Below are 115343 nucleotides of genomic sequence, written 5' to 3'. Positions count from 1 at the left end.
TAAAACCTACTTATAATGATGGATATATACAAATATATTGATTATACACTTTTAGACCCCACTTCCACAGAACGTAATATTATAGATCTATGTTATGAGGCAAAAAGAAATGGTTTCTATTCTGTTTGTATTAATAGTTCATATGTAGCACTAGCGCAACAGTTATTGGAAAACACAGATGTTAAAATTTGCTCTGTTATCGGGTTTCCTCTTGGATCTATGGCAACAGCCTCAAAAGTTTACGAAGCAAAGCAAGCCATTAGTGATGGAGCAGATGAAATTGATATGGTTCTTAATCTTGGATTTCTTAAAAGTAATAATTATGTCTCGGTTTTAAAGGATATTATCGATGTTAAACTTGCCATAGAAGATAAACCTTTAAAAGTTATTCTAGAAGTTTCAGAGTTGAACAAAAATGAAATCATAAAAGCCTGTGAAATTTCTATTGATGCCAATGTAGATTATATTAAAACATCTAGCGGTTTTTCAAAAAGCGGGGCCACATTAACCGTTGTTAAAATTATAAAAAAAACGGTTAAGGATTTTGTTAAAATTTGCGCATCTGGTGGTATTAAGGATATTGAAACTGCTAAAAAATATATTGATATAGGCGTTAGTAGAGTTGCTACTTCATCAGGTTTTAAAATAAAACAATCCGTTCAAAAATTAAGTTACAATAAAAAAGCTTAAAAATAAAGGCTTTAAGATCGATTAAAGCCTTTTGTTCGTATATAAAGTAAGGTAACATCTTAAATAATTCAAGATTTCATTCGAATAATATTAATTAACTTCAACAAAGCCCCATATGAAACCAATCAATGAATACATAGATCATACACTTCTAAAAGCAAATGCCACAGCAAACGATATTACTATGCTTTGCGAAGAGGCCAGATTACATAAATTTTTCTCTGTTTGTATAAATAGCTGCTATGTATTTTTTGCCAAAGAAAAATTACTGGACAGTAATATTAAAATTTGTAGCGTGGTCGGTTTTCCTTTAGGGGCAATGAGTACTAAGGCCAAAGTAGCAGAAGCCACATTAGCTTTAAAAAATGGAGCTGATGAAATTGATATGGTTATTAATATTGGCTTATTAAAAAGTAAAAACTTTGATGGCGTACAGAAAGATATCGAAGCGGTAAAAAAATGTATGCCAAATAATATCTTAAAAGTTATTTTAGAGACCTGCTATCTTGATGAATCCGAAATAACCAAAGCCAGTGAATTAGCGATACAAAGTGGTGCAGATTTTATTAAAACATCAACAGGGTTCGGGCCTGGTGGAGTTACATTAGAGGATGTAAAGCTCATAAAAGACGTTTGTTTAAATAGTACTACCAAAATAAAAGCTTCTGGGGGTATAAAAAATTACAAAACAGCCTTAAAGTACATCAACTTGGGAGTTGATCGGTTAGGCACTTCATCCGGAATAGAAATTCTAAAAGATGCTTTTTCAAATTCAAACTACTACTAATACCAAATAAACTTCAAAATAACTGGTGCTCAGCTTATTTGGATATAAAACACAGCCTAGTTACGATTTCTTTTTCCGTTTTGTAGAAAGGGAAAAAGGATATTTTATTACGGCAAATTCTAATATAAAAAATAGCAAAACAAATTATGGGTAAGGTGTTGTAAAAATACCATGTCTGATTATTTATTCAACTTTTACCTGCTCAAGATCAATCCTTGATAATTCTTTTAAGCCGTTATTCACATATAAACTATCCAAAGACAACAAGTTTATATTTTTATTAATCGGTTTAAAATTAATATAATCTACAAAACGGATCCCTTTCACATAACGTTCATTATAAGCTTCCCGAAAACGCAGGCCTACACCATCGTCTTCGGCATAAGAATACGCTAAATAATCCACTTTAAAAGTTTTAATATCGATCCAATATATAAACTCATCTTCATAATCTTCACCACCACCTTCTTTATCAAAAGTAATTTTTATTTTATGATAGTACTTATTCTTAATAGCAACCTTGCCCAAATATTTTTTATTTACCGCTGGGCTGTTTAAGCCATAAGGCAATACCGAGAAATAATGCACTGAGTTTATAGAACTGCTATACTTTACTGCCATACTATCTGGTGTATAAACAAAATCGTCATTTACAAAACGTTCAAAACCTGTATTGGTTAGAATATCTAAAATTGAATCGGTAGTATCTGTAGACAAGCGTCCGTATAAAAAATCCCCTTTATTACGCTTAGCCAAATAATGCTTATTTCTAAAATTAAAACGGATACTTGATGAGTCCAATAATACACCTCCAGAAACCTCAATAGCTTTATCTATAATACGTTGTGCATCATGGCTCTCACAATTCAAGAGAGATACGATAACAGAACCAAGTAACACGACCTTTTTAAATAATTTCATTCTTTTTTTGTATATTTTGTATAAGTCGTAAAACTGATTATTACTTACTAACGTGCCTATAAAATTATATTAATGCTTATAGCTAAATCCATATAAAACAACATGAATCTTCAGAGTAAAAAACCGAATTTCTTCGTTAAAAATACTCGCCGTAACTAAGCTATGCCTGCGCTTTTTATCTTGAACTTCTATTTTTTATTTCTAAATATTCTATGCCATTTTATATCGACTTAGCTATATACTTTAATCGGATGCTATTTTGTCTCTTCGAGGACAGTCGAAAGCTTCTTAATTTTCAAAAATCAGGCTCTAAGCTTAAAGTATACCAAATCCCCAGTAAACTTTTGTGCTAAAATATTAATAGAAGTTTCTTTTAACTGCAAGACTCTGGGATATCCACCGGTTGTTTGGCAATCCCTCATTAAAATAATAAGTTTTCCCGAGGGTGTCAATTGCACGGTTCCGGGTAATACTGCAGACGTAATAATGGGCTCTAAATCATTTTCTAAAGATTCTTCCATCTGATAAGCCATTCTATTGTTTTTTTTAGAAACGGTAAAACCTTTTGCAAATAACAGCCCTTGTTGCGCTTTTGAAAGTCTTTGAAATTCCGGCCCTTTAAAAACTTCAATATGCTTCGTAATAAAATGTGTCTCTTTTATCTTTATGGCAGCATGTTTCACGGCAAAGCCTTTTAATGGCACATCTATTAACAATTCATCGTTTTTAAACAGCTTCGATTGTTTTGTTACACCTTGATACATACTATAACTATGCATTATGTTTTCGGTCTTAAAACCTCCCAAAACAGCCAAATAAGACCTAAATCCAGAAATAAGCTTACCAAAAGAAACTATGTCCCCACTTTTTACCTGAACTGGTTTATTTAATTCTATAGGGATGTCATTTAATTTTGGTGATATATCTGCTCCAGATATACAAATACTGGTATCACAGTGCCATTCAAGAATTGGTCCAGTCATCGTCATTTCTATAACTGCTGCATGCGCACGATTTCCTAACAACACATTGGCCATAGATCCCGAATAGGCATCCATAACCCCAGAATATGGTACGCCATAGTCCCGATACCCATAACGGCCCAAATCCTGAATAGTAGTATATAAACCTGCTTTTAAAACCCTAATCATCAATCACCTTACTTTCTAATTGATAAACACCAGCCGCCACCAACGTTTTTATATCATGATATTCTTTAAGGGATATACGCTTAAAAACAATTTTATCCCCGGCATTTGCAAAACAAGGAACATCGCTTTTAGGGTTAAAAAACTCTATGGGAGAATTCCCTATAACGTTCCATCCACCTGGACTTTCACTAGGATAAATCCCTGTTTGCTCACCTCCTATTGCTACTGCGCCTTTAACTATCTCAAGTCTGGGCATTGATTTTCGAGGCGTATAAAGCTTTTCATTTAATCCGCCCAGATACATAAACCCAGGCAAGAAACCGATAAAATACACGGTGTAAACTGTTTTGGAATGGCGTTCGATAATGGATTCTGTAGACATGGCTTTCTCATGGGCCATCGCATCTAAATCTATCGCAAAAGTAGTATCATAACATACAGGTATTTTCCATTGTTTTGATATAAACTTAGGGCTTCGTTCCTTTTGACTGTATAGCTTCTTAAGTTCGTTTACCATAGTTTCAAAAGAAACAATAAAAACATCATAAACAATTAATAATGAGTTGTATGAAGAATTTAACTCAACTATACCTTTAATACTTTTGTTTTTAATTTTTGCTTTAAACAAAATAATATCAGAAAGGACATTTTCATCAATAACTGCTGGCCATTGAATTAAAACAGACCGTTCTCCAAAAGGCATATATGTGAGTTTATATATCACCTTATTTGAATACCATGACTTTTTAAACGAATTCCTAAATTCTTAATCAGATTTACAGCATTGGGATGATCGCCATGAATGCAAAATGTTTGGGCTTTTATTTCAATATAGTTACCTGTAATTGTTTTTACTTTTTGTTTTGAAATCATATTGAAGATATGGGCAAACAAATCATCTTCATTGTGTATGGTCGCAGAGGCTTCTTTTCTTGAAACCAATGTTAAATCGTCATTGTAATTTCTATCCGCAAAGGCCTCATAAATAATTGGAATATTTTGTGATAGGGCTTTCTTTTCTATAACCGACCCAAAGGGCACATAAAGCTTGATTGGCAATACCATCGTTTTCATAACTTCTATAATAACATCGGCCACTTTTTCATCAACCGCAGCCAAATTATACAAAGCGCCATGCGGCTTTATATGATGTAAGTTTCTGTGTTCCTCCCGCAGCACATGGATCAAGTCATCAACCTGCCCCTTAATACTCTTAAATAAAGCAGCACAAGGCATCTCCATATGAATGCGACCAAAATTCGCTTTATCCGGAAATGAGGGATGTGCCCCCATTTTAACACGATGTGCTTTAGCTAGCCTGATGACGCTGCGCATCGTATCTATATCGCCTGCATGCCCTCCACACGCTATGTTGCAAGAAGAAATAAAAGGCATGAGTTGGGGCTCATTACCAATCCCCTCGCCTACATCTACATTAATATCAATGGCATTTAGTATCACTAAAAAATATTTAACTGAAAAACTTTATTAAGTGTTGCTATAGATAGCAAGATACTAATTCCTAGAATTATAAACCCAAGGATATTTTGTTTTATGTTATTTTTATAGGTTCCTAAAATAGATGGCTTATTCATAATCCAAATTAAAAAGCCAGCAATGATAGGCAAAAGTATGCCATTGGCCACTTGGGCAAACTTAATAATATCGATAGGCTTTATGGCTAAAGACGAAAACAGTACGCCCAACAATAAAATGAACATCCATACCCCTCTAAATTTTTTGGATTTTAAATTAGAATTCCAGCCTAAACAACCGCTTGCTACATAGGCTGCAGCCAAAGGCGCAGTGATGGCACTGGTAACACCCGCGGCAAATAGCCCCATAGCCAAAAAGTATTTAGCAAAACTCCCAAATAGGGGCTCTAACCCTTTTGCCAAATCTGCTGCACTATTTATATCCTGGGACTGGATCGCTGCTGCCGAAATAATGATACACATAGACACCAAACCTCCTAAAACAATCGCTATAACCGTGTCTTTTCGTGCATATTTTAAATCACTTGTTTGATGCCATTTTTCCTTAACCAGAGAGGCATGTAAAAACAAATTATAAGGTACTACCGTTGTTCCAATTAATCCTATAACGGTTAATATGCTATCGTTTGAAAGCTTTGGAACGAAAAGACCTTTTAAAATTTCCAATATATTAGGTTTCGTTATAATGGCTGTGATCAAAAAGGCCAAGCTCATTAATATCACCAATCCAACCAATACGGTTTCCAACAGCTTGTAATTTCCTATATATAACAAAACAAAGGCTATCACTCCAATAACGACGCTTAAAGTATTTATAGAAACCCCGCCAATTTCTATATTCGGATTCCCGCAAATTGCTTGTAAGCCTAAAACACCACCACTAATATTGCCTGCTTCGTAAGCCGCATTACCAATCACTATAGCAGATAGAATTAGTAAAATAGTGCCCCCTTTTAAAAAAGGGTTCTTTATTTCTGTTCGTATGATTTCCGATAAGCCTTGCTGGGAAATAATCCCCAAACGTGCAGACATTTCCTGTAGCACCACTGTAGCGATTATAGACAATAACATGGCCCATAGTAATGAGTAACCAAAACCGACACCTGTAAGTGTACAGACCGTTACGGTACCTGGTCCAATAAAAGCGGCGGCAACCAACGGTCCTGGGCCTATATTTTTAAAAATATTTTTCAAACAAATCAAAAATAACAAATCTTATCTGTTGAACCTATTATTTTATTTGAGTTAGTAAAACGTCCACTGCTTTTTTAAGTTGGGTATCTTCTTTTTTCGACTTATCGTCCGGATTATTAAATACCAGAACATCTGGTACAGCAGGCTCCAGCTCCATATTAGACTGGGATTCTTTTACATACCAACCTCTATATGGCATTCTAACCCTAGAACCATCAATTAGGGAGGTGCTTCCTGTAGAAATAACAGCTCCAAACGTTGGCACACCAACTAACGTTCCTATGTTTAATGCCTTATATGCATGTGAAAATATTTCAGCATTGGAATAACTTGATTGATTACATAATGCTACAGATGGTTTTGTCCATGATGCTAAGGGTAAACGCTCACTAAAAGGGTAGTGATCCTTAAATTTCCTATGTTCTTTTTCTAAGTCTTTTGCTGCGCCTCGGGGCACTGTATACGCGTGCTGCTTTACATTGAGCACGGCCATTAAATAATCGGTGGTCCATCCGCCACCATTAAAACGTACATCTATGACGATGCCCTCTTTTCCCAGTCCTGCTGCTGTAAGTTCTCGCTCAAAACGCTCAAAACTCGACCAATTCATACCTTGTATATGAATGTATCCTAGCTTTCCATTGGAATACTTATTAGTTAATTGCTTACGGGCCTTTACCCAGGCATTATAATTTTCAACCCGGTTGCTGCTTTTTGGTCTAATGACTATTTCCTTAACCGCACCGTTTCTATGGATTTCTAAATAGATTTTTTCATCGGAAGTCCTTTCCAATAAGCTATAAATATTTAGATCTTTAGTAAGCTCAGTACCATTAACGGCTGTAATGATATCGCCCGTATAAAGTTTACTTACACTTCTATCCCCTGGCATGTTACCTACCACAGAGACTACCTTAAGGCTTCCGTTTTTATCTGGAAATAATTCCAGCCCCAACAAACCTGTTCTTTCTCTTTGCAGGTCTTCTCTTTGCTCACCACTTCTAAAGCCCATATGGCTGGCATTCACTTGTCCCAGCATCCAATTGAACATATTTTGAAAATCCCTACGTGTAGAGGCCTTCATAGCTAAGGGCTTGTATGTTTTCTTAAGGATTTCCCAGTTTTTTCCGTGAAAATTAGGGTCATAAAACCCATCATTAATGGCTTTCCAGGCTTCTTCAAATATTTGATCGGATTCTAAATGGTAATCGATATCCAACTTAGCAGATAACGGAAGACTTTCAGATTTGTCATTCGATAAGTTTATGCTGTTAAGGCTACCTGACCCTTTCGTCATAAACAATTTAGAATACTTTTTATCTACAATAATATTGGACGGTCTACTATTTCCCATTGTTATGGCTTTTTTGTCTTTTCCTTCCCATGAAATCTTGAATAAATCGGATTCTACACTAGCATCTCCTCTATTACCATTTCCTGTTGTATAATAAATCGTTTTCCCGTCTTTTGAAAACGACCTGCCAAACTCGCCTCCTACAAAGGATGTTACCTGAACCTGACGTTCATGAATATCTTGAAAATCGATAACAACATCTTCTACGGCATCTTTTCCCTTATCATCCTTATCTTTTTCGTCTTTTTTCTTTTTGTCTTTTTTCTTCGAAGCATCATCGGAGTCTTCCTCCCAATCACGCTTGGTTTTTTCCCAATCTTTCTTATTCAACCAGGTAAACCACACATCAAAATCACTATTGTTTCTATTGGATGAAAACATGAGTTTTTTTCCATCAGAACTCCAAATAGCCCCTCTATCTTGCTTGGGATGCATTGAAATATTTACTGGTTTTTTACTATTATCCGCCTTATGAATATATATTTCGGCATTAAAATCCAAGTCTTGCAAACTATATGCCAACCATTTTGAATCGGGAGACCAAGATACATTACTGGCATGCCCCCAACCATCTAACAATATCGTTTCATTTGATAATTTTCCATGGGCATCTATATTGGCTACAACCAATTTCCCTCTACCTCTATTAAAAGCAAGTGATTTGCCATTAGGTGACAGCACTGGATTAGACTCCTGTTCATCAGTCTTCGAAAGCCTTACCACTTCGTGTTTTAATGTTTTGAATAAATCACCTTCTTTGTCATCATCGGATTTTACTAAATACAAATCGTTTTGTCCATCTCTATCCGATACAAAAACGAGTGTACTATCACTTAACCATACGGGCATTCTATCCCTATAAGACGACTTAGAGACATTAACTGTTCTGGATTTCTCCTTTTTATTTTCTCTTATAAAAATCTCGCCTCGAATGACTAAAGCGCTATAAAGGCCATTAGGTGACAAGGCAATATCCCTAATATTATTACTATACGTTTTATGTTCGATAGGATCCAGCCTATAATCTGATGACATCCTTATTTTAACTTCTTCTTGCTTTTTTGAAAGAGCATTTACCAAAAATACTTTATCGCCTTTAACCATAACCAGATCCTTACCATTTCTACTTATATGAAATGAAAAGATACCCATATCCTTAAACGATGTGATTGGAGCAATGTTCCCTTGTTTTTCTCCCGCTTCATTAATATTTAGTTGATGCACATTGTACCTTCCACTTCTGGCAGATTGAAAATAAATAGTTGTGTCATTGCCCCATTGTGGATAAAAATCTTGCCCTTCAAAAGTTGTGAGCTGTGTATAAGTATCTTTTTCAATATTATAGAGCCAAATATCATTATTTGCAGATCCTTTATAAGCTTCACGTTGTATCCTGCAACTACCTTTTACAAAAGCAATAAACTTCCCGTTAGGTGATAAGGTTGCATGAAGCCCAAACGCATTCATATACCGATAAGGGGTTCCACCATTTTCACTCACGATATGTATTTCATCTTCCCATTCTACTTGAGCAAAATCCCTACGTGTCGAAAAAAGGATCTCCCCATTTTTAGTATAATCCGTCATGTTATCGCTTGTAGAATGATAGGTTATTCGCTTGGGAATGCCTCCTTCCGATGCCATAACGTATATATCATTGTTACCATACCTATTGCTTATAAATGCTATTGACTTTCCATCAAAACTCCAAATAGGGTTTGTATCATATCCCTCATGAATGGTAAGTCGCTTTGTGTTTTGTCCGTCTCTATCAGAAGTCCAAATATCACCTTGGTAATTATAGGCTATAGACTGTCCGTTTGGGCTTATTGCTGGAAAATTGATTAAGGGGTTTTGAGAAGAAATACTGTTGGAAAAAAGAAAACCAAATACTAATGCAAGCTTTAAAAACAAATTCATTTTGATGATTAATTAGTTATAATGCATCAAATCTAAAATATTTATATTCCAATAGGGTTATTATTAGATTTTCTTTAACAAATAAAAGAATTTTAGTACACCCTGAGAATCAAAAACCGGAGGGTTCTTTTTGGTTATACCATTTTCACTTTAAAGTGACCAAAAAAATACAGTTATTTTTTGTTCAGGCAAAAAAGAAAAGCAAGTGCTCAGCTTGACTAGGTAGCAAGCATGGACTAGCTACGTTTAAGTTTTATTTGATGCATAAACGGATAAGAACAAATTTTAGTGGGTAACTTTAAGTTAGAACTGGTATAACCACGCCTTTGCTATTGTGCAACAGAGTTTAACGCGTAAATAGCAAAACTACCTAACCAATGTCCTCCTTCATAGCTATCGCCTACAATACTTGGCAACGAATAATTAATATGTTGATTTGCAATGTCCTTAAGATGTACATATTCAGACAATCCTTCTGCAATCTTATTTAGGCTCCAGGCACGTGAAAAATTAACCCCATCTAAATGTACAAGCTTTCCGTCTTTTCTATCGGATACTTTTCCTGTTTCCAACACAAAATCTTTCTTGCTCAACTGTGGCAAAAATGAGCTTATCCATACTTTAAATTCAGCCGTAGTTAGCACGCGTTTCATTAAAGCTGCTTCCTCTAGGCAAGGTGATAAAAAATCGTAGCCGCCAGGTTCCCATGTTATTGGGCAGCCCGTATCTTTTAAATAAAACTCTCGGGCTCGCTGTTCTATTGATTTTTTTAAGGTATTGTTTTTTACTGTGTTTGCGTAATCCCATGCAAAGCTGAGTCCAAAGGCTGTATTTGGATGCTCCCCTACACGGATTGGATAATTTAATTTAGGAAGAAATTCCATATATTTCCCAACAATCAAATCGGTTAAAGGCTGGAGATTAGCTTCTAATTCTCGTGCTATGGGCGCCTCCCAACTATGTATTTCTTCTGCTAGTTTTAACAACCATGCCCAACCATAAGTACGTTCATAAGATTTGTTATGCTTACCAAAAAAATAAGCCACTTCTTGTTCTATGTTTTCTTTAGATATGTTATGAAGTAGTTTTTGTTTAATGGCCTCTGCTTTATCCATTTCTGGAAAGGATTTTAGCAAACTTACTAAACTCCAGTGTCCGTGAACTGCAGAATGCCAATCGAAACAACCATAAAAGGCAGGGTGCAATACGCTAGGCGACTTTAAATCGGCATCGCTTCCCAAGGTTTGGGATAACTTGTTTGGATACTCTGTATTTATACAATGTAAAGGCAGTTCTGCCAAAACATTAGCATCTTTTAAATTAAGTCTGGGAGTCTCCCGAAGCTCAACATTATGTGAAGCGGTACTTAAAACAGGTTGACCTTTTTCTTCTTTTGAGGTATTACAGCCAAATAAAAAAGCGGCTAGCAACAGTGTAATATATTTTTGCATGCCGCAAATTTAAAGAATCAATTCTTGAAATCAAGTAATAATTGATCAATTTTTAAGTATCTTGTGAGCCATCTCTTCGAAAACTCGAATACAGAATAGAAACTGCTTTTGGTTTAATATTAAGCAGAAAGCCCCTTCTGAAATACCTTAACCACAGATTAAAGCAGTTTCTATTCTGTATCCTAGTTGGATGTTCAAATGAACTTTTTGTTTTAAACAACTATTTATTTGACTTGTCAACAATGACTTTTATATTTTATTAGTCAACCTTAACTATTTAAAATACGTTTTAAGCCTCTATTTAGATTTTTTTCCAAAATATGATATTTGTCATCACTTAAGAAAAGGTCCTTTATTTCTTCAAATAAGGCATTCATATCATCGTTGGTATAACCATGCTCTTCAATCAATAATTGAATTTTTTTGATGCTTTGATAGTCATTATCTTTCTTAAATTCATCATAGATTTCCCCAAAATTACTCGTTCGTATTTTTGATTTAATAAAATCCATTTCAAATTTCGACTCATAAAAATCGGCATTAGCACAATAAATTAATGTATAAACTTTTAGCTCTTCTTTTGTCCAGTTAGTCTTGACTTTTTTCATTAATTCTTTTGTAATGAACTCATTAAAACTTTTTACATTTGCTAAAAATGCCCATTTTTTGCCTTTTTCTTCTTCCGTAGCTCTGCTATGCAACTCAAAAAAGGCTTCAAATGACCGAAAATATGTCATTTTCGCTTAAATGCAAAAAGTTTAAAATGAGTTCAATTTCCAAACCTTATATGATTTATACAATAAAAAATAAAAACGGGTGGTTATGTAAGCAAAATAATACAAATATATTTTAATTACTTCATTAATACAAGCTCTATTAACTTTTTTTTCCAGACAAAATGAGAACGGATTGGGCTATGTTTATTGCTTGGTTATTTGTTTTCTTGCTTTTGCCTCCACTGGTTATGAAAATTAGTGGTATCAGAGTAAACCAAATTTATCATACGGCAATGAATAAGTTAAAATAAAGCTAGCACCAACATCTTGCTCATGCCGTTAAAGATTGGTATTTAAACTTATCGAGATTTACTATTTCTTATTTACACCGTCACAAACGAGGAACAATAACCTAGCATGAACATACATCTTCTTTCTCAGTGTTATAGTAATGAGGTTTAATATTAAACTTATTTAGTATCCTAATTCTAAAAGGAAGAAACTTCCAACAATAGGCATACACAGTTTTACTCCCTAACATTAATTTGTATAGCTCTGCAAATGATTTAATTATTACCACAAGAATAACTAAAGCGAGTACGCCTATTAATAAAATTTGAAAAACTTCTATTCCTAACACATTTTCCCAAGGTTTTGATGCCCAAAAAGAATATAAGTTCGCACATGATAGTATAAAGAAAAATAGGATAAGAATATAGTAAACATAAGATGAGTAAAGTGGATATTCCCAACTCTTGGATCTATATTGTTTTAACCCCGCTACCGCTAGTTTTCAAAACTAGTGGCCAACAGAGTAAGTAAATGTAAACCAAAAAGATCTGGAAAAGCTTTTCTTTTTTTACTCTTGTCTGCTGACTCAAAACACTGCTACCGCTAGTTTCCAAAACTAGTGGAGGCAAGAGTAAGCAAAAACAATTATTTCATTTTAATTTAGATTTACAAGGGAAAGCACGGATTACAAATCCGCTCTAGCGGGTAACATCTCTAAGATTCCTGCCTGCGCAGGAATTCATCACCCCGCTACCGCTAGTTTCCAAAACTAGTGGAGGCAAGAGTAAGCAAATGTAAACCAAAAAGGTCTGGAAAAGCTTTTCTTTTTTTACTCTTGTCTGCTGACTCAAAACACCGCTACCGCTAGTTTCCAAAACTAGTGGAGGCAAGAGTAAGCAAAAACAATTATTTCATTTTAATTTAGATTTACAAGGGAAAGCACGGATTACAAATCCGCTCTAGCGGGTAACATCTCTAAGATTCCTGCCTGCGCAGGAATTCATCACCCCGCTACCGCTAGTTTCCAAAACTAGTGGAGGCAAGAGTAAGCAAAAACAATTATTTCATTTTAATTTAGATTTACAAGGGAAAGCACGGATTACAAATCCGCTCTAGCGGGTAACATCTCTAAGATTCCTGCCTGCGCAGGAATTCATCACCCCGCTACCGCTAGTTTCCAAAACTAGTGGAGGCAAGAGTAAGCAAAAACAATTATTTCATTTTAATTTAGATTTACAAGGGAAAGCACGGATTACAAATCCGCTCTAGCGGGTAACATCTCAAAGATTCCTGCCTGCGCAGGAATTGATCACCCCAACCACCCCTCACGATCCAAACTTCGATACTGGATGGCCTCACTAATATGCGAACCATTCACCGCTTCTACACCTTCTAAATCAGCAATCGTCCTCGACACCTTCAAAATACGATCATAAGCACGAGCCGACAAATTAAGTCGCTCCATAGCCGTTTTTAATAATTGTTTGGAAGCATCGTCCAGCAAGCAATATTTTCGGATTTGTTTCGTGTTCATTTGTGCATTATAATGCACCGCATCCGACTCTTTAAAACGAACCGTTTGAACGCCTCTGGCCTTTGTAACGCGTTTTCTAATGTCTACAGAGGTTTCCCCCTTTCTATCATCAGACAACTTTTCAAAAGGTACGGGCGTCACCTCTATATGAATATCAATTCTATCCAATAAAGGCCCTGAAATTTTACTTAGATAGCGTTGCATTTCCGCAGGACTGGACATAACGGGAGCATCTGGATCGTTAAAATAACCGCCTGGGCTTGGGTTCATACTCGCTACCAACATGAACGATGATGGATAGGTTACTGTAAATTTAGCTCTGGAAATGGTCACTTCCCTATCTTCCAATGGTTGTCGCAGTACTTCCAAAACACCACGTTTAAATTCTGGCAGCTCGTCTAAAAACAGGACGCCATTATGGGATAAAGAAATCTCTCCCGGTTGCGGAAACGAACCACCGCCGACCAGTGCAACATCGCTAATGGTATGGTGCGGACTCCTAAACGGACGCTGTGCCATCAATCCTGTATCTTTTACCCGACCAACCACCGAATGTATCTTGGTCGTTTCCAAGGCCTCATAAAGTGTCATAGGCGGCAAAATACTAGGTAGGCGCTTCGCTAACATGGTTTTACCTGCGCCCGGTGGCCCAATTAAAATAATATTATGACCGCCTGCTGCCGCAATTTCCATACAGCGCTTAATACCTTCTTGCCCTTTTACATCGGAAAAATCAAATTCCGGGAATTCCAGATTTTTATAAAAGGCCTCACGGGTATTGATTATGGTTGGTTCTAACGATTCGCCTTTATCAAAATAATTAATGACCTGTTTTATATTATCAATGCCATAAACTTCCAACCCATCGACAATAGCTGCTTCTTTGGCATTTTGACTAGGTAAAATAAAACCTTTAAAACCCTCTTCTTTTGCCTTCACCGCAATAGGCAAAGCGCCTTTTATGGGCTGTAAACTTCCATCAAGGGAAAGCTCTCCCATAATCAAATACCGCTCTAATGCTTCGGCTTGAATTTGTCTGGATGCCGTAAGGATACCAACAGCCAAGGTAAGATCGTAGGCACTTCCCTCCTTTCTCAAATCGGCCGGTGCCATATTGATCGTTATTTTTTTTCCCGGGATTTTATAGCCGTTATTCTGTAATGCCGCGGCTATACGGTAATTACTCTCCTTTATGGCGTTATCCGGTAATCCAACCAAGTGATAGCCAATACCGGAATCTACATTGACCTCAACGGTAATCGTTGTGGCTTCCACGCCAAAAACAGCGCTTCCAAAAACTTTTTTGAGCATATAATTTGTTTATTGGTTAAATGTAAGAAAAGTATTTCTTATCGTAAACAAATTAAACCTGCATTATGAATTATGCCAATTAAAAATAATTCTTTCTTGATTTCCACATAACATCGAATAGCCTCCCATTGCGAAGGTGAAGGGGAATACTTTTACGCTTGCTTACTCTTACTGCCACTAGTTTTGAAAACTAGCGGTAGCCATACTAGGGAATAGCGGAGCTCTCCTCTATCTATGAGAAATATTTAATCATATTAATACAAATGTTAATAGGAGATATCTTGGAATAAGAGAAGAAAAAATCAAGAATATCTATATGAATTTATAATTAAAGTGCCGAATATCTTTTCAAAATGAACGGATTTCGCTTAAAGACAAAAATAACCGTTATAAGTATTTTCAAACTATTGTGAAACTTTCTTTATTATCCTAAATTACAAAAATTTTTTTTTTAAAACCAAACCATACTTATATGAAAAAGTATTTTCTTTTCTTAGTTTTTATTTTCTTTTTTAACTGTAATTCAAATGACAACTCTGATTTATCAGATGAAGATATTTTAATTGAAGGGGTTGGTATTATGTTTACTGAAAACACAAAATATCCGCTACTCATTCAACATCAAAACGGTGAACGTTTTTTGACAATGGACAATGATGAGAATAATAATATAGATGCAATTATTTTTTCCAATGGAGATGTGTCAATGATAAGTGAGCTTGATGAATCTACCTTGCTTCCAAGCGTAACAACTTTTAGCGACGGAACAATGATTGTGTACTCATTCAAAGAAGATAATACTATAATGGATATAGGGATAATAGACCCCAATCAAAATATCGAATATGTTAGAGATATTGAGATTTCATTACCTTCAAGAACTACTAATAAAAAATATTATAATTCTAAAAGCAGCTCATCTAATTTAAAAAGTCTTGATGCTTTAGAAAGTGTAAAAATAGCTCTATTTGCTATAAAAATAGGCATAAATGTACCGCTATGTCTTGGTAGTCTTGCTTCTGCTCAGGTTCATATAGCTGCTCTTGCATGTTCTTCAGCTATTTCTGATACTTTATCGTTTTTAGAAGAACAACTAGGTTTTCAAAGTGAGGCATTGACTAAACTTACCTATCAACTTAATAACCTAACAACAACCATAGCAGGGCTTAGTGATGTTTTCGAATGTGCTGAAGGGGTAATTAAACGTAATCCTGCCAAAGCTTTGGAATGCATTAATGCTACTTTAACTGGCATCGATTTATTAATTGATAAAATGAACGAGACAAAGGATATTAATGATGAAGCTGTTGAATTAGTCGAAGACTCTTTACAAGCTGGCTCTGAAAGATATGCTTGGAAAATTAGTTGGAATCCTTCAAGTTGTGGATCCATTCCTAACGCACCATTTGGTAGTACTTATTCGATTTATATTTGGTTGGATGAAAATAGGAATTTCATACCTCAATTTACTGAAAAAGATAATTTTGTAAATTTAGATAAATATAAAGTTAATAAGACGGGGAACACCCTTTCTATACACGTCAGATATTATGAAATTAATGAAACAACTAATAATATAGTTGAAATCGAATCAGAGTTAATTGTAAATTTTGACACACAAAATACTGGAACAGCAACTATATATAAATCTTGTCATTCTCGTTTAGGGGGGTGTTTTAACTATTGTAACGGAACAGCTGAAAAACAACTTTAATCGCGCACAATACCAAAACTATATGCATTTTAATCTGTTGCGGCTTATTTATCTAAAGGCAACTTGGTAACCCCGCTACCGCTAGTTTTAAAAACTAGTGGCGAGTAGAGGTTATAAAACACAACAGGCTTGTAAATAAACAACCATATTCTATCTCTAAAACGAGGCTTCAATTGTTTTTATGGCCCCTCATAACGCCACTAGTTAAAAAATAGCGGTAGCCGTTATGTATACTAGGGAACAGCTGGGACTCTCATGCGGATTTAAGGCACAGACTAGCGGTAGCGGAGCTGATTCAATTTATATAATTACTCGTAGTATTGCTCAGGAAAAAAAGCTGGAATTTACTCTGTTCTCGGAATCGGAAGCGGAGCCATAATTCATATCATTCTTGCTGCGTTTGGATTATCAGTAATATTAGCTAAATCAATACTACGTTTCAGTATAATAAAATGGACTGGAGCTACTTATCTAATTTATTTAGGCATCAGAATGCTTATTGATAAATCTAACTTATTTGATAATGAAAAGACTGAATTTGAAAAAGTTGATTTGTGGAAAATATATAGCCAAGGATTTTTTTGTTATTTAGGATTTTTTATATACCTCAAGCAATGTACTAAATGGTAGGATTATTTGTTTTCACTTTATATACTTTATTTCATAGAACATTGATTCACTTTAACGATAATTTTCTTTTCTGTATTTTATAATTACGATTTTTATTCGCAAAAACATAGATCATATGAAATATCTTTATTTATTGCTGGTACTTACTCTCTTTTCTTGTAAATCTGATGAAACTTCAATTGAAGAAGATCTTGAAAGTCCACTTTATAATGGATTGGGAATTATTGAGACTGAAAATGATAAATACCCTCTTATTCTGCAACACATTGATGGTGATAGAATCGTAACTATCGATAATGATTTAAATGGTGAAATGGATGGTTATTTATTTTCCAATAGTAAAGATTCTTTTTTAGTTGAAATTAATGAAGAAAACTTTCTTCCATCAAAAATTACCCTAAGTGATGAAAGTATATTAATGTTCTCATACAGAGAAGATAATAGTGTTATGGATTTAGGGTTTATTGATGCTAATGGAAATATTGAATATTCAAAAGATATAGATATATCTGAGATAGCTAACCTAAATTCTAATTTCAAATTAGAATCAAAATCTAATAATATTAAAAACCTCAATAAACTTAAAAATATAAAAAATGCTTTATTTGCTATTAGTCTGGGAATTAATGTTAATGTATGTGCTTACAGCCTAGCCTTATTAAATGCTCCATTAGCTATTATTTCTTGTGGTTCAGCTATCTTCAATACCATTGATAAGATTTTAGAGGAGAAACAAATTGAAAATGTACGTCTAGAACAAGCTAATGATTTAGTTAATGTAATAGGTACTTTATCAAATACCTTTGGATGTATAAACCCCGTAAATAGATTAAATGGTGTAAAGGATTGCATAAATTCTGTTATTGATTTGTCAAATTGGACATTAGAAGTATTAAATAAAATAAATGAAAATAAATCTGAAGATATTGAAGACATTCAGAGTGAGTTTAATTTAAGTCAACTAGGTAATTGGGTTAATAATAATGGATGGTCCATTGAAATACCTCGGAGCTCTTGCAATTATTTAACAGACATCTATACTGGGTTAGAAGAAAATAGTTCCTATATAGTATTCTTAGTTAATTCCAACGGTGAAGTAACAATTGGCAAAGGTTATCCTTATTTTAATTTTCTAGACTATAAAAAACACAAGGTTACAATAACATCCAATACTATTTCAGTTGAAGTTATAGAAAGAATGAAACATAAATCAGAAAATACAATAATTACATTAGACTATAAATTCAATGCTTCCTTTGATGAAATTAAAAAAGATAGAGGAACGGCTTATTTAGATTATTTTATAACTAATGACCATGTCTATTTCAAAGAATGTGCTGAGGGTGTTTGGTTTTGGGATTAAAAAAAGGGATAAACAATTAAGTTACCCTAAACTGTAATCGTTGTGGCTTCCACGTCCGCTACCGCTAGTTTTGAAAACTAGTGGCGGCAAGAGTAAGCAAATGTAAACCAAAAAGATCTGGAAAAGCTTTTCTCCTTTCTTGCTCTTGTCTCCTGCCCAGAAAACCCCCGCTACCGCTAGTTTTCAAAACTAGTGGCCACAAGAGTAAGCAAATGTAAACCAAAAAGATCTGGAAAAGCTTTTCTCCTTTCTTGCCCTTGTCTCCTGCCCAGAAAACACCACTAGGAAATCCTAACGGCAACATATGCATACGAAAGCTAACAGGGACTTACTTAATAGAATCACCCTAAAAACCCCAGCTACCGCTAGTTTTCAAAACTAGTGGCCACAAGAGTAAGCAAATGTAAACCAAAAAGATCTGGAAAAGCTTTTCTCCTTTCTTGCTCTTGTCTCCTGCCCAGAAAACGCCACTAGGAAATCCTAACGGCAACATATGCATACGAAAGCTAACAGGGGCTTACTCAATAGAATCACCCTAAAAACCCAACGCTATCTATAGCTAAAACTGTATTATCGTCTTGATAATTCCTCGCACTTGAATATTTCCAATCTATAGGATCGGTTACAAAACCGCTTTCTATTGGATTGTTATGGATATAATCTATCTTTTGTTTGATCACCTTTTCGCTCCACAGCTCTATAGGTCTGTTATGGTGTTGCCAAAACTGATACTTACTGGTTGCTGCATTCTTTTTACCCGCGCGTTCAAACATCCACAACAGCCATTCTTTCCTGCTTTCCTCTGGATTGTTTTCTATGGCTTCAATAATCTTTTTTGAAGTGTGCCGTTTAAAGTCCCTCAACAACTCTGATGGTTCACTATTGGCTGAACGAAATATAAAATGTACATGACTGGGCATAAAGCAATAGGCATATAACTCCATGCCTTTTTCTTTCCTGCAATAGTCTACGCTTTCTGCCAATACATCAAAATAGGCCTCCCTTGTGAAGACATCTATCCAGTTGACCGTGGCAAAACTTACAAAATAAAGACCGCCTTTGTTGTGGAACTTGTAGTTTCTGCTCATTGCACTAAAATAACAAAAGCCACACAATATCATGTATAGTTTTTGCATTTATTTTCTTACAATTAATACTTACTCAATACGCCACTAGTTTTGGAAACTAGCGGTAGAAAAGGGAACAGCGGGTGATTATATGAACTTAAAATGGCGAGTACTTTTCCGTTTGCTTACTCTTACCGCCACTAGTTTTTAAAACTAGCGGTAGCGGGGGGATTCCCCACCGGATTTACCCACAGTAATTAAAAATCTTTGATAAAAATTCACTATATGAATATTCAACTTTTGACTTTATTTCTCTGTTATAAGTAACTTCATTTTTCAATTTGAATTCATCATTAGAAATTACATCTGTTAGATTGTCTGTTAGTTTATCAACATTTAGCGATAATTCAGAGTGTAAATCGTTATTAATATGTTGAATTAAATCCAAAAATGACTTTCTTAATGTGGATTGTTCTTTTTTTATAAAGTTGATGATTTCTATTTTCTCATCATCATTTAAATCATTGCCATTTATCTTGTTTTTTATGCTATTGATTTGGTCATAAAATTTAAAAACTAAATCTATCTTTGGTTGTATAATAATTTCTTTAAACCATTGAAGTTTTATATTTTTTCTTCTATTGATTTCTGTTTCTTCATCGGATTTGTTGTCTTTATTTTTTTGATAAACAAATACATAAAATCCCAAAATGAGAGTTAAAAATGCAATTATTACGTTCGATAGGTTGCTTAGAGTTTCAAGATTAAACCAACTACTTTTTTCTATACAAAGTAAAATCATAATATTATTTTTTAGATAAAGCATTCTCGTTTCGTAATATTCTATCTACAGCTTCTTCTAAATCTAAAGCGATATCATATCTCTTGCTATTTGAAACAAATTTTATTTTTTTATAAAAATCATCTTTTCCTAATGACTTTACTACGTTAGTTAAAAACTCCTCTAAAAAAGACGGGTTAATAGACATAATATCTGTAGGAATGATAATTTCTACTTGTTCGTACTCATTTATTAAAACATCTATTTTTGTGTTTTTGCGTACGGAAATTCCTCTCTCTCTACCTGTGAAAACTTTAGAACCTTTTGTTCTGTGATTTTCTAAATCAATACTCGTTTTATTCATAATTTATATATTTTCTGTGTTTTCATAATCAATTCTAATCTTAACTGAAATCATAGTTCCTGGAAAGTAGTTTTCTTCATATTTGACAAACCGTGAATCAGGTTTTTCTTCTATATTGCCATCTGAATTGAAAGTCATCATTTTATATTTTTTACCTTCCTTACCTCTAACTTTTTCAATAGGTTTATAAGTACCATCAAATATTATTCTTGTGTGCCCTGTTGTTATAACCATTTTAGAAATATTATCATTAATGTCTTTTCCTTTTAGATTATAAAAGCTTTCTATAAACCTTATTGCCCCATTACCTCTATCCCAATTAGAAATTCTTGTAACTCCATCTTGTAGTGCATATAATGTCCATAAGGTTTCTTCTTCAAATTCACGTGATAAAAAAAGATTTTTTTTAGTAAACTTTTTACTTAATTCTTTCATTTGATTTTGGACTTCGGTATTCTCACAAGTATCATTTTTAAAGGTTTCGTAAAACGTATTACCAAAGTTTAAAATAGCAAGATTAAATATTCCAAATTTCTCGTTTTCTATTTCTGGTTTCTCAAAATACCCTATTGAATATCTATTCGTTGTATCTGAATGTTCATCCGCATTTTGTATTACTTCTCCAATGACTTTATAAAGATTTGTTTCGGCTGGTCCCGTCAAGGTTTTGTTCATTGCTTTCAAACAATTAATAATATAATCGACTGTAAGTGTAATATCTATTTCACGTTGACTAGGAAGATTAATATTTTTTTTACTTCCGACCCTAATTGGGAATTCTATAATGTTTCCATCTTTTATTTTGAATCCTCTAATATTAGTATATGCACCAATTGAAAATAATATTTTCTTGATATCATAATGGTCAAAATTTATAGGACGTATTTTTTTTACTTTAATCGTATGCCTACCCTTTATTGATTCATTGTAGTAGTTTATAAATTCACCAAGAATGATATCCATACACATAGATGCACCAACATCAATTTGTTCACACTGTGAATAGTCTATGTAAATCTCTTCAAATATTTGATTATGTAAAGAATTAAACAATTTCCTTAAAAAAACCATTGTTTCTACATAGTTTTCTATTATGGAAAATCTATCTGGAATTATAAAATTGTTGTCAGTAAAGTTTGATGATTCCCTCGCAAAACTGTCCTTTTTTGAAAGAAAATATTTTAGAGATTCACCATACTCAGGTTTATTTAATAATCTGCTTTTTTGTAAGAAATGATGTAATGGAAAGTTTATAAATTCAGCATCTGGATTATTTTTTCTGACATCAGATTTAAACTTTTGAAATCCTTTTTTAAGCTTAGAAAGCTTTTTTTCTCTTCTTTTCTTTTTACCATGAGATGACTTCAGTCGCCTTTTATAAACGTCATTTTTTTTTTTCATTCAGAAGTTCAGTTTTTTAGCTTGCAGGTAACAATTAGATATACACAATTGCCTATACCAGCCCTATATAATTTAAACACTCTAAAAAATCTCATAGAGGGTTCTATAAAGTAATAACAAATAAAAAATAAAAATGGGTGGTTAAATTTTAAAAAAGTAAGTATCCTCACTAGTTTTCAAAACTAGTGGCGGCAAGAGTAATCAAAAGAAACAAAACTAAAAAAGGCAGTTTTTTGTTTTACCTCACCTTATAGTTTAAAAACATAAGACCCCGAAATATTCCGGGGCCTTAATCAACACCTAGCATGATATAGCTACAACCAACCTATAATATATAATATATAGAACACACTAAGTATTTTTAGTTTCCTTCATATCTTCTACCACTAGCACCGGGAAGGTAACTTTGATTCACGCCACATTGCATCGCAATAGTCGTCATATCCGATAAGGACCTACTACTACGAATGGTAACATTGTTACGCACTCTATCTTTAAAATGATCCCAATAAATATCAATAAGATCGGTATCCATTTCGTTATTAAAAAGGGCTTTAAATTGATCTTTTGTGGTACTGGTATAGCCCGTAAAATAATCGGAATACGCCAATGGAAGAATAAATGTATAAGGCGTATCTACAGAGGCTGCTGTATAATTACGCGCATCCAATTCTTGTTTTATAGCGCTAATGGTCTCGCCATTCTGTAACATACCTTCCGAGAATACTTTTACGAAGAGCGCCAAAGGGTCTTGCCCTTGATTGGCCGATATTCTTGTATTAAAGGTTTTTACTGCCCATATAAACGGATCTATTTCTGCAACGTGCATGGAAGTCATGGTCATCATCATAGCCATAACCGTTTCGTTATGTACAATAAATTTTCCCGGTAGGTCCTGAATTCGATATACGCTATATTGGTCGTTCAATCGTCTCCCGCTACTACCTGTTGCTTCCCTTATTTCATCATGAAGCCATACATGACCATCATAACCAAATAATTGACGGAGCCATCGTCGCCATTGCGAAGGGGCATTTCGTTCTACCCGCATATCCCCATTTCTATTAAACCAATTAAAATGATGCTGAAATTGGTTATAGTTAAAATAAAAAGCTGCTACGTGTGCGATGGCTTCCATATAGGCAAAACGCTTACTAGGCACCGCTTCGGTATAAAAATGCGACCCATCGTTTCCATAGTGATACCAGTGGCCATCCACATTAAACGGTAGTGCCAGTGAATTTGTTTGATCTTCGGCGTGCATGAGCTCATGAAGAAAAGTTTCTTTTAGCCATTGTGCGCCATGAATACCAATGTAGTGTATGCCCATATCCATATAGCCGCCCCAATTTGGTTCTTGTGCCAGGGTCCAATGCGATGCGTGTGGCCAAACATGTCCAGTACCATCTGGTCTGGGGTTATGCACCGTAGACGGGACACTTGATGCCGTAAAAGCTGTTTGGTCATTCCATAAATACACGGCTATTTTTCTATTATTGATTCGTAACAATTTTGCGGTGTAATACTGTAATGAAGCATCCCCTCCATTACTGGGGTCTTTCAACAATGCTCTTATAAAATCACGAAGTGACGTGGTATTTGCATTGGTCCAAAACGATCCAGATTCCGTACCATTACTAACTTGCTGATTATCTATACCTAAATAGGTGCTATTAGAAGGGTTATCGTAATAAAAGAACTCTAAATTAGCTATGATAGTTGCTCTGTCCGTAGTTTGCGAGTGTACTTGATTGATGCAAAACCCAACAAGTACGATATATATTATTTTTATTAATGTTTTCATCTGTTTCATTTTTAGTTAGGCAGTTCATCTACATATAAGGTTTCAAAACTTGTTGTTTGTCTTCCCGATGTTTTTTGTTCATTACCCCAAAGTCTCCAGGTCACTTCGTAATCATACTCCTGACTTCCATTAGGCAGCATAAATTCCACTTGTCCGGAAAGCACATCCTTCTTCGGATTTATGCTAAATTGTTTCATTTGGTCGTCGCCACCTAAGTTGTAGTAGATCTTAATATCTATAGCACGTACCTTTTGTTCATCAAGTAAATCCTTATCGGCTTCTATGGTTATCACTCTCCGGGTTAAAGGCGGGTTTAAATTAATAGCACTCCTGTTCGTAGATTCCCAATCGGTCTCTACATTATTTCCGCCAAAGAAACTCCAGGCAATTTTGTAATCGTAATCAAACCACTTCGATCTGTTGTTGTCTCCTTTCCATCCATATAACATGGTGAACAGGTTTCCTTCTTGATTAAAGTTTTTACGCGTAATACGCACTTCATCATAGGTAAAGGCTTCAGACTCGTGTTTTTTACGTAATTGTACGGTGCCGTAATTGATATACTTATCAAAATCATTGGCATTTAACCCGTCTAACAATGCTAATATTTCACGTTGCTTAAATACAGGATCGTCCAGATTGGTTTCTATAAAACATTTAGGACAACTGGTCATATTCACTTCTAAATCGCCACCAAAAGGCGAAGGGATGGTCGTTGGATAGCTTTCTTTTAGACTGAATGTTTTTGTACCGGATATTTTTATCTTCTTCACGGTATAAGAAGCCACAATAGCAATAGAAGGCATGCTTGGTTCCTCTTCAAGGTTTGGCGTGCCCCCGCTTGGGGTGGCTCCGTTGACGCCTCTTTGAGAATCCCCTGGTTCTAAACCTCCCGAATGCTCTGGTCTTAAATCCCCTGCTTCAGAACTATTTCCAGCACTTGAAGTCGTATCCCTACTAGTGGTTCTTTCGCGTTCTGCACTAGCAGCCCTTTCTCTTTCTGCATTTCGCCTTCTAACAGCATCCCGCTCTGTTCTGGCTTCCGTTCTAGAGGTATTTAAAAGATTTGTTGCTCTTGTTAATAAGCTCTCATTACCTTGTGAGTTGGCTGCCGAGGTTAATTGGGAGATACTAGGCCCTTGGGAACTTCCAAAAGGCGTAAATAATAAGTCTGTAGCTTTTTCAACAACTCTGTCTATAGCTGCTTGCATACTAAAGTTATCGCCGATTTTTTCAATTTCTATAGAGCCATTGTCTATAAGTTCTTTCACCAGTACATCGATTTCCGCATTTAACCATGGCGTTGCCAAGCCTGCCTTGAACTGCTGACTGTCATAAATTTGATCTGTATGGATCTTTATTTTTGCTTCAATGGGAGAGTTATACCCAGCAATGGTCATATTAAAATTGAATGTCACCAAAGAATTACCTGTTTTAAACGAATCCCAAAGTAATGATGCAGAACGCTTGTCCAATTGCATATTTACTGCCACATAATTGCCTTCCATGGTTGGTGCGGGTGCCATGGCTACAATGTCCTGCTTTTCTGGATCCATTAATTTAGGGATGGATACCGTAACGGTGCCTTCCTTATAAATAACTGAGCCTATAATTTTCCCTCTACTATTAATTTTTTTGAGGGCTTTTTCCGCTTCGTCCAATTCGTCTTCGGTCACTCCAAATCCATAGACACAATGTAGAACGCCACCGCCTATACCTTCATTCGTATTGTTCTCTTCATTATGTACCCATTTAACAAATTTAAACTTTGGGGTACCATCGTCATTTTTTGCCAATCGCAACTTGTTTGGTAAGTACCAATAAGAATCTTTGTCCTTTACACCAGGAAACAGCTTTAAGGGACCAGCATCTACGGGCTTGTCCAATACGATTTGCATGGTAAAATCTTGTTGTGCATGAGTTGAAAAACTATAAAAAAACACAAGAAGAAAAATGCTTAAATATTTAATTAGTGTTTTCATAATCAGTCTACTTTTAATACATCTTTAAATTTGTCCAATACTTTATCCTTTACACTGTCAAGTATTTCTTTCCCGGCTTCTTTAGCTTCTTTGAACACTTCGGATTCATTATCCTGAAATGCTTCTGGAATGGAAGCGTAGATATAATTGTCATTGATTTTTGTTTCCCAGGGCAAGGCTAATTTCCCTTCTTTTTTATGAGTAAAAATCAGGCGATAGGCATAGCCTTGTGTGTCTTTATCCGTAAAGAATGTCTCGGCAACCAGTGGTGTTTCTTTGGAAACGGTTAAAGGAATATTTGTTTCTACTTCCTTTCCAAATTTATAGTAACGGATAGCTGCTGTCACCCTAACGATATCGGTATCCTTAAGTTCGTCAATATCCCCCTCTAATTCTACCGTTCTGGGAAGTACCGGAGCGGCCAATGGCACACCCTCCCAATCTCCTACTATCCATTCTGGGTCTTCGGGATACACATAACCGCCGCTTAAACTCCATTGCATCTTATATTCAAAAACATCGGGATTCTTATCTTCGCCACGAGCATAGGTCAATGCTGCCCGCACACCTTTTTCTTTTAAATAGTCCCTATCTATGGTCACTTGATCTTGAAAATCGTTTCCTTGATTTCTTCTCTTTCTAACATTTACGGTTACATAGTTTACTTCTGTGCCAAACATATTTTCTGCCTTAAGATCCAGAATAAGGTTAATATCCCTGTGTTGAAAAAAAGGATCGTTTAAGTTCACCGATGAAATACATTTTGGATTATCACGAACCCCATCATACCAGGATCCTAAATTACCTGTAAGTGGAAAGTGCTTGGGTATCGCTACTCTGTACTTTAGGTTATAGACTTCTCGCTGACGTTGAAATCTGGTTTCTGCTTTCGTTTGATTGTACACATATCTCGATCCATGTCTAATGTTGGGCCTTGCAGCGGCTTCCTCATCTGATGGTGGTGTTGGCGGCGCAGTAGCATCTCTATCCGTCAAGGCCTCCGTAAACACATTCATAAAACTTTCTACAATTTTATCTGCGGTCTCATCGTCTGTCGTATTTTTATCGATTTCAAAAATAACGGCTTTACTTTCTATAGCGCTTTTGTAAATACTATCTACCTCATTGTAGCTATATCTATCATCACTCCCGCTTTTAGTATCTCTATCGTTATGTGTATATCTCGCAGAGAAACTTTCAAAGCTTTTTTCGATTTTTTTCCAATCAATGACTATTTTTCCATCAACTGCCGGAAAAAGCACATCATATTTAAAACTCAGTTCCAAGGATACATCGGTAATAGAACGGTTTTTTTCGAAAGTGGCCGCTAATAGTTGAGCTGCCGTCTTATCAAGTTTTGCGGCAACGGCTATTTTAGAGCCGGGAAGCGGTGACGCATTTCCTGAAGCGATCACCTTAGCCATGCCCTCATCGGTGAGTACAGAAGAAATAATCCTAAACGAATTCCCATCTTCTACTTTTACATCTGCAGCACCAAGGATCACCGGGTTTTTAACGCGTCTGTATTTGCTTCTGGAGTTTTCGTTAAGCTTGGTGATTTTTTGTTTTAATTTAACCTCTGCTTCTTTAAGCTGTTTATCGCTTAAGCCCCATTCCATTAAAAAATGCATAAGTGCGCCTTGTGCGCCCCCGGCATCGGCACGTTCTTCTGTTGTATATTTTAAAAACAGGAATTCCGGAGTACCGTCAGGACGTTTAGATAAATGCAGATTTACCGGCAAATAAAGGTATTCGCTGGAAAAAGTTTGATCTCTGGTTTTTGCTTTTCCGTACAATACGACGATTGTACCATCATCTAAAGTGATGTCAACTCTATTTTGAGAGTCTAAAATAGCTTGTCCTTGTATGGTCTGTATGCTTATAAAGCATATAAATATCCATCCCAAAAAGACTTTGGAAGCCCATTGTTTTAAGTGTTGTTTTATAGTTTTCATGGTATTAAGGTGTTAATTATTATTATGTTTTTTTTATTAAGCGCTGACTGGTAAAGGATCCTTTAGCCTTTTCGTCTGCATTTTTTATCATGTTTATATTTTTAAGTTTTGATAGTTCTTGATATAGCCTGTTAGGTGTTGTCGACTGTTTAAAAAATACAGACTCATCGGCTTGAATCTCTATATCGAGATGTTTCTCTAGAATAATTTCCACAAAATCTGCGCAGTTAAACGTCCTTACATTAAAGGATCGGTTCTTTTCTATAAGGGCTTCGATAGCTTCTTTTAAAATGGCATCTGCTTCTGGAGTGGATCTTAACTGAATAAGACCATCGACAGGGTAATCTTCTTCATGGGGAATGCCTTTACGTAACAAAGATTTTATGGTAATAGGGGCTTCCCATGATGCCGCTGGAAGTTTATAGTATCTTGCCGGGGTATCGTGATCTACATTAAAGGCATTAAAATCATCTTTTTCCGGCCACAAATCGTAGTATGTAAGCGTCCCATCTTTTATAGTTTCATATACAGAAACCAGATGATCGTTTTCGTCGAGTGTATCTTTTACGATTGTTTTATAATTATCGATGGCAATGCCTGCATGCCCGCTCTTCCCATTAATAGTGGCATAAAAAATATAATAAACATCGGCATGTGCCGCCTGCGATAAAAAAGCGAGGCATAGAAAGATTACGATATTTGAGATTGTCGTTTGCATATTAAAACCATTTTTGAAGTTGCCCTACAATTTTTGTTTCATTATCATACATGGGTCTTACGCCCGAATTACAGGTATATGAATTGTACTTATAATGAAGCGTTATCGTGGTTCCTTTAAATTTAGAGGGGGTCTTTATCGCTTCGCGAACAGTAGCGACATCACTTTCCTTAATATGAAATGAGAGTGCCGTTTTACTATTGGAAAATGTAGATAGAGTGCCTCTACTTTTAAGGGAGTGTTTTAAAATATATCCTATTATAGTATTGCTAAACTCTATTTTCTGGGACTTAGGCTCCATAGTCATAGCACCTGCAACCAAAGCTTTTTCTCCATGTTTGTTTTTTACACATAGTCGTAATTCATTGAGTTGCTCTGGAGTGATCCCCCAAGTCACCAGGCAATGTAAAATAGCACCACTTGGCGCTGCTTTTTCATTCTCTTTATACTCTTGAAAAGAATATTCCGGTTTGCCTTTTTTTGTAGATAATTGTAATTGATTTGGGATATAATAATAATTATCACTGCCTCGTTCCTTAAAAATATCCACTGAAATGCCATGAGATAAATTGACATGCTCTTTGGTATAATCACAAATACGCTGCGATATTGTCTTTTTACTTACTAATAGTATCATAATGAAACATATAATATGTTTTTTGGGTGTATGCATCAGTCCTCTGGTATTTCATCGATAAATATGAGTCCAAATCGATCGGTTCCTGTTTTAGATATGCTTGGCCCGTTTTTACGTAACCATGTAATGTTATAGTTTACTTCCTCACTGGTATTGGGCAGCGTGATTTTAAAATTTTTATCTTTTAAATTGTCCGTTGGACGTATGGTCATTCTATCGTATTTCACCTGATCGAAAAACGGATAGTCGATTTGAACGGAAATGGCCCTAATCCCCTTTTCCTTAAGCGATTCCATGTCCCCTTCTAAGACAATATCCCGTCGCTGAAAAGGCACAAATAGATTGACCATGGCGCTATTTTCAGATTGCCATTTGGATTCGTAGCCTCCGCCTCCTTTAAACTTCCATAAGGTTCTGTATTCGTAAGTCAACCAATCGGTACGAATACTATCGCCTTGGTTTAAGTAGCGCATAGACAGGTGGCCTTCGTAATCTTTAAAGGTTTCTTTGTTTATTATTAATTCGGACAGGGTTTCATTACCATTGGCATGTCGCTTACGCATCGCCAAAGTGACACTGTTGAGCATGTCCTCAAATTCTTTTTCCAGATCGCCATCTACACCTACAAAGACTTCGCGTTGTTGAAATGCAGGATCCCAAATGGGTACATCTCTAAAAAATCGCGTATCTTGACCATAGGTCTGGTACAGATCGCCAATATTAAAAGTGATGAAGTGGTGCCTGTTTACGGTCGATCTTCCATTAAAGACCAAATGTGATGTTCCTTCTGTTCGAAGTTCCTTCATTTGGAAAGAAGCATTCACACCAAAATTGAATGTATTGCCACTGGACAACGCGCCATCTTGACCAATAATCGAGCTTAGGGCATCCATAAGTCCGCCGCGTTGTTCCTCTGGAACAATGGCTGGCTCTACAGGTTTAAACATGAGATCCAATAATTTGTCATAAACCGTATTTAGTAATGATTCCAGATCGGCATCATCCCCATTTGTAACCAGTTTGATACTGTTGTTTTTAAAGAGCTCGTCCAAACCTAGTTCCACATCGGCACTAACAAAATAGATATTCCCCCCTGCTCCAAAACTTTTACTCTTTTTTATTTCGGACCAATCTATTTCCAACGTTGCATCATAGGCTTCAGATAGCCCCGAGAATGACAGGTCGAATACTAATGAAATATCTGGCGTATCCATTTTAAAGCTTTCTAAAAGTAGCTTTGAGTTTAGTGGATTGACATCAAAAGAAAGGGCTATACTGCTATTTTCCATAACTGGTGCCTTGCCAACTGAGAGTAAATGTTTTTCATTTTCATTGCTCTCTTTATCCAGTATGGACGAAACCAATGCATAGGAAGCACTATCAAATAGAATGGGACCATCAATAGAAACCGCATCATCTTCCAAGAGTTCTTTAAGCAAAACCTCCGCTTCATCAACTTGTACCTGAGGTGTTTCATACAACACAAGAAAGTGCAAAATACCTCCGCCTCCAGCTTCTATAACAGAACTGGTCGCATTTTCGTCGGCTGATGGCTTTTCTGTAATATACCTCATAAATGAGAACTTCGGGTGCTGTTCTTCATCTAAAGCCAATCGCGCTTTGGTCGACAGATACTTGTAAGCTTTTGGGTTGTTATGTGTTGGAAAACACCACAAACCATTTACTTGAATGCCCTTGTCTATATAGATTTGCTGGGACATCAATATGCCTGATGCCATTATGAATAGATAAGTAAATATGGATTTCATCATCACTGGGTTTTAATTCTTGAAATCGTCTTCGGTCGGTGTTATTAAAAAGAGGTAATCTTCTTTTAGTTGCTTAATCTCCTCGGCATATTTGCCATGCTTTCCGTACCAGGTTACCTGGTAGGCCAAAGGCTCCTCGGGATCGTGATATAAGGCTATCTTTAATGTACTTTCTGCATCAGACTCCCTTAAAATAATGGTACGCTGCGAGGTTGCTTTCCCATTAAGGATGACAAAAAACCGAACGGTTGCCGTACGAACACCGCTATCCTTAAAGGTGGGCCTGTCTGCATCAATATCGACCACTTTTTTCTTAAATGGTGGTACCAAAGCGACTAACGATGCATTGTCTACGCTCCAAAGATCTTTAGCTTTTGGAATTTCAATAGGTATGGGTTCTCCCTTAACATTCCAACTAATTTTATATTCGTAATCCATCCACTCGCTTCCTGTAATTCCAAGTCTGGGATATATAACCTGTTTAAAGTCTTTTCCCTCTTTAATATCATCTGGGGTAAATAGTAGATCGGAAGTAGCTGCATCATTTCCATCGTCATAAGTTTTACGAAATGCAATCGAAACCGAGTTTAAGATCTCATTGAATGCATCTGTATAACCGCCATCTATTTGAAAATGAACGGTTCTTTTTTGAAAATCGGAATCGGCAAGGTTTACAACCCTAAAGTAACGGTCGTTATCTTTCATCAAATCGTAAATACCTCCTATATTCCCCGAAGTATGCACGGGTACTTTTATGGTGGTCGATTTACTTAAATTGAGATAGAATTTATTGATTTTGATATCTTCCCTTCTTTTTCTTACGTACTGATTATCTGTATAATATTCGGTATCATCCTTACCTCCAAATACATTTGCAAACCAACCTCTATCCTGTCTCCCTTTAATTTGGCCTGCTTCTACTGCCACTTCGGTTTCTGGTTTTTTCGCCCAGCCTGTTTTGGTATCGAACATAAGTTCTATGAGTTTTTCCGTAACGATATCTGTAATCCCCTGCATATCCTTGGTATCGATTCCAAGGCCTTCAGACCTGTCAAATACGTCTACATTAATAACCTGATCTTGAATCATTTGATCTGCTACTTTCCGAACCTCACTTTTTGTATAGCCACTCTGCACATTGCTTATTCTGCTATAATGCTCATAAATGGTACTGGCCTCTGCACTTATAGTCGCATTGTAACCTTTAACTACGGCTTCGTAATAGCCATGAACAGACACAGACACATCTGATGTAGCACCTTGTAAGGACTCCCATAATAAGGTCGTTCCAGACGGTGTTAGTTTTGCTGCTATGGCTGCTTTAGAGTTTGGCAATAATGGTGCAAATCCAGAGGTAAGCACATTGGTGGTAAATGCTTGTTCGCCTTCCGTATTATTTAAGATAGATGAAACCACATCAAACTTTCCAATGTCGCTCTGTCCTTCCTTGGTAAATTGGCGCATGGGAACTGGCCCAACAATGCGGGCATTTTCATTGACTCTTGTTTTTAGTTTTGCCTCCACTTCTTCTATAACATCCTGGGGCAATGAAAACTCTACTAAGGCATGAAATATCCCGCCACTAGCCTGTTCGCCTTCTCCAACATATTTTATACATAAAAATTCATAGGTGCCATCTTCCTTTTGTGCCAGTTTTACAAATCTGGTGAGGTAATAATAGGCATTATCGTCTTCGCTATCCTGCAAAAGTTGTATCCCGTCTATTTGCACGCGGCCTTCATCGTATTTTACACCTGCAAACAACTGTGATGTAAATACCAGAAAGCCTATTAATTGTATGATGATTTTTGTATTCATGATATAGATGTTTTAGTATTATTCCTCAATAGGTTTTGTTGTAATGTCTAATATTTGATGCCATGAGTCTGCTATGACCCAGTCATGACGTGTATAATGTCCATCTTTATAGATTTCTGAGATCCTATATTGATACGGTTCCTTAAGTTTTACGGCATAGACAAACTGGATGCTTTTAGCATACTCATCTGGATGCTTTGCATCGAAAGTGCTTGTATAGGTGACGTCGTTTCCTCCCACTCCTACTGCTTTTATTTCTATACGCTTTGCAAATAAATCGTCACGTATGTTATTGTTAAAATCATAGCAGTAAACATCCAGTGCAGCATAATCTGAAGGGATTTGGGAATTGATATCTACTTTTTTAATAAGCTCTGGCCATTTTTTAATATTAATGGTTATTGGTAATGCATCAGACTTTACGATCACTTCCTGTAACTGGATTATAGAATCCTGTTCGGTTGTAAAAGATGCCATCTCCTCAACAAAATCCTCATGGCCTGTTACCGTGAGTTCTTCCGATTTTAAATTTGTTAGTTTTGAGCTATAACTATAGTTAACACTAAGGGTAGGCTGATTTCCCTGAAAACTTTCCGAAAACAATTGGGCATCATTATTATTTAATCGCATGGTAAAATCACGTTCCTTCCAATCGACGTTTTGCGATGTATTTGTTGTGCTTTCAAAATAACCTCCCGACACCGTATGTTTTAATGAGTCTACCGTAGCCGTATCGGCAGCATGTACTAAAACGGCTTTAATATTGCTTATTGGAATTGGCTTTAATGATTTGACATACAGTCCTTTTAAACGTAATGCGTCTGTTAGCTGGTCCAATTCCTGGTTTGTAGGTTTGTTTTGTGCGACACTAAAACTTAAAAGACTTCTAAAACGTGTATTTCCTTGATCTCCATAAGCATGCGTACCTGTATAGCGCATTTGAATAAACTTAAACTGTGGCTTTCCTTCGCTGTTGGTAATAAGTTTCAAACCATAAGGCACATAATAAAATTGATCTTTTTTAAGGTAATCCTGATACAAAACGATATCGTTTACAATTTGCTTTGAAGCAGCATCGGGCTGTGCACTTACATGAAGGCCGAGCACAAAAAATATCATAAATATGGGTGGTAAGTAGGTCATGTTATGCGTGTTAAATGTTAGCTTTTAATCTTCTGTTTCTGTATTAAAGCTTGAGATGTTTTCCTTAAGTTTTGCCATACCTATAAACATAAAGAGCTCTTCATGAGACAACCAATTATCAGATTGATGGGTCGTACCATCATTCATCACTAAAGTGAAGAAATATTCAAATTGAGGGCTTTCCCCTTCTGGAATATAGAGAGGGCCTAAAGTAAAAGACTTATTGTCTTCTGTGATTCTAACAGGTTCGGACTCTAAAACATGCGTTCCTTTGGGGTCTATGTACTTTGAACGGGCTTTTACCTGTAAAAGGGCGATATCTGTATCGTTAAATAATTGAAAAGACTCAAAAGAGATATGCTTTACTTTACTACCCGAAGTACCATCTGTAAGGGCATCTATGGTTTTATTTACACATTCGGTACAATCTACAATAGCATAATCCAACCAGATCTGCTTTGTTTTTGATTGTGTTTCTACCCATTTTGGCATTTTGGAAGCATCAAACTGTACTTTTGCCTTTGATGGAATCTCAACATTATTTAAATCCCATGTATAAATGATAGGAATGGTATTAGTCCCTTGTTTTTCAATAATAAGGGCATGTACCTTTTTAAGACGTAAGGGAAAAGGCGTATTGTTTACCCAATTTTCATTTCGCCACTTATTAGGTTCTAATATAAACTTACCTAGGGTTCTGGAATCTGCAAGGGTTATGCGAACTGGAATAAGTTGTTCTGGTACGGTTTCACTTGCCGGGGCAAGTGTCATACTGCCTTTTATACCATCTCCTGCAGATAACACCGTTTGCATGTCGTCTTTATCGGTATTACTGGTCATCCACGATATATCTATAGGTTCCCGTATGGATGATGATACCGTGACGTTTATTTGATCTGAGCTTATGTTGTATAGCCCTTCCAGTCCAGATGAAAGAGAAATTGCCGGTGTGGCATTTATGGGCATGATCTTTAATTCTGTAAAGCTATAATTAGGGTTTCCTTCTATATAAGATTCCAATAAAGATTTTACCAATGCAATTTCCTTTGAGCTGATCCCTGGTGTTAGTGTCCCGGTCATCCTTACATTTCCAGAGGAACTTGAAGCATCTGCTGTTCCATACAACATGGAAAAATCATACCCCTCGTCTGCATTCCATCTTAAGTGATAAGCACTGGGCAAGTAATAAAAAGTTCCAGATGCAGGATTTTTATCTGGATATATATCCATTCTCACATTTGTAATTTCATAAGGAAATTCAAAATCGTGATCGGCAACCAGGTCGTCCCAAAGCGAAATGGGCGTATTATCAGGACCGTGGGGTGTGGTATCTTCGGGCTCCGGCTGAGTGGTTGTAGGTGATGTAGTTCCAGTTGTAGGCACGAATATGGGTCTAGCAATAAACAGGTTAAGTTTGGTAAATTTTTCAACACTTCTTTTTGTAGGCCTAGATGGCGATTTATAATCCCTGGCATGTTTTGCCTCCATTTTATTATTATTAATGGTAAACATGAATGTGGATTTTGCAATACTGGTATCGAAAATACCCCAATATGTATTGGTGCTGTTTCTTTTTGGAGTTAATTTTTTTGTACCCCAATCACAATCTTTTGGACTGCACTTCCCAAAGACCTGAACATTTTTTCCTTTGTTGGAAATAATAATTTTTGTAATATTTTTCGTATCTTTATTATCATTGATCCATGTGCCATCAATAGCACTGCTCACCGTTGTTGTACTTGGGGTCGTAGTCATTAAAAGAGGCTGCTTAAAGGTTCTCAACTTAGATTTATCAATACTATATTTTAAATCGGGCTTTCTTTTTGGAATGATTATCTTTTGAGAACTTTCTTTTAAATTTGCGGCACTTCCAATAGGTACTAATGCTACTGGAACTATTAGGTTTTCTGCGTTAATTTCGGTTTTCCAGTTTTTATTAAGGTTATATAAGAAAATAGGTTTCAAACTTTTAGAACCTATTCTAATTTCTAAAAATGCCGATGTAAGTTCTGTGCCTTCTGGGGTATTTTCATCCAAATTAAACTCTAGTTCCAAGGGACTTTGCTTGCCATTTAAGTCTACTTTGATTTGTTGAAATTCTGTCTGTCTTAATTTTTGAGCATTCTTTAGTTCTGCTATAAGGGTATAATTATAATCGGAAAACTCAGTGAATTCCAAAGCAATTTTTAGTTTTCTTTCACTATCATGGGTTACTATAACGGACTCTATTTTTCCTTTAATACGTTCTGCAAAAAGGCTAACTCCTACGGCTCCAATATCATCTAGCTTATTAAGCTGTTTATTTTCTAATCCACTAAAATTTTGTGCGGACAATGCTATGGTTGAAAAAAGCACCATGGCAAATAGGCCATAAAGCAAAATTTTTCCTAAAAAGGAATTAAGAGTTGTAGCTTTCATAATTCTTTTGTTTTGAAATGATGTTCAAAGGTATTTTGAAAGTCGGATCAACTCAAGAGTGAAAAACCTGAAAAACTATAAGGGGATTATTCCAAAATACAATAAGTGGTTTATTTTACTTAATGGGTGTTTTTCCCCTTTTTAATAAGGAATACCCTCGAAAATTGCTCGTAAAATCAATTCAAAAACCTGATTTACAGATTATTAAACAAAAAAGCACTCTATATAACCTCTAAACGGAATATAAAATTTCAAATATTAATATGTATTTTTGATAATGAACCAATAACTAATAATCTCAATGAAAACAAAACCATTTGAAAAGCTAGCTTTTTTTTTAATAGTCATGACACTGTTTTTTCAATCATGTGAAGAAAAGCCTCAAAAAATTGAAAAGCCAGAACAAGCTATTGATTACGAGTATGCCAATCGTTTAGAAGAAGAGTATAAAAATACTCGAGGTGCTATTATTAATAAGTATCTGGAAATAGAAGACACCCGAGAATTCTGGTTTGAACTGGAAAAATTAAAAGAATACATTGCTTATGTAGAACAAGAAGCGGAAACATTGGGTTACAAAAATTTAGGTATTCGCATTTATAATGGCGCCTATCCAAAAGATAAAAAATATCCAGATCCCGGGTATTCAACTGTATTTTTAGTGCCGACAGGACACAAAACAACCTCTAAAGCAAGTTTTTTACCTATAAGCTCTGCTTTTGTTATTGAGGATAATATTCAAGAAATTCCAGCCTATAATTATGGGCACGCCGGAAGACCTCCTAAAGATTTATAATAAACAGCCCATAAAATGAGTACCAATCCTATTTTTTTGTCATATTTAATTAATGCCCTTGAGCTTATTGCGGCTGTTTTTGCATTAGTTCATTATAAAAAGTATGTCAATTCATCGGAGCGTTATTTTTTACTTTTTTTATGGGTAACTTTTTTTATAGATGCCATATTAGGGCCCTTATCTATATTTCTAAAATTAGATAATACATGGCTCTATTATGGCTACACGGGCATTAGTTTTTTGTTTTATTATTGGTGGTACCATACTATTTTAATGGAACGATTGTATAAGATAATAATAAAAGTGTTAAGTGTTATATTCACTGTTTTGTATGCTTTAAATAGCCTTAATGTTGAACTACACCAATATAGTTTTATTATTGGTGCTTCTTTTCTATTAATTTTTGCTGGATTTCATTTACATCAATTGTTTAATTCAGATTATACTTTAAAGATAAAACATAAATTAAGCTTCTGGATAACGATAGCTCTGGTATTATTTAATATAGGTATGTTACCATTTATATTATTATCCAAATACTTTAATGTTTGGATTAATAATTTGGCATTCACAAGTATTTTTTTTATTCTAAACATGATTTTGTATAGTTGTTATATAATAGGTTTCTCATGGACGAAAAAGAAATACAATCATTTTTAATCATATCATCTGTTGTATTATTTATTTTAATAATCACCATGATTTCCCTGTTTATTCTTTTTCAAAAAAGAAAAAACGCGTTAATTTTAAAAAATGAGTTTGAAAAAAAACATTTTGAACAAGAAATATCTAAAGCCCAAATTGAAATCAGGGAAGAGACCTTTAGAAATATTAGTTGGGAACTGCATGACAACATTGGTCAATTACTCACTTTAGCTAAAATACAGTTACAAAACGATTCCTCTATTGACGAAGTTAAAGGGACACTAAACAAATGCCTTAAAGAATTAAGGGATTTATCAAAATTAATTAGCCCAGATGCTCTAAAAAACATGTCTTTAGAACAAGCCGTAACAGGTGAAATCAATCGATTTAATAGGCTTAATTTTATAGAGTCCCAACTTACTATTAAAGGACGGCAAACAAAAATAGACAGTAAAATTGAAATTGTATTCTTTAGAATTTTACAAGAATTTTTTTCAAATACTATAAAGCATGCAAAAGCAACGCATTTAGATATTATTTTAGACTATCAAACAGATATGCTAATCATTACGGCAAAAGATAATGGTTTAGGCTTTGATTTAAATAAACAGCAACATTCTGGTATTGGTTTAAGCAACATAAAGAATAGGGCAAAATTGGTAAATGCAAATGCGACCATCTTATCGGAACCAAACAAAGGAACAAAACTAACTATTACATACCAAATCAACCATGAAAACACATACAGTAGTAATTGTTGAAGACCATGTTTTATTATCTCAAGCCATAGCAAGTCTTGTAAATTCTTTTAAAGATTTCGATGTACTTTTTACCTGTAAAAATGGCAAAGAACTGCTTACCAAACTTAAAACACCAAATAATATTCCAGATATTATACTTATGGATGTTAACATGCCCATATTGAATGGTATAGAGACCACAGAAATTATAAAAAATGAATACCCGAAAATTAATGTTATAGCCCTTTCTGTTGAAGAAAACGATATCACTATCATTAAAATGCTTAAAGCTGGCGCCAAAGGCTATTTATTAAAAGATGTTGAGAAAGATGTTTTAGAGCTGGCTTTAACAGAAACTATAAAACATGGTTATTATCATACCAAAGATGTTTCAAATATCTTAATTAACTCTTTAAATGAAGACGATTCAAGTAAAATCCAAATAAAGGATAGAGAGAGAGAGTTTATTATACACACCTGCTCTGAAATGACTTATAAAGAAATAGCCGAAAAAATGTTTTTAAGCCCAAAAACCATAGATGGTTATAGAGATAATCTTTTTCAAAAACTGCAGGTTAAAAATAGAATAGGACTTGTGCTGTATGCTATTAAAAATGGTATTTATAAGTTATAATACTTGCTTCGGTGACATAGCCTAGTAGTCCGGTGAGATTTCAGATAATGAATAAAATTCAATCATAACAATAGCTACAGTTTAATACCCTGCTAAGTTACCCACAGGGTTTTGACCTTTGGGTTAAAATCAAAATGCTGTATTTAGAATACTCGCTCATTTTATATCATTAATACTAATCTTTCGATGCCACGTGAATGACAATTTTAACGGAAACCCCGACGCAGAGCATCGAGGCATTCTTTCCTATTAAAAATTTCTTTTTATAATCTTTTGATAATATTAGTCTGTTTCCTACCAATTGCTATTAATCATAACCTGGGTTTTGATTTAATAAACTTGGATTATTTACAAATTCTTGGAATGGAATTGGAAACAATAGATGCTTTTCTTGTAAAGCTTGTCCAGAATTGTTATTAATATGTCCTATAAAATTGTCAAATCCTAAACTAGTGTGGTTAAATACTTTTCTTAAACGTACCATATCAAACCAAGTAATTTGTTCAAAACATAGTTCATACCATCTTTCTCTTAATACGGCATCTCTAAAAGAATCTTGAGTATATGCCCCTAAGGTAAGTGTTTCTAATAATGCTCTGTCCCTAATGGCTTTAAGACCATCAAGTGCTAATTGATTTGGTCCACCAACCTCGTTAGAAGCTTCTGCATAAATTAGTAAAACTTCGGCATAACGAATAATTGGCACATTAAGATTATCCTTAGTGGTCCCTGGAACACCAGAAGTACCATTGGCTGTAACATTGAAGTGTTTGAAAATGTATTGTCCTCCTAAATTAAATGGCGCACCATCGCCATTTTCATAATAGGTGCTATAAAACCAACCTTGCTGATCTTGCGCTCTTAGATCGCCTAATTCAAACGAATCGTAAAACGAAATATCAGGAATGGTACTTCCTGTTCCGGAATTTCCACGATATGATACAGGTTTGAAATTAGGAAACATATTACCCATTGGATTTTCAGCAACATCACTAAAATACTGTAAACTAAAAATATGTTCTTTAGTATTTCCAAAATTTTCGTCATGTATTTCTCCATAGGTATCAAATAATTCAATGCTGCCTGCATTATCAATGACTTCTTTGGCTTTATTTGCAGCATCAGTATAACGAGATGTTTCATTTAATGGATGTCCCGCCATAGTGAGATATACCTTCGCCAAAAGTGATTTAACAGCGGCTTGCGATACGCGACCACTTTCATCTGTCCAAGAAAGACCTGCGCTTTCGGCTGCTACTAAATCTGCTATAATTTGCTCATAAACAGTATCTTGAGACGTTCTAGCCGGATAAAAGTCTTCAGACCCAGCATCTTGTGGGGCTGTAATTAATGGCACGTCACCCCAAAGTCTTACAGCATAAAAATAAGCCCAAGCACGGAAAAATTGAGCTTCTCCTAAAATTCTGGACTTAGATGCTTCATCCATTTCGATAGCAGGAACATTTTCCAACACCAAATTTGCATTTGCTATAACCTCGTAAACACCTCGCCACCAATTTTGAATATGCCCCGTATTGGCATCAAATGATAATGAATACAAATTGTTAAGATCTGAATTTTGGGCAGTCTCAGTGCTAGTAGTCCCTGTTGGAGCTTCTAACATTTGCCAATTAGATGAAAAAATACCAGCATCATAACCTACAAATCTGGAACGGTCGTATACCGCAGCTATTGCCGATTCGGCATGTTTGGCAGTCGTATAAAAACTGTCTGGTGTTAAGTTTGATGGATCTGCTTCATCCAAAAAATCTGAACAACTTAATGCTCCAAGCAAGAAAATCGTAAAAAAGAAATACCTGCTTATATATTTTATTTTAATAAATTTCATTTTAATAAATTTTAAGGTTTAAAAATCACAGTCCAATTTGTAGACCCATAGTGAATGTTGTTGGTTTTGGATATTCATGCCACATTTGCCCCTGTGAAAAAACATTATTGCTACTATCACCTCTAGCTGGTGTTACCTCGGGGTCTCCCAGAAGTTCGTCTGCTGTAATTAAAAATAAATTTTGTGCAGAAGCGTAAATTCTTAGTTTGCTCAAATGTAATTTTCCAAGTACATTTTCATTAAATTTATACCCTAACATGAGGTTTTTGCCTCTAATGAATGAACCGTCCTGAATCCAATGTGTATCAACATTTGTAATATAACCAGCCTTAGTTTCTCTAACTTGTGCAATAGGTGTGTCCTGATTGTCTGGTGTCCATGCATTTAAAACTGTTCTGTAACTGTTGGCAAGTGCCTGTCTGTCTTCACTCGAGTGTAAATTCATGTTCATAACATCATTACCCACTGAGTATTGAAGTTCTAGCGTAAAATCAAAGTTTTTGTAAGTTATATAATTTGTAAAAGCTCCCCATGCATCCGGGCTACCATTACCAATTATTTTTCTATCTGCATCATTAATAACATAATCCCCATTGACATCTAAATATTTAATATCTCCAGGTAAAATATCTTTTCCACCGCGATAACTAACAAATTTTGCGGCTTCGGCAGCTTCATCGGTATTCCAGGTTCCTAACCTTGTAAGGCCCCAAAAGGAACCAACAGATTCCCCCACACGAATAATATTTGTTGGATTGGTAAAGTTACCTGCTCCAACACCAAAAATATCAGACGGTGTAGCCAATGAAAGTACTTTATTTTTATTTAGAGAGATGTTAAAACTAGTTTTCCAACTAAAATTATCATTTGTGATATTGATGGTGTTAAGTCCGAATTCAAAGCCTTTATTTTCCATCGACCCAATATTCTTTCTAATAGTAGCATATCCACTAGATTGAGGTACTGGTGCGTCTAATAACATATCGGTAGTCTTCCTGTAATAGTAGTCCGCTTCTATATTAACCCTCCCATTAAACAACCCTAATTCAACTCCTATATCGGTTTGTGCTGTTTTTTCCCACTTAAGATCTGGGTTTGCTAATCTGTTCAATCCTGTTCCGCCTATTCGAGAATCATTCCAAATAGCTGTGTAACCAGAACTTAAAAGTGATAATGAAGAATAAGGTGGTATTTCTGAGTTCCCCGTAAGACCATAACTCATTCTTAATTTCAAATTCGAGATAGATTCGCTATGAACTAAGAAGTCTTCTTCTGAAATTTTCCAACCAAACGCTGCAGATGGGAAAAAAGCAAACTTATTATTATCACCAAACTTAGAAGAACCATCGGCCCTACCAGTTATGGTAAACAAATACTTATTCATAAAATTGTAGTTTATCCTTCCAAAATAAGAATTTAAGGCATGTCTGTTTGCACTTGAGCGAACTTCTAAACCATCAGAACCAGCTCCTAAATTATTGTACTCAAAAATATCTGTTGGGAAATCTCTAGAACTAGCACCAAAACTAAAAGCATCCGATTCTTGCCAAGAAACTCCCAATAGGGCCGTAAATGAATTATTTTTATTGATCGTCTTATTATAGGTCAAGTAATTTTCAAATGACCAGAAAGTTTGTTTAATACTGTTCGCTTGAGCATCGGCAACGCCACTGCTACTTAACCTACTATGATTAAATTCATTTCTATTTTGAGTCATTATGTTTACACCAACTACCGTTTTCATTTGTAAATCTGGCATGATGTCAATGTTTGTGTACATACTACCTGAAGTAGTTTGCGTATTTAATTCACGTTTTCTGCTTATTAATTGATTTAAAGAACTTCTAGTACCTTCTGCATTTGGATAATCTCTATTGTTTGCATATGCGCCTTCCAAGGGACCACCTTCGTATATAACTGGGAGGAATGGAAAATCTTCAACCATTCTGCGCGGTACTTGATCGTCGGTATCTACCAGATTTTCTTTTTGACTGTTGTAACTAAGTGTACCTCCAACCTTTAACCATGATTTTAATTGGTCATCAACTGCAAAACTTACTGAATGACGTTGAAGATAAGAGTTTATTAAAAGTCCTTGTTCATCTTTATAGCCAATTGAAAACGCATAGGTTGTCTTTTCATTCCCTCCCGAAAAACCCAACTGATGATTACTAGATACATTATGTTGTTGAATCACTTTTGCCCAATCTGTATCATACAAGGGTTTTCCATTAGCATCAAACAAATGTGCCACATTTGCACCAGCTCTTTTAACACTTGGTTCTAAGTCTACATAATTTCCAGCAGCCCACCCGTCTGGGTCAAATTTCTCTGCATTTTCCCAAGAGAGCTGTTCTATCATCGCGTATTCTTCTGCATTTAAAACATCTACCCTGTTTGGCCCATATTCTTTGATATTAACGCTCATGTCGTACGTTACTCTACCCTGTCCTGCTTTTCCTCTTTTAGTAGTAATAAGAATGACCCCGTTTGCACCTCTAGAACCATAAATTGCTGTAGAAGAAGCATCTTTAAGTACTTCAATCGATGCAATGTCGCTCGGGTTTAAATAATCTATAGCAGTACTAAACTGAGCTTGATCACCTTGTGGTAACTGAACCCCATCGATAACATATAAAGGATTGTTAGAGGAGTTAATAGAACTAAACCCCCTAATTCGAACATTAGACCTACCACCTGGACGACCCGAATTTGTGTTCACCTGTACTCCAGAAATCCTACCAGCTAAAGCCTCATTAAGAGAGGTCGCCGAACGTTCCTTCAATTTTTCACCACTTACAGTTCCAACTGCTCCCGTAACATCAGATTTTCTTTGAGTTCCATATCCAATAAGAACTACTTCTTCTAAAGCGGCTGCATCTTCTTTTAATTTAATGTTTAAATTAGTTTGTTCATTAACACGTACTTCCTCCGATACAAACCCTATGTAGGATATAACCAAAATAGCGTTTTTATCAGAAACGTTTAACGAGAACTCGCCATCAAAGTCTGTTTGTGTTCCGTTTGAAGTTCCTTTTTCTAGAACATTTGCACCAGGTAAAGGTTGTCCATTTTCATCAGAAATAATTCCACTAATAACAATTTTTTGTGGTTTTTTAACGACTATTGTTTTTCTATTTTTAGTAATTACAATAGTGTTATTTTCAGACAGTTCGAATCTCAAATTCTTATTCGACAAACTATGTTTTAACAAAAAATCTATAGTTACCTCTCCTTTTTTCAACTGTACCTTATGGACATTCTTAAATGCCCTCTTCGGATAAATGAAACGATAGTCTGTTTGTTTCTTGATAATTTTAAATACCTGATAGACAGTAACCAATTGGTCTTGGTCTATCCGTACTTTTTTTTGGGAAAGCAATTTTGAGGGTGCAAGGCTAAAAACTGTTGTACACAAAAAAAAGATAAAAGCTCTCATAATAAAGTTTAGCAGTCGTTTCCGAACGAGGAAACGAACATTTAGTAATTTAATTTTCATAAATTTGCTTGGTGTTAGTTAAACAATTAATTAATACATAGATTAAGGGACGAAGTTTGATACGTCGAAATGTCTATACTTCGCTCCCTTTTTATTTTAATACTACTTTTTTATCTGTAATTTCAAAGTCATTTATTATTCCTAAATTTTTAATATTTGTTAATATTTCTTCTATACTTTGTTCTTTTCCTAGCACACCAAGAAATTCCTCGTTTTGTACTGAGGTATTTTTGAAAACAACCTCCATATCATACCAGCGGGATAATACTTTCATAATCTCTTTAAGCGATTTATCTTCAAAACTAAAGATCCCCTCTTTCCAGGATATTTCGTTATAAACATCAACAGTTCTAGTTATAATAGTGTTGTTTTTAATATTGATACTTGATTGCTGGTTGGGTAGTAAGCTTAATTTTTTATCTTCATAACTTAAAACAACATTACCTTCTACTAACGTGGTATTAATAGTGCTTTCATCTTTGTAAGCTTTTATATTGAATGCTGTACCCAATACATGTACTTCTTGCTTATTATTATAAACTTTGAATTCGGCCCCATTATGGTCTATACTCGGTGATACATCAAAATACGCTTCGCCATAAACTAACTCAACTTTTCTAATTTCACCATTCTTAAAATTTACGGGATATTTTAGTTTTGACTCTGAATTTAACCATACCTGTGTTCCATCGGCTAATTTTATGAAAAATTGCCCCCCTCTGGGAATTGTTAAATAGTTGTAAGCAATTTTTGAATCTTCAATCTGCTTATTCTTATCATATATTAATGCTTTCCCGTTACTATTTATATTTTTATTTTGGAAAGACGCTCCTTTTTCTAAAGCAATTTGAGACCCATCTTCTAGCGTTAACACCGCTTTATCTGTACCCGGTTGAATCGTGTTTTCTTTAACAATAATAGGTGTCTTTTCAACAGGATTATTAAAAAAAACATCTTTAAAAAAATAACTTGATGCCAATAAACCAACAATAATAGAAGCTACTGCAAACTTCCAGTAAGTTTTTCGTTCTTTTGGTTTATCAATTTTATTTTCTATTTTTTGCCACGCTTTTTCAATATCTACCGCATCAACAGGCTTACTATAATTAGTCTTTACATTATCGAAGAAATGCCTGTGCTCATTTTTCTCTTGATACCAAGCATTGAAGATCAATTCCTCACTCGAAGTAATGGTATTGTTAAGTTTTTTTAGGATTAGTTTAAACTCCATTTGATTTATTTATAGTACGACCTACTCTTAGGACAACACAAAATTAAAAATGGGTGACAAAAACCTAAAAAAAGGTTAAAACGAATAAATAATTTCTTGAAACGAGCTATCCCTGCCTTTCCAGCAGCTACAGTGTACCCACATCTTTTTCGGTATATAAGCTAAAAGTTTTTTTACTTACTTTTCTTTGCTCGTCCAAAGAAAAGTAACAAACCTGCCTGCCGGCAGGCAGGAGAAAAGACGCCCTTTCGAGAGGGATTTCTTCTCACGCTCACGCTTGAGAAGAACCAAGCCCAAAACTTCGCCTTTACTTAGCAATTCCATAAAAAATATTATTTTTTCAAAGGAAAGCAGAGGTGAACTATAAACTTCGTTGGTTTCTTCAGAACCTTGCGACGCATTAGTCCCCGCTACCGCTAAACTGTGTTTAGTGGCGGCAAACTAACTGAACATTAATAAATCAAAATATTATTGTAACGTGAACCTCGTTTAAGAGCTAACATGCCACTTCTGTAAGGGTTAACTAATTCGTGGACATCTTCGAGTTAAATTTCATGGAAATTTAGTGTCGAAAAGTGCTCGGGAACTAGAAATTATCTTGTTTTCGATACATCAACCATAGATTTGATAGCCAAACTGACAAAAATTCCTGATTCATTATGAAACTTATAATTTCTACTCATGCTCCTAAAGTACGAAAAGCTACATATTTCCATAAAAGCTTTTATGAAATATTTTATTGCTTGTTGCTCACTGCTGAGGCCACTAAACAGGTTTTACTTCTTAACTTTTAGCCCACAAAAAAGCTACCCCATCTCTAAAGTAGCTTTTAACTTTTTATTTTCTTACTCGGTACGCCACTAAACACAGTTTAGCGGGAGCGGGGGTTTCATAGGTAATCGCTACCTGCTGCAAGCGGGAAATCGAGCGCAGGTTTTTAACTTTCTCGTCAAAAATCGAAATGCTGTTATTTAGATGACCCACACATTTTATTTGATTAAATAGGACATCATGAAATCAAAAGATTAGCTTCACAGAATTTAAAATCAGTAAGTAAATCTTCGATTAAAAACGTAGCTCTTACTGATGTAGTTCCAAAAGAATTAATATGGATGTTACAAGTTCTGTAATTTTAGATTTGGCCCGTTTTAATTGAGTCTTAACGGTATTAACGGAAATATCGAGCTCTTCAGCAATCTCACGGTATTTATAATTATGTAAAAATTTCAATTTTACAATTTGCTTCATTCTCTCTGGAAGGGTGTCTACTATTTTAAGTATTTGGTGATATACTATTTTTTTATCTTCATCTGAAGCTGAATCGAAAACATGCTCTGTAATTAAATTAACATTAAATTCTAGAACGTTAAAGTTATCGGTAATTTTTAATGATTTTAAAAAATTGAGACACCTATTTCTTACCATGGTATAGATATAGCCCTTAAAAGAAGATTCTAATTCAATCTTATGTGCTTTTTCCCAAATATAAATAAAGACCTCTTGGACCACATCTTCACTAGCCGGTTTATCAAAAAGATAACTATTAGCATATATGACTAAATCCTCATAGTTTTTATTGAAAAAGGTTCGATAAACTTGACGATTTTTATTTTTTATTTCTTCAAAAATAAGATTCATTAAATTGTGCGAAAAAGAATATTATAATTACGAAACTAATTATTTATGGTTAAGAGCACATCTAAAAATTCATTTTTTTTTAAATCATCATAAAAAATCCGATATCAACTACTAAACATAAAATGTATGTAAAACCCAAACCTCAAAATGGAATCTTGGTAGTACTAATAATACCAATTATAATATTATATCTCTTTATCCTGTCCTAGTAATGGTACAGGCTAATTAATAGCATTAAAATTAGAATTATTTAATAAGATAAACCGATAAATGTCATGCTATAGTAAGAACCAAAATCGTTATATTTGCAAGAACATAACGATATTTATGACATGGTCACTATAAATGAAGCTATAAATGCTGTTAAAAACAATATCCCCCCTCTTTTTAAAGAGGAAAATAAACCTTTAGAAAAATGCGGTGGTTACCACTTATCCAAAGATATTGTTTCGCCAGTAAACATGCCTCCTTTTAGGCAATCTGCTATGGATGGCTATGCGTTATTCTTGCATAATGATTTGTCATATAGCCTAATAGGCGAAGTCAAAGCAGGAGATAGACACCAACCTACCTTAAGGCCAGGAGAAGCTATCAGAATATTTACGGGCGCTCCAGTTCCAGAAACCGCCAATGCCATTATGATGCAAGAAAAAGTAGCTGTTATTGGTTCAAAAATAACTCTAGAAAGTCATTTACCAGAAGGCCGCAATATTCGCCCGATGGGAGAACAAGTTAAAACCGGGGATTTGGCTTTAAAACAAGGTACAAAATTAACGCCTGCCGCCATTGGTTATTTAACATCCTTAGGAATCACTCAAGCATCTGTTTACAAAAAACCTTCTATAGCTTTAATTACTACCGGTAACGAACTTGTTGAAGCCGGACACCCCTTAACCTATGGAAAAATATATGAAAGCAACTCTAAAATGCTTTTAAACGCTTTATATAACCTTAAATTTTATGATGTCACTATTCACAAAATAGCAGACGATTATACACAAACCAAAAACAAACTTGAAACCGTTATAGACGATAACGATCTGGTTATTGTCACGGGCGGAATCTCCGTGGGGGATTATGATTTTGTGGGTAAAGCACTTAAAGAGTTACAGGTAAAAGAGGTCTTTTATAAAGTAAAGCAAAAACCAGGAAAACCTTTATTCTTTGGAAAAAAAGAGGGCACGGCCATATTTGCCTTACCTGGCAACCCCGCAGCGGCCTTATCGTGCTTTTATACTTATGTATATATCGCACTGCAAAAAATGATGAATAAAAACACGATTGAATTACCAAGAATAAAAGCGAAGTCTATTTCTACATTCGAGAAAAAAGGAGATAGGCCCCAGTTTTTAAAAGCTATATACAAGGACGGTGAGGTTGAAATATTAGAAGGGCAAAATTCATCCATGTTACAGACATTTGCACTTTCTAATGCATTAGCTTTTGCTCCGGAAGACATGACCGCTATTAATATAAACGACGACATAGAGCTTATTTTATTACCAGTTTAAACGACGATTATGGGATATAAAATTAAAAGTAGAATTTGGATCGAATCAGAAAACTATGTGCTTCTTGGTGAAGGGCGTGTGCATTTATTAAAAGCCATACAAGAAAAAGGATCTCTTTCCAAGGCTGCTAAATCTTTAAATATCTCCTATAAGAAAGCTTGGCAGCTTTTAGACTCGGTAAACAGATCGGCCAAAAAACCTGTTACCATAAACAGTATTGGCGGTAAAGATGGCGGTGGTGCCGAACTGACCGATTATGGAAAGTCTTTAATTAAAGCCTTTGAGGAGATCAATAAAAATTGCTGGGCTTTTTTGGATGAGCAATTGGAGAAGATAGAGCTGTTGTAAGTATTTAAAGTGCCTAAAGTTGGAAGTATTTAAAGTGCCTAAAGTTGGAAGTGCCTAAAGTTGGAAGTGCCTAAAGTTATAAGTGCCTAAAGTATTTAAAGTTATAAGTGCCTAAAGTATTTAAAGTTATAAGTGCTCAAAAAACAAAACTAAATGGACAACAAAGAATTTGCAAAGAAACTTGAAAACAGAACAAGAACGTTTGGAATATCAATTATTAAACTATCAAGTTCACTGCCAAATTCAATTGAAGGGAAAGTCCTAAGAAATCAAATTACAAAATCCGGTACTAGTATTGGTGCAAATTACAGGGAAGCAAATCGATCTCGTAGTAAAAGGGATTTTAAAAATAAAATTAAGATATCCGAAAGTGAAGCAAGTGAAACAGCATATTGGTTAGAAATCATAAAAGACATGGAATGGGTCTCAACTGAAAAACTAAATTCAATTTTAAATGAAACCAAAGAACTTTTAGCACTTTTCACGTCCATATCTAACAAACTTTAAACTTTAAACTTATAACTTTAGAACACTTATAACTTTAGGCACTCTAGGCACTCTAGACACTCTAGACACTCTAGACACTCTAGGCACTTTAGACACTTTAGACACTTTAGACACTTTAGACACTTTAGACACTTTAGACCAAATAAATCAAAAATGCTACAAACAGAAAACATATACATATTTTTAATCATACTCCCAGTAGTATCATTTCTCTATGCTAGTGTAGGCCATGGTGGTGCCAGCGGCTATTTGGCACTTATGGCATTGTTTTCTTTTGCTCCCGAAAATATGAAACCTACTGCGCTACTGTTAAACTTGTTCGTTGCCGGCATTTCTTTTTATTATTATTACAAAGAAGGTTTCTTTAACAAGAAGTTATTCATATCATTTGCAATGGCTTCTATACCATTAGCCTTTATAGGCGGCATGATTGAAATTGATGCTTCCATATATAAAAAGATACTCGCGGTCCTATTGATTTTTGCCATTTTAAAAATGCTGAATGTTTTTGGAAAAGAAAGTCAATCCATAAAAGAGTTAAAACTTTGGCAAGGACTTATTGTTGGCGGCATTATTGGCTTCTTTTCAGGACTTATAGGTATTGGTGGTGGTATTATATTAACACCTGTGATCCTGTTATTGCATTGGGGCAAAATGAAAGAGGCCGCAGCTGTTTCTGCCTTGTTTATTTGGGTGAATTCTGCTTCTGGATTAATTGGGCAACTTAGCACCGGGGTTACTTTAGAAAAAGCTTCCTTTTTATTAGTTGCTATCGCTCTAATTGGTGGGGTTTTGGGCGGTTATTACGGAAGTAAAAAAATAAATAATCAGAACCTACAATATATTTTGGCCCTTGTATTAATGATTGCTTGTGCTAAATTATTTTTTACTTAAATGATAAACAAAAAACACATAACAGGTATTGTGCTTGCTGGAGGAAAAAGTTCTCGTATGGGAACGGATAAAGGGTTTTTAAGATTAAACGAAAAAACTTTTATTCAACACAGTATAGACGCTTTAAAGCCTTTGGTATCCAAAATTATTATTGTTTCCGATAATCCGGATTATGATACTCTAGGTTATAAAAGAGTAACGGACACCATAAAAAATGCAGGCCCCGTAGCAGGAATCTGTTCTGGTCTTGAAGCATCCAAAACTGATTACAATTTGGTTTTAAGCTGTGACATTCCTCTAATTAAAACTAAAATACTGGAAAAACTAATAATAAACACCGATACTGACCCAGATATTGTTCAGATAGAAAGTCACGGTAAAACGATGCCATTAATAGCGCTTTATAAAAAGCGTTGTGGTCGTGTTTTTAGCAATCTACTGAAAAATGATGAAAGACGTTTACGCATGGTCGTTAATCAATGTCGTGTTAAAAACATTCCTTTGGATCATCATGATATGAATGCTACAACGAATGTGAATACAAAAGAAGAATTAAAACAATTAGAAGATGCTCATAACGATTAAGTACTTTGGACAAATAGCAGAGGTTACCCAAAAAGAAGAGGAATCTTTAGAGTTCTCAGGCGTCTTGATTTCTGAGCTTTTAGAGCATATATATTCAAAATATAATGCGCTTAAAAACGAAGGTTTTCAAATTGCCCAAAACCAGGAATTGGTGTCTTTAGAAACGAAATTATCAGGAAAAGAAATAGCATTATTGCCACCATTTGCTGGAGGCTAGTCGTTTCGATCTAAACATAATTATTGGAGAGACAGTTTGAAATTCACTGTTATAAGATATCTCAGTCGTTCCTCCTTCGACTTGACAAAAAGCAACATTAAAAACATAATGTCAGTTCGATTTTTTAAGAAAGGAAAAGTATCGCAAACAACATTAAAAACATAATAATAATAATAATAATAAATGGTAGGATGAGATTCCTGCCAAAGTTTATATTGAGCGAAGACGAAATACAGGAATTAAGGAATGACAAACAGATACAACAGACATATTATATTATCGGAAATAGGACAAGAAGGGCAAGACAAACTTTCTAAGGCCAAAGTATTGGTTATTGGCGCTGGTGGGTTGGGCTGTCCCGTTTTACAGTACCTTACCGCTGCTGGTATTGGTCATATTGGTATTGTAGATTTTGATGTCGTTGAAATATCAAATTTACAGCGCCAGGTATTATTTGGAACAGCATCATTAGGAGAAAATAAAGCCGAAGCAGCCAAAAAACGTTTAGAAGATTTAAACGGTAGTATTTCTATAATGGCCTATCCCGAAAAGCTTACACATAAAAATGCGATGGCGCTATTTAATCAATATGATATCATCGTGGATGGGTCCGATAATTTCGCAACGCGTTATCTGGTCAATGATGCCTCTGTTATAACAAACAAACCATTGGTTTTTGGGGCTGTTTATAAGTTTGAAGGTCAAGTCTCTGTCTTTAATTATAACAATGGGCCAAGCTATCGATGCCTATTCCCTACCCCTCCAAAAAAAGGTGCTGTACCTAACTGCTCCGAAATAGGTGTCTTAGGTGTATTGCCCGGTATCATTGGAACGATGCAAGCTAATGAGGTTTTAAAGATTATTTTAGGTCTGGGCGAGCCTCTTTCTGGAAAACTACTTTGTTACAATGCGCTAAACAGTCAAACAATCACATTAAGCATAAACAGATCTTCATCTGAAATTGAAACTGTCTTAAGCAAAAAAGAGAGCTTTCATACCCAAAGTGTTGAAGAAATTTGCGACATAGAAATCGATACTATTTCAATAACCGAAGTTGTCAATCGAACAAACCTTCAAATTATAGATGTTCGTGAAATCCATGAAACACCAAAAATTGAATATTTAGAGATCACATCCATTCCTTTAAGTAAATTAGAACAATCTGTAGATAGCATTGATCCCGAAAAACAAAAAGTTATTTTCTGTCAATCAGGAATCAGGAGTAAAAGAGCTGTTTCCATATTAAAAGCATTAGAAGTAAACAATTGTTATAGCATTGTAGAAGGTGCTCCAGAAATAAAAGAATTTTACCAAGAACTATTGGGTTAGCCAATTGAAATAATGAGACCTGTCAAGTTTTAAAAACCCAATAGGTCTACAAAACATAAAATAATGACAAATAAAAAAATAAAAAACGTATTTAGGCAAGGCGCTATATCTTCAGAATTTATAGGAGATTCCATTGCAAAACACCAAACTAAAACAAGTATTGGCGCTCATAATATCTTCTTAGGTCAAGTGCGCGCCGACATTATAGACAACAAAACAGTATCTGCCATAGAATACACAGCTTATGAGGATATGGCCAATGCAAAGTTTCATGACATTCGGGAAACAGCTTTTGAAAAATTCGAACTGACCTGTATGCATATTTATCACAGTTTAGGAACCGTTAAAGCTGGCGAAATATGCCTGTTTGTTTTTGTATCCTCCCCAAGGCGCAAAGTGGTTTTTGAAGCTTTAGAGTTTATTGTAGAAGCGGTTAAGGCAGATGTTCCTGTATTTGGAAAGGAAATTTTTGAGGACGAATCACATCAATGGAAGGTGAATAAGTGATTATTTATTATTGACTATTTATTATTGACTATTTATTATTTATTATTGATTATTATGAAAGAAACATTGAAAAAAAGAACTAAAATTTTTGCTCATAATTGCATCAAGGTTACAGAGTTTTTCCCCGGGACTTATCTGGCTAATCATATTAAGATGCAGCTAATTAGGTGTTCAACGTCTGTAGCTGCTAATTACAGAGCGACCTGCGTTGCTCAATCAAAACCCAGTTTTGTTGCAAAAATCAGTATTGTTATCGAAGAAGTAGATGAATCAAATTTCTGGCTAGAATTTGCCCTGGATGAAAACCTTATTCAAAAAGACAAGATAGAGTTTTTACTCAAGGAATCTAGCGAATTAACAGCAATCTTTATGGCTTCACGAAAAACAGCAAGCAAAAAATAATCAATATTCAATAATCAATAGAAAATCGAAAAGATGGTCGATATCACACATAAAAACACCACATTAAGAACCGCAATAGCACAAGCTGTAGTAAAAGTTAGTAAACCTGAAACTATAGAAGCCATTAAGAACGATACCGTTCCAAAAGGCCATGTATTTGCCATGAGTAAAGCAGCTGGGTTGTTGGGTGTCAAACGAACACCGGATATCCTACCGGACTGCCACCCTTTACCTATTGAATTCACTGGGGTTGAATATGAAATAAATGGGTTGGAAATCACTATTTTATTTACGGTAAAAACCATTTATAAAACCGGGGTTGAAGTTGAAGCTATGCACGGCGCTAGTGTGGTCGCCCTAAACATGTATGATATGTTGAAACCTATAGATAAAGGTATTGAGATTCTTGCGATAAAACTGCTTCATAAAAAAGGCGGAAAGTCTGACTTTAGAGATCGTTTTAGAAAAGACCTAAAAGCAGCGGTCATTGTGTGCTCCGATACCATTTCGGCAGGGCATAAAGAAGACAAAGCGGGAAAGGCCATCATAAAGAAATTAGAGGAAAGTGCTATTAAAATTGAAGATTATATCATTATTCCCGACGAGAAAGAAATGATTCAGGAAAAAGCAAAAAGCTACGAGGAACAAGGTATGGACTTAGTCATTTACACTGGTGGAACAGGACTTTCTGTTAGGGATATCACCCCTGAAGCCCTTATACCTCTTTTAGACAGAAGAATTCCCGGTATTGAAGAAGCTATTCGCAACTACGGACAAGACAGAACGCCATTTTCAATGCTGTCCAGAAGTGTTGCTGGTACTATAAATAACACATTGGTATTGGCATTGCCAGGTTCAACCAATGGAGCCAAAGAATCTATGGATGCTATATTTCCATCGGTACTCCATATTTTTAGAATATTAAAAGGTGCTAGGCACGATTAATTCCTCCCCAAAGGAGAGGCTCATTAGGATTTAAAATGAATAGAAATCAGAATAAAAATATCTTACAAGATTCACACGGTAGAGACCATACCTATCTTCGTATTTCATTAATTGAACGTTGTAATTTGCGTTGTACTTACTGTATGCCGGAAGAAGGTGTAAAATTATCTCCTAAAAGCCATTTAATGACCTACGAGGAAATCTATGACATAGCAAAAACCTTTGTGGATCATGGGGTTACTAAAATTAGATTGACTGGCGGAGAGCCTTTAATTAGAAAAGACATGCCTATTATCCTGGAAAAATTAGCAACGCTTCCCGTAGAGCTATCTATCACATCCAACGCAGTCATTATCGATAAATTCATAGCCGTTTTAAAAGCCAACGGTGTTAATAAAGTCAATGTAAGTTTAGACTCCTTAAATGAAAACAAGTTTAAGCATATTACCAGAAGACATGAATTTAAAAAGGTTTATAACAATATTTTATTATTGGTAAAAGAAGGTTTTATCGTTAAGGTCAATGCGGTCTTAATGAAAGGATTTAATGATAATGAAATTATAGACTTCATAAATTTCACAAAAAATCTGCCTATTTCTATTCGCTTTATTGAATTTATGCCTTTTGATGGGAATAAATGGGATCTAAGCAAAATGGTGTCCTATGCCGAAGTCATGGATTACGTGAATGCCTCTTTTCCAAAAGAAAACATAGAACGCTTACAAGATGCGCCCAACGACACCTCAAAAAACTATAAAATAAAAGGCTATCAAGGCAGTTTTGCTATCATTAGCTCTGTTACGAACCCGTTTTGTGATTCTTGTAACAGAATTAGATTAACGGCTAACGGGCAGTTAAAGAATTGTTTATTTTCTTCAACCGAATCAGATTTATTAACAACGCTAAGGTCTGGAACTTCCATTGAGCCAATCATTCAAAAAGCTGTACAAGCGAAGCTTAAAGTTCGTGGCGGTATGGATACTTTAAAAAAACTCCAGGAACCTAAATTACATAGCAATAATCGTAGTATGATAACCATTGGCGGGTAAAACACAAAGCAGTACTTAAGTTAAAATCATAGAAATACAAAACACTATTTAACCGTCTGTACAGTTATAATAACACTCTTGGATGCTGGTGTTTTCGCTGTATGTGCATAACTATCTATAGGCACTAACACATTGGTTTCAGGGAAATAAGTGGCACAGCAGTTTTTGGGAATGTTATAACCAACGACCTTAAAATTATAGGCTTTTCTAACCTGACCGTTGAATTCTGAAATCAGGTTTACAACTTGATGTTCTTCAAGACCTCTTGTTTTCATGTCATCCCGATTCATAAAAATAATACGTCTTTCATTAAAGACCCCACGATAGCGATCATTTAAACCATAAATAGTGGTATTAAACTGATCGTGGCTTCGTATGGTCATCATGATCAATTCTGAATCTTTAAGCTTCCATTCCGGTAATTTATTTAGAGTAAAATTTGCTTTCCCTGTTGCCGTTTTAAACTTTCTTATTCTCGCACCATTAGGTAAATAAAACCCAGATGGTTGTTTCAGTTTTTTATTATAATCCTTAAAGCCTTCAACAACTTCTTGAATATCTTCACGAACTAAATTATAATCATCTTTGTATTGAAGCCAGTCTATTTTAGAGCGCTCTTTTAAAGTAGCATGTGCGATATTACAAACTACGGCAACTTCGCTTAATAATTTATCGGAACAAGGCTCTAAAATACCTTTGGTAGAAGATACTACCCCCATAGAATTTTCTACACTTTGAGTTTGGATTCCTGCTTTTTGGTAATCTTTTTCGGCACGGCCCAAACAGGGCAATATTAGAGCTTCCTTACCTGTAACTAGATGTGAACGGTTTAACTTCGTACTTACATGCACCGTTAAATTACAATGAGCCAATCCTTGTGCAGAATAATTAGTATCTGGAACTGCGGAAATAAAATTACCCCCTAAACCAAAAAACACCTTGGCTTTTTTCTCATTCATGGCCTTAATAGCATCGATTACCGAATAGCCATGCTTTGTGGTCGGTTTAAAACCATATTTATTTTCTATTTTATCTAAAAATGCTTGTGGTGCCGCTTCCCAAATCCCAACTGTTCTATCTCCTTGTACATTAGAATGTCCACGAACCGGACATGTCCCTGCTCCTTCCTTCCCAATACTCCCTTTTAATAACAATAGATTCACCAATTCACGAATATTATCAACAGCATTTTCATGCTGTGTAAGCCCCATGGCCCAACAAATGATGATCTTTTTCTTGCTTAATACCAAATCGAAAACAGCGTCAAAAGTAGATCTAGATACCCCCGACAATGCTAAGCAATCATCAAAATCGAATTGTTTTAAATCTGAAATAAAAGCATCGTAGCCATGTGTATGTTCATTAATAAAGTCTTTATCAAACACGTCACCTTCTAATTCCTCCTTCTCTAACAACTTGAGCAATATAGCTTTTACAAAGGCTACATCGCCATTAATGGTTATGGGCACAAATACATCGGCTAGTTTAGTTCCTCCCGTTAATAATTTGATCGGGTTTTGTGGATCGGTAAATTTAATAAGCCCCGCTTCCGGTAAAGGGTTAATGGCTATAATTTTCCCGCCATTCTTTTTACATTTTTCTAAAGCCGTTAACATTCTTGGATGGTTGGTTCCTGGGTTCTGACCAATAACCATAACCAATTCCGCTTTGTATAAATCATCTAAAGTGACGGAGCCTTTTCCAATACCCAAGGTCTCGGAAAGAGCACTACCACTTGCTTCATGACACATATTAGAGCAATCTGGTAGATTAGCAGTCCCAAATTCACGAACAAATAATTGATATAAAAAGGCAGCCTCATTTGTCGTTCTGCCCGATGTGTAAAAAACTGCTTCATCCGGATTATTTAAAGCATTTAAATGATTTCCGATTTTTTCAAAAGCAGCTTCCCAGGATATGGGCTGATAATGGGATGCCCCTTCTGCCAAAAACATAGGCTCTGAAAGACGTCCCGATTTACCGATTTCAAAATCCGAAAAACCGGCTAGTTCTTCAACCGAATAATTTGCAAAAAACTCATGGCCAATTGTTTTCTTTTGCATCTCTTCCGACATCGCTTTCATGCCATTTTCACAGTATTCACCTAATAATGAACGCTCATCATCTGGGTCTGGCCATGCACATCCTGGACAATCGAAACCTCCTTTTTGATTTATTTTGGTTGAAATTTTAATAGCTTCAACAGGTTTCATATATTTTGAGGCATGTTTAACTGCAGATTTTAAAGCTTTAAACCCGCCACTATTCCTTGCTGGCCTGGTTACTCTTAAGTCTGTAAACACTTCTGGTGTATTTGCTTTATCTCTTGGAGATCTGCTCATAAAATGATGCTATATTCAATTTCTATTACTGGTAAAATTAAGTTTTTTTTAAATACGCCTCTTAAAGATTATGGAACAATGTGCTTCAATATTTTTAATAACGAATATCTGTTATTGTGTCATAAGGTATCGGGAATTCCCTAAGCACATCCATATCGCTCCTCTGATACTAACCGTTCTTCTATATCTCCAGAGACTTTTATAATCAATTTTTTTGTGAACATTTTAAAAGTAAAAATCTCAAACAAAACCACAACAACCTATTATTTTTATATTTATTTAATGAAGTGATTTATAGTAAAAACAAAAGCCCCTTTAAAGCGCTTTTGAATTAGTGTGTATGTTTTTTATTGCTTTGTGCAACGATTACAATTGTTGGCTATAGTTTTTATTCAAGTTCAATCAACTGTACTACATTATTTTGAAGTCGCTTAAAAGTTCCAACTACGAAATCTTGATTTTGAAGTATCTCATCTAATTCATCACAAAAATTATTGCAATCAATCCCTATTTGGTTTAAAAGTTTATAGCCAGAAGTTGTAGTAACAAAACTTTCTCCATTTATTTTTAAGTCTATATCAAATTGAGTTTCATTATCAACCTCTTGAGCTGATATTATTTCTTGTAGCGTATATTTTAATGAACTACCATCTGCAGGAGGATTGTCAACTTGTTCAACGATTACTCTAACATCATAAATAAATCCTGGTTGATAATTAAATCCTTCTATAGAATTATAAAATTTAGTCCAAATATCAGAACCAATATTGTTATTTTCCTGTACTAATAAAGTCAAAAATAACCCTTCTCCAATACCTGTATTTTGATAATGGTTAATTCGCATATCAATAGTTTGAGATTGATTTCCATCATCATTGGAACAGGACAATAAAATTCCAATAATCATTAAAAATAAAATTTGCTTTTTCATATTTTTTTTTAGATTTAGTTATTAATCTCTAGATGCTTAAGTCTTAAAAGGTTGCGTCAAATTATTGCCAACATACTCAGATTACCTTGTCTGGATAAAATCGTAGTCCGATCATTTTTTGATCATGGATAACAAATGTTTTATGGTGATATGCTTACCGAGTTTCATGATAAAAAATGGGGATTTAAAAATCATAGCTATCTACAACTGACTTTTATAAAGCCTTTCGTAATCTTCCCTATAATCTAAATCAATATTTTCCAATTGAGGCTTAAAGGCCTTTACCAAAGAAGCATATTTTTTCAGAAGGCTTTTTGCTCCCCTATCATCACCTAATCTTGAGAGTTCTGCCAAGTACACCTTATCAAAAATTACCGGAACACCAGAAAGACCTTTTTTATATGAAGTAGCTATGATTTGATCTGTATCAGGGCTAAAATTTTTAATTAGAGTATTTAAAAAGTCAGAATCTATAAATGGTTGATCTGCCAAACAAATAAGTACCGCATCAACCTCGGTTTTTAAATCAAGAAGGTGCTCTGCGGCATAAGCTATGGATTTACCCAAACCCAATTTCCAGTTTTTATTCTGAATAATCGTTACGGGAAACTTAGTTATTTCATTTTTAATGGCAGGGTAATTTGCTCCCAAAACCACATATACATCTTCTGTTGTTTTTAATGCTGTTTGAACAGCATGCCCTATAAGCGTATGGTTTCCCCAAGCCAGTAACTGCTTTGCCGTTCCCATACGTTTTGAAGCTCCCGCTGCTAAAATAACTATGGGAATATGTAAAGTATGCTTGGACACTATTAAAAAATATTAGGAATGGATCTTACCTGTTTTTTTACTTAACGATACTGGGTCTTGCTTTCTAGCTACAGCCAATATTTCTGCAACAATGGAAACCGCAATTTCCTGAGGTGTTTCAGAACCTATATTAATTCCTGCCGGTCCATGAATACTATCTAAAAAAGCGTCTTCTACATCTGGGCAATATTCAATAAATTGAGACAGCAAATCTTCTCTTCGTTTTTTAGGGCCCAATACCCCAATATAAACAGGATTAGCTTTTTTTAATCGAACTAAATACCTTAAATCATTGGCGAAATTGTGAGTCATCAATACTACAGCTGTCTGATTATCGATGGATGATATCTCCATGTTTTCTGCCGATACTGCCTGAAAACCAGTAGCTCCCGGGAAATTCATAATGGATTTAGACTCTGATGGTCCAGAAATAACGACAACCTCCCACCCTGTCAATGCTGCATATTTACATAATTGTACGGCATCATGTTCTGCGCCTATAATAACAAGCTTAAAGCATGGTGGCATACTTTGTTTAAAAATAGACAAAGCACTATCAGCTTTTTGTTTATCACTTTGTAATGAAAAAAACGACTCTTTAATTTTTACCCAAGACCCTATGCCTAAAGCACTCCCTTCTTTCTTATCAAAATAGGACCAAATCTCAAATGAATCTCTTTCTTCCTGAGTACGGGAAAAAGCCTTTTTAAAGGCTATATCTGGTTCAAACAATTCTATTAAAATATACAAAACACCTTCACAGCCCAATCTATACCTACCATCATACGTCATTATTTTAGGTTTCCCTGTTTTAAAAACAGATTCAGACTGTAACAAGATCTCTTTTTCTACACACCCACCACTCACGGCACCAATCATACCTCCATCTTCTAGAATAAGCATCCGCACACCAGGCTTCCTATAGGAAGATCCATCAAGTGCTACAACAGATGCCAAAACCGATCTGATTCCTTTTTTACGAGCTATTTCAGCCTGATCAACGATGTCCTTAAATTCATGTGTCATAGACGAAGCTTATCCTACTACTTTTTCTAAATCCATATTATCGATATAAGGCTGTTTGGTTAATCTTTTTCCCGTAGCTTTATAAATGGCATTGGCTACAGCTGCGCCTGCTGGTGGCAATGTTGGTTCTCCTAAACCCGTTGGAGCAACATCGCTTTTAACAAAATGAACATCTATCTGGGGCGTCTGCCCCATTCTTATTAATTGATAACTATTAAAGTTATTAGATTGAGGCACCCCATCTTTAAATACCAATTCGCCATACAAGGCATGGCCAATACCATCTATAATACCTCCTTTTATTTGGTTTATGGCCCCTAGCGGATTTACAACAATGCCACAATCTACGGCACAGGTCACTTTTTTAACTATGGGGTTGCCATTTTCCATAACAATATCTGCTACTTCGGCAACATGGGTGTTATGACAATAATATACCGAAAACCCTTGATAAACACCCGCTTCCGTTTTTCCCCAATTGGATTTATCGACCACCATTTTTATAACACCTTGTAAACGTTCTGGACTGTATTCTATATTGGGTTCGGGATTACTTTTTACGTTTTCCAATAAATCTAAATGTAACTGAATACGATCAACTTCCATGACCTCAGCCAATTCATCAAAAAAGCATTGTTCTGCACTTGCCAAAAAGTTAGTATAAGGCGCTCTCCAGGCACCTGTGGTTATATTACTTTTATAATTAGCAGTGTCTACCTGATAATTATCCAGTGCTGCTGCCGGAAAGAAATTTGGAATCAGGCCATACATATTACCATTAATGGCTGCTTCTTTTAAATGGTATCCTGTTAATTTACCATCTTTAATAGATGCTGCTATTTTATATTTTGTTGCTGGTCTATATGTCCCGGCACACATATCATCTTCTCGGGAGAACACTACTTTTACAGGTTTTTTTGCCGAATTTGAAACTTCTGCAGCTTCTAAGGCAAAGTCTCCATATAACCGTCTGCCAAAACCCCCCCCCATTCTGGTCATTTTCAAGGACACTTCACTAACATCTCTATCCAAAAGTTCTGCAACCCTATCTGCTGTCCATTTTGGAGTCTGGATAGGGCCTACCAAGTTTATCTTCTCCTTAGTAACATGAGCAAAGAAATTCATGGGCTCCATACAGTTATGGGGCAAGAACGGTGACTCGTAAATACGTTCTAAAACTTTATCTGCCTCTGCAAATGCTTTTTTTACATGACCATCTTTTCTACGCGTATCAAACTTATTTCCATTTAATATTTTAAGTAATTCTTCATTGTGAAATGCTGTACTCTCTGCTTCAGAATCCTGTTTCCATTCGGCCTTCAATACTTTTTTCCCTTTCATAGCTGCCCATGTACTGGTTGCCAAAACGGCTATTTTATCTCCAAACTTAATAACATCGACAACGCCATTAACATGTCTAGCATCCGTATCATCAAAAGATTCTAAAACCTGTCCAAAAGCCGGTGGTCTTAAAACAGACGCATACACCATCCCTTCTTCCTTATAGTCCAAGCCAAACAAAGGTTTTCCTGTAACAATTTTATCGAGATCGACATTACCAATATCTTTACCTATAATGGTAAAATCCTTGGGGTCTTTTAGCTTAACATCTTCTGGCACTTCCAGTAAGGCTGCTTCTTTTACAACATCTCCATAGCCAAGTTTTTCACCCTTTGCATTTGTAATAACCCCTTGTGATGCCTTACATTCTGAAGCTGACACCCCCCATTTGGCCGCTGCGGCATTCACTAACATTTGTTTTGCTGTTGCACCTGTCTGTCTTAAAGGTTCCCAACTACTTCTTATGGATTGACTACCACCAGCCACCTGTCGCGCGTAATTTTCTGTATCAAGGTTTCCCTGCTGTACGTATACATCTTCCCAAAGTACATCCAGTTCTTCTGCAATAAGCATTGGCATGGCCGTTTTTACGCCTTGACCAATTTCTGGGTTTGGAGAAAATATCGTGACCTTCCCTTCGTCCGAAATTTTTATAAAGGCATTAAAGTCATTAAAGTTTAACTGACTAATATCTATAGGTGGTCTTACATCCGATTTACAAGCCGTAAACAAGTTAAAGCTAATAAGCATGCCACCACTTGCCAACGCAGAAGTTTTTAAGAATGATCTTCTACTGAATGTTTGTTGTTTTGAAAGATTCATTTTGTTTCTTATTTAGTGGGGTTTAACTTATTTTTTCCGCGGCTACTTTTACTGCTTTTTCTATACTATTATATGATGCACAGCGACATATATTTCCATGCATAGCATCTCTTATTTCCGAATTGCTTGGATTTGAATTCTGGTTCAGAAATGCCGAAGCCGTCATTATTTGTCCAGATTGACAATAGCCACATTGGGGAACATCAATGGCTTTCCACGCTTGCTGTACAGGATGGTTGCCATCTTTAGAAAGCCCTTCTATAGTGGTAATGTCCATGCTCTCTGCCTGCGAAACCGGAAGCAGGCAGCTTCTCACAGCTTGGCCATCTACATGCACTGTACAGGCACCACATTGACCAATACCACAACCATATTTAGTTCCTACTAAATCTATTTGATCTCTTAAAACCCAAAGTAAAGGGGTATCTGCATCTACCTCTACAGTATGTTTTTTATTATTAATTTTTAAATTAAAGGTTGGCATATTTGAAGTGTTAAATTAGGTGTATTCGCTTAAATGTACAAAAAAACAAAGATCACTTTGGGCTATGACACCTGTTTTAACATTTTTTAATAAAAAATATTAAACCTCAATATAAGCCCAAACCCCTGAAAACCATGAAGAAACATATCAAAATATAAAGCCGCCGGTAGTGATATATATCACTACCGGCAGCTTCTGAAAAAATATCGTCGTAAAATTTTCTTTAAATTTCCGTCTTTTTAGGAAATCACACCAAGTGCCTTCCCTATTTTAGTAAAGGCTTTGATCGCTTTATCCAAATGATGGCGTTCATGTCCTGCAGATAGTTGAACACGTATTCTGGCTTTTCCTTTTGGTACTACTGGATAGAAAAAACCAATAACATAAATACCTTCTTCCAATAATTTTGAAGCAAACTCTTGTGCCAATGTCGCTTCGTATAACATAACAGGAACTATGGGATGATCTCCAGGTACAATATCAAATCCAGCAGCCGTCATCTCTTTTCTAAAATATTTAGTGTTAGCTTCCAACTTATCACGAAGGGCTGTAGATTCACTTAGTATGTCCAACACTCTAATAGAAGCCCCGACTATGGAGGGTGCTACCGTATTTGAAAACAAATACGGTCTAGAACGTTGTCTTAATAATTCCACTATTTCCTTTCTTGCTGCCGTGAATCCACCTGAAGCACCTCCTAAAGCTTTACCATAGGTACCTGTTATAATATCTACACGCCCCATAACATTTCTATATTCATGGGTACCACGGCCTGTTTTACCAATAAAACCTGTGGAATGACATTCATCGACCATGACCATAGCATTGTACTTATCGGCCAAATCACATATTTTATCAAGCTGAGCAATGGTTCCGTCCATTGAAAAAGAACCATCTGTAACTATTAATTTTCTACGTGCTCCTTCAGCTTGAATGAGCTGTGCTTCTAAATCTGCCATATCGTTATGTGCATATCTAAATCGTTGTGCTTTACACAAACGAATCCCATCAATTATGGAAGCATGGTTTAAAGCATCAGAAATAATAGCATCCTCTGCATTTAAAATAGGTTCAAAGACACCACCATTGGCATCAAATGCAGCAGCATATAAAATACAATCCTCCATCCCCAAAAATGAGGCTGTTTTTTGCTCTAATTCTTTGTGAATATCCTGTGTACCACAAATAAAACGTACAGAAGACAAACCATACCCATGAGAATCAATGGCTTTTTTACCGGCATCAATAACTTCAGGGTGTGATGATAACCCTAAATAGTTATTGGCACAAAAGTTCAGTACCTCAGATGACGTTGTTGTGCTTATTTCCGAACCTTGGGGCGTTGTTATAATCCTTTCGGATTTATATAATCCTGCTGCCTTAATTTCTTCAATTTCATTCTGTAAATCGTTCTTTATGTTAGAATACATAATCGTTTTATTTTTTTGATAATACTTTTAAACTTAAATGGTCATTTCATATTGTGATTTCAGCTCACGAATCATGGTATCTGTAATAGCCCCTAAGTCGTATACAGGTTTCCAGCCCCAGTCCATTCGCGCTTCAGAATCATCTATAGACCTTGGCCAGCCCTCAGCAATATTTTGTCTGAAATCCGGTTTATAGTCAATTTTAAAATCGGGGTATCTTTTATGAATTTCTGATGCCACTTCTTTTGGTGAAAAACTGATCCCCGCTATGTTATATGATGTTCTCACCTTTATTTTTTCTGCGGGTGCTTCCATAATCTCAATAGTAGCCCTAATAGCATCATCTATAAAAATCATAGGTAATACCGTGCCTTCATTTAAAAAACAAATAAACTTTTCATTTAAAACTGCTTTGTGATAAATATCTACGGCGTAATCTGTAGTGCCACCACCTGGCAATGACTGATACCCTATAATACCAGGATAGCGAATAGACCTTACATCCAAACCGTATTTAATATGGTAATATTGCGCCCAGTTTTCACCATCTACTTTACTAATACCATATACGGTCGTTGGGTCTAAATAAGCATTATTAGGGGTATTATTTCTAGGAGCGCTATTGCCAAAAACAGCTATCGAACTTGGGTAAAACACCTTTTCTACATGACAAATTCTAGAGACCTCCAGAACGTTCAGCCAGGTTTTTATATTAATATCCCAAGTTTTCAATGGATTTTCTTCTCCTTTAGCAGATAAAATGGCTGCTAAATGATAAATCTGAGTGACTTTATACTGTATAACCACTTCCTTGATTCTATCGAAATCCGTGGCATCGATAACTTCAAATATACCATTTGCATTTTCATCTTTTCTTATATCTGAAGCAATAACGCTTTCTCTTCCATATTTATCCTGTAATGATTCTGTAAGCACGCGTCCTACCTGTCCATGAGCCCCTATTATTAAAATCGTTGTATTCATAAAAAAAAGCATTATTTACTTTCAAAAGTAAATAATACAGCTTTTAAAACAAAATACATAATATATTTAAGTAATTTTATCTTTTTTATTAATAAATTGCAGCTATATTTACTTTTAAACAATAAATTAATCTGTATTTACAATAATTTTTATTTAACATATTATGGAAAATTTAGACCAAACAGACATTACCATACTTAGAATTTTACAAAAGGACTCTAAAAAAACAGCTAAAGAGATCGCTAAAATTTTAAACTTAACACCTTCTCCTGTTTACGAGCGTATCCGTAGACTTGAAAGTCAAGGGTTTATTAAAAAGTACGTGGCCATACTTGATAAAAAATTGCTAGAACGACCGGTAACTACTATATGCCAAGTATCTATGCGCTATCATAGCGAAGCTTTCATCGAAAAGTTTGAAGAACAAATTCAAAACTTAGACGAAGTACAAGAATGTTACCATATGGCCGGTCAGGTGGATTTCATTTTAAAAATAAACACAAAGGGCCTAGAAGATTATCATAACTTCGTGAAGTACAAACTTTCTAAAATTGAAAATATAGGGGTATTGAATAGTACATTTGTCCTAAAAGATATCAAACACTCCTCGGAGTTTTATATCTAATAGGCGCCTGTAACAAACTCTAAGGCCCGTTTTTCGTTGTAGTAAACATTCTTTTTGTCCACAAACCCTACATGCCCTCCATATGGGGGCATTTCCAAATAAAGATTAGCGTTGTTTTTTGCTTCTTTAACCGGATAACATTCTGGAGATAAAAACGAATCGTTTAAAGCGTTAATAATTAAAGTAGGAATCTTAATATTAGGAAGAAATTGCAAGCAGCTGCACTTTTCATAATAATCTAAAGCGTCTTTAAAACCATGTGCTTTGGCCGTATAGAGATTATCAAAATCGAACAGTGTTTTTATAGCTGCCACCTCTTTAATACTTAAATCTTCTTTAAAATGTTGTTGTTTATTTTTTAAACGTTTTACCAAATGTTTTAAAAACCGATCGTGATACAGTTTGTTCTTTAAAGTATGCAATGCCTTGGCCGAACCATATAAGTAACAGGGTGCCGAGGCCGTTACTGCGGCCTTTATTTGAGCAGGTACTACCGTTCTTTCTCCCAAATATTTTAAAATCATATTAGCCCCCAGACTGATACCTTTTAGGTAAATTTCTGAATATTCTTTTTCTGAAATAACATAAGCAATAATAGCCTCTAAATCTTCTGTGGCTCCAGAATGATAGCTGCGATATTTTAAATTATCTTCACCACTACAGCCTCTAAAATTCACACAAACCGCATCTATACCTTTACTATTAAAAAGCTTTGCGGCACCTGTCATATATGGTCGCTGTCCGTTTCCTTCCAATCCATGTAACAAAATAACAAGCCGCTTTGTTTTCTCTTTTGAAAAACTCCAATCCAAATCGATAAAATCCCCATCAAACAACGTGATGCGTTCCCGCTCTTGTTTAAGACCTTTAACCCGTCTTACCAAACCGGAATAGACGGTTGAAATGAACCCGTTTTTAAAAAAGAAGAAAGGCTTATATTTTGATTCTATTACTGGCAATTTGTGAGGAATTAGGGATTAGGTTTGAGGTGTTCAGCATTCAATTTCGATTTCGATTTCAATTTCAATTTCGACTTCAATTTCATATTTCAAAAAATTAAACTTCAAGAGATGTGAATTTAAAATCGGTGCCATTAAACAATCCTTTATCGCTTAGCTTTAACGAGGGAATTACCAATAAAGCCATAAACGATAATGTCATATATGGGGCATGAAGACCGCTCCCCAAGTGTTTTGCCATAGCATCCAACTTAGCATATTGTTTTCCTATAATTTCACCGTCCTTATCGCTCATAATACCCGCTACGGGAAGTGACACGATCTTTGCTTCGGAATTAGAAATGGCACAAACCCCGCCTTTATGCTCAATGAGCAAGTTCACTGCTCTACAAATAGCATCGTCACTAACACCTACTACAATAATATTGTGCGAATCATGACCAACGGAAGATGCTATAGCCCCTTCTTTTAATCCAAAATTCTTAATAAAGCCCATCATTGGTTTTTGATTTTGATAACGATTAACAACTGCCATTTTAAGAATATCGGTTTCAATATTGGAAACCAGATTTCCATCTAGAATTGAAGCATTGGCGATAAGTTCGTTTGTAACCAATTGACCTTCTAAAGCTTCTATAACGCGAATTTGTTTTGACGATGATTCGAATCTAAAATCCGATACTTCTTTTTTATCGCAATTGAAGTTATTAAGGTTTTCAAAAGCTACTGGTTGTATTAAAGAGGTGCCTTTATCAAAAACCAGTTCGCCATTTATATAAGTTTGAATGGTTTTAAATTTAATTAAATCTTCAACAATAATAAAATCTGCAAATGCCCCTTCTTGAAGTAAACCAACATCCAAATTGTAATGTTTTACAGGATTAATACAGGCCGCTTTTAATACTTTAAAAATGTCTATTCCTTTGGCTACGGCTCTAGCACATAAATTATCAATATGGTGCAATAGCAGATCATCGGGGTGCTTGTCATCACTACAAAACATTATATTTTCAAAATGCTCTGGAAGTAAATCTATTAAGGCTTCAAAGTTTTTAGCAGCACTTCCTTCCCTAATAAGAACTTTCATGCCTTTCTCAAGCTTTTCTAAAGCTTCTTCGTAAGTAAAACATTCATGGTCTGTAGAAATTCCGGCATTGATATATTTTGTAATAGCATCTCCCCTTAAACCGGGGGCATGACCATCAATGGGTTTATTATAATATTTCGCCCAAGCTATTTTTTTTAGAACCTCATCATCATCAAACAACACACCAGGATAATTCATCATTTCTGCTAAATACTTGATATCCGGGTTTTCAAGCAATGCTTTTATTGCATCAGAACCTATAACGGCTCCTGCAGATTCAAAATGGGTAGCCGGTACACAAGACGGGGCTCCAAAATTGAATTTGAAAGGCACCTTTTTACCATTGCCAATCATAAATTCGACGCCTTTAACCCCCAGGACATTTGCTATTTCATGAGGATCGGAAACGGTTGCTACCGTACCATGCTTAACTGCTAATCTGGCAAACTCACTAGGCACTAACATAGAACTTTCTATATGTATATGAGCATCTACAAATCCTGGAAGGATATATTGGTTATTGGGATGCTCTTTTTCTATAATAGCCTTTATTTTACCATCTGCAATAGTGATCTCTCCTTTGTAAATTCGTCTGTTTTGTATATCGACTATTTGTCCTTGTAATTTCAAATAATGTATCTTATTAAAATAGGTTTCTGTCTTTACTATGACTACACTCAGTGTGATAAGGAATGGCCATATTACTTTAATTCTACCTTTAAAATATGCTTTGTTTTTTCATGGACCCTAAAGCGGTTGTCCGCGCGCTTGCCCAGTACCCATACGACATCTTCACCTGAGCATAATAACCTAACTTTTTCCTTATCCAACAACGATAATTTTTCGTCTTTAAAATACTTACTCAGTTTCTTTTTACCAGACATCCCTATAGGAAAAAACAAATCACCATCTTTCCATTTTCTAACTGTTAACGGGTATGTTAGCGTGCTTTTATCTACATAAATAGTATGATTGTTTTTTACGGTAATGGCATCGGCCTCATCAAAAAACAATAGGCCCAAACCTGTTTTTACTTGCGTATCTGTTTCAGAAATTGTAATCAATTCTTCATCCGTTCCTGAATCGATCCCACTTAGCAAAATATGTTCTCTATCCTTTATTAAACGATGTGTAGAGGACCGTATCTGCTTTCCAGATTGGGCATCTAACAAACTAACAATATCGTTCCATTCTGTAAACCCATATGCCTTAAGCGCCTCAAACAAATAAGCCTTCGGGTTCTTTAATTTTTTAAATTCTGAAACCTTGAATACTGTTTGATGTTTGTCTATGGTCTTAATAGCACGATTTAATACCGCCGCCACACTTTCTTCTACGATATCTGCTGTGTCGTTTAAATTTTTAAGTGTGTTCTGAAAATTTTGTAACAATTGTGGATTGATCTCTTTTAAAACAGGGATCACATCATGTCTTAGTTTGTTCCTTAAATATTTAGTAGAGGCATTACTGCTATCTTCCTGCCATTTAAGATGGTTTTCTTTTGCATACGTTTCAATAACCTCTCTTGAAAATGGCAACAGTGGTCTAATGATATGATTATTAACCGCTGGAATTCCTGTTAAACCATCTAAGCCTGTGCCTCTGGATAAATTAATCAAAAAGGTTTCCAGATTATCGTCTGCATGATGTGCCGTTAAAATATAATCGAATTGTAACTGTTCAGCTAGCTCTTCAAACCAATCATAGCGCAGTTTTCGTGCTGCCATTTGTGTTGACAGCTTATTTGCACTAGAATAGTTCTTTGTGTCAAAACTTTCTATAAATACTTCTAAATCTAAATCTTCGGCTAATTGTAACACAAAATCTTCATCGGCATCGCTTTCTTTTCCCCTCAGATTAAAATTACAATGCACTAAAGCAATATTTAGATTTAATTGATAACATAAATGGGTTAGAACCACACTATCCAGTCCTCCAGAAATAGCAATAAGAAGCCTACTTTCATTAAGGAAAGGTAGGTTCTCACGGATATGGTGCTTAAAATCGTTTATAATTTTTAAATTTTAAGTTTATCGAACATCTTGTATAATACATCCTTGTCTTCTTCTGTAGTATAAGACATAATAAATGATATGGCAAACCCTTTTTTTAAGGTCACATAATAATCTTGGAGAATCTCATATCCGTACCCCTTATTTTTTAAACTCATAAACACGAAATCTTGAGATCCAATTTGTACTTTATCTTTTTCTTCAATGTACTCAATATCCATAGCGGATCGACGAATCAATGCTTTAGCTTGTGCTAAATACTTTGTAGGAGTATCTACCCCTGGGTAATTTTTCAGGTTTTCTGCATTTATAAGTATGGAAGGATTAAAATCGTCTGTGGCCCCTAGTTCTAATTTAAAAACAGTAATCAACTTAGCAACATTGACCATAGAGGCATCCAATGTTTTTTTTAAGGATTCATTATTTCCAGAAACTAAATCATTACCAGATTGATAGAGCCGATCTGCTTCATCATTATTTAATATATACCAGTCTGGATTTATAGGTAGCTTAAACTTAAAAAAAGTATTATCATATACGCCTTCTTTTACCGAACCATAATCAAAAAACATTGGAACATTGGTATTTTTTTTACAACCTAAAACTAATAAACCGATCCATAAAATACTTATTGCTTTTTTCATAATACAAACTTATAATTTTATTTTTTTGGTTTAAGGAAGATACTCCTTTATTAATATACTTTTCAAAGTTAATGAAATTGAAAATGAAACTGAAGTCGAAATCGAAATTGAAACTGAACACTGTTATGAAAATGAAATCGAAGTTGAAATTGAAACTGAACACTGAACACTGAACACCGAATACTGAATACTGAACACTGTTATGAAGTTGAAGTCGAAATTGAAACTGAACACTGAACACTGAACACTGAATACTGAACACTGAACACTGAATACTGAAATCAGCTTTCCAAAACCGTTCGCATGGCCTTAGCTTTAACCAGACACTCCTCATATTCTTGTAAGGGATCACTCTTCGCTGTAATGGCACTGCCTACAGAATAAGACACATACTTTTTGGTTTCATTATAAAGAATACTTCTAATAACCACATTAAAATCGAAATCGCCTGTAGGAGAAAAATAGCCTACAGATCCAGAATACAACCCTCTTTTGGTTTCTTCTAAATCTTCAATAATTCGCATGGCAGAAATCTTAGGAGCTCCCGTCATACTTCCCATTGGGAATGTACTCTTAATAACATCGACCGCATGTGTTGTTTCTTCAATCTTTGAGGTTACAGTAGAGATCATTTGATGCACTTGATCGAAAGTATACACCTTGGTCAGTTCTTCTACTTTCACACTACCTTTTATAGCGGTTTTAGATAGGTCGTTACGCACCAAATCGACAATCATAATGTTTTCACTGCGTTCTTTTATGTCTTGGGATAAGACTTCTTTTAGCTTTTCATCTTCCAATATATCTTCAGAGCGTTTGGCAGTTCCTTTTATAGGTTGCGAAATAATCACTTCTCCTTCTCTTTTTAAATAACGTTCTGGAGATGCCGACAACAAATATTTATTACCAAATTTTAAGAATGTTGCAAATGGAGGCTTAGAAATACTATTAAGTTTCAAATAGGTTTCCAATGGATGAATGCTGGTATTCTCTGCATAAAACTCCTGACAAAAATTGGCTTCATAAATATCGCCCCGATGAATATGTGCAAGCATGTTTTTTACCTTTTCAAAGTACTCATCTTTGTGGATACGGAGTTTTATTTTTACTTGATTCTCTTCATTTGAGAGATTGCCACGTTGTACCTCCCTGTCTGCCGACAGGCAGGCTTCGCAATGACATATGTTTTTTAAATCTTCCTCAAAGGCATCATCCACACAATTCAAGTACTGTATTTCGACTTGATCCCCCTTAAACAGAAACAACTTTTTAGGTTGAAAAAAATACAAATCCGGAAACTCTAGGCTATCAAAATTTTTAGAGCTTAAATCTTCAACATCATTTTTTAGATCGTACGTTAAGTACCCAAAAATCCAATCGTTCACATTGGTTTGATATTCTTTGAGCATGTCAAAGCTTCCTTCAAAATTCGTTTGAATACTAGTAAAAGCATCTACTGCCAAGACCGCTTCGTAGTTGGAATAATTTTGTTTATAGTTATTAGAATCCAACCAAACAACATCATCAAATTGCTGACTCCAAATCAGTAATTGATTTTTAAATTGATCAGTATTGTCTAAATTGTGAATTTGTGTTGTCCTCAATAATAAAATTTAATGCGTAAAGTTAGTTAGAATCCTTAAAAAATTACAAGTTTTGTCATTGAAGTGGTTTAAACTTTTTATAATTGGCTGCAAAATGCTCTTTTATCCCCTAATTTTGTCTTTTTATTACTCCGTAGCAGTACTATGCAGCTCAAAAAGACTTCATTTGGGAATAAAATTACTATTTTTCGCTTCAATCAAAAAACATGTGCTCAGCTTGACTGGGTAATTCAAACCACTTCATCTAAACAATTCGATTATTAAAAATAGGTCATTTTCATGCTCACTTTAGAAAACGAAAAATTAAAAATAGCAATAAAAAAAAGGGGTGCAGAACTGTGTAAAATCACTTCGGTTAAAGACGAAATCGATTTTATGTGGCATGCCAATCCAGAGATTTGGGGCAGCTATGCGCCTAACCTATTCCCAATTATTGGTGCATTAAAAGACGGTACTTACTTTTTCGAAAATAAAAAATATACATTACCTAAACATGGTTTTATAAGAAACAATGACACCTTAGTATTAGAGGAACAAAATCAGGATTCCTTAACCTTTAGATTAAGCTATGATAAAGACTCATTAAAAATATACCCATTTAAGTTTGATTTTTTTATTACTTATCAACTCATAGACCACACCATTACCATAACACATACTATTAAAAACCATGATGATAAGACCATGTATTTTTCACTAGGTGGACACCCCGCTTTTAAATGCCCTGTATATAACAATGAAACTTATAATGATTATTACTTAGAGTTTGAATGTATCGAGAATTCTGAAATGCATTTAATCAACATGGAAAATGGTTTGATTTCCAATAAGACCAGAACCGTTTTTAAAAACTCTAATATCTTGAACCTAAAGCATGATCTATTCAATGACGATGCACTTATTTTTAAAGATTTAAAGTCTAAAAAAGTGACTTTAAACAGTACATTGTACGGCCCTGTTCTAACCGTTAGTTATAAAGACTTCCCCTATTTAGGTATTTGGGCAAAACCTAATGGTAACTATGTTTGTATTGAGCCTTGGCTTGGGATTACAGATAGCGAAAGCACCAACCAGAACCTAAAAGAGAAAGAGGGCATTTTAACTTTAATGCCACAACAAACATTTAAAGTGTCCTATAGTATTGAAATACACGACAGGCATTTAGCCTAAAAAAAATATTAAGCTTAACTTTGCCAGCTAAATAGCATCATTTTGAGTTTTGAAAATTTAAATTTAAATACCCCACTTTATAATGCATTAAGTGATTTGGGCTTTACCACCCCTACGCCTATTCAAGAACAAGCATTTAATGTGGTTTGTTCTGGTAAGGACATGGTAGGTATCGCACAGACTGGTACAGGGAAAACCTTTGCCTATATGCTGCCCATTATTAAAAATTTAAAATATTCTACTCAAGAAAATCCACGTGTTTTGGTTTTAGTACCTACACGCGAATTAGTGGTTCAAGTGGTAGATGAAATTGAAAAGCTTTCCAAATACATTAACAACCGCGTCTTAGGGGTTTATGGCGGGACTAATATCAATACCCAGAAACAAGCAATAGCAGAGGGCATCGATATTCTGGTAGCCACGCCCGGAAGGTTATACGATTTGGCCTTAAGCAGGGTTTTACAGCTTAAATCGATACAAAAGCTAGTCATTGATGAAGTTGATGTGATGCTCGATTTAGGCTTTAGACATCAATTAATCAATATTTTTGATATACTACCTGAACGTAGACAAAATATTATGTTTTCGGCAACGATGACAAAAGATGTTGATATTTTAATTAACGAGTTCTTTAAAAGTCCTGAGCGCATTTCTATTGCTGTTTCGGGGACGCCTCTTGAAAATATTTCGCAAACACGTTATAATGTTCCTAACTTTTATACCAAGGTCAATTTACTAACACATTTACTAAATGACGCCGAAACTTTTAATAAGGTTTTAATATTCGTAGCCTATAAACGCATGGCCGATCGCTTGTTTGAAAAATTGGACGGGATATTCCATGACGAATTATGTGTGATTCATTCTAACAAAACCCAAAACTACAGGCTACGAAGTATTGAGCAATTTCGACATGGTGACAACCGTATTTTAATTGCCACTGATGTGATGGCGCGCGGTTTGGATATTGATAACGTGTCGCATGTCATAAATTTTGACACCCCGCTTTACCCCGAAAATTATATGCATCGCATAGGTAGGACCGGGCGTGCTGAACGTGAAGGTCAATCGGTAGTTTTTTCCACTGAGGCCGAACAAGCGTCTATTGATGGTATTGAGGCTTTAATGAATATGAAGATTCCATTATTGGAAATTCCAATGGCTGTTGATATTTCTACAGAATTAATCGAAGAAGAACGTCCGCAAATAAAGGAACGCAACAACCCTGCTAAACGAAAAGATGAAGATGCTCCAGGACCTGCATTTCATGAAAAATCCGCAAAAAATTCCAAAGAAAATTTAGGCGGTTCTTATAAATTTAAAATAGCTAAAAAGTACAAGAAACCTAAAACAAAAGGCGATAAGAATTATAATAAAAGGAATAAGCGGAAGTAGTTTTTAGTGGGCAGTGTTCAATAAAACAGTTGGCAGTGTTCAGTGTTCAGTGTTCAGTAGGCAGTAAACAGTATTTAGTTTCGATTTCGACTTCATATTCGATTTCAATTTCGACTACATAACAGTATTCAGTAGGCAGTATTCATTTTCAATTTCATGTTCAATTTCATGTTCGATTTCATAACAGTGTTCATTTTCGAAAAGTTCTAAAAAAAGATGCCCCCCTTCCCAAATAAGTGAAAAGGGGGTTATAGAGAGTTGCTAAAAACTCGGAAATGTAACCAACCAAAACTTTAACCCTAACTAAAGTCAATCCTTGATTTTTACTTGACTCTCTACTATATCTTTAATAGGAACGACTAATTTTCCTTCCTCTGTTTTTAACGTAATAGATATACTATCTATTGTCTTAACCTCTCCTTTTATATTGTTAAATTCGATGATCTGCCCTATTTCGTATGTTTTTCTAGTATAAAAGGCTTTTAATACATCCCCAACTACTTTTTGTGCACCAAATCCAAATGCCAAAGCAAATGCCAATAAAAAAGCAGCTAAAATCATGGTGAGGTTACTAGTAATAATTTCGGTATTAACACCTGCTTGGTTCAACGCTGTTATGGAAGTAAATACGAGGATTATAAAAAATACGATTTGACTTATAATTTTAGCCCCAGATAAATCCATAGATTCAAAAAAAGCTTTTAGGTTTTTCTTGATGACATTTGCTAAAATTAATCCAACCGTAAAGATTACCAATGCCGAAAATAATTGTGGTAAATAACCCAAAAGGTTATTTATTTGCTCAGAAATTATGGTTAGGTTCATAATATCGGACGCCATAATCAATAGCATAATATACATGACCCATTTCACAAAGTTTGACACCAACTTTACAGTATCAAAATTCAGCTTTTTCCCTTCAACAACCTCAATGTCATTTATCATATCATCAAGTTTGTTGGTTTTAGCAAGTCTTAAAGCCTTCTTGATAATTTTCACAACGAACTTAGTCGTCAACCAGCCTATAAACAAGACTAGGGTAGCTCCTATAATGTTGGGGAATACGTCTGTAATTTCAAGCCACATCTTACTCAAAGATTCTAGGGCTACATCTTTCCATTTTCCTGCTTCTTCCATTTTAATTTTGTTAGTGTTATACTTAATTTTTCTTTATTTTTTGTTTTCTCTTTGCTTCATAACAGATTCGATCAAGTCGCCTATATTATAAGAAAATAGCTCAGCAAGATCCATAAGCAACTTAGCTATGGCAATATCTCTCATAACCTTGGACTTAAGTTCCTTTGGAACCTCCTTAAGTGGTTTGTTTATGTTTTTAAACGGATTATTCTCCATTATTTAAGATATTATCGTTATATACTGTTATCAACTTATCTTTAGCGCGTTTAATCCTCATTTTAACGGCACTTTCTCCAATTTCCAAAACACTTTCAATCTCTTTTATAGAAAGAAAATCCTGGTATTTTAGTAATAAGATCATTTTCTCTTCAGGAGAAATTAGTTCTAAAGCTATTTTTAGTTTATCTATTTTCATATCAAGAAAACTATGGCCATCGTCTTCTTTTTCAGAAAGGTTTTCAACCTCTTTATAATCTACAGACTGTTTTTCTATTTTTTTTGCAGTATTTCTAGTTACATAATTTACACAATGGTTATATGTAAAAGCATACAGCCATGTTGAAAACTTCGATTTCTCTTTAAAACTTCCCAACGTAACAAAAAGTTTTAAAAAGATATCTTGAGTTAGATCCTCTGCTTCGTCTTCATCCTTGGCAAAACCCAAACATTTATTATATACCAGCATAGCATACCTATCGTATAAAATCTCAAAAAGCAATGTGTTATTGTCTTTTACAATTGCTTTTACCAGATCTTCATCAGATAGTTTATTAATATTTTCGAGGGGTTTCAAATGTAGCGCGTTTCGCTATTTTAATTGTTTATAATTAAGATATGTCACTTATTAAAGAACAAAACCTATTTATTTTGGATCCATAAAAACAAAAATAAAGAAGTTTTATGTTAAAGACCTTTAAAAAGTTTAGTAATTTGTAAGACAATTTACTAAAAAATAAAATTTTACAAAATGAAAAGGTATGTATTATTATTCATGGCCCTAAATTTATTTTTTTCATGTAAAAAAATGACCGAACAACCAAAAGAACTTATAGTTAAACCCACGGCATCGTCCAGATATGCCTGTGTCCCACAAGTTACGGATGCTGAATGGTATAAAAAAGATAACATAGCACCACTTTTAAAAGGCTACGATGCAGTAAACTATCCCATTACGACCCAAAATGTTTTGGTGCAACGTTATTTTAATCAAGGCATGGCATTAGCTTATGGCTTTAATCATGCAGAAGCTGCCCGTTCTTTCTATTATGCTACCAAATTAGATCCTAATTGCGCTATGGCATTTTGGGGATACGCCTATGTATTAGGACCAAATTACAATGCCGGTATGGAAGATGACAACTATGAACGCGCTTATAAAGCGATACAGAGCGCAAAAAAGCTATCTAAAAATGCTACGGAAAAGGAAAGGCGATTTATTGATGCTATGGCATTACGCTATGCCCTCGAACCTCCAGAAGATAGAACGGCTTTAGACACTAAATATTCTAAAGCCATGAAAACTTTATATGAGCAATACCCAGAGGATACGGAAATTAGTGCTTTATATGCGGAATCGCTTATGAATTTGCACCCTTGGGATTTAAATGAAAAAGATGGCAGCGAAAAACCGTGGACTATTGAAATAATCACACTTTTAGAAAAGCTCATTGCCCAAAATCCAAAACACCCTGGAGCACATCATTTTTATATTCATGCTGTTGAGGCTTCCCGTACACCAGAACGTTCTAATATATCTGCAAAAGCTTTTGATGATGGCTTAGTGCCCGGTTCTGGGCATTTATTACATATGCCATCCCATACGTATATAAGAACGGGAGAATACCACAAAGGCACCCTATCGAATATTGCTGCTGTTGAGGCAGATAGCGCCTATGTTACAAGCTGTCATGCCCAAGGGGCTTACCCACTCGCCTATTATCCGCATAATTATCATTTTATGGCTGCTACCGCCACCTTAGAAGGCAATAGCCATTGGGCCATGGCCGGAGCCAATAAAGTATCGGAACATGTGCATCCGGAAATTATGAAACAACCTGGTTGGGGTACTTTGCAACACTATTATACCATTCCATATTATGTAGCTGTGAAGTTTAAAAAATGGGATACCATTTTAAATATGAAACTAGAAACCTACGACCTAAAATATCCCAAAGCCATTAGACATTATGCAGAAGGCATGGCACATTTAGGAAAGGGGCATTTAGACAAAGCTAAAGCAGAATTATTAAAACTTGAGGTTTTAGCAAAAGACGACACACTAAGTAATGTGACCGTTTGGGATATTAACTCGGTTTATGAATTAGTCAACATAGCTGAAAAAGTTTTAAAAGCTGAAATTTTAGCTCACGAGGGCAACTTAAAAGCTAGCATTGTTCTTTTGAAAGATGCTGTTAAAATGGAAGATGCCTTAAACTATAATGAACCGCCAGATTGGTTTTTCTCGATTCGCCATCATTTAGGGCGTATTTATAGACTAAACGGACAACAGAAAATGGCCATTGATTTATATCTCGAAGATCTGGAACGCTTACCAAAAAATGGATGGGCATATCATGGTATAAAAACGGCGTATGAAACATTGAAAGATAAAGAAAACACCGAACGTTATGAAACACTTTTTAAAAAAAGCTGGAAACATGCTGATTTTGAATTGTGATGAACTTCCATGATTTTTATATATCATAGTAACCTTATACCAATTATGAATTAAAGTGAGCTACAGAAAACGACATTGCTTATTTGTTTTAGCCTGCTGCGAGTTATTTGCATAGCCTAAGCTATGGAAATGACAAGTAAAGTGATAAAACGAATTAATGAATGTGTTTGAATTGCGTATTTTAATTCATAATTGGTATTAAATACTTTAGGGTCAATTATTACGTTCATAGTTTGCTTTACATGTATTTTACCCATTTAACGGATCAAACTAATAATTATGTCTCGAATACAATTATTGTATGCTTTGGATTCTTTGAATTGGGTACCTAAAACTATGATTGTTTTTTTTAAACAAAAAAAAATATAAACATATATATTGATAAATATAAACATATTTTCAGCATATACATTGATAAAAAATATCGATATAGAAAAACTAAAGCATGGCTTAATTTACAATTGCAGGTATTACAAAAGGAAGATCGAAGACGGCAAACACAAAGCCTCTGTTTTAAATACTGCCAAAGCTAAATTAATAGCCAGAAACTTTACCATTATTAAAAGACCTCTCAAGTCAATGAAAGGTCTTTAGATTTTAGGGAATTCTTTAGATTTTAACTTAGAATTCGACCTCGCTTCAAACTTTTACACAGTTTATAGCTAAATCAATATAAAATAACATGAACCTTCAGAGTAAAAAACCGAATTTCTTCGTTAAAAATACTCGCCGTAACTAGGCTATGCCTACGCTTTTTAACTAGAACTTCAATTTTTTATATCTAAATATTCTATGCCATTTTATATCGACTTAGCCATATTGGGTACTACCAAATTTATAAAGTTTTTTAGACCCCAAGTCTATTGAAACGTATAACTCGTTTTTACAACTTGAGTCAACCTGAAATATCCAAAAGCATAATTATCAGGAGTTGTTGTATTGATACAGTTCCCTCTTAAAGGTACAGGCGTTGAACTAAAAAGACCGGCACCTTCAGATTGTTCTATAAGGATGCCTATATAATTGGAATAGGCCTTAGAGATGCCAAAAAATGAAATATCCACAACATCCCCTGCCCTAAAGGCCTCTATTTCATCTGTGTCATCATCTTCTTCTTTTTCAAACCACCATGTAATTTCATTACCATTAACAAATTCATCATCTCCATCTTCCAGTGCCGGTAATAAATCCCCTTGCCTTTTAAATTTATATAGATAATAGTTTTCCTCGGCCTCTGGATCTGTAAAAATAATATTGACCTCTAATTCTTCATCATCAAAACCGCCATCTATTGATTGTGTAATATTATCAATATCTACAACTGGTGTTAAAGTTTCATTTGCCGTATAAGTTTCTCCCTCATGAACCACTTCTAAAGTATACGATTGATTGATTATAGGAATAAACGCCGTTGTTGTATAGATCCCATTACCTTGGTGTGTAAAAATAAATTCTGTGTCATCATCATCATTAACAACTCTTACAGAAGCATTTGTAACGCTTGTAATAGTAGTGGTATCAAAATAAGGTGTCGACTTACTTAATTTTATTGTTTGATTGTTTCCTGCGGTTCCTTTTTCCCAATCAAGAGATGCTTCAATAACCAATCTGCTAGGAGCGGTTTGTACCTCTACGGATATAACATCTTCGCACGATGTTAAAGACATGGCTAAAAAAAGTATGAATAATTTAAAATATATGTTCATTTTGTTAAAATTTAAAGTTATATGTTACAGATGGTACGATTCCAAAAATAGCTGTTCTGGTGGCTTCATTAATACCTAAAGTTTCATTTTGAGTAAAAGAAATCGAAGCGGCATTTTTTCGATTATACGCATTATAAACACCAAAAACCCATTCGCCTTTCCATCTCTTATTAGGCTTTCTATTTGGTTTATAGGTTGCAGAAATATCCAGCCTATGGTAAGCAGGTAGTCTATCTGAATTTCTATCAGAAAAACTAGCTACCGATTGCCCTTCATATTGATATTGTCCGTTAGGATATGTTACAGGCCTACCCGTTTGGAACACCAAATTACCTCCAAAAGTCCATTTATCGTTTAACTCGTAGGCTCCAGTGACCGAAAAATCATGTGTTCGGTCAAAAGAAGAATTATACCAATTACCATTATTAATTCCAGGACCTCCTGCGGTACCTCCCAAAGTTCTTTGTTCTGCTTTAGATAAGGTGTACGATATCCATCCTGTAAACATGCCTTCATTTTTACGAACTAAAAGTTCCAAACCATAAGCTCTGGCTTCACCATTTAAAATTTCGGTTTCTATGGTATTTTGACCTATTAGATTGGATCCATCAATATAATCTATTCTATTATCCGTCGTTTTATAATAACCTTCAACTTCCAGAGAGTATTTTTTATTATTAAAATTTCTAAAATACCCTAATGCATACTGATCGGATAATTGCGGTTTAATATACTTTCCACTGGTAGTCCACACATCTAAAGGTGTTACCGAAGTTGTATTTGATAATAGGTGAATATATTGAGCAGACCTTGAATATCCTGCTTTTATGGAAGAGAACTCGTTTAATTGATATGCTAAAGACATTCTAGGTTCTATATTACCAAAATCCTTGATACTTTCTCCTTTTTTATAGGTCGTTTCCCCTATTTCTGTACCTCGCTCATAAATGCCCAAAGTACTGTTATATACTACAGGCTGATTATTGGCATAGTTTTTCATTGCCACACCTCCCAAACGGCTAAAACCACTATATCTTAAACCATATTGAAGGGTTAATTTATCCGTTATCTTGTGTTCTGCGTTAACATATAAGCCACTTTCGAATGCCTTTTTTCTATCTAATGATAAAGGATTTATAGGTGATGTTTCAGAAGTTGGGCGTACTTGGCCTGGGTCAAAATCATAATAAATACCACTCATTCCAAAATCCAACTTAAAGGCATCGCTAGCATAATACTTAAGGTCGTATTTTATATTATAATTATTAATTGAAGAAATCCAATCAAATTCATCATCCGTAATTTCTAAATCGTAATCATACTTACTATAAATAAAAGATAAGTTCGAAAATAAACGATCATTAAAAAGGTGGTTCCATCTTAAATTCCCTGAAGCATTACCGTAACTACTTTTAAAGCTTTTGCCAAACTTAAAGGTGTCCCTACCAAAATACCCTGATAGGTACAGTTTATTATTATCATTTAATTTATAATTGGTTTTTAGGTTTAAATCATAAAAACCCAGTCTGTTTTCATCATTTGCTGCCGCCAAAAACAAGTTTACATAAGAGCTTCTTCCTGCTATTAAAAACGACCCCTTATCTTTAAACATGGGGCCTTCTACGGCTAGTCTACTGGAAATCAATCCAACACCTCCTGTAAAAGAAAGATTTTTACTATTCCCATCTTTTTGGCGTACATCCAATACAGATGAAATTCTACCTCCAAAACGAGCTGGGATCCCGCCTTTGTATAATTTAATATCCTTAATAGCATCTGCATTAAATACAGAAAAGAAACCCAACATGTGCGATGTATTATATATAATGCCTTCATCCAGTAATACTAAGTTTTGGTCTACGGCACCGCCTCTTACGTGAAAACCACCAGTACCTTCACCATTTTTAGTGACTCCTGGTAGCATTTGTAAAGATTTTATAACATCAACCTCCCCTAAAACCACAGGCATTTGCTTTACCGTTCTAATATTTAATTTAGAAACACTCATTTCTGGTTTCTTAAGACTTACTCGTTCGGTTTCTTCGGCAACAACAACGACCTCATCCAATTGGGTCGATTCTTCCTCCATTTCAAAATTCACTTTTTGATTTTGATCTAAAGTGATATCTTGCTTTATATTTTCGAACCCCATATAAGAAATTATCAATGTGTATGTACCTTTCGGTGCTGTGATGGAAAAGAATCCATACTCATTACTAATGGAACCAATGTCTGTTCCTTTTAAAAATACCGATGCTCCAAAAGCCGTTTCTCCATTTTTTGCCTCTTTAATTATACCACTGATGGTGTAATTTTCCTGGGCCGACAAAACCGCGGTAAATAACATACATAATAATACTAGATTTTTCATTCGCTTTTTGATTATTGATTTTATAAAATTTAAAAATAATTTGTGTTAAGTAATTTTTAATTTGTTTTTAAACGTGCTTTTTGTATTTAATACCAAATAAACTTTAAAATGAAGCTAATAATTCATTTCTATCGCGCACATATTTCATAATAAAACCATGTGCTCTGCTTGACTGGGTATAGAACCGTAGCTTAGATTTTATTATTCATCTGTGCTCGCTATATTCTAAATTATTTTACCCTCATTTTAAAATCCATTTGGTATAACATCCGATCTCTCTTTTACGAATGTTGCTTTTATCTTCCAGCCAAATGCTAAAAGTAGATTTAAGGATTCTTATTAGCTGGTTTTTGTAAATACTTCCCATTTTTTTATTAATTATTGGTTTGTTTTTTTGTACTGAATTAATTTCAGTATTGTGGTTGATTTTTATTTTTTCTTAATCTTTATCTATTGACATTCGAAAAGGTGAAAGGTTGCACAAATAGATTCTTTTTTTTAGGTTTTAATTTTTTTATAAAGCGCTTATCACTAAAACATATTTGATATTTTAAATTCATTAATTAATTTTCTGAATGTCCGTAATCATACATAATGATTTTTTTGTCATTCTGAATACTTCGACTACGCTCAGTACAGGCTATAGTGAAGAATCTGTTGATAATCAATGAGATCCCTCGTTGCCTCGGGATGACAAAATCAATATATTTTAAGATTTATGACATATTACGGATAATCAATTTAATTTTTCTAATGCTTTAGGCACACCTAAACACTTGTAATAAATTATTTATACGCATTAATCTTAAACCTCTACAGGGGCCCCTTTTACTATACATAGTTAGAAATAACTACTGTTGCATAACTAGGAATCGTTGACGAAAAATTAATTCGTAAATCCTAAACAAAGATGTGGCAAATTTGAATTCGGAAAGATCAAGTTTACAAGGGCAATGAAAAATAGAAGTACGTGCCTACAAGAAAGAACCTACAAAGCCTTATACTATAAGGGATTATAGTGAAAATAAATTATTAAAAACAAAGTATGTATACACAGGGAAAAAGAAAAACACCTACTTATACCAAATAAACTTCAAAATAACTGGTTAAATCCGTTTATAATTCAAATTTATTACCAATCATTTTAAAATTCATTTGGTATTAAATACTTGAATTACTAAAAAATTCGGTAGGTGTTTTACCTGTGTGTAATTTAAAATGTTTATTGAAAGTAGATTTTGTACTAAAACCACAATCGTAAGCCAAAGAAATCATGGTATACTTTTTATTTTCGGGCAATGAAGCTAATTTTATAAATTCTTTTATACGAAGTGAATTCACGTAATTATAAAAATTCTTTCCTTCCTTTTCATTAATTACCTGTGATAAATGATTTGGATGTACCTCCAATCGTTTAGATAACTCTACCAAGGTAAGGTTTTCGTCCTTATAGGCTACATTATCTTGCATCATTCTAGTTAAGTTGGCATAAATTTTAGTAGCGTCCGCTTCATTTAAACCAGATTTGGCATACTTTCCAACTTTAGCAATAGGTTGTTTTGAATCAATTTTGCCTTTGTTATTTATATTGTTGGTTCTTTCTTCTGCTATTTTAATGCCTTCCAACCCTGAATTGGAATTAAAGATATTTAGCTGATTGATTCCAAAAATAGCGATGCACAAAACAAAAACAACCACAATCGAAAAAATAATATCATTATCAAAAAAAGCTGAAAACAACCAAATAATAACAAACCCAAATGAAAGCAATCGAAGCCATTGCAATTCTTTTTTATCTGTATTAGAAAAATTATCCTGAATGCTTTTTTGATGTTTTTTTATTAAAATAATAGACCAAATAGAATATGCTAATCCTGAAATGGCTATAACCCAATTATTAATTATCACAAACCATTCATAGCCTAGTCCATTATTCTTAAAAATGTATACTTTTTCAGTCCCTTGTAATTTATAAAATGGTATAGCCAAAAGGTAAATAAAAATAGTTGGCAGTAAATGCAATACTATTTTCGGAATACGATTTAGTGGATTTCCTGTAATCTCCCTAACATAGAAATACAAGAAAACACCTATTATTATAGGTATTCCAAAATCAATGCCTAGCCAATTTGGGTACTTATAAGTAACCTCCTTAAAATTTAAATAATTGAATATTTGATTAATAGAAATTAATATTAACCACAGTACCAGAATTTTATCTGCACGAGATTTGTTCTTTTTTATCAATAAAAGAAGTGAAAGAAAAATGGCTATAGATATTCCTACAATAAAAAGCACTCTTTAAGCTTAAATGTTTAAATATGATAACATAATATTTCTTTCTTTATTGGGGGTATACCTAAACAAATAATGTCTAATACCTCTTATAGAACTCATCTCAGCATTTTATGATTGGTTACAAAATCAACCCACTAGCAATGAGAGACAGGCTATTTTTACTCTCATATTCTATCTTAAAAATACTCTCCGTAACTAAGCTATGCCTACGCTTTTTTCCTTGAACTTCAATTTTTTATTTCTAAATATTCTATGCCATTTTATAGGAACTTAGCTATACCTTCCAACATGAAAGTCTCATTTTTCACTTCAATAAAAAAGAGGGTGTCTAAAAAGTAAGTTCGATGTCATATTGAGCTTGTCGAAATATTTTTAACTTACTGATAATCAATATCGGTTTCGACAGGCTCAACCTGACAAATCAAATTATAAAGACTTTTTAGACACCCTCTTCATTTTATTTTTAAAATATGATGATGTATTATATATGCAAAGCTCTATCATCTGTAGCCGCCAACGCCGCTTCTTTAATAGCTTCTGTAAACGTTGGATGTGCATGGGACATACGTGACACGTCTTCGGCAGATGCCCTATATTCCATAGCAACAACAGCTTCAGCAATCATATCCGCAGCACGGGCACCAACCATATGAACACCTAAAATCTCATCAGTCGTTTTATCTGCAAGAACTTTTACAAATCCGTCTAAATCCATACTCGCTCTACTTCTACCTAAAGCACGCATGGGGAATTGCCCAACTTTGTAATCTATACCAGCTTCTTTAAGTTGTTCTTCTGTTTTGCCGACCGCAGCAACTTCTGGCCACGTATAAACAACTCCTGGAATTAAATTATAATCGATATGAGGTTTTTGTCCTGCCAATGTTTCTGCAACAAACACACCCTCTTCTTCTGCTTTGTGCGCCAACATAGCCCCTTTGATCACATCTCCAATCGCATAAATATTTGATGCACTTGTTTGTAAATGATCATTGACTTCTACTTGTCCTCTATCGTTTAATTTTACACCTGCAGCTTCAGCATTTAAACCATCCGTATAAGGACGACGCCCTACGGACACTAAACAGTAATCACCTTTAAATGTAACTTCTTCACCTTTTTTGTTATCGGCTTTTACAATAACTTCATCACCAACACGCTCAACAGACTTCACTTTATGAGAGGCATTTATTTTAAATTTCTGTTTCTTTAAAACTTTATTGAGTTCTTTGGACAGACCTGCATCCATGGTTGGAATAATACGATCCATAAACTCAACCACAGAAACTTCTGCTCCTAATCTTTTATAAACTTGTCCAAGCTCTAAACCTATGACACCGCCACCTATGACAATTAGGTGTTTTGGTATTTCTTTAAGCTTTAAGGCTTCTGTAGAAGTTATGATCCGCTCTTTGTCAATATTTATAAATGGTAAATTTGAAGGTTTACTTCCCGTAGCAATAATAGTGTTTTTTGCCTCTATCTCGGTAGCCTCTTCTCCAGAAACAGTAATATGGGTCGCATCCTTAAAACTTCCTAAACCTTGGTAAACATCAATATTATTTTTCTTCATCAAGAAATCAATACCGCCAGTAGTTTGATCAACAACAGCTTGTTTACGAGCTATCATTTTTTCTAAATTCACCTTTACGTCTCCAGGTATTTCTATGCCATGTTCTTCAAAATGCTTAACAGCATCTTCATAATGATGGGAAGAATCTAAAAGAGCCTTGCTCGGTATACAACCAACGTTTAAGCAAGTACCCCCAAGTGTAGAATATTTTTCTATAATAGCAGTTTTCATTCCTAATTGTGCGCAACGTATTGCTGCTACATATCCTCCAGGGCCAGAACCTATTACGGCTACATCGTATGAATTCATAATTTATTTTTGATGTTCATTTTAAAAAATCGAAGAACAAAAATACAAATGTTTTGTGGGAAGACAATAAAAAAACAGGTCTTAATAGAGTGGAATTCTCATTTCTTTTAGTCCTAAAGAAAGTAAATAATCTTTAACCTCTAAAGCATCGTCTCCACCTTTCTCTGCATGGTGCAACAAAGTAAAACAATGAGGTCCTTTTACGTTTATAAGGCTAGGTGAAAATCTCATCATAGGCTTTATAATATCCAACTTTCCAAACAAAGCTGCCGTAAAAATATTGGCCTGCGTCCCATGATCTAAAAAATATTGAGCCATTTCCTTATTACCAACATGACTTGCAGCTCCTAATCCGGTTTCGAAATCACCACGTCTCCAATCATGTGCCGCGTTGAGCAAGGTAGGGTATTCTTCCAGTAGCTCCTTTACTATATCAAACTTTCCATGAGAAGCACCAACAAATTTCTCAACCAAAGCTTTATCCAATTGGGGTTCTTCTTGTGTTTTACCAAAAGAAAACAAAGGGAATGCCGGAATAATTAAAGATGTCATCCCAACCGATTTAATAAACTGATGGCGATTCATAATTTTAATGGTTTTAAATAAAATTAATCAGAAAAGTCAAATAAATAAAAGTGTTTAACATGCTTTTATGTTAAATAACATGCACTATAAACCTAATACCCCCTGCTTTTCCTCAATATCATTCAATATCCATTCCAATTCTGAATCCTTTTTTATACTTCTATCATTAATAGCTGGTAAAATTTCAACATCCGGTTTTACACCATAGCCATCTGGGTTTTGCTTTTGGGGCGCTTCTATCTGCATCATTCCCATTCTTATTTTCAACTTGGTATTTGGTAGCTCATAAAGCTTATAAATACCAGCAACCGTACCATTATAAGCGCCTCCTGTTTCCTCTCCTACGAAAGTGGCTCTTTTTGTTGCTTTTAAATGGGTAGATAATAGCGAAGAAGCCGAAAATGAATTCCCATTAATCAACACATAAATTTTACCCGTAAAATGTAAAGGTCTTGGTTCTTTAACTCTGGTTTGCCTAAACCTGTAATACAACTTACCATGTCGTTTTCTCGTTCTTATTAAATTCTGAACAATAATGATCGGCGACACTATGCCCGATAATACTTTTATACTATTTGATGTTGTATTGCTCATCAAAAATTTCAAGAACGGTATACGGCTATTTACCTCGCTATCTTCTATAAACTTATAGTTCTCAAGGGTTAAATACGAATACAAATAATCTATCTCGGCTATTCTCCCCCCGCCATTATCCCTTAAGTCTAAAATTAAATATTTTGTTTTTGCTGAATCCAATTTTGCGAAACTTTCCTTATAGAACCTCTTATAATTACCATTAGTAAAGCTTCTTAATTTCATATAAGCTACATCTTTTACTTCTTCCATAAAGCGAAAGTTTCGAGTGTAGGTTTTATATTTTTTTATAAAACCATGCTTTCTGTTAAACTTTCGTTTCTTTTTTAAAGCCAGTCGATTGGCCCTTTTTTCTGCCGAAGTTAATTTTTCACGTTTTGCAACTTTGGTCGTATCTTGTTTTTTTGATTTTTCTTTCTCTTTTAACCTTTTAAAAGTCTTGACAAATAAAGAATCCTTGTTTTTAAAAGTAATCCTTAAACTGTCTACAAACCCTTTGTCTTTATAATAAAAATTAGAAAATTGCCGGCCAACATACCTGTTATAAAGTGTGGTATTATAACCATCTGAAGAAAAACGTGTTTTGTAGGTCTTTATTAAGTCTGAAGTTAGGTCATCTTCGATTTTAACCACTTCGCTTCCTATAATGGTAGAATCTTCACCTCTAGTATCTTTAACCCAAAGCTTATTTTCTAAATATTCAAAATCCAGGGCGTAAAATTCAAACTTACGCTTAAGCAATTGTTTACGGGCCTTTTTAGTATACCATTTATTTGCAGAACTTAGAGAAATATGGCCTTGCCTAATTTGGGATACCACTGGTGCCAACTTTTTGTAGAGCTCCCTAGAATCAATAGGCGTTGTAATTGCCTTTTTCAAACTATCAAATTTAAAGTCTAAAACTTCTTTTGGCGTATATTGATATAATTTAGGATGGTGCCTTTTTAATTGCGTATATACTTTGTCTATATCTTCATGTAAATGGGCTATATCATGCAATTTCGTTATTTGTTCATTATGGTTTTTAATACTTCTGCATGATATAAAACCTAATAAAACCCAAATTAATAAAATCGTTTTTTTCATATATTGAAGGCATTTAAACTTTTTCAATGGGCTAAAATGGTCAAAAGCCAAAATTCTGTTATTTTAGATTCCACCCGCTAAAGTAATTTTATTTCCTTAAATGTCTAATCTATTAATCGTTCTTTAGCGTCTAAATCGTTTTTTCGCTAACATAGCACACCTATAACTTCATAAAATTATGTAGTTTTGTGCTCCATGCAAAAAAAGATTAACATACAGAATAAAAAGGCCCGCTTTCTATATGAAATATTAGATAAGTATACGGCCGGTATTGTACTAACTGGAACAGAAATTAAGTCCATACGCAGTAGTAGGGCATCTATAGCCGAAAGTTTTTGTGAGTTCAATGAACAAGGTGAGCTTTTTGTTATTAATATGACTATTGAAGAGTATGCCTTTGGCAATTATTATAATCATCGCCCTAAAGCAGAAAGGAAACTTTTACTAAACAAAAAAGAACTAAAAAAACTACAAAAAGAGGTTCAGAATACAGGGCTTACCATTATTCCCTTGCGATTGTTTATTAATGAAAAAGGGTTTGCTAAAATGGACATCGCTTTAGCGAAAGGTAAAAAGCTGTATGATAAACGAGAAACCATTAAGGATCGTGATAATAAACGTGATTTAGATAGAATCAAAAAAAACTACAAATAGTTCAAATTGGGCATCCAACATTTTTAAATTCAATTGATTTAACAAGTTTAATAGCCCTTCGCTGCTTATATCGATGAAATATTCTTAAATTTAAGAAAGCCTTAACGTTTCAAAACTAACAAAATCTTTACTTTGTTAATCTAAATAAATTTATATCCATTTGAATATCTGAAGATGAAAAAAACGATATCAGTTATGCTATTGTGTATTGTAACTCTGTCTATGCAATCACAAGAAAAAGCGAAAGACTATTTAGAAAAAGTGCAAACACTAGATAGCACAATTAATACACTCTACACTGTTATTTCGGGAGAAAAAGGCGCTGAGAGGGATTGGGCATTATTTAAATTTTTATTTAAACCTGACGCAAAACTCATTCCTTCTTTTAAAAATAAGAAAGGGGAACTTATAGTACGTTATATGTCTCCGGATGATTATATTAAAAGCTCTGGAAAATGGCTCGTTGAAAATGGCTTTTTTGAAAAAGAAATACATAGAAAAATAAATACTTTCGGTAATATTGCTCAAGTATTTAGTACGTATGAATCTTTTCATAGTGAATCTGACGAAAAACCATTTATGAGAGGTATCAATAGCATACAGTTCTTAAATGATGGTAAACGTTGGTGGATAATCAATATTTACTGGACTCAGGAAACTAAAGAAAATGCCATCCCCAAAAACTATCTTCCCAATTAAATAAACGGCCTCGAGGTATCAAACCAAAAAATCAATAAAAAACATGAATAGCTCAGCAAGACTAAGGTATATAGTATTGACTGGCACCTTACTTATTTCAGGTGTCTTTTTAAGTTTAGGACAACAACCCATAACAAAAGCGGTACCTGTTTTTAAAGATGGCCAAGCACAAGTAGTAGAAGCATTCAATACACCAAAAAAATGGATTCGACATGATTTATTTGTTGAAACCACATTTGATACCGATGGTGATGGTAAATTAGATAGGATGCATGTTGCAGTAACAAGACCTTACCAAACCGAAACAGAAGGTTTAAAACTTCCAATAATATATGTTTCCAGCCCCTATTTTGCAGGTGTTGCAGAGGGTGGAAAAGAATTATTCTGGAATGTACAACATGAATTAGGTGAGCAAGTAGAAGGCCCAATACATCCAGAAGTGAAACGAGTTGGTGAACGCCCCATTATATCTAATTCCCATATAAGCAAATGGGTTCCTAGAGGCTATATTGTAGTGCATTCATCCTCACCGGGCACAGGTTTATCCCAAGGGGCTCCAACGCTTGGAGGCGACAATGAATCATTGGCACCCAAGGCTGTCATAGATTGGTTGTGTGGTAGAGTAAAAGGCTACACAGAACCTTACGGAAACGAAACTGTTGAAGCTTTTTGGAGTACCGGAAAAGTGGGCATGACCGGCACCTCTTATAACGGCACTATCCCCTTAGCAGCTGCCACTACCGGTGTTGAAGGGCTTGAGGCTATTATTCCTATCGCTCCTAACACATCGTATTATCACTATTATAGATCTAACGGATTAGTACGTTCTCCTGGAGGGTATTTGGGTGAAGATATTGATGTTCTATATGATTTTATTCATAGTGGTGATGAGTCTAAACGCCCCCATAATAATGCCAAAATAAGAGATACCGAAATGAAAAACGGTATGGATAGAATTACGGGCGATTATAATGATTTTTGGGAGGATCGCGATTATATACATGATATGAAACCTATGAAAGCGGCGTTACTGATGTCCCATGGTTTTAATGATTGGAACGTCATGCCAGAACACAGCTATAGAATTTACAAAAGAGCTAAAGAAATGGGCTTGCCAACCCAAATATATTATCATCAATTTGGGCATGGTGGTCCACCACCAATTAAAATGATGAACCGCTGGTTTACGCATTATCTACATGGTATAGATAATGGTGTTGAAAATGACGCAAAAGCTTGGATCGTTAGGGAATATGATAAAATGGACGAACCAACACCTTATAAAGATTATCCTAACCCCGAAGCCTCTAATGTTACATTATACCTAACAATGGGCGCTCACAAAGCAGGTGGCTTGCGGACTTCCAAAGTAAAAAAACAAGGAAAGGAAACTTTAATTGACGATTATTCATTTTCAGGTAAAGACCTAGCCAAAGCAGAAAGTTCTAAGCATCGTTTACTTTATGTAACTCCTAAATTAACAAACGACATTCATATTTCCGGAACGCCTAAAATAACCGTAAAATTAGCAAGTAGTAAACCTGCTGCCAACTTATCGGTTTGGTTAGTATCACTTCCCTGGAATGAGCAGGAAGGTACAAGAATGACAGATAATATCATCACCCGTGGTTGGGCCGACCCTCAAAATCATAAATCATTAACAAAAAGCAAACCATTAAAGCCCGGAAAATTTTACGAGGTGTCTTTTGATTTAATGCCCGATGATCAAATTATTAAAGCAGGACAACAAATAGGGCTTATGGTTTTTTCTAGTGATAAAGAATTTACATTACACCCAAAACCAGGAACAGCATTGACTGTTGATTTGGATGGAACTCATTTAACCTTGCCTGTGGTGGGAGGGGTTGATTCTTTTAATGGGGCTCTGGGGAATTGAAAAACCACAGAAATTCACATTCTTGTCGTACTAAACATTTAAATACCATAATCGTGCATTTGACCCAAAATAAGAAACTATATTTCTAAACTTGTTGTATTTGAAAGAGGTATACATGCCATTGTATAGCTAATCGTAGCTAATTTGTCATGATTGGAAAACTCAACTAAAAATTTAAAAGCCATAGGGCAAACAGTTAAATTTAAATGGAACAAAAAATACACATTATAGATTTCATTTCTAATATTTCAGGGTATTTTAAAAATGAACAAAATCTAGCTCCTTGGGAATTAACATTTAACTTAAAAACTGTCATAGAAAGCATCATTCCTAAACTCAGTACGGATTTCAAAATAACGGATGGAATCGCTATTCATAAATCTACTGTTATTGAAAATGGAGTTACAATTAAAGGACCGTTTATAGCAATGGCAAACTGTCATATTGGAGCAAATTCATATTTTAGAGAAGGCGTGTTTTTGGACAAGTCAGTAAAAATTGGTCCCAGTTCTGAAGTAAAAAGCAGTATAATATGTTCTGAAACCGCCATAGCCCATTTAAACTATATTGGAAATAGCATCATTGGACAAAACGTAAATTTTGAAGCGGGTTCGATTGCGGCCAACCATTATAACGAAAGAGTGAATAAAAGGATTCGGGTTAAATATAATAATGCCATAATCGATACTGGAATTGAAAAATTTGGCGCTCTGGTCGGAGATCATTCAAAAATAGGCGCAAACGGAGTTTTATCACCTGGAACCATTCTTGAAAAAAAATCGATCGTTAAAAGGCTGGAGCTAATTGAGCAGCTAAAAGATGAATAAAAGCGTTTAGTTCTTATCCTCCAACAAGGGCACAAAACGAAATTCTCCAAATTCTTCCTGCTCAAATTCTTTTTGTCCCTTTCTAATAAACATAGTCATGATTTGCACATCGTCACCAACAGGAATGACCAACCTACCTCCTATCTTTAATTGACTTAATAAAGGTTTTGGTACAAAAGGGGCACCTGCAGTAACAATAACACCATCAAAAGGTGCTTCACCAACCAGGCCCTTATAGCCATCACCAAAAATGAGTTTTTTAGCACGGTACCCTAATTTAGGTAAAAACTTACTCGTCTTTTTAAATAATTCCTGTTGGCGCTCAATACTAAAAACCTTAGCGCCCAATTCGCATAAAACAGCCGTCTGGTAACCACTTCCAGTCCCGATTTCTAAAATTTTATCCCCTTTTTTAACTTGTAATAATTCGCTTTGAAATGCTACCGTATAGGGTTGTGAAATAGTTTGATCTGCAGCAATGGGAAACGCTTTATCTTGATAAGCATGGTCTAAAAAACCAGAATCCATAAATAAATGCCTAGGTATTTTTCCTATAGCATTCAAAACATTTATATCTGTTATTCCTTTGGCTTTTAAAATATTAACCAACTGTTGGCGTAATCCTTGGTGTTTAAAAGTATCTTTCAATGTTAGGGAGCTTTAGTAAGGCTAAAATTAGTTAAACATTTGTAAGATGGAAACAAAATAAGCAAAATTTATTTTCGGCATCAAATAAGCAAAAATTAGCTGTAAATAATCAAATTCATGTTCTAATACCATTTCTCATTTGAAATAACCACAATAAAACGCCCTTTTTTACTTTTTACTTCAGTATAAAAAGAAACCGTAACTAGGGCTATGCTTTATTTTTCTATTTTGTATAAAGTAAAAATTCATCATTTTCTTTTACAGTTATTTCAGTATAAATATCTTATTTTTGTGGAAAACGTAAAAATATGCTTAAAGTTGGTGTACTTGGTGCTGGTCACTTAGGAAAAATTCATTTAAGACTTCTTAATCAATCAAAAAAATACAACCTTGTAGGTTTTTATGATGCAGATGAAACCAATGGTAACAAAGTAGAAACAGAATTTGGTTATAAGTTTTTCAATTCTATAGAGGCGCTTATTGATGCTGTCGATGTGGTAGATATCGTAACGCCTACGCTCTCACATTACGACTGTGCCAAACAAGCCATTGCAAAGGGAAAACATATCTTTATTGAAAAGCCAATAACCAACACCGTAGAGGAAGCAGAACATATTAGGGAACTTCTGGCCGAACACAACCTTAGAGGACAAGTAGGTCATGTAGAGCGGTTTAACCCTGCCTTTATTGCTGTAAAAGACGATATTAAATCACCTATGTTTATTGAATCGCACCGCTTGGCAGAATTTAATCCCAGAGGAACTGATGTGCCTGTGGTATTAGATTTAATGATTCATGATATCGATATTGTTTTAAGTGTTGTAGATTCCAAAGTTAAAAATGTCTCGGCAAGTGGCGTTTCTGTAATTAGTGATACACCCGATATTGCTAATGCCCGAATTGAATTTGAAAATGGCTGTGTTGCCAACTTAACGGCAAGTAGAATATCACTAAAGAAAATGCGCAAAGCACGTTTCTTTCAAAAAGACGCTTATATTTCTGTCGATTTTTTGGAGAAAAAATGTGAAGTTGTTAAGATGAAAGATGCACCGGAACTACCTGGGGATTTCGATATGATCCTTCAAAATGCCGAAGGTGTAAAAAAACAGATTTACTTTGATAATCCAAATATATCAGAGAACAATGCCATTCTTGATGAATTAGAAACGTTTGCCGATGCAATAAATAATAACACCTCTCCTATTGTAACGCTTTACGACGGTACAGAAGCTCTCAGGGTAGCAACTCAAATAATAAATTGTTTTTAAAAATATTTACATGAAACCAACATGGTTAAAATAATCATTAAACGCTCTAGGAAATGATTATTTTAATTATCAAAGGTCGCATGTGACCAATTAAAGTCAAGAAATATAAATACATGAAACGAGCATTAATAAACCTTAATAATATATTCAAAAAAGAATATGTTTAAAGTTCCTGCCGGCAGGTTTAATGAGAGCACGAAGCGGTTGTATACGTTCTACATTTTTTAATTAATTCACTATCAAATAATTACAAAAATTTAAACATATGAAAAACATTGCAGTTATAGGAGCTGGTACTATGGGTAATGGTATCGCTCACACATTTGCACAAAGTGGTTTTAAAGTGCAACTTATAGATATAAGCGAAACTTCACTAAAAAAAGGCATGGAAACCATCACTAGGAATTTAGACAGAATGGTAGCCAAAGAAAAGATTTTTGAAGCAGACAAAACGGAAACCCTATCGAACATTACTACGGTTACCAGTATTCCAGATGGCGTAAAATCTGCAGACTTAGTTGTTGAAGCTGCTACTGAGAATGTCGATTTAAAACTAAATATTTTCAAGCAATTAGATGAAACCTGTTCGAAAGAAACCATTTTAGCTACAAACACATCCTCTATATCAATTACACAAATAGCTGCGGTAACATCTAGACCAGATAAAGTTATCGGGATGCATTTTATGAATCCAGTGCCCATTATGAAATTGGTCGAGATTATTCGTGGTTATAATACAAGTGATGAAGTCACTAAAGACATCATGGCTATGTCCAAAACTTTAGGCAAAGTACCTGTTGAAGTCAACGATTATCCCGGCTTTGTAGCAAATCGTATTTTAATGCCCATGATTAACGAATCTATAGAAACACTTTACAATGGTGTTGCTGGTGTCAATGAAATAGACACGGTTATGAAATTGGGCATGGCACACCCCATGGGCCCATTACAATTAGCCGATTTTATTGGTTTGGATGTTTGTTTATCTATACTGCATGTGATGCATGATGGATTTAAAAATCCTAAATATGCCCCTTGTCCATTATTGGTAAATATGGTTAGAGCAGGTAAATTAGGGGTGAAATCCGGTGAAGGTTTTTATGATTATTCAGAAAGTAGAAAAGCGGAGCACGTTTCGAAACAGTTTTTAAGGTAAGTATGTGGTCAGTGGTCAGTGGTCAGTGGTCAGTGGTCAGTGGTCAGTGGTCAGTGGTCAGTAAATGTAAAATTTAAGAATGAAATTTCAAGATTTATTAGCTTATAAGAAATCGTTTGACTTAGCAATGAAAATTTTTCGCTTATCAAAATCCTTTCCTAAAGAAGAAATGTATTCGCTTACAGATCAAATTAGAAGATCTTCTAGAAGTGTATCCGCTAATATTTCTGAAGCCTATCGTAAAAGATTATATCCTAAACATTTTATAAGTAAATTAACCGATAGTGATGCAGAAAACCCAGAAACCCAAACATGGCTGGAATTTTCTTTGCATTGCAAATATATTTCAAAAGAAACTTTCAATAGTTTGATGAGTGAAAGCTATGAAGTTGGAAAACTAATTAACTATATGATTCAAAATCCCAATAAATTTGGTTGTAAGTAAAGACCAAGTAGAAAGTAGTGAAGATTGAAGATTGAAGATTGAAGATCGAAGATCGAAGATCGAAGATTGAAGATTGAAGATTGAAGATTGAAGATTGAAGACCGAAGATTGAAGATTGAAGATTGAAGATTGAAGACCGAAGATTGAAGATTGAAGATTGAAGATTGAAGATCGAAGATTGAAGATCGAAGATTGAAGATTGAAGATTGAAGATTGAAGATTGAAGACCGAAGATCGAAGATTGAAGATTGAAGATTGAAGATTGAAGATCGAAGACCGAAGATTGAAGATTGAAGATTGAAGATTGAAGACCGAAGATTGAAGATTGAAGATTGAAGATTGAAGATTGAAGACCGAAGATCGAAGATTGAAGATTGAAGATTGAAGATTGAAGACCGAAGATTGAAGATTGAAGATTGAAGACCGAAGATCGAAGACCGAAGACTGAACACCGAACAACGAACAACGAAGACTGAACACCGAACACTGAACACTAAATACTGAATACTGAATACCGAACACTAAAATATGGCTAAAATAATACCATTTAAAGCAGTTAGACCAACACGAGACAAAGTAAGCCTGGTGGCTGCCCGTTCTTACCAAACTTATACGTTAGCAGAACGTGAGTCTAGAATGGGTTATAATCCGTTTTCATTTTTGCACATAATAAATCCAGGGTATAAATATCAAAAAGAAATTTCTGGGAAAGAGAGATATGCCTTAGTTAGAAACCGTTATTTAGAATTTAAGGAAGACGCTATTTTTATTCAAGATAAAAAGCCGAGCTATTATGTATATAAAATTGTAAACAGAGAAGGTATTACTTTTTCTGGAATTGTTGCTGCTGCAAGCTCAGGAGATTATGAGAAAGATATTATCAAAAAACATGAAGATACTATCGAATATAGAGAACATGTATTTAAAGATTATTTAAAAGCAGTAGGTTTTAATGCAGAACCAGTGCTTTTAACCTATCCGGATAATACCATAATTGCCGATATCATTTCTAATGTACAAAAAGATAGAGCTGAGTTCGAATTTACAACGACCTATAGAGATACCCATTATTTATGGAAACTTGATGACCCGAAACTAATGGATCGTATTTGTAATGAATTTGAAAAAATTGATACCATATACATTGCCGATGGGCACCATAGGTCTGCCTCGTCATATTTACTTGCTAAAGACCTAAAATCTGAAAACAAGACGCACACTGGAAAAGAACCATATAACTTTTTTATGAGCTATTTAATTCCTGAATCTAATTTAAGAATTCATGAATTCAACAGGCTGGTTAAAGATTTAAACGGATTGACCAAAGAAGCCTTTTTGATACAATTGGATATGGTATACCGCATTGAAAACAAAGGTAGCGAATTATATAAACCAAGCGGTAAACATCATTTTAGCATGTATCTTGATGGGGAGTTTTATTCTTTATATTTAAGAAAAAATAATTACGAATTTAGTAACGCTCTTGAGGCTTTAGACACTCATATTCTTTACAAAACTATTTTAGATCCTATTTTAGGGATCTCAGATGTCCGTAACGATACACGTATTGATTACTCTTATGGCAAGAATGATCTTGTGACTATAAAAAGTAAAATTGATCGTGGCGAATTTAAAGTAGGCTTTGGTCTAGTTCCTATTACTGTTGAAGAAATGAAGGCTATTGCCAATGCTGGTTTAACCATGCCTCCTAAAAGTACTTTTATCGAACCAAAATTACGAAGTGGTGTTACTATTTATGAATTTTAATTCCTGCGAAGGCAGGAATCTCATCAAAAAAAACTACAATATAATTATGACCTCATCTTGACTTTTTATTGCTTTGCAGCGATGCTATTCAGATCAAAAAAAACTTCATTTGGGAATATCTTTCTGCTGATAGGCAGGAAATCACTATTTTTCACTACAATTACAAAAGATTAAACCACTCCATTCTTAAACCATTTTAAATGAATACCATTGAAATTATCCTTTTAAACTTTTCTGAAATTAGAAGACGTAGCATTAAACTTTGGCAAGGCATTCCAAAAGAGCATTTACATTGGAAACCAGATAACCAAGCCTTTACAATTATAGAAATGATAAGGCATGTGCTAGAAGGAGAGCATTTATTTCATATGATTGTGGAGAAAAGGGGTAACTTAGGGTCTTATAAATCACCTTGGGAAAACTTACCATACGAAAGTATAGAAGCAGAGCTTAAGTTTGCAGAAACCTATCGAAACGATTTTATTAATATGATTAGAAATTCTAATCCGTTAGATCTAGAGCAAATTAGAATTGAACGTAGCGAAGTCGGACAAAGTAAAACGCTTGGTGATTACCTTAATCGTATAGCTTATCATGAATCTGTACATACTGGACAAATGTTAAGCTATCTAAGAACTATTGATGTTGAAAGACCCCAAATTTGGGATTAACTTTATTTAATAATGAGTATAAAACAAAACCTTCAAAATATAAAATCATCATTACCAGAACACGTCACACTTGTTGCTGTTTCAAAAACAAAGCCTGTAAGCGATTTAATGGAAGCTTATCATGCTGGGCAGCGTATTTTTGGGGAAAATAAGATTCAGGAAATGGTAGAAAAACATGATACCATGCCCAAAGATATTGAATGGCATATGATTGGTCACGTACAAAGCAATAAAGTAAAATATATGGCTTCCTTTGTACGTTTAATTCATGGTGTAGATAATCTTAAACTTTTAAAGGAAATAAACAAACAAGCTATAAAACACCATAGAGTTATAGATTGTTTGCTTCAAATAAAGATAGCCTCAGAAGATTCTAAATTTGGAATGACACCAAGAGAGGCTTCAGAAATTATAAAGTCAGAAACATTTTCAGAGTTAAAAAACATTAAGATTGTTGGACTCATGGGAATGGCCTCGTTTACTAATGATGAAAATCAAGTGAAAAAAGAATTCAAATACTTAAAAGATACTTTTGAGAATTTAAAACATATAAGTACAGATAACTATCAATTAAACACCATTAGTATGGGAATGAGTGGCGATTACCAATTAGCTATTAATTGTGGTAGTACGATGGTTAGAGTTGGAAGTAGTATATTTGGCGTAAGAAGTTATCATTAAATACATTGGCACACCCCCATCCTTTAATTAAAACTTCGAGCGAACAGATTACCATCCCTCGACTATGCTCGGAACTGGCTTCTGCAATAACATTTAACAAAAAACAAATAAACGCATAAATAATTTTTGTACGCAATATTAGACATAGAAACGACTGGAGGCAAGTATAATGAAGAGGGCATTACAGAAATTGCAATCTATAAATATGACGGCCATCAAGTAGTCGATCAATTTATAAGCCTTGTTAACCCTGAACGTGAGATACAACCCTTTGTAGTAAACCTAACTGGCATAAATAGTAACATGCTACGAAACGCCCCAAAGTTTTATGAGGTTGCCAAGCGTATTGTTGAGATCACAGATGATTGTATTTTAGTGGCTCACAATGCACAGTTTGATTACCGGATATTAAAAACAGAATTTAGTCGCTTAGGCTTTGATTTTGAAAGAAAAACACTCTGTACTGTCAAACTCTCAAAAAAACTAATTCCAGATCAAGTCTCTTATAGCCTGGGCAAATTGGTTAGATCCCTCGGTATTCCGGTTACCGATAGACACCGTGCTTCTGGTGATGCCCTAGCAACAGTAAAACTGTTTAAAATACTTTTGGACAAAGACAGCTCTAAAAGTATTATTCAAAAATCCGTGCAGTTAAACCCGAAGCACCAATTAGAACCACGGCATATAGATATCATAAAAGAATTACCCGCTATTACCGGTGTATATTATATCCATAAAGCTAATGGAGATATCATTTATATTGGAAAAAGCAACAATATAAAAAAACGAATCAATCAGCATTTTACTAACACAAATCAAAAATCAAAAAAAATACAAGCCCTGGTAACTGCGGTAACTTACGAGGCTACAGGTAGTGAATTAGTAGCTCTTTTAAAAGAAAGTGAAGAAATAAAACGTATTAAACCTATATTTAATAGAGCATTGCGAAGAACACGTTTTACACATGCCTTATATAGTTTTAGGGACGAAAACGATTACATTAATTTAAAAATTGATCTTGCCGACGGACGCAAAAAACCAGTGACCACTTTTAGCAACAAACAAAGTGGTAAAAGTTTTATAATTAATGCTATTGAGGAATACAACTTATGCCAAAAGTTAACGGGCATCTACAAAACAAATACAAGCTGTTTTAATTATGGCATAAAAACCTGTGAAGGGGCCTGCATTAAAAAAGAAACCGCCGAATCTTATAATAAAAGGGTGGAACAACTGTTGTCCAAAAACAGTTACTCCAACAAAAATATGGTCATTATAGACAAGGGTCGAGCTATTGACGAGCATAGTGCCATACTCATTGAAAATGGTGTCTTTAAAGGTCTGGGCTTCTTTAATCTTAACTATCAAATAAATAATATTGAGGTTTTAGAATCTATCATTACCCCGATGGATAATAATCGAGATACACAACATATTATTCAAAGCTACCTGCGTAAAAACAAAAAAATAAAGCAAATTATATTCGATTAAGCATGAAACAGATGACCTTGTATTTTTTGCTCCTCTCCAACTTAGCCCTTTTTTCACAATCAGATTTTCATCCTGAGTCATACAGGGTTTATTTGGGAGACCTAAAAACCAATACTTTCGAAAAAGATTCTACTGCCAATGCTTTAATAATTTATAAATCTGGAAATAGCTTTGTAGATAGACAAGATTATGACTTAAGAACCGAGATAAAACAAAAAATTAAAATATTAAATAAGGAAGGCTTTAATAAAGCCAATATTTCTATTCATTTATATAATAAAGGAGGAGACAGAGCAGAAAAAGTAAAGAAAATTGTTGCAACCACTTATAATCTGGAAGACGGAAACGTTATCAAAACTGAATTACTTGAAAAGGATATTTTTAGGGAAAAATATGATGAAAACCACACCCTTGTTAAATTTACGCTACCAAATATAAAAGAAGGTTCTGTAATAGCCTATAGTTATACGATTTCCTCTCCTTTTATGTACAACTATAAGGGTTGGGATTTCCAAAGCAATATACCAACTTTATACAACGAATACAGAACAAGTATTCCAGGAAACTGGTATTACAATATTCAATTAATAGGTGGAAAAAAATTAACAACCAATACTACGGAAATAAAGAAAAAATGCCTCCAAGGCCCCAGAGGTGGTAGCTCAGATTGTTCCAATAGTATTTATGCCATGAAAGATATACCTGCTTTTATAGAGGAAGACTACATGACTTCTAAAAAGAATTATTTGGCAAGAGTAGAATACGAATTGAAAACATTTAATGGTTTTGATGGCAAAGTATATAATTATACAAAAACATGGAAAACCGTAGATAATGAATTTAAAACAGATAAAGATATAGGAAGGCAGTTAAGAAAACCTATAGATCTAGAAAAGTTATTAGCCCCTGAGACCATTAATGAAAAAGATTTATTAAAAAAGGCAAAGACTATTTATAGATACGTTCAAGAAAACTATACATGGAATGGAGACTACAAAATATTTGAAGATGTTTCTGTAAAAGATTTAATTAAAAACAAATCCGGAAATGTCTCGTCCATAAATATTTTGCTTCATAATTTATTAAAAGAGTCAAAAATAGATGTAAAACCAGTGCTAATATCAACTAGAGCTAACGGGTTTGCCACAAAAATTTTTCCGGTTATCTCAGATTTTAACTACTTAATTGTTCAAGTGACCATAAATAATGAGGTCTTTTATTTAGATGCCACAGATAACTACTTGCCATTTGGTGATATTCCTTTTAGGTGCTTAAATGCTTATGGCAGACTTATGGATTTTAAAAATGGTAGTGAATGGGTAGATATAAAACCAAACAGACCTTCTAACGTTTATTATAATGTGGAACTGCATCTTGGTGAGGATGACATTATATCTGGACATATAAGCTCAAAAAGAACGGGATATCATGCCTTGAATTTTAAAAAATCATATTACCAAAATAGCGACGCTTATATTCAAAAACTGGAAAATAAGTTTCCTTATTTAGATATTTTCGATTTTGAAGTAACTAGTAATGGTATAACAAGTCCAGGCTTTGAAGAATCTTATCGCATAAACTATAATTATGAAGATACTGGAGACCATATTTATTTAAATCCTTTTTTTGTTAAATTTTTTAATGAAAACCCTTTTAAACTTGAAGAAAGAACATATCCTATCGATTTTGGTTATAAAGACATCTATATTTATTTATTTAAACTTAATTTTGATGCTAACAAATATACCATTGCTGAGCACCCAGAAGAAAAAAATATAGTCTTACCATATAATTCAGGAAATGTTACTTTTTCTACTAAAGTTCTTGATAATACGGCTCTTACCACACTCAGGATAACCTTTAAAAAAGCCATGTATGAGCCAGAATATTACCCATATTTAAAAGAGTTTATGAGTGAAATTGTAAATATTCAAATGAATTCGCTTATAGTTTTAAAGAAAAAGTAATCTATCTTTCTTACTTTTGAATACATGGACAAACCAAAAAAAAGGCATTGGAAAACAATACTTCACGAAATTATATATGAAGCAGATACGCCTGCCGGGAAGCTATTTGATATTGTTTTATTAATAACCATTCTAGCTAGTATTGTACTGGTTATGTTAGAGAGTGTTAATAGTATTGATAAACAATTCCATGATTTTCTTAATACCTCAGAATGGGTTATTACCATATTATTTACCATTGAATATATCGCGAGAATTTTAACCGTAAGAAAACCATTAAAGTATATTTTTAGTTTTTATGGAATCATAGACTTATTATCTACGGTACCCAAATACATTTCGTTACTGGTTGGTGGTGTGCATGCACTGGCTGCCTTACGTGCTTTACGCTTACTGCGCGTTTTTAGAATATTGAAATTAGCACGTTATTTAGGGGCATCCAATACTTTGGTAAATGCCTTAAAGACCAGTAGAGCAAAAATAGCGGTCTTCTTATTTGCTGTTTTAATAGTCGCCATTATTTTGGGTACTATTATGTATTTAGTTGAAGGTGAGGAAAACGGTTTTACCAACATACCAAAAAGTGTATATTGGTGTATTGTAACCCTTACCACTGTTGGTTTTGGAGATATTGCGCCACAAACACCACTTGGCCAATTTATAGCCTCTTTAGTGATGATTTTAGGTTACGGCATTATTGCTGTACCCACTGGCATTGTCTCGGCAGAATATACGAACCAAAATAAATCCCAAAAAGAAAAAGAACCAAAAACTAAGCCGGAAGATGAAATAAGCTCCGTGCGTCTCAACTCTCAATGTTGCGTAAATTGCTTATCAGAAAAACATAAGGACGATGCTCAGTTTTGTTATAAATGTGGACATAATTTACATTGATGAATAAAACACTTATTTCCATAGTTGGTCCTACTGCTATTGGTAAAACAGCTTTAAGTATAAAATTAGCCAATCATTTTAATACTGAAATACTATCTGCCGATTCACGTCAGTTTTTTAAAGAGATGCAAATAGGAACGGCAGCACCAACACCAGAAGAATTGGCAACAGCCAAGCATCATTTTATTCATCATAAATCCATAAAGGACAACTACAACGTTGGTGCTTTTGAAAAAGATGCCATAAGTACTTTAAAGACACTTTTTAAAACCCATGATACAGTTATTATGGTGGGCGGCTCCGGGTTATATGTTGATGCTGTTAGTAAAGGTTTGGATGATTTTCCCGACATAGAAAATAATATCCGAGAGACGCTTAACAACGATTTAAAAACAAAAGGACTATCGTATTTACAAGAACGATTAGAGCAACTCGACACAGCTGCTTATAACAAGATTGCAATCGATAATCCACATCGCGTTATCCGTGCTTTAGAAATTTGTATTGGCACGGGCAAACCCTATTCATCATTTTTAAAGAAAGGCAAAATAGAACGTCCATTTAAAACAATTACCGTGGGACTCTCTGCAGATAGGGAAATGATATACAACCGCATAAATAAACGGGTAGATATTATGATACAGGAAGGTTTATTGGAGGAAGTTAAAAGCTTGGTTCCATTTAAAGGTCTAAACGCCTTAAATACGGTGGGCTATAAAGAATTATTTAATTATTTAGATGGTGAATGGACACTCGATTTTGCTATTTCTGAAATTAAAAAGAATACGAGGCGCTTTGCAAAACGTCAACTTACTTGGTTTAAAAAAAATGCCGAAACATTTTGGTTTGATTATACCACTTCAAAAGAACATATTATTACCTTTATAAGTCAAAATATTTCTTAATAATGTCAATACCAGAAGATGCTTTAGATAATCCCGTTTGGTTCTCTTTAACCGATTGCCATTATGATTATGCCATAGATTATGGCAATGTCAAGTTTTTTCATCCAGATTATGGCCCTTTTGGAGCTTTTATAAATAACGAAGACACGAGTCTTGCCATAGAAAAACACGCCAAATTAATTACAGATTTCTTTATTGTTGGAGATAAGCCAAAAATGCCATGGCATTTTAAAGAACCCATACAGTATATAGGCCTACAAATGATTATATACAACAAAATAGATTACCCCATAACTGAGACCATTATAGAGTTGACCGAATCGCATTATGATGACTTGATTAATATAGTTAAACTAGTATATCCAGAATATTTTAAGCCAAAAACGAATACTTTAGGACAGTATTATGGTATTTATAAAGATAAAAAACTGGTAGCTGTAACTGGTGAGCGGATGCAAACCAATAATTTTATTGAAATTAACGCGGTCATAACGCATCCTGATTATACTGGTAAAGGATACGCAAAACAACTCATTGCCCATACAGTAGAAGGCATCTTGAAAAAAGGTAAGATTCCTTTTTTACACGTAGATCAAACCAATCTTGGTCCCATACAGTTATATAAAAAACTGGGATTTACAACGCGAAGAAAATTTAGTTTCTGGAGGATCATCAGTAATAAAAAATGATGAAAGGTTTATACGGCCAAGCTATAAGTAGACCTACCGCATGGTCACATGGCTATACTTAGCATTTACAAGAATGCTTTTTCCACTTGTCAAACTCCCTGTAGAAAAATTAGAAATATTATGGTTAAGCGATTTTTTTGGGTGATCTATACTAGAACGATTCCCTTTATACTGTAAATTATAATCTACTTTAGGAAGCGATATAACGGCATTACTATTTTGAATAATAATATTTAGGTTAGAAAAAGCATCATCTATATCTAAAATTTTTAAATCGCCTATGTTACCATCAATAAGAGCACTTTCCAATAAATGTTTAATAGTTACGTTAGATGAATTTGAATTTAAAACCATCTGTTTTACATGGGTCAATTCAACATTTTCGGTATAACGAAGGTTTAGTTCTCCTAAATTCCAATGGTTTACATACACAGGCGAATATGAAGCATTAACGGAAGTAGAACTTCCATTAATGCTATATGCCGTAAATTTTGTATGTGATAAGTCTGCTTGTAAATTATCAACATTAGCAGCAAATTCTATTTCACCATGTCTAACATTGACCTTTAGTTTGGCCTTTTTGGGCATTTTTATTCTAATGGTCTTTTTAACTCTGGAATCGGATTCTTTATTAACCATCCTTTTAATTAACACCTTCCTGTTTTTTGCTAACTTTTCTCTTTCCTCTGCGTGTCTTTCATGTCTTTCTACAATTCTTTCTCGGATTCTTTCCTGATGCTCGCGCATTTGTTCTTGCTTTTCGCGCATTCTTTCTTGCTGGTCTCGCATTTTTTCTCGTGATATTCTATTCTTTTCTTCGTGCGCCTCCTGAGCTTTTATATGTTCCACCTGTCTTTTCATTCTTTCTGCAAAGTGCTCACTCCATGCTTTCATACGTTCTCCATATTCTTCTTCCCATTCTTTATCAAATTTAGCAGCCCACTCTTGCATTTCTTTACCATACTTCTCTCCCCATTCCTTCTCAAATTTCGCACCCCATGCTTCCATTTTTTTAGCATATTCTTTCCCAAATTTCGATTCGAAGCTTTGAGTATATTTATCCAAATACTTCTTACCATCCTTTTTATAGGCTTTGTAATCGAAGTGAATTTCGTTTAACCCTTCTGGCAATTCAGGCAACTCTGGAAGTTCAGGAATTTCTGGAGGCTCTGGCATATCAGGAATCTCGGGTAATTCTGGAACTTCGGGCAGGTCTGCCAATTCGAACTTTAACTCTTCCATGATAGCATGTACAGCATCATCACCAACCCCAGAATTATAAACCCAAGTTGTTACGCGTGCCCCTTTAGCCTTAATTTCCACTTGTCCATTCGATACATCCACATCCACATCCCAGTTTTCCAAAGCTTCTTCTAATGCTTCTTTACTTAAGTCATCACTCTCCATATAGGCTTCTATTTCAATAACATCCTTATTCCACGTATCAAATACAATATTGCAATGACTTGTGTTTAAATCAATAGTAACATCTTTATCTACTTTTATAGATTGTGATACTTTGTTTAATTTTTGCTGCGCCATGAGCCCTCCAGCAAGGAGGAAGCTTACAGCAAATAATTTAATTTTTATAATTGTCCTGTTCATTTTTTGATTTTTAAATTGATTTTTCCACTTCTTAAGTGGTACTGTCCGAGGCACTTAACGTTCGTAATTGACTTCTTAAACGATACAAAAGGTTTAAACGAAACTTTAAATTATCAATCAATGCATTTACTGTTAGCTCGCTTGGTCCCGACTCGGTTAATTCAGCAGATAAACGTTTATATTCCTTATCAAGTTCATCCAATTGTAGCAAATACCCATCAAAAAGGTCTTTGGTTTCTGGAGTATATGTCATTTTAGATAGCTCTAAATTAATACTCGCCAAATAATAATCTTCAACTTTTTTAAGCCCAGGAGAGATATCTCCTAGAGTTTTTGTTTCAGCAGTTTCAGTAACCACGACCTCTAGGCCTTCTGTTTGGTCTCCTTGTGGTCGAAAAAACTTAAAAGCACCAAACCCCAATCCTATAAACAATACAACACTTACTGCTATACGCATCCAATTAAATTTAGGTTTGCTTACTACTGGCATAGCTTCATCTAACTTTTTAAGAAATCTTTCTTGATGATTTTCTGGCATCTTTTCATGCGTTATCTTATCATCTTTAAACAACTCTCTAATATCTCGTGCCATCTTTTTTAAGTGTTAACAGTTCTTGTAATTTACTTTTACCTCTTGATAATTGTGTTCTTGACGCCACTTCGGAAATATTTAAAATCCCTGAAATTTCTTGATGATCATACCCTTCAATTAAATAAAGCATCACAACATATTGATACTTCTCAGGTAATTTATTAATTGCCATTTTCACATCGTTTAATGTAATAGCATCGTCTACTAACCATTTGTCATCCTGTGTTGTATCGACCACTTTTAGGTGCACCTCTTCTAATTCAACAAGTTCTTGTTTTTTAGATTTCAAGAAGTCTATACTTTTATTAATAACAATACGTTTTAACCAAGCACCAAAAGTGACTTCAGCTTTATATTGATCCAGTTTAGTAAAAGCTCTTAAAAAAGCCTCTTGTACTACATCTTCAGCTTCAGCAGCATCTTTTAAAAATCGTTTGGCAACCACATACATCCCATCACAATACTGGTTGTACAATTGTAATTGCGCTTTGCGATTGTTTTGTTTACATTGTTCAATAATGTCAACTTGAAACATGCTAATTCTACTTTTGGTTATAAGTTAGTTCATTTTAAAAGACGATAAAAAAAATATAGTGTTGCAAAAAAATATTTTTTTTAATTGTGGGAATGGTTTTAGTCTTTTTAATCGGCTATAAAATGCCTTCTTTCATTCTTTTTTTGTCTTTTTATTATGAAGTGAGGTATTTTTTTTGGATTGAAGCTCAAAATGAACAAAAAATCAGTTGTTTTTCGCTGCAATCAAAAAAATATCTCCCTTCTTAAATAAGAAAATTCAAAAATCTGTGTTAACATTATTAATAATCATTTCTTTTTAAAGTATATTTATCACCTTTTAAAACACCCCTATATGAATACCTTTTTGAAGCGTATATTAGTTCTTTTATCCATAATAGCATTAGGGCTATTTCTATATTCCATTTTTGTTGAAAATATTTTTTCACCACGACTGAGTCCCAAAGATACCGTAGAGTTTAAACTTAATGATTTAAAACTCGAAGTGTTTTATAATAGACCTTATAAAAAAAATAGAGCTATTTTTGGCGCTTTAGTTCCTTATAATAAAATTTGGCGTACAGGAGCTAATGAAGCTACTACTTTTAAAACCAACAAAAATCTTGAGATACAAGGTCTGACTTTACCTATAGGTAAATATACACTTTGGACAGTTCCTAAAGACTCCACTTGGACCATTATATTCAATTCTAAACAATATGCCTGGGGGGTCGATTCTGAGATGAAACCCATGTGGAATCCTAACTATGATGTTTTAAATATTGAGGTTCCTGTGCATAAATTATCGTCTACAGTAGAACAATTTACTATAGCTTTCGATAATTCTACCGATAATTTATTTTTAACAATGGCATGGGATGATGTAAAAGTTGCTGTGCCTCTTAAATGAGTGTCCAGTAATCAGTGAGCAGTAATCAGTGGGCAGTAACCAAAATAACGTTATTAAATAAAATAAGTAAATTAGACAAACATTTGTTTAATCGTGGCTAAAGAAAAAAAATCTGCTCTTAAAGAAAAAAAAGGTGTTTCAATTTCTGAAATCACCAATGAATCGTCCATCAAGGCTATTAAAAAGAAGCGTAGATCTGAAATTAACACAGATGCTTTAGTGGCCTCCATTTTAAATAAGGACATAACTGCCTTGAGTAGAGCCATTACTTTAGTTGAAAGTAAAAACCCCATACATTTAGAAAAGGCAAACACTATAATAAAAGCTTGTTTACCGCATGCAAATAAATCTATTCGTATTGGTATTACTGGGGTTCCTGGGGTTGGAAAAAGTACTTTTATAGAAACCTTTGGCAAACATATTACTTCAAAAGGAAAACGCATTGCTGTTTTGGCAATAGACCCAAGTAGTTCACTTACAAAAGGCAGTATTTTAGGGGATAAAACCAGAATGGAAGACTTAGTAAAAGACGACCATGCTTATATACGTCCATCTGCTTCAGGAGATTCATTAGGCGGTGTTGCCAGAAAAACCAGGGAAACAATCATTTTATGTGAAGCTGCTGGGTTTGATGTTATTATTATTGAAACTGTTGGTGTTGGTCAAAGCGAGACCACAGTTCATAGTATGGTCGATTTCTTTCTATTATTAAAATTAGCAGGGGCCGGTGATGAGCTACAGGGCATAAAACGGGGCATTATAGAAATGGCAGATGCGATTGCTATTAATAAAGCTGATGGCGATAATATAAAACCTGCTAAACTTGCCAAGATAGAATTTAACAGGGCGCTTCACCTTTATCCTGAAAAATCTTCTAGCTGGCAGCCTAAAGTTACGGTTTGTAGTGCCTTGAATAATGAAGGGATAGATTCTATTTGGCGTATCATTTTAGACTACGCCGAAATAACAACAAAGAATGGATACTTTAATAAAAAACGAAACGAACAAAATAAATTTTGGCTCATTCAAACCATTGAAGAACAATTAAAATCTGCATTTTTCAATCGTCCGAAAATCAAAAAAGAATTAGTAAATCAATTACAGCTTATTGAGACCGATCAAACCACTCCTTTTGCTGCAGCCGATTATTTATTGGGGCTAAAAACCTAAACACTCATGTTAACCTAGAAACAGCACTACTTCTTTTCAGAAGATTATCCAGGTTTAAAAAATTCTAATTTATAACTACCTTATAACTTTATAACTATATAACTATATAACTAATTTATGTCGCCACATATCTTTTTAAAAGATATTTACCCAATTTGTAAAATAGAAATCCAGCTATCGCACCAAACGTTAATCCACAAACAATATCTAACGGATAATGTACCCCCACATAAATCCTACTATAGGCTACTACTGCACTCCAAAACAGTAACATAAAAATAAGGTATTTATAATACGGTTTAAGCATTAAACCTGCAAACACCGCTACTGCCATAGAATTAGATGAATGTCCTGAAAAGAATCCGTATTTTCCACATCGTACAGCTATAAACCGCATCTGATCAATTAAATTAGCCTCTCCGCAAGGTCTTGACCGTTGAAATCCCCGCTTAAACACGTTGGTGAATTGGTCCGTAAAAGTTATCATTAAAGCCACAACAACTACAAAAACAAGTAATGATTTTAGTCCATACTTTTTATAAAGCAAAAACAACAATATAGCATATAAAGGAATAGACGCAAGCTTGTTTGTTATTATTAACCACAAATTATCCCAAGGTTCAGCCCCTAAATTGTTTAAAAACAAAAATAATTCGGTATCATATTCTAAAAGTCTTTCAATCATTATTAATATACTAATTTTCATACTTTGCAACTTCGCTATCGTAAAACTCAGTAGCTAGTTTAATAGCATTTTCTGTTTCTTTTTCCAGTTCTTGTTGATCTTCAGCATCAAAGTCTTCAAACCATTCTACTTCATCATCTTCAAGATTTATAATAAATCTGGGGAATTCGGTATGAATTACAAAAATGGCATTAGGATATTCAGTATTATCACCAAGTATAAATTTTGGAAGTGTCATATTAAGTTATAGGTTATAAGTACCAAGAGTACACTTAAATTGTTAGATGCAAAGTTAAAATTTATTAGTTACCGAAGTAGCACTCCTTTAAAGTTTTTCATTTGGCAAAAAAATGGCTCTTTTTCATCTATATGTCGCCTTTTTTGAATTCCGTAGCGATACTTCGGCTTCGCTCAGCACAAGTGCTATGCCTCTCAAAAAGTGCCTCATCTGGACAAATTTTATCTCATTTTAGTTCACTTAACTTCTTATTATCATAAATCGGAGTTCATGAATCTTCGATTTCGGTAAAACACAAAAAATCAAGATGAGTTCATTAAAAAAGTCTTTATCTACATGAAAAATGACCGATTTCCGCTATAATTCCAAAATTTTAAATGAATTCACTGTCAACTTTAAGTACTTTAGGCACTTATAACCTTAAATACTTTAGGCACTTATAACCTTAAATACTTTAGCCACTTATAACTTTAGGCACTTCCAACTTTAAATACTTTAGGCACTTATAACCTTAAATACTTTAGGCACTTATAACTTTAGCCACTTCCAACTTTAAATACTTTAGCCACTTATAACTTTAGGCACTTCCAACCTTAAATACTTTAGCCACTTCCAACCTTAAATACTTTAGGCACTTATAACTTTAGCCACTTCCAACTTTAAATACTTTAGCCACTTATAACTTTAGGCACTTCCAACCTTAAATACTTTAGCCACTTCCAACCTTAAATACTTTAGCCACTTATAACTTTAGGCACTTATAACTTTAAATACTTTAGGCACTTCCAACCTTAAATACTTTAGGCACTTCCAACCTTAAATACTTTAGGCACTTCCAACCTTAAATACTTTAGGCACTTATAACCTTAAATACTTTAGGCACTTTCAGCTTTCATCAGCTTTTTAGTTAAATAATTAAATCGAATATACAACAAAATAGCTGCTGTAGTTAACCCCGCAAGTAAACCTAACCAAATACCAAAACTGCCAAAAGCATCTTCTTTGCCAAAAAACCAACTTACAGGAAATCCAACTAACCAATAAGATATAAAAGTAATAATGGTTGGTATTTTAACATCTTGTAAGCCACGTAAAGCTCCCAAAACCAAAACTTGAATACTATCGCTTATTTGAAAGATGGCTGCTGCTATTAATAACTTAGATGCAATATCTACCACTTCGGTATTATCAATGAAGTTTTTAGCATCATTAAAATCTACATATAACTTTGGTAGTTGATTATGAAATACAAAGAACAGCAAGGCAAAGCCAATAGCAAACATAGCTCCCATTAAAAATAAAGAAAATGCAATACGACGCAACTCATAATATGCTTTTAGTCCTTTTTGGTTACCAACCCGAATCATAGAAGCGACACTTAATCCCATAGCTACCATAAATGTCATAGACGATAAATTAAGTGCTATCTGGTTTGCTGCTTGTGGATTTTTCCCAAGTAAACCACTTAACCATATAGCTGCTGTGAAAATGGCCACTTCAAAAAACATTTGCATGGCACTCGGGGCACCTAAATTTATAATTTTATTAAGCATTGATTTATCTAAAACAAAAAACCTAATATTTGTTACAAATGCTTTCGATTTTTCTTTTCCTTTAAGTAAAAACCATAAATGCCAAACCATAATAATACGGGCCACTAAAGTTCCATAAGCTGCTCCTACAATTCCAAGTTCTGGGAACCCAAACTTTCCAAAAATTAATAAATAGTTTAAAACAACGTTTATAATATTGCCTAATAAAGTTGAGTACATAGGATATTTAGTCATGGATAATCCATCACCAAACTGTTTAAAACCTTGAAAAACAATCAAAGGGATTAAAGAAAAAGCAACTAAATCCAAATACGGAATTGCCAACTCTACAACCTCTACTGGTTGTTTCATTAAATACATAAGGGGCTTTGCAAAAAACACCATTAAAAAGAGCAATACCCCCAAAACAGTACACAAAAATAAACCATGCTTAAAGGATGTTTTCCCTTCTATAAAATCTTTTGCCGCATCAGCTTCAGCTATTAAAGGCGTTATAGCTGTTGAAAAACCTATCCCTAAGGACATGGCGATAAACATAAAACTATTACCTAAGGACACCGCTGCTAGTTCGGCCGTCCCCAATTGTCCTACCATAATATTATCTACAAAACTAACAAAGGTATGCCCCAACATACCTAACATAACAGGTGAAGCTAGTTTCCAATTATACTTAAATTCTTTGGTATAGTTTTTTAATTGCATGAGGCAAAAGTAATCTTTAGCCTTATATTTTTATTAATTTTACAACCTTCTTTTAATTTTTTTAATAAGCGAACTTATCTTGGCTTTTTCTTGTTCCTAAGACTTGCCTGGGGCAGGAATAGTTGAAATCCACCCATATTTTAGTGTTTTTCCTTTTCGTAACCCTGCCATGCATTACAAAAAATACCAGATCTGAATAAATTTTATCTCATTTTAGTTCACTTAACTCTTATTATCATAAATCGGAGTTCATGAACCTTCGATTTCGGTTAAAAACAAAAATTCAAGAGGCGTTCTTTAATAAATTAACAATTGTTAATAATTCTTTATGTTATTAATAAACTATTTAGGATGTGTTTTCATACATTCGCAGCGCTTTAAAAAGCCAACTCAATTAATAACATTGTACATGTAAAAAACATCGTACATGTAGAAACATTTAGCATTCTATTTTAAAGGGATTGAAAGTATAATAGCTTAGAAGTTTCTGTATTAAAAGGAGGCATTTAAATGCCTCCTTTTTTATTTATTAAGCTCAACTTTATGTTGGGTCATGCTCAAAAATTGTGCTTAGATAAAAGTTTTGAACCATCTGAAAAGAAGGTCTGTCATTGACTTATCCTAAGTTTAACCCTCCAGAATTTCGACAAGGCCAAACTTGCTCCACATGCTGATTCTGCAGAGTCCCCCTCTTAAATTTAACTACTGTGTGCACACAAATAATGCACAATAAAAAGATTAGACACGAATGGCACAAATTTTCACTAATTAACGTGAGTTCGATGTAAGCATAATATTATTGATCTGACTATCAATAATTTAGTCTTGGTTGTCAGGTTGAGCGCAGTCGAAACCCATTTAAATAGCTAGTTTTAATGACCTTTCGTATCCTATGACTTTAGCAAATTTTTTATCATAAATTTTCTCTATTGTCTTAAGCGGCATATCCCATTGTATCAACATATGGTACCCCTCTGTTCACTACAGCAAAAACCCTTGCCAATAGTT

95 protein-coding genes and 1 pseudogene are annotated in these 115343 nt (G+C 34.6%); 41 read left to right on the top strand and 55 right to left on the bottom strand.

The genetic code is table 11. The features are described from left to right. Positions 1-15: 15 nt before the first annotated feature. Both deoC (PQO00_RS15125) and deoC (PQO00_RS15120) read left to right on the top strand, forming a co-directional pair. A complete protein-coding gene (deoC, locus tag PQO00_RS15125; protein ID WP_337992852.1) occupies positions 16-690 on the top strand; it encodes a deoxyribose-phosphate aldolase in 675 nt (224 codons plus the stop codon). 115 nt (positions 691-805) lie between these two features. Next, positions 806-1477: a deoxyribose-phosphate aldolase gene (deoC, locus tag PQO00_RS15120; protein ID WP_274185691.1), complete on the top strand. Its 672-nt coding sequence runs from the start codon at positions 806-808 to the stop codon at positions 1475-1477. Positions 1478-1660: 183 nt separating this feature from the next. Here the strand turns inward: deoC (PQO00_RS15120) and PQO00_RS15115 are convergent, their stop codons facing one another. The 9 genes from PQO00_RS15115 to PQO00_RS15075 all read right to left on the bottom strand — a co-directional run bounded on the left by PQO00_RS15115 (position 1661) and on the right by PQO00_RS15075 (position 14816). Next, positions 1661-2398 carry a DUF6503 family protein gene (locus tag PQO00_RS15115; protein ID WP_274185690.1) on the bottom strand — a complete coding sequence of 246 codons (738 nt, stop codon included), beginning with the start codon at positions 2396-2398 and terminating at the stop codon, positions 1661-1663. Positions 2399-2700: 302 nt separating this feature from the next. After that, positions 2701-3549 carry a biotin-dependent carboxyltransferase family protein gene (locus tag PQO00_RS15110; protein WP_274185689.1) on the bottom strand — a complete coding sequence of 283 codons (849 nt, stop codon included), beginning with the start codon at positions 3547-3549 and terminating at the stop codon, positions 2701-2703. Continuing rightward, positions 3542-4252, bottom strand: coding sequence for a 5-oxoprolinase subunit PxpB (pxpB, locus tag PQO00_RS15105; protein ID WP_274185688.1), 711 nt, complete (start codon positions 4250-4252; stop codon positions 3542-3544). The genes PQO00_RS15110 and pxpB overlap by 8 nt, the downstream gene beginning before the upstream one ends. Positions 4253-4269: 17 nt before the next feature. Continuing rightward, positions 4270-5010, bottom strand: coding sequence for a 5-oxoprolinase subunit PxpA (gene pxpA / locus PQO00_RS15100; protein WP_274185687.1), 741 nt, complete (start codon positions 5008-5010; stop codon positions 4270-4272). After that, complete coding sequence (locus tag PQO00_RS15095) at positions 5010-6239, bottom strand: Nramp family divalent metal transporter (protein WP_274185686.1); 1230 nt, start codon at positions 6237-6239, stop codon at positions 5010-5012. Before PQO00_RS15095 ends, pxpA begins: the two co-directional genes overlap by 1 nt. Positions 6240-6276: 37 nt before the next feature. After that, positions 6277-9513 (bottom strand): S41 family peptidase, encoded by a 3237-nt coding sequence (locus PQO00_RS15090; RefSeq protein WP_274185685.1) that lies wholly within the window; start codon positions 9511-9513, stop codon positions 6277-6279. Positions 9514-9842: 329 nt separating this feature from the next. Continuing rightward, positions 9843-10964 (bottom strand): DUF2891 domain-containing protein, encoded by a 1122-nt coding sequence (locus PQO00_RS15085; protein WP_274185684.1) that lies wholly within the window; start codon positions 10962-10964, stop codon positions 9843-9845. 269 nt (positions 10965-11233) lie between these two features. Then, the gene (locus PQO00_RS15080) at positions 11234-11701 is read right to left on the bottom strand and encodes a hypothetical protein (RefSeq protein ID WP_274185683.1); all 468 of its coding nucleotides are present in this window, start codon (positions 11699-11701) and stop codon (positions 11234-11236) included. A gap of 1579 nt (positions 11702-13280) precedes the next feature. After that, on the bottom strand, positions 13281-14816 hold the full coding sequence (locus PQO00_RS15075; RefSeq protein WP_274185682.1) for a YifB family Mg chelatase-like AAA ATPase: 1536 nt from the start codon (positions 14814-14816) through the stop codon (positions 13281-13283). A gap of 472 nt (positions 14817-15288) precedes the next feature. Between PQO00_RS15075 and PQO00_RS15070 the strand changes: the two genes are divergently transcribed. The 3 genes and pseudogenes from PQO00_RS15070 to PQO00_RS15065 all read left to right on the top strand — a co-directional run bounded on the left by PQO00_RS15070 (position 15289) and on the right by PQO00_RS15065 (position 18523). Then, a complete protein-coding gene (locus tag PQO00_RS15070) occupies positions 15289-16530 on the top strand; it encodes a hypothetical protein (RefSeq protein WP_274185681.1) in 1242 nt (413 codons plus the stop codon). Positions 16531-16869: 339 nt separating this feature from the next. After that, positions 16870-17160: pseudogene (locus PQO00_RS20425) on the top strand (LysE family translocator); the annotation flags it as partial. A 133-nt stretch (positions 17161-17293) separates the two neighbouring features. Next, positions 17294-18523: a hypothetical protein gene (locus PQO00_RS15065; RefSeq protein WP_274185680.1), complete on the top strand. Its 1230-nt coding sequence runs from the start codon at positions 17294-17296 to the stop codon at positions 18521-18523. A gap of 530 nt (positions 18524-19053) precedes the next feature. Here the strand turns inward: PQO00_RS15065 and PQO00_RS15060 are convergent. The 13 genes from PQO00_RS15060 to PQO00_RS15000 all read right to left on the bottom strand — a co-directional run bounded on the left by PQO00_RS15060 (position 19054) and on the right by PQO00_RS15000 (position 36380). Next, positions 19054-19611, bottom strand: a complete 558-nt coding sequence (locus tag PQO00_RS15060) for a transposase (RefSeq protein WP_274185679.1) — start codon at positions 19609-19611, stop codon at positions 19054-19056. A gap of 223 nt (positions 19612-19834) precedes the next feature. Then, on the bottom strand, positions 19835-20392 hold the full coding sequence (locus PQO00_RS15055) for a hypothetical protein (RefSeq protein WP_274185678.1): 558 nt from the start codon (positions 20390-20392) through the stop codon (positions 19835-19837). Positions 20393-20396: 4 nt separating this feature from the next. Further along, entirely contained in the window at positions 20397-20735 is a 339-nt protein-coding gene (locus tag PQO00_RS15050; RefSeq protein WP_274185677.1) for a DUF4325 domain-containing protein, read from the bottom strand. A 3-nt stretch (positions 20736-20738) separates the two neighbouring features. Next, positions 20739-22136, bottom strand: coding sequence for a hypothetical protein (locus PQO00_RS15045; protein ID WP_274185676.1), 1398 nt, complete (start codon positions 22134-22136; stop codon positions 20739-20741). 361 nt (positions 22137-22497) lie between these two features. Next, positions 22498-23940: a hypothetical protein gene (locus tag PQO00_RS15040; RefSeq protein WP_274185675.1), complete on the bottom strand. Its 1443-nt coding sequence runs from the start codon at positions 23938-23940 to the stop codon at positions 22498-22500. A gap of 11 nt (positions 23941-23951) precedes the next feature. Continuing rightward, positions 23952-25922: a hypothetical protein gene (locus PQO00_RS15035; RefSeq protein WP_274185674.1), complete on the bottom strand. Its 1971-nt coding sequence runs from the start codon at positions 25920-25922 to the stop codon at positions 23952-23954. 2 nt (positions 25923-25924) lie between these two features. Then, complete coding sequence (locus PQO00_RS15030; protein ID WP_274185673.1) at positions 25925-27877, bottom strand: hypothetical protein; 1953 nt, start codon at positions 27875-27877, stop codon at positions 25925-25927. Between the two features lie 22 nt (positions 27878-27899). Further along, positions 27900-28595 carry a hypothetical protein gene (locus PQO00_RS15025; protein WP_274185672.1) on the bottom strand — a complete coding sequence of 232 codons (696 nt, stop codon included), beginning with the start codon at positions 28593-28595 and terminating at the stop codon, positions 27900-27902. Position 28596: 1 nt separating this feature from the next. Next, positions 28597-29232, bottom strand: coding sequence for a hypothetical protein (locus PQO00_RS15020; protein ID WP_274185671.1), 636 nt, complete (start codon positions 29230-29232; stop codon positions 28597-28599). A 35-nt stretch (positions 29233-29267) separates the two neighbouring features. Further along, positions 29268-31001 carry a hypothetical protein gene (locus PQO00_RS15015; protein ID WP_274185670.1) on the bottom strand — a complete coding sequence of 578 codons (1734 nt, stop codon included), beginning with the start codon at positions 30999-31001 and terminating at the stop codon, positions 29268-29270. 12 nt (positions 31002-31013) lie between these two features. Beyond that, positions 31014-32819 (bottom strand): hypothetical protein, encoded by a 1806-nt coding sequence (locus PQO00_RS15010; RefSeq protein ID WP_274185669.1) that lies wholly within the window; start codon positions 32817-32819, stop codon positions 31014-31016. A gap of 18 nt (positions 32820-32837) precedes the next feature. Next, positions 32838-33962 carry a hypothetical protein gene (locus PQO00_RS15005; protein WP_274185668.1) on the bottom strand — a complete coding sequence of 375 codons (1125 nt, stop codon included), beginning with the start codon at positions 33960-33962 and terminating at the stop codon, positions 32838-32840. 24 nt (positions 33963-33986) lie between these two features. Beyond that, on the bottom strand, positions 33987-36380 hold the full coding sequence (locus PQO00_RS15000; RefSeq protein WP_274185667.1) for a hypothetical protein: 2394 nt from the start codon (positions 36378-36380) through the stop codon (positions 33987-33989). 301 nt (positions 36381-36681) lie between these two features. On the opposite strand from PQO00_RS15000, the gene PQO00_RS14995 reads away from it, so the two are divergent. Genes PQO00_RS14995 through PQO00_RS14980 form a run of 4 tightly spaced genes read left to right on the top strand, consistent with a single transcriptional unit; the run spans position 36682 to position 39195 of the window. Beyond that, a complete protein-coding gene (locus PQO00_RS14995) occupies positions 36682-37176 on the top strand; it encodes a hypothetical protein (protein ID WP_274185666.1) in 495 nt (164 codons plus the stop codon). A 15-nt stretch (positions 37177-37191) separates the two neighbouring features. Next, a complete protein-coding gene (locus PQO00_RS14990; RefSeq protein WP_274185665.1) occupies positions 37192-37836 on the top strand; it encodes a hypothetical protein in 645 nt (214 codons plus the stop codon). Further along, on the top strand, positions 37806-38582 hold the full coding sequence (locus PQO00_RS14985) for a sensor histidine kinase (RefSeq protein WP_274185664.1): 777 nt from the start codon (positions 37806-37808) through the stop codon (positions 38580-38582). Before PQO00_RS14990 ends, PQO00_RS14985 begins: the two co-directional genes overlap by 31 nt. Continuing rightward, positions 38554-39195, top strand: coding sequence for a response regulator transcription factor (locus PQO00_RS14980; RefSeq protein WP_274185663.1), 642 nt, complete (start codon positions 38554-38556; stop codon positions 39193-39195). The genes PQO00_RS14985 and PQO00_RS14980 overlap by 29 nt, the downstream gene beginning before the upstream one ends. A 307-nt stretch (positions 39196-39502) precedes the next feature. Here PQO00_RS14980 and PQO00_RS14975 read toward each other — a convergent pair whose 3' ends face one another. The 4 genes from PQO00_RS14975 to PQO00_RS14960 all read right to left on the bottom strand — a co-directional run bounded on the left by PQO00_RS14975 (position 39503) and on the right by PQO00_RS14960 (position 47412). Beyond that, positions 39503-41044 (bottom strand): RagB/SusD family nutrient uptake outer membrane protein, encoded by a 1542-nt coding sequence (locus PQO00_RS14975; protein WP_274185662.1) that lies wholly within the window; start codon positions 41042-41044, stop codon positions 39503-39505. Between the two features lie 25 nt (positions 41045-41069). After that, positions 41070-44228, bottom strand: coding sequence for a TonB-dependent receptor (locus tag PQO00_RS14970; protein WP_274185661.1), 3159 nt, complete (start codon positions 44226-44228; stop codon positions 41070-41072). Positions 44229-44634: 406 nt separating this feature from the next. Further along, positions 44635-45774, bottom strand: a complete 1140-nt coding sequence (locus PQO00_RS14965) for a FecR family protein (protein WP_274185660.1) — start codon at positions 45772-45774, stop codon at positions 44635-44637. 1080 nt (positions 45775-46854) lie between these two features. After that, the gene (locus tag PQO00_RS14960; protein ID WP_274185659.1) at positions 46855-47412 is read right to left on the bottom strand and encodes an RNA polymerase sigma factor; all 558 of its coding nucleotides are present in this window, start codon (positions 47410-47412) and stop codon (positions 46855-46857) included. A gap of 305 nt (positions 47413-47717) precedes the next feature. On the opposite strand from PQO00_RS14960, the gene PQO00_RS14955 reads away from it, so the two are divergent. The 11 genes from PQO00_RS14955 (at position 47718) to moaA (ending at position 55706) form a co-directional block, all read left to right on the top strand. Further along, positions 47718-48923: a molybdopterin molybdotransferase MoeA gene (locus tag PQO00_RS14955; RefSeq protein WP_274185658.1), complete on the top strand. Its 1206-nt coding sequence runs from the start codon at positions 47718-47720 to the stop codon at positions 48921-48923. A 9-nt stretch (positions 48924-48932) separates the two neighbouring features. Beyond that, positions 48933-49271 carry a winged helix-turn-helix domain-containing protein gene (locus PQO00_RS14950; RefSeq protein ID WP_274185657.1) on the top strand — a complete coding sequence of 113 codons (339 nt, stop codon included), beginning with the start codon at positions 48933-48935 and terminating at the stop codon, positions 49269-49271. Positions 49272-49424: 153 nt separating this feature from the next. Next, positions 49425-49778 carry a four helix bundle protein gene (locus PQO00_RS14945; protein WP_274185656.1) on the top strand — a complete coding sequence of 118 codons (354 nt, stop codon included), beginning with the start codon at positions 49425-49427 and terminating at the stop codon, positions 49776-49778. Positions 49779-49931: 153 nt separating this feature from the next. Continuing rightward, complete coding sequence (locus PQO00_RS14940) at positions 49932-50672, top strand: sulfite exporter TauE/SafE family protein (RefSeq protein ID WP_274185655.1); 741 nt, start codon at positions 49932-49934, stop codon at positions 50670-50672. Continuing rightward, a complete protein-coding gene (locus tag PQO00_RS14935; RefSeq protein ID WP_274185654.1) occupies positions 50673-51257 on the top strand; it encodes a molybdenum cofactor guanylyltransferase in 585 nt (194 codons plus the stop codon). Beyond that, the gene (locus PQO00_RS14930) at positions 51241-51474 is read left to right on the top strand and encodes a MoaD/ThiS family protein (RefSeq protein WP_274185653.1); all 234 of its coding nucleotides are present in this window, start codon (positions 51241-51243) and stop codon (positions 51472-51474) included. Before PQO00_RS14935 ends, PQO00_RS14930 begins: the two co-directional genes overlap by 17 nt. Before the next feature lie 246 nt (positions 51475-51720). Further along, positions 51721-52803, top strand: a complete 1083-nt coding sequence (moeB, locus tag PQO00_RS14925; RefSeq protein WP_274185652.1) for a HesA/MoeB/ThiF family protein — start codon at positions 51721-51723, stop codon at positions 52801-52803. Positions 52804-52866: 63 nt separating this feature from the next. Beyond that, on the top strand, positions 52867-53310 hold the full coding sequence (locus tag PQO00_RS14920) for a molybdenum cofactor biosynthesis protein MoaE (RefSeq protein ID WP_274185651.1): 444 nt from the start codon (positions 52867-52869) through the stop codon (positions 53308-53310). A 54-nt stretch (positions 53311-53364) separates the two neighbouring features. Beyond that, entirely contained in the window at positions 53365-53712 is a 348-nt protein-coding gene (locus tag PQO00_RS14915) for a four helix bundle protein (RefSeq protein ID WP_274185650.1), read from the top strand. Positions 53713-53745: 33 nt separating this feature from the next. Beyond that, a complete protein-coding gene (moaCB, locus tag PQO00_RS14910) occupies positions 53746-54657 on the top strand; it encodes a bifunctional molybdenum cofactor biosynthesis protein MoaC/MoaB (protein ID WP_274185649.1) in 912 nt (303 codons plus the stop codon). Between the two features lie 35 nt (positions 54658-54692). Continuing rightward, a complete protein-coding gene (gene moaA, locus PQO00_RS14905; protein ID WP_274185648.1) occupies positions 54693-55706 on the top strand; it encodes a GTP 3',8-cyclase MoaA in 1014 nt (337 codons plus the stop codon). 44 nt (positions 55707-55750) lie between these two features. Here the strand turns inward: moaA and PQO00_RS14900 are convergent, their stop codons facing one another. From PQO00_RS14900 to PQO00_RS14865, 8 genes are all read right to left on the bottom strand, one after another. Further along, entirely contained in the window at positions 55751-58048 is a 2298-nt protein-coding gene (locus PQO00_RS14900) for an FdhF/YdeP family oxidoreductase (RefSeq protein WP_274185647.1), read from the bottom strand. 388 nt (positions 58049-58436) lie between these two features. Further along, positions 58437-58979 carry a DUF4377 domain-containing protein gene (locus PQO00_RS14895; protein ID WP_274185646.1) on the bottom strand — a complete coding sequence of 181 codons (543 nt, stop codon included), beginning with the start codon at positions 58977-58979 and terminating at the stop codon, positions 58437-58439. A 201-nt stretch (positions 58980-59180) separates the two neighbouring features. Beyond that, the gene (locus PQO00_RS14890) at positions 59181-59789 is read right to left on the bottom strand and encodes an NTP transferase domain-containing protein (RefSeq protein WP_274185645.1); all 609 of its coding nucleotides are present in this window, start codon (positions 59787-59789) and stop codon (positions 59181-59183) included. A gap of 12 nt (positions 59790-59801) precedes the next feature. Further along, a complete protein-coding gene (locus PQO00_RS14885; RefSeq protein WP_274185644.1) occupies positions 59802-60815 on the bottom strand; it encodes an XdhC family protein in 1014 nt (337 codons plus the stop codon). A 9-nt stretch (positions 60816-60824) separates the two neighbouring features. Continuing rightward, on the bottom strand, positions 60825-62978 hold the full coding sequence (locus tag PQO00_RS14880) for a molybdopterin cofactor-binding domain-containing protein (protein ID WP_274185643.1): 2154 nt from the start codon (positions 62976-62978) through the stop codon (positions 60825-60827). A 22-nt stretch (positions 62979-63000) separates the two neighbouring features. Beyond that, positions 63001-63462, bottom strand: coding sequence for a (2Fe-2S)-binding protein (locus tag PQO00_RS14875; protein ID WP_274185642.1), 462 nt, complete (start codon positions 63460-63462; stop codon positions 63001-63003). Positions 63463-63701: 239 nt separating this feature from the next. Then, positions 63702-64892 (bottom strand): glycine C-acetyltransferase, encoded by a 1191-nt coding sequence (gene kbl, locus PQO00_RS14870; protein WP_274185641.1) that lies wholly within the window; start codon positions 64890-64892, stop codon positions 63702-63704. Between the two features lie 33 nt (positions 64893-64925). After that, on the bottom strand, positions 64926-65876 hold the full coding sequence (locus PQO00_RS14865) for an NAD-dependent epimerase/dehydratase family protein (protein ID WP_274185640.1): 951 nt from the start codon (positions 65874-65876) through the stop codon (positions 64926-64928). Positions 65877-66039: 163 nt separating this feature from the next. On the opposite strand from PQO00_RS14865, the gene PQO00_RS14860 reads away from it, so the two are divergent. Continuing rightward, the gene (locus PQO00_RS14860) at positions 66040-66501 is read left to right on the top strand and encodes an Lrp/AsnC family transcriptional regulator (protein ID WP_274185639.1); all 462 of its coding nucleotides are present in this window, start codon (positions 66040-66042) and stop codon (positions 66499-66501) included. Here the strand turns inward: PQO00_RS14860 and PQO00_RS14855 are convergent. The 5 genes from PQO00_RS14855 to PQO00_RS14835 all read right to left on the bottom strand — a co-directional run bounded on the left by PQO00_RS14855 (position 66498) and on the right by PQO00_RS14835 (position 72807). Next, entirely contained in the window at positions 66498-67460 is a 963-nt protein-coding gene (locus tag PQO00_RS14855) for a YheT family hydrolase (RefSeq protein WP_274185638.1), read from the bottom strand. The two genes, PQO00_RS14860 and PQO00_RS14855, sit on opposite strands and share 4 nt — an antisense overlap. A gap of 97 nt (positions 67461-67557) precedes the next feature. Next, positions 67558-69177 (bottom strand): adenine deaminase, encoded by a 1620-nt coding sequence (gene ade / locus PQO00_RS14850; protein ID WP_274185637.1) that lies wholly within the window; start codon positions 69175-69177, stop codon positions 67558-67560. Positions 69178-69248: 71 nt separating this feature from the next. After that, positions 69249-70538 carry a tRNA lysidine(34) synthetase TilS gene (gene tilS, locus PQO00_RS14845; RefSeq protein WP_337992853.1) on the bottom strand — a complete coding sequence of 430 codons (1290 nt, stop codon included), beginning with the start codon at positions 70536-70538 and terminating at the stop codon, positions 69249-69251. A gap of 26 nt (positions 70539-70564) precedes the next feature. Then, a complete protein-coding gene (locus tag PQO00_RS14840) occupies positions 70565-71203 on the bottom strand; it encodes a hypothetical protein (protein ID WP_274185636.1) in 639 nt (212 codons plus the stop codon). A 281-nt stretch (positions 71204-71484) separates the two neighbouring features. Then, positions 71485-72807, bottom strand: a complete 1323-nt coding sequence (locus PQO00_RS14835) for an anthranilate synthase component I family protein (protein ID WP_274185635.1) — start codon at positions 72805-72807, stop codon at positions 71485-71487. A 279-nt stretch (positions 72808-73086) separates the two neighbouring features. On the opposite strand from PQO00_RS14835, the gene PQO00_RS14830 reads away from it, so the two are divergent. Further along, positions 73087-73977 (top strand): aldose 1-epimerase family protein, encoded by an 891-nt coding sequence (locus tag PQO00_RS14830; protein ID WP_274185634.1) that lies wholly within the window; start codon positions 73087-73089, stop codon positions 73975-73977. 42 nt (positions 73978-74019) lie between these two features. Further along, positions 74020-75372, top strand: a complete 1353-nt coding sequence (locus PQO00_RS14825; RefSeq protein WP_274185633.1) for a DEAD/DEAH box helicase — start codon at positions 74020-74022, stop codon at positions 75370-75372. Between the two features lie 309 nt (positions 75373-75681). On the opposite strand, the gene PQO00_RS14820 is transcribed toward PQO00_RS14825, so the two are convergent. Genes PQO00_RS14820 through PQO00_RS14810 form a run of 3 tightly spaced genes read right to left on the bottom strand, consistent with a single transcriptional unit; the run spans position 75682 to position 77302 of the window. Then, positions 75682-76509 carry a mechanosensitive ion channel domain-containing protein gene (locus PQO00_RS14820; protein WP_274185632.1) on the bottom strand — a complete coding sequence of 276 codons (828 nt, stop codon included), beginning with the start codon at positions 76507-76509 and terminating at the stop codon, positions 75682-75684. Between the two features lie 33 nt (positions 76510-76542). Next, entirely contained in the window at positions 76543-76725 is a 183-nt protein-coding gene (locus PQO00_RS14815) for a hypothetical protein (protein WP_274185631.1), read from the bottom strand. Further along, positions 76715-77302: an RNA polymerase sigma factor gene (locus PQO00_RS14810; RefSeq protein ID WP_274185630.1), complete on the bottom strand. Its 588-nt coding sequence runs from the start codon at positions 77300-77302 to the stop codon at positions 76715-76717. Before PQO00_RS14810 ends, PQO00_RS14815 begins: the two co-directional genes overlap by 11 nt. A 231-nt stretch (positions 77303-77533) precedes the next feature. Between PQO00_RS14810 and PQO00_RS14805 the strand changes: the two genes are divergently transcribed. Further along, positions 77534-79186: a M48 family metallopeptidase gene (locus tag PQO00_RS14805; RefSeq protein ID WP_274185629.1), complete on the top strand. Its 1653-nt coding sequence runs from the start codon at positions 77534-77536 to the stop codon at positions 79184-79186. An 860-nt stretch (positions 79187-80046) separates the two neighbouring features. Here the strand turns inward: PQO00_RS14805 and PQO00_RS14800 are convergent. The 6 genes from PQO00_RS14800 to PQO00_RS14775 all read right to left on the bottom strand — a co-directional run bounded on the left by PQO00_RS14800 (position 80047) and on the right by PQO00_RS14775 (position 89708). Further along, positions 80047-80892, bottom strand: coding sequence for a DUF4249 domain-containing protein (locus PQO00_RS14800; protein WP_274185628.1), 846 nt, complete (start codon positions 80890-80892; stop codon positions 80047-80049). Positions 80893-80896: 4 nt separating this feature from the next. Continuing rightward, the gene (locus tag PQO00_RS14795; RefSeq protein ID WP_274185627.1) at positions 80897-83263 is read right to left on the bottom strand and encodes a TonB-dependent receptor; all 2367 of its coding nucleotides are present in this window, start codon (positions 83261-83263) and stop codon (positions 80897-80899) included. 1161 nt (positions 83264-84424) lie between these two features. Further along, positions 84425-85561 (bottom strand): AraC family transcriptional regulator, encoded by a 1137-nt coding sequence (locus PQO00_RS14790; protein WP_274185626.1) that lies wholly within the window; start codon positions 85559-85561, stop codon positions 84425-84427. Between the two features lie 481 nt (positions 85562-86042). Next, positions 86043-87443, bottom strand: coding sequence for a dihydrolipoyl dehydrogenase (gene lpdA, locus PQO00_RS14785; RefSeq protein ID WP_274185625.1), 1401 nt, complete (start codon positions 87441-87443; stop codon positions 86043-86045). A gap of 81 nt (positions 87444-87524) precedes the next feature. Beyond that, on the bottom strand, positions 87525-88028 hold the full coding sequence (locus tag PQO00_RS14780) for a hypothetical protein (RefSeq protein WP_274185624.1): 504 nt from the start codon (positions 88026-88028) through the stop codon (positions 87525-87527). Between the two features lie 84 nt (positions 88029-88112). Then, positions 88113-89708, bottom strand: a complete 1596-nt coding sequence (locus PQO00_RS14775; RefSeq protein ID WP_274185623.1) for a S41 family peptidase — start codon at positions 89706-89708, stop codon at positions 88113-88115. Positions 89709-89903: 195 nt separating this feature from the next. Between PQO00_RS14775 and smpB the strand changes: the two genes are divergently transcribed. From smpB to PQO00_RS14755, 4 genes are all read left to right on the top strand, one after another. Continuing rightward, positions 89904-90362: an SsrA-binding protein SmpB gene (smpB, locus tag PQO00_RS14770; RefSeq protein WP_274185622.1), complete on the top strand. Its 459-nt coding sequence runs from the start codon at positions 89904-89906 to the stop codon at positions 90360-90362. Between the two features lie 174 nt (positions 90363-90536). Then, a complete protein-coding gene (locus PQO00_RS14765; protein ID WP_274185621.1) occupies positions 90537-91061 on the top strand; it encodes a hypothetical protein in 525 nt (174 codons plus the stop codon). A 43-nt stretch (positions 91062-91104) separates the two neighbouring features. Further along, positions 91105-92958 (top strand): Xaa-Pro dipeptidyl-peptidase, encoded by a 1854-nt coding sequence (locus tag PQO00_RS14760; protein WP_274185620.1) that lies wholly within the window; start codon positions 91105-91107, stop codon positions 92956-92958. Between the two features lie 206 nt (positions 92959-93164). Continuing rightward, the gene (locus tag PQO00_RS14755; RefSeq protein ID WP_274185619.1) at positions 93165-93785 is read left to right on the top strand and encodes a DapH/DapD/GlmU-related protein; all 621 of its coding nucleotides are present in this window, start codon (positions 93165-93167) and stop codon (positions 93783-93785) included. A 6-nt stretch (positions 93786-93791) separates the two neighbouring features. Here PQO00_RS14755 and PQO00_RS14750 read toward each other — a convergent pair whose 3' ends face one another. Then, complete coding sequence (locus PQO00_RS14750; RefSeq protein WP_274185618.1) at positions 93792-94433, bottom strand: protein-L-isoaspartate(D-aspartate) O-methyltransferase; 642 nt, start codon at positions 94431-94433, stop codon at positions 93792-93794. 308 nt (positions 94434-94741) lie between these two features. On the opposite strand from PQO00_RS14750, the gene PQO00_RS14745 reads away from it, so the two are divergent. The 11 genes from PQO00_RS14745 (at position 94742) to PQO00_RS14695 (ending at position 106367) form a co-directional block, all read left to right on the top strand. After that, positions 94742-95701: a Gfo/Idh/MocA family protein gene (locus tag PQO00_RS14745; RefSeq protein WP_274185617.1), complete on the top strand. Its 960-nt coding sequence runs from the start codon at positions 94742-94744 to the stop codon at positions 95699-95701. A 265-nt stretch (positions 95702-95966) separates the two neighbouring features. Beyond that, a complete protein-coding gene (locus tag PQO00_RS14740; protein WP_274185616.1) occupies positions 95967-96857 on the top strand; it encodes a 3-hydroxybutyryl-CoA dehydrogenase in 891 nt (296 codons plus the stop codon). Positions 96858-96936: 79 nt separating this feature from the next. Further along, the gene (locus PQO00_RS14735) at positions 96937-97302 is read left to right on the top strand and encodes a four helix bundle protein (protein WP_274185615.1); all 366 of its coding nucleotides are present in this window, start codon (positions 96937-96939) and stop codon (positions 97300-97302) included. A 528-nt stretch (positions 97303-97830) separates the two neighbouring features. Continuing rightward, positions 97831-99069: a DUF1015 domain-containing protein gene (locus tag PQO00_RS14730; RefSeq protein WP_274185614.1), complete on the top strand. Its 1239-nt coding sequence runs from the start codon at positions 97831-97833 to the stop codon at positions 99067-99069. Positions 99070-99269: 200 nt separating this feature from the next. Beyond that, a complete protein-coding gene (locus tag PQO00_RS14725; protein ID WP_274185613.1) occupies positions 99270-99740 on the top strand; it encodes a DinB family protein in 471 nt (156 codons plus the stop codon). 12 nt (positions 99741-99752) lie between these two features. After that, complete coding sequence (locus PQO00_RS14720; RefSeq protein ID WP_274185612.1) at positions 99753-100421, top strand: YggS family pyridoxal phosphate-dependent enzyme; 669 nt, start codon at positions 99753-99755, stop codon at positions 100419-100421. A gap of 126 nt (positions 100422-100547) precedes the next feature. Beyond that, positions 100548-101912 (top strand): exonuclease domain-containing protein, encoded by a 1365-nt coding sequence (locus PQO00_RS14715; RefSeq protein WP_274185611.1) that lies wholly within the window; start codon positions 100548-100550, stop codon positions 101910-101912. 11 nt (positions 101913-101923) lie between these two features. Then, a complete protein-coding gene (locus PQO00_RS14710) occupies positions 101924-103879 on the top strand; it encodes a DUF3857 domain-containing protein (protein ID WP_274185610.1) in 1956 nt (651 codons plus the stop codon). A 24-nt stretch (positions 103880-103903) separates the two neighbouring features. After that, positions 103904-104773: an ion transporter gene (locus tag PQO00_RS14705; RefSeq protein WP_274185609.1), complete on the top strand. Its 870-nt coding sequence runs from the start codon at positions 103904-103906 to the stop codon at positions 104771-104773. Then, a complete protein-coding gene (miaA, locus tag PQO00_RS14700) occupies positions 104773-105678 on the top strand; it encodes a tRNA (adenosine(37)-N6)-dimethylallyltransferase MiaA (RefSeq protein WP_274185608.1) in 906 nt (301 codons plus the stop codon). The genes PQO00_RS14705 and miaA overlap by 1 nt, the downstream gene beginning before the upstream one ends. A gap of 2 nt (positions 105679-105680) precedes the next feature. Then, positions 105681-106367 carry a GNAT family N-acetyltransferase gene (locus PQO00_RS14695; RefSeq protein WP_274185607.1) on the top strand — a complete coding sequence of 229 codons (687 nt, stop codon included), beginning with the start codon at positions 105681-105683 and terminating at the stop codon, positions 106365-106367. 33 nt (positions 106368-106400) lie between these two features. Here the strand turns inward: PQO00_RS14695 and PQO00_RS14690 are convergent, their stop codons facing one another. Genes PQO00_RS14690 through PQO00_RS14680 form a run of 3 tightly spaced genes read right to left on the bottom strand, consistent with a single transcriptional unit; the run spans position 106401 to position 109099 of the window. After that, positions 106401-107972: a hypothetical protein gene (locus PQO00_RS14690; RefSeq protein ID WP_274185606.1), complete on the bottom strand. Its 1572-nt coding sequence runs from the start codon at positions 107970-107972 to the stop codon at positions 106401-106403. 31 nt (positions 107973-108003) lie between these two features. Next, positions 108004-108564, bottom strand: coding sequence for a hypothetical protein (locus tag PQO00_RS14685; RefSeq protein WP_274185605.1), 561 nt, complete (start codon positions 108562-108564; stop codon positions 108004-108006). Beyond that, the gene (locus PQO00_RS14680) at positions 108548-109099 is read right to left on the bottom strand and encodes an RNA polymerase sigma factor (RefSeq protein ID WP_274185604.1); all 552 of its coding nucleotides are present in this window, start codon (positions 109097-109099) and stop codon (positions 108548-108550) included. Before PQO00_RS14680 ends, PQO00_RS14685 begins: the two co-directional genes overlap by 17 nt. Positions 109100-109432: 333 nt before the next feature. Here PQO00_RS14680 and PQO00_RS14675 point away from each other — a divergent pair, with 333 nt between their 5' ends. Together PQO00_RS14675 and meaB are read left to right on the top strand one after the other, a co-directional pair. After that, positions 109433-109987, top strand: coding sequence for a DUF2911 domain-containing protein (locus PQO00_RS14675; RefSeq protein ID WP_274185603.1), 555 nt, complete (start codon positions 109433-109435; stop codon positions 109985-109987). A gap of 93 nt (positions 109988-110080) precedes the next feature. Then, positions 110081-111157: a methylmalonyl Co-A mutase-associated GTPase MeaB gene (gene meaB, locus PQO00_RS14670; RefSeq protein WP_274185602.1), complete on the top strand. Its 1077-nt coding sequence runs from the start codon at positions 110081-110083 to the stop codon at positions 111155-111157. A 115-nt stretch (positions 111158-111272) separates the two neighbouring features. Here meaB and PQO00_RS14665 read toward each other — a convergent pair whose 3' ends face one another. The 3 genes from PQO00_RS14665 to PQO00_RS14655 form a co-directional block, all read right to left on the bottom strand. Next, positions 111273-111842: a phosphatase PAP2 family protein gene (locus PQO00_RS14665; RefSeq protein WP_274185703.1), complete on the bottom strand. Its 570-nt coding sequence runs from the start codon at positions 111840-111842 to the stop codon at positions 111273-111275. A gap of 10 nt (positions 111843-111852) precedes the next feature. Continuing rightward, positions 111853-112080 (bottom strand): hypothetical protein, encoded by a 228-nt coding sequence (locus PQO00_RS14660; RefSeq protein ID WP_274185601.1) that lies wholly within the window; start codon positions 112078-112080, stop codon positions 111853-111855. A gap of 875 nt (positions 112081-112955) precedes the next feature. After that, positions 112956-114335 (bottom strand): MATE family efflux transporter, encoded by a 1380-nt coding sequence (locus PQO00_RS14655; RefSeq protein WP_274185600.1) that lies wholly within the window; start codon positions 114333-114335, stop codon positions 112956-112958. Positions 114336-115343: the final 1008 nt, after the last annotated feature.

Origin of the sequence: Flavivirga sp. 57AJ16 (assembly GCF_028736925.1) — a bacterium.
GTDB lineage: Bacteria > Bacteroidota > Bacteroidia > Flavobacteriales > Flavobacteriaceae > Flavivirga.
Note: the sequence above shows the minus strand (reverse complement) of the source record. Positions and strands in the feature narration are given on the sequence as shown.

Excerpts from the sequence above, each read along its gene's own strand:
- deoC (WP_337992852.1), top strand. The coding sequence starts at position 16 with ATGATGGATATATACAAATATATTGATTATACACTTTTAGACCCCACT.
- deoC (WP_274185691.1), top strand. The coding sequence starts at position 806 with ATGAAACCAATCAATGAATACATAGATCATACACTTCTAAAAGCAAAT.
- PQO00_RS15115 (WP_274185690.1), bottom strand. The coding sequence starts at position 2,398 with ATGAAATTATTTAAAAAGGTCGTGTTACTTGGTTCTGTTATCGTATCT.
- PQO00_RS15110 (WP_274185689.1), bottom strand. The coding sequence starts at position 3,549 with ATGATTAGGGTTTTAAAAGCAGGTTTATATACTACTATTCAGGATTTG.
- pxpB (WP_274185688.1), bottom strand. The coding sequence starts at position 4,252 with ATGCCTTTTGGAGAACGGTCTGTTTTAATTCAATGGCCAGCAGTTATT.
- PQO00_RS15090 (WP_274185685.1), bottom strand. The coding sequence starts at position 9,513 with ATGAATTTGTTTTTAAAGCTTGCATTAGTATTTGGTTTTCTTTTTTCC.
- PQO00_RS15085 (WP_274185684.1), bottom strand. The coding sequence starts at position 10,964 with ATGCAAAAATATATTACACTGTTGCTAGCCGCTTTTTTATTTGGCTGT.
- PQO00_RS15080 (WP_274185683.1), bottom strand. The coding sequence starts at position 11,701 with ATGACATATTTTCGGTCATTTGAAGCCTTTTTTGAGTTGCATAGCAGA.
- PQO00_RS15075 (WP_274185682.1), bottom strand. The coding sequence starts at position 14,816 with ATGCTCAAAAAAGTTTTTGGAAGCGCTGTTTTTGGCGTGGAAGCCACA.
- PQO00_RS15070 (WP_274185681.1), top strand. The coding sequence starts at position 15,289 with ATGAAAAAGTATTTTCTTTTCTTAGTTTTTATTTTCTTTTTTAACTGT.
- PQO00_RS15060 (WP_274185679.1), bottom strand. The coding sequence starts at position 19,611 with ATGAGCAGAAACTACAAGTTCCACAACAAAGGCGGTCTTTATTTTGTA.
- PQO00_RS15055 (WP_274185678.1), bottom strand. The coding sequence starts at position 20,392 with ATGATTTTACTTTGTATAGAAAAAAGTAGTTGGTTTAATCTTGAAACT.
- PQO00_RS15050 (WP_274185677.1), bottom strand. The coding sequence starts at position 20,735 with ATGAATAAAACGAGTATTGATTTAGAAAATCACAGAACAAAAGGTTCT.
- PQO00_RS15045 (WP_274185676.1), bottom strand. The coding sequence starts at position 22,136 with ATGAAAAAAAAAAATGACGTTTATAAAAGGCGACTGAAGTCATCTCAT.
- PQO00_RS15040 (WP_274185675.1), bottom strand. The coding sequence starts at position 23,940 with ATGAAAACATTAATAAAAATAATATATATCGTACTTGTTGGGTTTTGC.
- PQO00_RS15035 (WP_274185674.1), bottom strand. The coding sequence starts at position 25,922 with ATGAAAACACTAATTAAATATTTAAGCATTTTTCTTCTTGTGTTTTTT.
- PQO00_RS15030 (WP_274185673.1), bottom strand. The coding sequence starts at position 27,877 with ATGAAAACTATAAAACAACACTTAAAACAATGGGCTTCCAAAGTCTTT.
- PQO00_RS15025 (WP_274185672.1), bottom strand. The coding sequence starts at position 28,595 with ATGCAAACGACAATCTCAAATATCGTAATCTTTCTATGCCTCGCTTTT.
- PQO00_RS15020 (WP_274185671.1), bottom strand. The coding sequence starts at position 29,232 with ATGATACTATTAGTAAGTAAAAAGACAATATCGCAGCGTATTTGTGAT.
- PQO00_RS15015 (WP_274185670.1), bottom strand. The coding sequence starts at position 31,001 with ATGAAATCCATATTTACTTATCTATTCATAATGGCATCAGGCATATTG.
- PQO00_RS15010 (WP_274185669.1), bottom strand. The coding sequence starts at position 32,819 with ATGAATACAAAAATCATCATACAATTAATAGGCTTTCTGGTATTTACA.
- PQO00_RS15005 (WP_274185668.1), bottom strand. The coding sequence starts at position 33,962 with ATGACCTACTTACCACCCATATTTATGATATTTTTTGTGCTCGGCCTT.
- PQO00_RS15000 (WP_274185667.1), bottom strand. The coding sequence starts at position 36,380 with ATGAAAGCTACAACTCTTAATTCCTTTTTAGGAAAAATTTTGCTTTAT.
- PQO00_RS14995 (WP_274185666.1), top strand. The coding sequence starts at position 36,682 with ATGAAAACAAAACCATTTGAAAAGCTAGCTTTTTTTTTAATAGTCATG.
- PQO00_RS14990 (WP_274185665.1), top strand. The coding sequence starts at position 37,192 with ATGAGTACCAATCCTATTTTTTTGTCATATTTAATTAATGCCCTTGAG.
- PQO00_RS14985 (WP_274185664.1), top strand. The coding sequence starts at position 37,806 with ATGGACGAAAAAGAAATACAATCATTTTTAATCATATCATCTGTTGTA.
- PQO00_RS14980 (WP_274185663.1), top strand. The coding sequence starts at position 38,554 with ATGAAAACACATACAGTAGTAATTGTTGAAGACCATGTTTTATTATCT.
- PQO00_RS14975 (WP_274185662.1), bottom strand. The coding sequence starts at position 41,044 with ATGAAATTTATTAAAATAAAATATATAAGCAGGTATTTCTTTTTTACG.
- PQO00_RS14965 (WP_274185660.1), bottom strand. The coding sequence starts at position 45,774 with ATGGAGTTTAAACTAATCCTAAAAAAACTTAACAATACCATTACTTCG.
- PQO00_RS14960 (WP_274185659.1), bottom strand. The coding sequence starts at position 47,412 with ATGAATCTTATTTTTGAAGAAATAAAAAATAAAAATCGTCAAGTTTAT.
- PQO00_RS14950 (WP_274185657.1), top strand. The coding sequence starts at position 48,933 with ATGGGATATAAAATTAAAAGTAGAATTTGGATCGAATCAGAAAACTAT.
- PQO00_RS14945 (WP_274185656.1), top strand. The coding sequence starts at position 49,425 with ATGGACAACAAAGAATTTGCAAAGAAACTTGAAAACAGAACAAGAACG.
- PQO00_RS14940 (WP_274185655.1), top strand. The coding sequence starts at position 49,932 with ATGCTACAAACAGAAAACATATACATATTTTTAATCATACTCCCAGTA.
- PQO00_RS14935 (WP_274185654.1), top strand. The coding sequence starts at position 50,673 with ATGATAAACAAAAAACACATAACAGGTATTGTGCTTGCTGGAGGAAAA.
- PQO00_RS14930 (WP_274185653.1), top strand. The coding sequence starts at position 51,241 with ATGCTCATAACGATTAAGTACTTTGGACAAATAGCAGAGGTTACCCAA.
- moeB (WP_274185652.1), top strand. The coding sequence starts at position 51,721 with ATGACAAACAGATACAACAGACATATTATATTATCGGAAATAGGACAA.
- PQO00_RS14920 (WP_274185651.1), top strand. The coding sequence starts at position 52,867 with ATGACAAATAAAAAAATAAAAAACGTATTTAGGCAAGGCGCTATATCT.
- PQO00_RS14915 (WP_274185650.1), top strand. The coding sequence starts at position 53,365 with ATGAAAGAAACATTGAAAAAAAGAACTAAAATTTTTGCTCATAATTGC.
- moaCB (WP_274185649.1), top strand. The coding sequence starts at position 53,746 with ATGGTCGATATCACACATAAAAACACCACATTAAGAACCGCAATAGCA.
- moaA (WP_274185648.1), top strand. The coding sequence starts at position 54,693 with ATGAATAGAAATCAGAATAAAAATATCTTACAAGATTCACACGGTAGA.
- PQO00_RS14900 (WP_274185647.1), bottom strand. The coding sequence starts at position 58,048 with ATGAGCAGATCTCCAAGAGATAAAGCAAATACACCAGAAGTGTTTACA.
- PQO00_RS14895 (WP_274185646.1), bottom strand. The coding sequence starts at position 58,979 with ATGAAAAAGCAAATTTTATTTTTAATGATTATTGGAATTTTATTGTCC.
- PQO00_RS14885 (WP_274185644.1), bottom strand. The coding sequence starts at position 60,815 with ATGACACATGAATTTAAGGACATCGTTGATCAGGCTGAAATAGCTCGT.
- PQO00_RS14880 (WP_274185643.1), bottom strand. The coding sequence starts at position 62,978 with ATGAATCTTTCAAAACAACAAACATTCAGTAGAAGATCATTCTTAAAA.
- PQO00_RS14875 (WP_274185642.1), bottom strand. The coding sequence starts at position 63,462 with ATGCCAACCTTTAATTTAAAAATTAATAATAAAAAACATACTGTAGAG.
- kbl (WP_274185641.1), bottom strand. The coding sequence starts at position 64,892 with ATGTATTCTAACATAAAGAACGATTTACAGAATGAAATTGAAGAAATT.
- PQO00_RS14865 (WP_274185640.1), bottom strand. The coding sequence starts at position 65,876 with ATGAATACAACGATTTTAATAATAGGGGCTCATGGACAGGTAGGACGC.
- PQO00_RS14860 (WP_274185639.1), top strand. The coding sequence starts at position 66,040 with ATGGAAAATTTAGACCAAACAGACATTACCATACTTAGAATTTTACAA.
- PQO00_RS14840 (WP_274185636.1), bottom strand. The coding sequence starts at position 71,203 with ATGAAAAAAGCAATAAGTATTTTATGGATCGGTTTATTAGTTTTAGGT.
- PQO00_RS14830 (WP_274185634.1), top strand. The coding sequence starts at position 73,087 with ATGCTCACTTTAGAAAACGAAAAATTAAAAATAGCAATAAAAAAAAGG.
- PQO00_RS14820 (WP_274185632.1), bottom strand. The coding sequence starts at position 76,509 with ATGGAAGAAGCAGGAAAATGGAAAGATGTAGCCCTAGAATCTTTGAGT.
- PQO00_RS14815 (WP_274185631.1), bottom strand. The coding sequence starts at position 76,725 with ATGGAGAATAATCCGTTTAAAAACATAAACAAACCACTTAAGGAGGTT.
- PQO00_RS14805 (WP_274185629.1), top strand. The coding sequence starts at position 77,534 with ATGACCGAACAACCAAAAGAACTTATAGTTAAACCCACGGCATCGTCC.
- PQO00_RS14800 (WP_274185628.1), bottom strand. The coding sequence starts at position 80,892 with ATGAACATATATTTTAAATTATTCATACTTTTTTTAGCCATGTCTTTA.
- PQO00_RS14795 (WP_274185627.1), bottom strand. The coding sequence starts at position 83,263 with ATGAAAAATCTAGTATTATTATGTATGTTATTTACCGCGGTTTTGTCG.
- lpdA (WP_274185625.1), bottom strand. The coding sequence starts at position 87,443 with ATGAATTCATACGATGTAGCCGTAATAGGTTCTGGCCCTGGAGGATAT.
- PQO00_RS14780 (WP_274185624.1), bottom strand. The coding sequence starts at position 88,028 with ATGAATCGCCATCAGTTTATTAAATCGGTTGGGATGACATCTTTAATT.
- PQO00_RS14775 (WP_274185623.1), bottom strand. The coding sequence starts at position 89,708 with ATGAAAAAAACGATTTTATTAATTTGGGTTTTATTAGGTTTTATATCA.
- smpB (WP_274185622.1), top strand. The coding sequence starts at position 89,904 with ATGCAAAAAAAGATTAACATACAGAATAAAAAGGCCCGCTTTCTATAT.
- PQO00_RS14765 (WP_274185621.1), top strand. The coding sequence starts at position 90,537 with ATGAAAAAAACGATATCAGTTATGCTATTGTGTATTGTAACTCTGTCT.
- PQO00_RS14760 (WP_274185620.1), top strand. The coding sequence starts at position 91,105 with ATGAATAGCTCAGCAAGACTAAGGTATATAGTATTGACTGGCACCTTA.
- PQO00_RS14755 (WP_274185619.1), top strand. The coding sequence starts at position 93,165 with ATGGAACAAAAAATACACATTATAGATTTCATTTCTAATATTTCAGGG.
- PQO00_RS14745 (WP_274185617.1), top strand. The coding sequence starts at position 94,742 with ATGCTTAAAGTTGGTGTACTTGGTGCTGGTCACTTAGGAAAAATTCAT.
- PQO00_RS14740 (WP_274185616.1), top strand. The coding sequence starts at position 95,967 with ATGAAAAACATTGCAGTTATAGGAGCTGGTACTATGGGTAATGGTATC.
- PQO00_RS14735 (WP_274185615.1), top strand. The coding sequence starts at position 96,937 with ATGAAATTTCAAGATTTATTAGCTTATAAGAAATCGTTTGACTTAGCA.
- PQO00_RS14730 (WP_274185614.1), top strand. The coding sequence starts at position 97,831 with ATGGCTAAAATAATACCATTTAAAGCAGTTAGACCAACACGAGACAAA.
- PQO00_RS14725 (WP_274185613.1), top strand. The coding sequence starts at position 99,270 with ATGAATACCATTGAAATTATCCTTTTAAACTTTTCTGAAATTAGAAGA.
- PQO00_RS14720 (WP_274185612.1), top strand. The coding sequence starts at position 99,753 with ATGAGTATAAAACAAAACCTTCAAAATATAAAATCATCATTACCAGAA.
- PQO00_RS14710 (WP_274185610.1), top strand. The coding sequence starts at position 101,924 with ATGACCTTGTATTTTTTGCTCCTCTCCAACTTAGCCCTTTTTTCACAA.
- PQO00_RS14705 (WP_274185609.1), top strand. The coding sequence starts at position 103,904 with ATGGACAAACCAAAAAAAAGGCATTGGAAAACAATACTTCACGAAATT.
- miaA (WP_274185608.1), top strand. The coding sequence starts at position 104,773 with ATGAATAAAACACTTATTTCCATAGTTGGTCCTACTGCTATTGGTAAA.
- PQO00_RS14695 (WP_274185607.1), top strand. The coding sequence starts at position 105,681 with ATGTCAATACCAGAAGATGCTTTAGATAATCCCGTTTGGTTCTCTTTA.
- PQO00_RS14690 (WP_274185606.1), bottom strand. The coding sequence starts at position 107,972 with ATGAACAGGACAATTATAAAAATTAAATTATTTGCTGTAAGCTTCCTC.
- PQO00_RS14685 (WP_274185605.1), bottom strand. The coding sequence starts at position 108,564 with ATGGCACGAGATATTAGAGAGTTGTTTAAAGATGATAAGATAACGCAT.
- PQO00_RS14680 (WP_274185604.1), bottom strand. The coding sequence starts at position 109,099 with ATGTTTCAAGTTGACATTATTGAACAATGTAAACAAAACAATCGCAAA.
- PQO00_RS14675 (WP_274185603.1), top strand. The coding sequence starts at position 109,433 with ATGAATACCTTTTTGAAGCGTATATTAGTTCTTTTATCCATAATAGCA.
- PQO00_RS14665 (WP_274185703.1), bottom strand. The coding sequence starts at position 111,842 with ATGATTGAAAGACTTTTAGAATATGATACCGAATTATTTTTGTTTTTA.
- PQO00_RS14660 (WP_274185601.1), bottom strand. The coding sequence starts at position 112,080 with ATGACACTTCCAAAATTTATACTTGGTGATAATACTGAATATCCTAAT.
- PQO00_RS14655 (WP_274185600.1), bottom strand. The coding sequence starts at position 114,335 with ATGCAATTAAAAAACTATACCAAAGAATTTAAGTATAATTGGAAACTA.